Origin of the sequence: Sulfitobacter sp. BSw21498 (assembly GCF_006064855.1) — a bacterium.
GTDB lineage: Bacteria > Pseudomonadota > Alphaproteobacteria > Rhodobacterales > Rhodobacteraceae > Sulfitobacter.
The window spans coordinates 2,329,330-2,441,716 of record NZ_CP040753.1 but is presented as its reverse complement, the minus strand read 5'-3'; the positions used below and the strand labels follow the sequence as shown (position 1 = coordinate 2,441,716).

Here is a 112,387-nt window from a genome sequence, read left to right as displayed (position 1 = left end):
GCCGCAAGGCCGAAGACATCCTGCAGCATTGGGACATCGAAAAGGATAACTTTGTCCAGATTTGCCCCAAAGAGATGTTGATCCATCTGCCCGCCCCTCTCAGCGTCGAAGAGCACGCGATACCGGCGGAGTAAGCAACGAGTGAAAGAATCGGGCGCGGGGGGAACCTCGCGCCCGATTTCTTTTGTCGGGTTGATACGCTTTACCGTGGCCGGATGCGGTCTATAGTTGGACGATGATCAAATCTATACTCTCGCGCGCAGGGCTAATGGCTGTGCTGATGTTGGGGCTGACCCTGTCGGCCTGTACCGACCGCACGCCCAAGGGCGGCGGCGATATTCTGGTGATCGGTGATTCCGTGATGGCGTGGAACGGATCGAACGATCAGGCGATCCCCGATGCGATGGCGACAGCGCTTGATCGTGATGTGATCAGCAAGGCCGTCCCGGGCGCGCAGTTCAGCAATGACAGCACGCTTTTGTCTGCCGTGGGGTTCGACATTCAGGACCAATACCCCGGCGGGCGCTGGAACTGGATTATCGTCAATGGCGGTGCCAATGATCTGGGGCTCAACGATTGCAAATGCGGGGCTTGCACGCCGGTGGTCGACACGCTGATCGGTGCGGATGCGGCCAGCGGAGAGGTTCCGGCCTTTCTGTCCCGCTTGCGCAGCAGCGGTGCGCAGGTGATGTGGATGGGATATTACGCCGGCAACGGCAAAGGGTCATTCGAAGGCTGCCGCGATGATCTGGTGCTGCTGGAACGCCGCATTGCGCGTTTTGCCGCACAGACGCCGGGGGTGACGTTTCTTGATTCCGAATTGGTGATCGACCGCAATGACCCCAGCCTCTTTGCCAGCGACAACACCCACCCGTCGCCCAAGGCATCGGCGCTGATCGGAGCCTATCTGGCAAAAGGAATTTCCGCCCGCAGTGCCCGTTCACAATAAGCGCGTTGCGCGATATAGCTGATGGCTATGGCAAAACGCGCATCTTCGAAATCCAAAAGCAAGACCAGGGCAAAGCCGCCGTCACCCGCGGCGCAGCTGCGGTCGTTGAAGCGGCGCGTCGTCAGGGGCGCGTTCAAGCTGGTGCTGACCGTGCTTGGCCTGTTGGTCGCAATGGTGCTGCTGTTTGCGGTGCTTAACCCGCCAACCACGCCTTATATGTTCAGCGAAGGCCGCAGGTTGGGGGGCGTCGACCAGCAATGGGTCGCGCTGGAAGAAGTGGCCCCTGTCATGGCACGGTCTGTGGTGGCGGCAGAAGACGCGAATTTCTGCAATCATTGGGGCTTTGATCTGGCTGCGATCAAGCGCGCTATTGCCGAAGGGTCGAACCGTGGCGCTTCTACCCTCTCGCAGCAGACGGTCAAGAATGTCTATCTGTGGCACGGGCGCACTTGGCTGCGCAAAGCGCTTGAGGCCGGCATCACGCCGCTGGTCGAAACCGTCTGGACCAAACGACGGATCATCGAGGTCTATCTGAACGTCGCCGAGTTTGACGAAGGCATCTTTGGTATCGATGCAGCGGCGCAACATTATTTCGGGGTGATTCCCGCCAAGCTGACGGCGACACAAGCCGCACGGCTGGCCGCGATCCTGCCCTCGCCCAAAACGCGCTCTGCCACGCGACCGTCCGCTTCGGTGCGCAAGCGCAGTGCCCAAATCCGTGATGGTGCGGCGACAATCAGCAAGGACGGGCGGGCAGCCTGTTTCGAGAGTTGAAAAACCCAACCAAGACGGGCATGAGGATGAAACCCTTGTTTGTTAGTACCGGAACCCCTTTATGGCCCGCCTGTTTCACGTCCCGCTGTCGCCGTTCTGCCGCAAAGTCCGGCTGAGCCTCGCCGAGAAGAAGATCGAGGTAGAACGCGTCGAAGAGCGGTATTGGGAGCAAGACCCAGATTTCATGCGTCGCAACCCTGCGGGTAAAGTCCCCGTCTTACAGCTCGACGGCATCATCATGTCCGAAAGCGCTGCGATCTGTGAATACATCGAAGAAACCCGCCCCGAGCCGTCGCTGATGCCCAGTGATCCGATTCAGCGGCTTGAAGTCCGCCGTCTGGTCAGCTGGTTCGATGACAAGTTCCACGACGAAGTCACCTCAAAGCTGCTGTACGAGCGGGTGAATAAAAAGGTGATGAAGCAGGGGTTTCCTGACAGCCGCAACGTCAAGGACGGGGCCAAGGCGATCAAATACCACATCGATTATATGGCGTGGCTGCTGGACCACCGGCGCTGGCTGGCGGGCGACGTGATGACGCTGGCCGATTTCGCAGCGGCGGCGCATCTGTCCTCGCTTGATTATATCTCGGATGTGGACTGGAACCGGTCCGACGTGGTCAAGGACTGGTATGCCAAGATCAAATCCCGCCCGGCGTTCCGGTCGTTGCTGGCCGATCAGGTGCCCGGCTTCCCACCGCCGAAACACTACAATGACCTTGATTTCTAGTCCGCACCCCGCCGGATGTCTGTGACACCGGCGGTTGATACGGACGCCCTGCGGGGGCGGTTGGTGGCGCAGGCGCTGGACGAGGGCTTTGTCTCGTGCCGTATCTGCCGACCCGATGCAGTGCCCGAGGTGCCCGAACGGCTGCAGGCCTTTGTCGAGGCAGGGTACCACGGGCAGATGTCATGGATGGCCGACCGCATGGCCTGGCGCGGCAACCCCGCAGCGCTTTGGCCCGAAGCGCGGTCGGTGATCATGCTGGCCGAGAGCTATACGCCTGAATACGATCCGACCGAGGTGCTGAACCACCCCGACAAGGCAGGCGTGTCGGTCTATGCGCAGGGACGCGATTACCACGACATCGTAAAGAAACGGCTCAAGCGGGTGGCGCGCTGGCTGGTGGCGCAAGAACCTTGCGAGGTGAAAGTCTTTGTCGATACAGCCCCCGTGCCGGAAAAAGCGTTGGGGCAGGCGGCGGGGCTGGGCTGGCAGGGCAAGCACACGAATCTGCTTAGCCGCGACTGGGGGAACTGGGCCTTTCTTGGCGCGATCTTCACCACATTGGATTTCACCCCCGACGCGCCAGAGGTGGATCACTGCGGGTCGTGCCGGTCATGCCTCACGGCTTGCCCGACCAATGCGTTTCCCGCGCCCTATCAACTGGATGCGCGGCGCTGTATTTCCTATCTGACGATTGAACACAACGGGCCGGTCGATTTGGAATTGCGCAGCAAGATGGGCAACCGCATCTACGGCTGTGACGATTGCCTTGCCGCCTGCCCGTGGAACAAGTTCGCCGTCGCGGCGAGCGATCTGCGCTATCACGGCGGTGTCGGTGCCCCTGATCTGGCAGGGCTGGCGACGCTGGATGATGCCGCGTTCCGGCTGCGGTTCAGTGGGTCGCCGATCAAGCGGATCGGGCGCAACCGGTTCATGCGCAACGTGCTTTACGCCATTGGCAACTCCGGTCAGGCGCGGCTGGTCCCTGTGGCACAGGGTCTGCTGGACGATCCTGACGCCACAGTTGTTGATGCTGCACAATGGGCTGTGACGCGTCTTGGCGAAAACCACGGCTGACAGGGCTGGACCGCTGCGCGGGAACAGGTAAACCCTAGGAAAACGGTGCAAGGATAATTGAATGGCGCTTTTGCTTGGGGTGGATACGGGCGGCACCTATACGGATGCGGTACTGATCCGGGATGAAACCACGGTGATCGCTTCGGCCAAGGCGCTGACCACCCGCGGCGATCTGGCCATCGGTGTGGGGCAAGCCGTGCGCCGCGTGTTGGAGGCTGCTGATGTTTCAGCGGGTCAGGTGGCGATGGCGTCGCTATCCACCACGCTGGCAACCAATGCATTGGTCGAAGGGCAGGGCGGGCGCGTGGCGCTGATCTATGTCGGTTTCAAAGAACGTGATCTTCAGGCGCACGGGCTGGCAGAGGCCCTGAACGGTGATCCCTATCTGATCTTGGGCGGCGGACATGACCACGCAGGCGCAGAGCTTTCCCCGCTGGACGAAGACGCGCTGGTCGCGTTTCTGACTGCGCAAGAATCGCAGGTCAGCGGGTTCGCGGTCGCCAGTCAGTTTGCGACGCGCAACCCTGTCCACGAACAGCGGGTTGCTGCGTTTGTGGCGCAGGTGACGGGCCGGCCTGTGTCGGCCTCGCATCAACTGTCGGCCAAGCTCAACGGGCCGAAACGGGCGCTGACGGCGGTGCTGAATGCGCGGCTCATCGGGATGATCGACAGGTTGATTGGCCGCGCCGAGGATGTGTTGACTGACATCGGCGTGACGGCCCCGTTGATGGTCGTACGCGGCGATGGGGCACTGATCTCTGCGGCACAGGCGCGTGCGCGACCGATTGAAACGATTCTCAGCGGGCCTGCGGCCTCGATTGTCGGGGCGCGGTGGATGACCGGCGCGGCACATGCGTTGGTCAGTGATATCGGCGGCACCACCACGGATGTGGCCCTGCTGCGCGACGGACGGCCGGCGATTGACCCCGCAGGTGCCCGCGTCGGCAGCTACCGCACGATGGTAGAGGCCGTCGCCATGCGCACCACCGGTCTGGGGGGCGACAGCGAGGTCCATTTCCTGACCGAAGGGTTGCAAGGCGGCGTGACGCTGGGGCCAAAGCGGGTCTTGCCCGTGGCCTTGATCGCAACAGAGGCGCCGGATGTTGTTCACGCCGCACTGGATGCACAGCTGCGCAGCACCACGCCTGGCGAATATGACGGGCGCTTTGTGCGTGCGGTTTCCGGACAAACCCGCGAGGGGATCACCGTGCGCGAGGAAGCCTTGCTGGAACGCATCGGCGATGGGCTGCACCCGATGGCGGAAATCGTGCGCGCGCGGATTGAAACCGGTGCCCTCAAACGGTTGGTCGAACGCGGGCTGGTCCAGCTTGCCGGCGTCACCCCTTCGGATGCGAGCCATGCGCTGGGCCGCGTGGATGCGTGGGACGCAGAGGCCGCGCAGAAGGCGCTGCGGCTGTTCGGGCGGCGGCGTACAGGGGCGGGGCAGATGTTGGCCCCTGATCCTGCCGTTATGGCGCAGATGATCGTGGATCAATTGACCGAACAGACCAGTCTGGCGTTGCTAGAGGCGACGCTGGCCGAGGAAGACCCTGCCTTTGATGCAGAACCCGAAACGCTTGCCCGGCACGAACTGTTGCAGCGCGGGTTGCGGGGTCACGCAGGGCTTGTGCGGATCGAAGCCGCGTTGAACGTGCCGGTGATCGGGCTTGGGGCCTCTGCTGCGGCCTATTATCCGGCGGTGGGCGAACGGCTGCGCACGCAGATGATCCTGCCTGAACACGCCGCAGTGGCAAATGCCATTGGCGCTGTCGTCGGGCGGGTGACCATGCGGGAAAGCGGCACGGTGACGTCCCCGGCAGAGGGGCGGTTCAGAGTGTATCTGACCGACGGGCCGCAGGATTTTACCGATCAGACACAGGCGCTTGAAACGCTTGAAAACACGCTGCGGGAAAAGGCAGAGACAGCGGCACGGGCAGCGGGCGTGGTCGACATGCAAACCGAGGTGCAGCGCGATATCCGCTATGCCGAAGTCGAAAGCCGCAAGGTCTTTATCGAAGCGGTGCTCACGGTTGAAGCGACGGGCCGACCGAGGGTCGCATTGGTCTAGACACCCCTCAAAGAAAACGGCGCAAACCCTATGGGGCTGCGCCGTTTCGTTGTGTTATTCCGCTGCCGCGCGTTTGGGCAGCACCCAATCGGGACGCGGGAAATGGCAGGTATAGCCGTTTGGGATACGCTCAAGGTAATCTTGATGCTCTGGCTCTGCTTCCCAGAAATCGCTGACGGGTTCGACCTCGGTCACGACTTTGCCGGGCCAGATGCCCGATGCTTCGACGTCTGCAATCGTGTCCAGCGCCGTGGCTTTTTGATCTTCGTCTACGAAATAGATCGCGGAACGGTAGCTGAGGCCGCGGTCGTTGCCTTGACGGTTCATAGTTGTCGGGTCGTGGATCTGGAAGAACAGTTCCAACAGGTCACGATAGCTGATTACGTCGTCGTTAAACGTCACCTCGATCGCCTCGGCGTGGGTGCCGTGGTCACGGTAGGTGGCGTTGGGCACGTCGCCGCCCGAATAGCCCACGCGGGTCGACACAACCCCTTCGCGTTTGCGGATCAGGTCCTGCATGCCCCAAAAGCATCCTCCGGCCAGTACTGCGCGTTGTTCGCTCATGCTACATCCTCCACTTGGTTGATATAATCGCCATAGCCTGCGTCTTGCATGTCGTCACGATGAATAAAGCGCAGCGAGGCGGAATTGATGCAATAGCGCAGTCCGCCACGGTCTGCGGGACCGTCGGGGAAGACGTGACCCAGATGGCTGTCGCCATGGGCGCTGCGCACTTCGGTGCGGACCATCCCCAGCGATGCGTCGCGCAATTCACTGACATGGGCCGGTTCGATGGGTTTGGTAAAGCTCGGCCAACCACAGCCGGATTCGTATTTGTCAGAGGACGCGAACAGCGGTTCCCCCGAGACGATGTCGACATAGATGCCCGGTTCTTTGTTATCCAGTAGCTTGCCCGTGCCCGGACGTTCGGTGCCGTCTTGCTGGGTGACACGGAATTCTTCGGGCGACAAAGCGTTAAGGGCGGCGTCGGTCTTTTCATAGGTGGGCATGGAAGGGCTCCTTTGCGGTTTGATATATTAAATGGGGCCTGCGCGCGTTTTTCAAAGGGGTATTGCACCGGCGCACTGATCTGTGACCCCCTTGTGGTGGTTCAGCCCAAGGGGCGCGGGGTCAGGTGCGGCGCTGGCGCGAGACCTGCACTGCAAGGATACCCAAGGCGATCACGGCCACGCCAAGGATATCTTGGGGGCCCAAAGGTTCACCCAGCAACAACCAGGCAATCGCGACCCCGAAGAACGGGTTGAGAAAATGGAAGGTCGCAGCGCGGGTCGCCCCGATGCGGTTGACCAGCCAGAACCAGACCACCGTGGCCAACAGCCCCGGCACCAGACAGGTGTACAGGAACGCCAGCGCCAGCGGCCAGCTTGGGGTGATGCGTGGCGTTTCAAACAGCACGGTTGCAAAGGTCAGCGCGACGCAGCCAACCAGCATTTGCAAGCCGACCACCATCATGAAGTTCCCGCCGGATGTAGCACCGCGCACCAGCAAGGTCGCGGCGGACAGCGCAATCACACCGACCCCGCACAGCAGCAGCCCCGTCAAATCAACGCCGCCGCCAATCCGTGCACCCATGATGATTGTCACCCCGATCACACCGGCGACCAACCCTGCGATGCCCAACGGCCTAAGCTTTTCACCCAGAAACAGCCATGTCGCCAGTCCGACCAGAAGCGGCATGGTCGAGGCGACAATCGCGGCCAATGACGCCTGCACCGTTTGCATCGCCACAAAGTTCAGACCCAGATAGATCGCGTTTTGCAGGATGCCGAAGACGATGGTGGCGCGCCATTGCGCGCGCGTCAGCCGCCATGTCTGGCCAAGCGCCAGCGCGATCCCGACACCCAGCAGGCCGGAAATAAGATACCGCGCTGACAGCGCCATAAGGGGGGACGCATCTGCGACGATGATCCGGGCCGAGGTGAACGCCGACGACCACATCACCGCAAAAGCCAGCCCCATGAGAATTGCGCGTATATCCATGAGGAAGCCTTTCAGGTCGGTATGGTGCCGTAGAGTTTCGCAGTCGGTCCGAAGGGGCAAGCGCTTTTGATGCAACATAGACCCGCCACAAACGCAAAGGGCCGCCCCGCGGGCGACCCTTTGTCAGAATAGACTGTGAACAGTCTTATTCGTTAACGCTGTCTTTCAGCGCTTTCGCGATGGTCATCTTGACGACCTTGTCCGCTTCTTTCTTGAACTGTTCGCCAGTGGCGGGGTTGCGCACCATACGCTCGGGGCGCTCGCGGCAATAGATTTTGCCAATGCCCGGAAGGGTCACAGCGCCACCGCCGGAAACTTCTTTGGTGATCAACGCGCAAACCGCGTCCAGTGCCGCGCTTGCCGATTTCTTGTCTTCGCCCATTTCCTCAGCCAAAGCCGCGACGAGCTGGGTTTTTGTCATTGGTTTAGTTGCCATCTTGTTTTTCTCCTTCGTCCGCCCGGATTAGGGCCTCACGGGCAGAATGTAACGGTATGTTGTGTATGAACACAACGAATAGGTCGCAAGAAACCGTGAAAACATGCTGTTTTCAGCCGATTTCGACCTTCAGAGAAAGGCAGTTTCGTCAAAAGAGCGTAATTTCCGGCTATGCAACCGCTCTAACGGCATATCGCGCAGTTGTTCCATCGCCCGAATACCAATCATCAAGTGCCGCGCAACCTGCGTTTTATAGAAATCCGACGCCATCCCGGGCAGTTTCAATTCGCCATGCAGCGGTTTGTCAGAGACGCAAAGCAACGTGCCGTAGGGCACACGGAACCGGTAGCCGTTGGCTGCGATCGTGGCACTTTCCATATCCAGCGCCACGGCGCGGGACTGGCTAAGCCGCTGCACCGGACCGGATTGATCGCGCAGTTCCCAGTTGCGGTTGTCGATGGTGGCGACGGTGCCTGTGCGCATGATCCGTTTCAGCTCGTAGCCTTCAAGCTGGGTGACCTGTTCAACGGCGTCTTCCAGTGCGATCTGGATTTCCGCCAGCGCAGGGATCGGCACCCAGACCGGCAGATCGTCGTCCAGCACGTGGTCTTCACGCAGATAGCCATGCGCCAGCACGAAATCCCCAAGCGCTTGGGTGTTGCGCAGGCCAGCGCAGTGACCAACCATCAGCCACGCATTGGGGCGCAGCACGGCGATGTGGTCCGTCGCGGTTTTTGCGTTGGACGGTCCGACGCCGATATTAACCAGCGTGATGCCCGACCCGTTCGCGCGTTTCAGGTGATAGGTCGGCATCTGCGGTGTTTTGACCGACGCATGCAGCGGCGCGTCGCCGTCCGAAATCTCGACGTTGCCGGTAGAGACGAAGGACGTGTAGCCGCTATCAGGGTCACGCAGCATGGCGCGGGCGTATTCCTCGAACTCGGTGACGTAGAACTGGTAATTGGTGAACAATACGTGGCTTTGGAAATGGTCGGGATCGGTGGCGGTGTAATGCGTTAGCCGTGCCAGCGAATAATCGACACGCTGCGCGGTGAAGGGGGCCAGCGGGCGTACATTGTCCACGGGCAGATAGGTCCCGTTTACGATATCGTCATTTGTGGTGCTCAGGTCCGGCACATCAAACACATCGCGCAGGGTGAAATCGGCAGCGCCTTCCTGCGGGATCGTCACGCTGTCATCATTGGAAACCGCGAAATGCACCGGAATAGGAGTATCCGACACAGCGATCGTCACGGGTTGACCGTGGTTTTCAATCAGCAGCCCAATTTGCTGCGTTAGGTAGTGTTTGAACAGTTCGGGCCGCGTGATCGTCGCCGAAAACGTGCCGGGCGACGACACATGACCAAAGGACAGCCGCGAATCCACCTGCGCATAGCTGGAGGTGGTGAACCGGATCTCGGGGTAGAACGCCCTGATCCGTGTTTCGGGGGCCGCACTATCCATCGCTTTCTGGAAATGTTCGCTCAGGAAACCCGTTGCTTGGCTGTAAAGTTCGATCAGGCGCGCAACGGCGGCGGCAGCGTCGGTGAATTGTTCGGCGGGGCGGGCATCTGGGGTCAGGATTTTGGTCATGAAACAGGCTCTAACAAAGGAATAAATTCAAAACTGCGCACATCAACCAGTCCGAGGTCAGAGATGCGCAATTCGGGAATGACAACAAGTGCCAGAAGGGAATGCTGCATATAGGCGTTGTTCAACGTGCACCCACAATCGCGCATCGCCTGCATCATCGCTTCGGTCTTGGCGGCGACATCGGATGCGGGGTTGTCGGACATCAGGCCAGCGATCGGCAGTTCGACCATGGCCAGCTCTGCGCCGTCCTTAAAGATGGTGATCCCGCCGCCGACGTCGCGCAGACGGTTCGCGGCCATCGCCATATTGTCGGTATCAGTGCCCACCACGATCATGTGGTGACTGTCATGGGCCACAGTAGACGCCATCGCCATCGGCCCCTGATACCCAAAGCCAGACACCAGCGCGTTGACAACAGTGCCCGTGCCGCGATGCCGTTCAACCAGCGCGATCTGGCAGACCTCGCCCGTGGATTGCACGCGCCCTTCGGTCACGGGCAGTTCGAATTTCAGCGCACGGGTCGGGGCTTGATTTTCGACGACGCCGATCACATTGGCGGTAACAGCATTGGCCCCCGCAGGCGCCGTGATCTGGAAATCATCGGCGCCAAGGTCTTTGCCCATGTTCACGGTTTGCCGGGCATGGGGCGGCCAGTCGTAATGCGGACACTCCACCAGACAGGCACCATCTTGGGCCACGATCTGACCGCGCGCGATCACCGTCTCGATGGGCAGGGTTTTCAGGTCAGAGGTCAGGATCACATCTGCACGTCGTCCAGGCGTCAGCGACCCTATCTCGCGTTCAAGCCCGAAATGCGTCGCGGTGTTGATCGTCGCCATTTGCAGCGCAATTAAAGGGTCGCAGCCGCAGTCGATGGCATGGCGCACCACGCGGTTCATATGGCCGTCATTCACCAAGGTGCCGGAATGGCAGTCATCGGTGCACAGGATCATATTGCGCGAATCCAGCCCCTTTTCGGTAATCGCGGTGATCTGCGTCTCGATGTCGTACCAAGCAGACCCCAGCCGGATCATCGACCGCATCCCTTGACGCATCCGCGCAATCGCGTCTGCCTCGCAGGTGCCTTCGTGATCATCCGCCGGACCGCCCGCCACATAGGCAGCAAAGGCAGGTCCCAGATCGGGCGAGGCATAGTGCCCGCCCACGGTCTTGCCCGCGCGTTGCGTCGCCGCGATCTCGGCCAGCATCTTGGGGTCGCCCGCCGTCACACCGGGGAAGTTCATCATCTCGCCCAGACCGATGATACCGGGCCAGTGCATCGCCTCGGCGACATCCTCTGCCGTGATTTCAAAGCCGGTGGTCTCGAGGCCGGGGGCGGAGGGCGCACAGGATGGCATTTGCGTGAAGATATTCACCGGCTGCATCAAGGCTTCGTCATGCATCATGCGCACGCCTTCCAGCCCCAGCACATTGGCGATCTCGTGCGGGTCGGTGAACATTGACGTGGTGCCATGGGGGATTACGGCGCGGGCAAATTCCGCAGGTGTCAACATGCCGCTTTCGATGTGCATATGCCCGTCGCACAGCCCCGGGATCATATAGCGGCCCTTGGCCTCGATCACCTTGGTCGCATCGCCTTTGCAATGGCTGGCGTCCGGCCCGACAAAGGCGATCCGGCCCGCCTTGATCGCGATGTCATGGTCCGGCAGGGTTTCGCGCGTATGCACGTTGACCCAGATACCGCCGGTGATGATCGTATCCGCAGCGCTGCGTCCCGCTGCGACGGCGACCAGTTGTTCAGCCACATCGGGCCATGAGGGGAATGTGTGTTCTTTCATACCTGACGTTGACACGAAGATTGCCCGAGGTTCAAGCACGAGGCTTTGTGACGTTTGCACTGTCCATGCCGACTGGGCTAACTGTGGGCGACCAACAGCACGTAAGGCTATCCCATGAAGATTATGTTTGTGCACCAGAATATGCCCGGCCAATACCGCGAGCTGGTGCAATGGCTGGCCGACCAACGTGCGCACCAGATCTATTTTCTGACCCAACGCAAGAACCCGCCCCGCTTTGATGGCGTCGAAACGCGGGTCTACAAGACTCATCACCGACCGGCAGAGAACGCCTATGGGCTGTCAAAGAACTGGGAGGAATCCACGGGCAACGGTTTGGGCGCTGCCCGTGCGGCCAAGCAGATCGAACGCAGCGAAGGGTTCAAGCCGGATATTGTCGTGGGACACGTGGGGTGGGGGGAGCTGACGTTTTTCAAACAGATATGGCCCGATGTCCCGATCATCGGCTTTTTCGAATACTATTACAGCGAAACCGGCGGGCCCGTGGGCTTTGACCCCGAAGAGCCCGTGACCGAGAACACGCCGTTTTTGCTGCATGCGCGCAACGCCGTGCCGCTGGCGAATATCGAAACCGTTGATGTGGGGCTAAGCCCGACCTACTGGCAGCGCGACCGTTTCCCGCAAAGCTTTCATCGCAAGCTCTATGTCTGCCACGATGGGATACGCACCGATCAGCTGCGCCCGAACCCGTCGGTGACGCTGAAACTCGGGCGGCTGAACCACGTACTGACGAAGGACGACGAGGTGCTGACCTTCGTATCGCGCAACCTTGAACGCACGCGGGGATTCCATGTGTTCATGCGGGCGCTGCCTCGCATCCTGAAACAACGGCCCAATGCGCGGGTGCTGGTGGTGGGCGGGAATGACACGTCTTATGGCGGCAAAAGTAAACACCCCGGCGGGCTGCGCGCCGAGATGGAGGCAGAGGTTGGCAAGGACGTGGATTGGTCCCGCGTGCATTTTCTGGGCAAGCTGCCTTACGAGGATTACCAGAAGGTCGTGCAGATCAGCCGCTGCCATTTGTATCTGACGATGCCGTTTGTGCTGTCGTGGTCCCTGCTCGAAGCGATGGCGATGGGCGCGACGATTGTCGGCTCTGATGTGGCCCCCGTGCGCGAGGCGATTACCCATGGCGAAACCGGCCTGCTGTGCGATTTCTTTGATCCCGATGCGCTGGGCGATCAGGTGGCAGAAGTCTTGGCCCATCCGACGCGATATGCGCATTTAGGGCCTGCGGCACGGGCGCATGTGGTCAAGACGTATGACTTTTTGTCCAAGTGCCTGCCGGAACATATCGCGCAGATGAATGCGTTGGTCCCCAAAGGCCAGCGGATCAACCTGCCCAAGACGACGACATAGAAAGGACGTCCCATGGACAAAACGCTGCTTTCAATCGGTCACGGTTTTAGCGCGCGCGCATTGGCGGCGCGTCTGGTGCCGCAGGGCTGGCGTATCGTCGGCACCACGCGCAGCGCTGACAAGGCCGACGCCATTGCCGCCACGGGTGTAGAGCCGATCGTTTGGCCCGGCGCTGATCTGGGCGCGTTGATCGCAGAGTTTCCCAACGTGCTTGTCTCCGCCGGACCGGACAGTGCTGGCGACCCTGTGTTGAATGCGGTGGAAGATGCGGTCACCCGCGCGGCCATCGATCTACGGTGGGTTGGCTATCTGTCGACCACGGGCGTTTACGGCGATCACGCGGGCGATTGGGTGGACGAAGACACGCCTCTCACACCATCGACAAAGCGCGGGCGTGCCCGGGTCACGGCAGAGGCGCGGTGGCAGGCGATCCCTGATTTGCCGCTGCATATCTTTCGTTTGGCGGGCATCTATGGCCCCGGGCGCGGCCCCTTTGCCAAGGTGCGTGCCGGTACGGCGCGGCGGATCATCAAGCAGGGGCAGGTGTTTTCCCGCATCCACGTCGAAGACATTGCCCAAGCGCTTGAGCTGTCATTGCAGCGCCCCGATGCGGGGGCTGTCTATAACCTGTGCGACGACGACCCCGCGCCGCCTCAGGATGTGATCGCTCACGCGGCGGAACTGCTCGGCCTGCCCGTGCCCCCCGCGATCCCGTTTGAAGAGGCCGATATGACCCCGATGGCCCGCAGCTTTTACGCGGAAAGCAAGAAGGTTCGGAACGACCGCACCAAGCAGGCGTTGGGCTGGGTACCGCAGTACCCGACCTATCGATCGGGGCTTGCGGCATTGATTGAACAAGACGGCTGACCTTTGGGGGGCAGATGCAAGATACTGACGAGCGAAGTCTGACCCATCTGCTGGATGGAGTGGAACATGCAGCCCGCCACGACACCGTAACGATAGACGACGTGTTGAATGAATTCGGAGAGCGGTCCCTGCTTCCGTTTATCCTGTTGGCGGCGTTGTTGCTGGTGTCCCCCCTGTCAGGGGTGTTCGGCGTGTCCAGCTTTATGGCGCTGGTCATCATCCTTCTGTCGGCGCAGGCGGTCTATGGGCGCAAACGGTTGTGGCTGCCGCAGTTCCTGCTGCGCCGCGAAGTGAAATCTTCGAGATTGCAGTTCGGGGTCAAGTGGCTGCGCAAGCCCGCGGCGTTTTTCGACCGTCACTCGGGCAAGCGGCTTCAGTTCCTGACCACGGGGCCGATGCGGCTGCTGACCCTGGTTACTTGCGTGGTTATGCCGGTCGCTTGGCCGTTGCTGGAATTCGTACCCTTCGCCTCTTCGCTTGGCGGCGGCACTGTGGCGCTATTTGCCTTTGGCCTGTTTACCCGCGATGGGCTCTATGTGCTGCTCGGCTATCTGATGATCCTGATCACGTCGTTGAGCTTTTACACCATTGTGTTCTGATCACCCAAGATAGGCACGCAGCGCGTCGGGCGGATTATCCATAAGTGCTACAGCGGGCTGCGGTGCCTGCGCAGTGCCGCTTTCGACAAAGATCACCTGATCCGCGATACGGCGCACGTCTTCGGGGGCGTGGGTCACCATGATCAGCGCTGCGCCGGTTTCTGCGGCCAGCTCTGCCACCAGATCAAGCATATCGTTGCGCAGGGCAGGACCCAGTGCGGCAAAGGGTTCATCCAGTAACACCAGCGGGCGCGCCTGTACCAGCACACGCGCCAGCGCCACACGGCTTTGCTGCCCGCCCGACAGTTCCGCAGGTTTGCGTGTTGCCATATCCTGCAGCCCGACCCGCGCAAGCGCATCTTCTACGCGGGACTGTTCGGTGCTGCGCAGCCGCAGGTCGGGGCGCAGGCCAAGGCCGACATTCTGCAAGACGCTGAGGTGGGGGAACAGGTTGTTGTCCTGAAACAGCATCGTCATGGGTCGCGCGCCGGGGGCGGCGTGGGTGATGTCCGCGCCCTGCCAGAGCAGCTTGCCCTTGCTCAACGGTATAAATCCGCAAAGCGCCCCCAGCAGTGTCGATTTCCCCGCCCCCGAGGGGCCGATCACCGCATAGGTTTGCGCAGGTGCAATGGTCAGGTCGGCGTGCAAGGCAAAGCTGCCTTGGGTAATCTGCGCGGTCTCAAGCGTCAGCATGCCAGCGCCCTCCCTTGTCGAATATCCAGAAAATCCCCAGCGATAACGCCAACAGGATCAGTGCCGCACCGGCGGCGGCCTCCATCCGGTAGGCCCCCATCAGCCGGTACATTTGTAGCGGCAGGGTCGCACTGTCAGGGTCAGCGAATAAGGCGATGACCCCCAGATCGCCCATCGACAGCGCACCGGTCAACCCTGCGGCAAACCCGATCTGCGGGCGCAGCCGTGGCAAGATCAGCCAACGCCAAAGCGGCCAACCGCGCAGCCCCAACATTTGCGCCTGCCTGCCGTAAACCTGAACCGTGTCGCGCAGGCGGGGCACCAGAATTCGTAGCGCAAAGGGCAGGGCCATCAGCGCATTGACCAGCGCCGTCACGGGCAAGGCCAGCGCAAAAGGGCTGGCGACAGGGTTGATCAGAATGAACCAGCCGGTGCCGATCATCAGCGGCGATGCGGCAAGACCCAACAGGCCCACTGCCTCTATGCCGCCGCGGGCGCGGGTTGCAATCCAGCCCGCGAGGGGCAGGGCAAGCACCAGCAACACCCCCACGCTGATCAACGCCACGGTGACAGAGGTTCCCGCTGCCTGCCATACGCTGACAGGCATCTGCGGCAGACCGATTACCCCGCGCAGCACGACCGAGGCCAGTGGCAACAACAAAAACCCCGCCGCCAGTGTGATGAACAGCGCATCCAGCCCCCGTTGCAGCCCGCCGCGTGCATCCCACCGTTGTAGCGGGCGGTCCTGCCCGCCCCCCAGACTGATGGCGGGGATGATCCACAACGCCAGCGCCGCTGTGCTACCGGCAAGGCCAAGCTGCACCAGCGACAGCAGTGCCGCGCGGTTCAGGTCAAAGTCGAAACGGAACGCTTGATAGATTGCCAGCTCGATCGTGGTGGCACGGGGGCCGCCGCCCAGTGTCAGGGCCACGGCAAAACTGGTCAGGCAGATCACAAAGATCAACGCCGCTGTGCCGGGCAGGATCTGGCGGAGCAGGGGCAGTTCAATGCTGCGGAACACGGCGCGGGGGGTAAGGTCAAGCTGCGCTGCCAGCCGGAAACGTTCAGCGGGCACGGTTTGCCACGCCTGCAACAGCAGTCGCGTTGCCAGTGGCAGGTTAAAGAAGACATGTGCCAGCACGACTCCGTGCAGCCCGTAGATAGAGATGCCGGACAGTCCGACCAGCGCCAGACCCGCATTCAGCCAGCCCGCGCGGCCAAACACCGCAAGCACCCCCAGCACGGCGACGATCACCGGCAGGATAAACGGCGCCCCAAGCAGCGTCACCAGCAGCCCGCGCCCGACAAAGCGCCGCCGCGCCAGCGCACGGGCCACAGGGATCGCCAGCGCGGTAGAAAGCAGCGCAGAAAGCACGGCTTGTAGCACGGTAAACCGGATCGCGGCCCAATCGGCGGGGCCAAGCCCGCTGCCGAACTCGGCCCGCCACAGCACGGCCACTACCGCAACAAGGATCAGCGCCGCCACAAAAAGGGCGGCGCTGATGCCGGACTTGGTGCTTATTGCGAGAGAGCGGAAAGCCATTCGGCCAATGCTTCCTCGCGCAGGGCGGGCACGTCATCGTTCGGGATCAACAGCGCCTTGCCCGGCTGGATCAACTGGTCGAAACCCTCTGGCAGACCCCCTTGGGGCGTAACGGCGGGGTACATCCAGTTGGTCGTGGGCAGCACAGATTGCGCGGCGTCAGATACCATGAACTGCATGAATTGATCGGCCAGCGCGGGCTGGTCGGTGCCCGCCAGTTTGCCGACGACTTCGATTTGCATGTAGTGCCCTTCGTCAAAAGCGGCGGCGGCTTTGGTCGCGTCTTCTTCGGCGATCAGGTGGTAGGCGGGGGACGTGGTATAGCTCAGCACCATGTCGGCCTCGCCTTCAAGGAACAGGCCGTAGGCTTCGGACCAGCCTTTGGTCACGGTCACGACGTTATCCGCCAAACCTTCCCAGATCGCGGGGGCCTCGTCGCCGTAAGCCTCCTTGACCCACATCAGCAGACCCAGACCGGGGGTAGAGGACCGCGGGTCTTGGATCACGATTTTGAGGTCACTGTCGGCCAGCGCGCGAAAGTTCGCAGGCGGTGTCAGATCGGCGTTATGGACAAAGGCAAAATAGCCCCAGTCGTAGGGGGCAAAGCTGTCGTCCTCCCATGTGACGGGCAGGTCGTAATCCGCATCAACTGTGGCAGTCGCGAACAACCCTGTTTCCTTGGCCGCCGCGATCAGGCTGGTATCAAGCCCCAGTACCAGATCGGCGTCAGAACGCGCGCCTTCCAGCTTGAGCCGCGCCAGCAGCGCCGCGCCATCGCCCATGCCGACGAATTTCAGATCACAGGCACACTCTGCTTCAAAGGCAGCTTCGATCACCGGGCCGGGGCCCCATTCGGCGACAAAGCTATCGTAGGTATAGACCACCAGTTCAGGCGTCTCGGCCAGCGCCGAGGTGGCGAAAAGTGTGGTGGCAGCAAGTGTAAGATACTTCATGGCATCCTCCAAAATGCGGCGTCAGAAAGCGTTGGAGGTGTGTCCAGACCTTCCCTCCGCCGGTGTTAACCGGTTCAGGTTCAACGGGTCCGTGCGCGCACATCTCAGCCTATTGGCCCCCCGAGGTGCCTTATCGGTAGAACGCCTGTGGCCCACGCGCAAGGTGAAACCCCTTGAGGCATGGTCCTGCCCCCGTTAAGGATCACCGCCAAAGGAGCACATCCCATGTCGATCAACAGCTTTGGCCATCTTTTCCGCGTGACCACCTGGGGCGAAAGCCACGGGCCTGCTTTGGGGGCCACGGTTGACGGCTGCCCCCCCGGTGTGACGATCACCGAAGAGATGATCCAGCAGTGGATGGACAAGCGCAAACCCGGCCAGAACAAATACACCACGCAGCGCCGCGAAGCGGACGAGGTGCGGATCCTGTCAGGTGTGTTCGAAGGCGTCACCACCGGCACGCCGATCCAGCTGATGATCGAGAACACCGACCAGCGGTCCAAGGACTACGGCGACATCAAAGACAAGTTCCGCCCCGGTCACGCCGACATCACGTATTTCCAGAAATACGGCATCCGCGATTATCGCGGCGGCGGGCGGTCATCGGCACGTGAAACCGCGTCGCGTGTGGCCGCAGGCGGCCTCGCCCGCGAGGCGATCAAGGCGATTGCCCCGAAAGTGCAGATCACCGGTTACATGGTGCAGATGGGCCCGCATAAAATCGACCGAGATACGTTTGATTGGGACCAGATTGAACAGAACCCCTTCTGGGTGCCCGACGCCAAAGCGGCTGACGACTGGGCCGCGTATCTGGACGGTCTGCGCAAGTCAGGATCGTCCGTTGGCGCGATCATCGAGATAACGGCACGCGGCGTGCCCGCGGGCCTTGGCGCGCCGGTCTATGGCAAGCTCGACACCGATCTGGCCGCAGCGATGATGAGCATCAACGCCGTCAAAGGCGTCGAGATCGGCGAAGGCATGTCCGCCGCCATGCTGACCGGAGAGTTGAACGCAGACGAGATCAGCATGGGTGCCGACGGCCCTGTCTATTCGTCGAACCATGCGGGCGGTATTCTGGGCGGCATCAGCACCGGCCAAGATATCGTGCTGCGTTTCGCGGTCAAACCGACGTCGAGCATCCTGACCACCCGCAAAACGATCACCAAATCTGGCGAAGACACAGAGATCATCACCAAGGGTCGCCACGATCCGTGCGTTGGTATCCGCGCCGTGCCCGTGGGCGAGGCGATGATGGCCTGTGTGCTGCTGGATCATATGCTGCTGCATCGCGGTCAGGTCGGCGAAAATCAGGGCGTCATCGGCTAAGTCGCACAGGACGCTCGGATTTTCCGCACATGGGTGGGAATAACACGCGCAGGTTGACGCCGGGTCTTGCAACTTGAAACGCACAGGCGCAAGTATTCGCCATGCAAAGCACCACGACAGAGCACCGCCCCGGCCGGGCCATCGCCCTTAAACTGGGGGCGGTCTTTCTGTTCTCGGTCATGGCAGCCCTCATCAAGATCGCGACGGACACCGTGCCCGCCGCCCAAGCCGTGTTCTACCGGTCGTTTTTTGCCTTTCCGATGATCATCCTATGGCTGTGGCAACGCGGTGACCTGCGCGACGGGTTAAAGCCAAGCAACCTGATGGGGCACGTCTGGCGCGGTATCTTCGGGACAACGGCGATGGCGCTGACCTTTGCGGGGCTAAGCCTGCTGCCCCTGCCAGAGGTGACGGCTATCGGCTATGCCACGCCGCTGTTCACCGTGATCTTTGCCGCGATATTCTTGGGCGAACAGGTGCGTGTGTTCCGCCTGTCCGCTGTCGCGATCGGGTTGATCGGGGTGTTGATCGTTCTGTACCCCCGCTTCACCGTGGAGGAGGATAGCGTGTCGCAACTGGCGATGATGGGCGCGATTATGGTGGTGGCTGCGTCGATCATGCGTGCGCTTGTCCAGATCCACGTGCGCCGTCTGGTGCAAACCGACAGCACGGCGGCCATCGTGTTCTACTTTTCACTCACCGCGACCTGCCTTTCGTTCTTTACCCTGCCCGCAGGGATGGTGATCAACTGGGAGCCGCTTTGGTGGGTTAATCCCGGTTGGCCGGTCTCGGCGTTGTTGATCCTGTCGGGCATGATCGGCGGGGTGTCGCAGATCATGATCACCGCGTCATATCGCTATGGGCCAGTGTCGATGCTGGCCCCATTCGACTATGCCTCGATGATTTTCGCGGTGCTGATCGGCTGGGTGTTGTTCAGCGAAATCCCGACACCTGCGATCCTGATCGGGGCCGGTCTGGTCATTGCGGGCGGTGCCGCGATCATCTGGCGGGAACGGCAATTGGGGCTGGACCGGTCCAAGTCCAAGGCGAGCAGCACCCCCCAAGGAACCCCAAGCTGACAGCACGCGAAAATGCGTGTCAGGATTGCAATTCGTGCTAGCCTGACCCTCTAGGGTGTGGAATCGCAGGTCTCCTGAGTGTTCCGCGCCCTGCTTTCTGGGAGGGAAACATGAAATTAACCAAGATTATTGCTACTGCCGTATCCATTGGTTTCGGGGCAACTGCCGCATGGGCGCAAGACTGCGCCCCGTCGCAATGGGGGGCAGAGGATCAATTGGGATCGGCCAACCTGATCAGCGACGCCCGCACGCTAGAGGCGGCCAAACTGATCAAACAAGGCAAATCCATGCCGCTGGGGATCGTGATCGGGCCGGACACCCCTGCCTTTCCGCCGCGGTCTTTGAACCTGCAAATCGTTCAGCCCAACCAGCACGGTGGGCAAAAACTGTCGTCCTTTGGCTATGAAGGCAACTATAATGACGACTTGCTGCAAACCTGGATCGGAATCGGGTCGCAGCTGGACGGGCTGGGGCATCTCGGGGAAAACGGGATGTACTATAACTGTCTGGACGAAAAGGAGATCTCGGCAATCAGCGGCCTGACAAAATTGGGGACCCACGCTGTGCCGCCCTTGGTCGGGCGCGCTGTGATCATTGATATGGCCAAGCATATGGGCAAGGACGTGCTGGCCGCCGGAGAGCATTTCGGCGAGGCAGAGATCACCGCCGCGATGGAAGCGCAACAGGTCACCGTGAACGAAGGCGATATCGTTCTGTTTCACACCGGTTGGACCGATGGCATGATGGAAAGCGACCCAAGCGCGTGGGGGTCGACCGAACCGGGGCTGAATAACGAAGGCGCGGTTTTTGTCGCAGCGATGAATCCGATGGCCGTGGGCGCAGACACGTGGGGCCTAGAGTCCATTCCGCCGAAAGAGGGTGACAAGGTGTTCTATGGTCACGTCACGCTGCTCAAGGACAATGGCATCTATATTCTGGAAACCATGAACACGGGCCCCTTGGTCGCTGAAGGGGTGCAAGAGTTCATGTTCGTGCTGGGACAGCCGCTGATCAAAGGCACGGTGCAAGCAATGATCAATCCGGTCGCGCTTTACTGACCCGCTAGGATCACGCGCATCGCGTAAATGAAAACGGCGCGGGGGCTGAACCCTCGCGCCGTTTTGCGTATGCGGGCCGGTTCAGGCCCGGACGAGCTTTTCGTAGTCTTCCGAAATCTCGCGGGTCAGCGCGCCGACCTCGAAGGTGTAGTCGCCGATCTGGCCGACGGGCGTGACTTCGGCTGCGGTGCCGGTCAGCCAGCACTGTTCAAAGCCTTCCAGCTCTTCGGGCATGATGTGGCGTTCGTGCACGGTCAGGCCCTTGTCTTTGAGCATCCCGATCACGGTCTGACGTGTCAGCCCGTTGAGGAAGCAATCGGCCAGCGGCGTGTGCACTTCGCCGTCCTTTACGAAAAAGATGTTCGCGCCGGTCGCTTCGGCCACATAGCCGCGGTAATCCATGAACAGCGCGTCAGAACAACCCTTGGCCTCTGCCGCGTGTTTGGAGGTGGTGCAGATCATATACAGACCAGCCGCTTTGGCGTGCACGGGGATCGTCTCGGGCGAGGGGCGTTTCCATTTGGAGATGTCGAGCTTGGCACCCTGCATCTTGGCGTCGCCATAATAGTTGCCCCATTCCCAGCCGGCGATGGCCAGCCGCACAGGGTTGCGCGCCGCCGAAACACCCATATCAGGTCCCGCGCCGCGCCATGCGACTGCGCGGACATAGGCGTCGGTCCAGCCGTTCGCCTTGAGCATTTCGTATTTCGCGGTCTCGATTTCATCGACGGAATAGGGGATTTCAAAATCGAGGTACTCTGCCGATTTCCGCAGCCGTTCAGAGTGTTCGCGGCTTTTGAAAATCTTGCCGTTGTAGCAGCGTTCGCCTTCGAACACCGATGACGCATAGTGCATGGCATGGGTCAGAATATGGACATTGGCCTCGCGCCAATCGACCATTTTGCCGTCCAACCAGATTTTGCCGTCGCGATCGTCATATGCGCCGTCCATGATGTATCCTTCCTCAAAGCACCTTGGGGTTTATGAAAATTGCGTCAAACCCGCTGCGTGCAGACATATAATTACGCAAAACATGGGATTCGATAGCCTTTGACACTTGGAAAGTCAACAACGCTGACGTAAGCTCTTGGCGCAGCAACGGGAGACGACAATGGCGGACGGACGCGGCCCATCATCACACACGGGCGAGAACCTGCTATTCCTAACGGATGAACAGCTGCGTCAGGGGATCGAGGCGATGTTCTTTGCCTACCGTGGTTTCACGGCCGACCCCGACAAGATACTGGTGGACATGGCCTATGGTCGCGCACACCACCGTGCAATCCACTTTATCAACCGTGCACCGGGCACGACGGTGAACAACCTGCTGGGGATTTTGGGTGTTACAAAACAATCCCTTAATCGTGTCTTGCGCACGTTGATCGCCGATGGTCTTGTCAAAAGCCAAGTGGGAAAAACCGACAAGCGGGAGCGGCATTTGTATCTGACCGACGCAGGGCGCGCGCTCGAACAGACATTGTCTGATGCACAACGGATGCGGATGCGCAGCGCGTTCCGCGATGCCGGACCAGAAGCGGTTGCGGGTTTCCGCACCGTGCTGGAGGCGATGATGGACCCTGAAATGCACCACAGCTACACGCGCCTAAAGGAGAATGGCGCATGAAAGAGGCAGATGCGCACCTGCTGATCGTCGATGATGACGAACGTATCCGGTCCTTGTTGCAAAAGTTTCTGATGCGGCATGGCTTTCTGGTGACCACGGCCCGCGACGCGGCCCATGCACGGCGCATTCTGGCGGGGTTGGATTTTGATCTGATCGTGTTGGATGTGATGATGCCGGGCGAGGACGGGCTGAGCCTGACCCGTGGTCTGCGCGAAACCATGCAAACGCCAATCCTGCTGCTGACCGCCAAGGGCGAGACGGAAAACCGCATCGACGGGCTGGAAGCAGGGGCGGATGATTACCTTGCCAAACCGTTTGAACCCAAGGAGCTGCTGCTGCGGATCAACGCGATCCTGCGCCGTATGCCGGACACCCGCGTCGCAGATGCAGCGCCCAAGGTCCTGTCGATGGGCGCGATCCGCTATGATATCGAACGCGGCGAGCTGTGGCAGGGCGACGATCTGGTGCGATTGACCGCCACCGAAATCCAGCTGATGCGGATTTTTGCCGCCCAGCCGGGGGCGGCGCTCAGCCGGTCCAAACTGGTCGAAGAACTAGGCCGCGACCGCGGGCAGGCGCAGGAACGCGCGGTTGATGTGCAGATCACGCGTCTGCGCCGCAAAATCGAAGATAACCCCAAACAGCCCCGCTATCTGCAAACCGTACGCGGCGCGGGCTATATGCTGGCACCCGACTGACGCCCCCAAGCTGCAGGGGGTTTGATCCGCAAAATTGGCGCAAGAGAATTTGCGCCCAATAAATCGGCACGGTCACTGGAAGCCAAAGCGCGGGCGGGCTATGTTTGGGCCAAGTTTGATTGATGGGATTCACGGCAATGACAGATACTCCGGTAGAAGAGATGAGCTTTGAGGCGGCGATGGCGGAACTGGAAAAGGTTCTGGGCCAGCTAGAGCGGGGCGATGTGGCGCTGGACGAAAGCATTTCGCTGTACGAACGCGGTGCCAAGCTCAAGAAACGCTGCGAAACCAAGCTCAAGGAAGCGGAAGAGAAAGTTGCGCAGATCACGCTGGACGGCGACGGCAACCCTGTCGGAGTGACTCCTGTTGACGGGGTTTGACATCTCGCTTGAGACCGAGCTGACGCGAAAGCCCTTTGCAGAGGCGTTGCCAAAGGCTGCGGATCTGGCGATCGGCCAAATCCTGCACGGACTTGGCGGGCTGGACGGCACTGTGGCCGAGGCGATGCGCTATGCCGTGACAGGCGGCAAGGGTCTGCGGGCGTTTCTGGTGATCGAAAGCGCGCGGTTGCACGGGGTGATGGGCGCGCAGGCCGCCCCCGCCGCTGGTGCCATCGAGGCGTTGCACGCCTATTCGCTGGTGCATGATGATATGCCTTGCATGGATGATGACGCGCTGCGTCGGGGCCAGCCCACAGTGCACCTAAAGTGGGACGAGGCGACGGCGGTTCTGGCTGGCGATGCGCTGCAAACACTGGCGTTTGAACTGGTCGCGGCGACGGGCTGTGGCGATGCTGAACGGGTTGCGCTCGTGGCTGGGTTGGCGCGGGCCGCCGGTGTGCGGGGCATGGTCGGTGGGCAGGCGATGGACATCGCCGCCGAAACCGCACGCCAACCGCTGACGCTGGACCAGATCACAACGCTTCAGGCCGGCAAGACCGGTGCGCTGATCGAATGGGCTGCGACAGCAGGGCCGGTGATGGCGTGCGATGATCCTGCCGCCCTGCGCAGCTACGCGCGCAACCTCGGGCTGGCGTTCCAGATTGCCGATGACATTCTTGACATTGAAGGCGACGCCGCCACGGTGGGCAAAGCCGTCGGCAAGGATGCCGATGCGGGCAAGGCGACTTTTGTATCGTTGCTGGGGCTCGACCCCGCCCGTGCGCGTGCCCGTGATCTTGTCGATGCTGCTTGTGATGCCCTGTCCCCTTACGGCACAGACGGGGAAACCTTGCGAGACGCAGCCCGCTTCGTTATTGCCCGCAAAAGCTGATCCGGTGGAGAGCCAGATGACCGATAGACCCGATACGCCCCTTTTGGACCGTGTAAACCGCCCTGCCGATCTGAAGAATTTCTCGGACGCAGAGCTGGTGAAACTGTCCCATGAACTGCGGGCAGAGACGATTTCTGCCGTGTCCGAGACGGGCGGCCATCTGGGCGCGGGTCTGGGGGTGGTTGAACTGACGGTCGCGATCCATTCGGTGTTCGATACACCCAAGGACAAGCTGATCTGGGACGTAAGCCACCAGTGCTACCCGCATAAAATCCTGACCGAACGCCGCGACCGCATCCGCACCCTGCGGATGAAGGACGGGTTGAGCGGTTTTACCAAACGCAGTGAATCACCCTACGATCCCTTCGGTGCGGCGCATTCGTCGACCTCTATCAGCGCGGCTCTTGGCTTTACGGTGGCGCGTGATCTGGGGGGCAATGTGCCCGAAGGTCTGGGCGATGCGATTGCGGTGATTGGCGATGGGTCCATGTCGGCAGGCATGGCCTATGAAGCGATGAACAACGCGGGCCATTTGAAAAAGCGGATGTTCGTTATTCTGAACGACAACGAAATGTCGATCGCGCCGCCTGTGGGGGCGATGTCCACATACCTCAGCCGTTTGTACGCCGAAGAACCGTTTCAGGACTTCAAGGCCGCAGCCAAGGGTGCGGTCAGCATGTTGCCTGGCCCGTTCCGCGAGGGGGCCAAGCGCGCCAAGGATATGCTCAAGGGCATGGCCGTGGGCGGGACGTTGTTCGAACAGCTTGGGTTTTCCTATCTCGGGCCGATTGACGGGCATGACCTGAACCAATTGCTGCCCGTGTTGCGCACGGTCAAGGCACGGGCGACGGGGCCGGTGTTGATCCATGTGATCACCAAAAAGGGCAAGGGCTATGGCCCCGCCGAAGCCGCCCGCGATAAAGGCCACGCGACCGCCAAGTTCAATGTGCTGACAGGCGAGCAAAAGAAAGCGCCGTCGAACGCGCCAAGCTATACCCGCGTCTTTGCGGACAGCCTGATTGCCGAAGCGGCGAACGACGACAAGATTTGCGCCGTGACCGCCGCGATGCCGGACGGGACGGGGCTCAACCTTTTTGCTGAACGCTATCCCAGCCGGTGCTTTGACGTGGGCATTGCGGAACAGCACGGGGTGACATTCTCTGCCGGATTGGCGGCGGGCGGAATGAAGCCGTTTTGCACGATGTATTCAACGTTCCTGCAGCGCGGCTACGATCAGGTGGTGCATGACGTGGCGATCCAGCGTTTGCCGGTGCGGTTTGCGATTGATCGCGCGGGACTGGTCGGGGCCGACGGGGCCACCCATGCGGGTGCGTTTGATGTGGCGTTTTTGGCGAACCTGCCCGGTTTCGTCGTGATGGCCGCCGCGGACGAGGCAGAGCTGGTGCATATGGTCGCGACGGCTGCGGCCTATGACTATGGCCCGATTGCCTTCCGTTTCCCACGGGGCGAAGGCGCGGGCGTGACGATGCCAGAACGCGGTGTGCCGTTGGAGATCGGCAAAGGGCGCATCATCGCCCAAGGCAAGCGCGTGGCGCTGCTGTCCTTTGGGACGCGCCTGTCCGAGGTGGAAAAAGCCGCCGAGGCGCTGCGGGCCAAGGGGATCACGCCCACCATCGCCGACGCACGCTTTGCCAAGCCGCTGGACCGCGACATGATCCTGTCGTTGGCGGCCGACCACGAGGCGCTGATCACCATCGAAGAAGGGGCCGTGGGCGGTTTTGGCAGCCATGTGGCGCAGCTTCTGGCGGATGAGGGCGTGTTCGACGAGGGGCTGAAGTACCGGTCGATGGTATTGCCCGATACCTTTATCGATCAGGCAAGCCCTGCCGATATGTACGCGGTCGCGGGGATGAACGCCGAACACATCGAAGCCAAAGTGTTGGATGTTCTGGGCATTGCCAGAATCGGGGCGCAGCGGGCCTGACGCTCAGGCCCGCGCAATAAAGGGGTATCAGGCGTCGAGCAATTGCCGCGCTGCCACAATGCCAAGCGCCGCCGAAGCTGCCTCGCGGCCCTTTTCGACGAAATGCGCGCGATAGATCGCATTGTGGTGGTCGGTTTCCTGATAGTGATGCGGCGTCAGGGACACGGATAGCACAGGCACGCCCGTATCAAGGCCCACGCGCATCAGCCCGTCGACCACGGCTGCAGCCACGAAATCATGACGGTAGATGCCGCCATCAACCACAAAGGCGGCGCAGATGATTGCATCATACTTGCCGGATTTGGCGAGGGTCTGTGCCATCAGCGGCATCTCGAACGCGCCGGGGACATCGACCACGTCGATCTGGCTGGCGGGGATGGATTCTGCAAACCCGTCATAAGCGCGGTCCACAATATCGGCGTGCCAGCGTGCTTTTACAAAGGCGTAGCGGGTGTGTGTCATAGTGATCTCCTTTTTTTCGTCAGCGACACAAGTCACCCAAGGCGATCACGATTACAGACGGACCCCGTGGGGCCGCAGCAAACGCATTCTCTTTCATCCGGACTATGACCGTCGGCTCTGGCATCTCACCAGATCTGCTGACCAAGCGTCCCATTAGGGGCGCGTTGCGCTCGCGGGCTCGTGGCACTGGGGCCACATACCGCCGGTGGGGAATTGCGCCCCGCCCTGAGAATGCTTGTACGTTGCCAAGGCGGGGGCAGGTCTGCAATACCAAAAGTGCGTTTGCAGTTTGGACCCTACGTTATGCACCCCAATCCCGTTTACCACGACGCCAACACCGCCAAGAACATCGCCTTTGCGCGCGACCGCAGTTTTGGTGTGCTTGCTGCCACTGGCGACGATGGGCCATTGATCAGCCATATCCCGTTTTTGCTGAACGAAGCGGGGGATCAGGTGGATTTGCATCTGGTCCGATCAAATCCGATTGCGCGGGCGCTAACGTCGGCGTTGCCGGTGAAGCTCGCCATCAGCGGGGGCGACAGCTATGTCTCGCCCGACTGGTACGACATCGACGATCAGGTGCCGACATGGAACTATGTGGCTGTGCATCTGACCGGCGCGCTGGAACTGCGTCCGCAAGAAGAGCTGCTGGACCTGCTAGATCGCCAATCCGCCTGGTTCGAAGATCGTCTGCTGCCCAAGCCACCTTGGACCACTGCCAAGATGGCACCTTTGACCATGCAAAAAATGATGCGCATGATCGTGCCCTGCCGGATGCGGATCACCGGTGTCGATGGCACGTGGAAGCTGAGCCAGAACAAACCGGACGCGGTGCGGCTTGCAGCTGCAGATGGCGTGGAGGCGCACGGCTTTGGCGCTGGAACAGGCACGCTCGCCCGCCAGATGCGTGCGGCGACAAACACCTGATCAACAAGCGATTGCACAGGGCGCGGTTGACGGTGATAGTCCGACCGAACCCTGAGGAGGAGACACGCATGAAACTATCCTATTCCCCGACATCGCCCTATGTCCGCAAAGTCATGGTGTTGCTGCACGAAACCGGCCAGCTTGAAGACCTCACGCTTGAGAATATCACAACCACGCCGCTTGCAGCTGATGCGGCGCTGCTGCCCAATAACCCGCTCGCCAAAGTGCCCGCGCTGGTGCGCGACGAGGGGCCGGCGCTGTACGACAGCCGCGTGATTTGCGCCTATCTGGACGATCGCGCAGGGGGCAAGCTGTACCCGACCGGCAGCCGCCGCTGGGACACGCTGACGCTCGAGGCGACGGCGGACGGCATTTTGGATGCGGCGCTGGCGATGGTGTACGAAGGGCGGATGCGTCCGGCGGACAAGCAGATGCCTGAATGGGTCGAAGGCCAGTGGGCAAAGATCGACCGCGCCTGCGCTGCATTGAACACGCGCTGGATCAGCCAGCTTTCCGGTCCGCTGGATATGGGGCAAATCGCGGTCGGTTGCGCCTTGGGATATCTTGATTTCCGGCATGACGCTCGCAACTGGCGCAAGGGCAATGACGCCCTGGCCGACTGGGCGCGCCGCTTTGATTCGCGTGCATCCATGCAGGCAACCGCGCCTCCGGCCGGATAAAAGCGCAAAAATTCCAACCGTCACCCTTGAAGGAATGCAACACTGCGACGGTTTGCGCGACAAAGGTATCTGGACGTGCGCGACGCAGCCCGCTAGTAACCAAAAGAATTGTGGGAGGTGCGTCAGCGCCGCCCCTTGATTTAATGGCCGTCAGGCCCTCGATTTGGAGTTAACCCGTGTCCCAAGCAGAAGATCACGCAGGCACCCGGAGGGATTTCCTCTATTATGCCACAGCTGGTACAGGTGCGGTCGCCGTCGGCGCAGCCGTCTGGCCTTTGGTCAATCAGATGAACCCGTCCGCAGATGTGAAGGCGCTGTCGTCCATCCGCGTCGATGTGTCCGCGGTCGAGCCAGGTACACAGCTCACGGTCAAATGGTTGGGTAAGCCGGTTTTTGTCCGCCGTCGCACCCAAGAAGAAATCGACGAAGCGAGATCGGTTGATCTGGCTGATCTGCCGGACGCAGGTGCAGAGAACAACAACCTTGCAAACGGTGCTGCCGCAACAGACGAAAATCGGGCGATGATTGGCAAGGAAGACTGGCTAGTCATGGTTGGGGTCTGTACCCACTTGGGTTGCGTTCCACTGGGCGACGCGGGTGACTTTGGCGGCTGGTTCTGCCCTTGCCACGGGTCTCACTATGACACTGCGGGCCGTATCCGCAAAGGGCCAGCACCGCGCAACCTGCTGGTGCCCGTCGCAGAATTCGTGGATGAAACCACGATCAAATTAGGTTAAGGGAGAACTGGAATGGCTGGAATTCCTCACGACCATTACGAGCCGAAAACAAACGGGCAAAAGTGGCTTCATAGCCGTCTTCCCGTTGTTGGGCTGCTGTATGACACTTTGATGATCCCGACACCGAAGAACCTGAACTGGATGTGGATCTGGGGCATTGTTCTGACGTTCTGTCTGGCGCTGCAAATCGTGACCGGCATCGTTCTGGCGATGCATTACACGCCTCACGTTGATGCGGCGTTTGCGAGCGTCGAGCACATTATGCGTAACGTGAACGGCGGCTATATGCTGCGCTACATGCACATGAATGGTGCCTCGTTGTTCTTTGTTGCGGTCTACGCGCACATCTTCCGCGGCCTGTACTACGGGTCGTATAAAGCGCCACGTGAAATCACCTGGATCATCGGCATGCTGATCTATCTTCTGATGATGGCAACCGGCTTTATGGGCTATGTTCTGCCTTGGGGTCAGATGTCTTTCTGGGGTGCAACGGTTATCACCGGTCTGTTCGGTGCGATCCCGTTCATCGGGGAAAGCCTGCAAACGCTTCTGCTGGGCGGGCCTGCGGTTGATAACGCCACGCTGAACCGCTTCTTCAGCTTGCACTATCTGCTGCCCTTCGTGATTGCCGGTCTGGTGATCGTCCACATCTGGGCGTTCCACACCACCGGGAACAACAACCCCACAGGTGTCGAAGTCCGTCGCACCAGCAAGGAAGACGCGAAAAAAGATACGCTGCCGTTCTGGCCCTACTTCGTGATGAAAGACCTGTTCGCGCTGGCCGTGATCCTGGTTGTGTTCTTTGCGATCGTGGGATTCATGCCGAACTATCTGGGCCACCCCGATAACTATATCGAGGCAAACCCGCTTTCGACGCCTGCGCATATTGTGCCTGAATGGTACTTCTTGCCGTTCTACGCGATCCTGCGTGCCTTTACCGCCGAAGTCTGGGTCGTTCAGATTGCGTCCTTCGTGACCGGTGGCATCATCGACGCCAAGTTCTTTGGTGTTCTGGCGATGTTCGGTGCGATTGCGGTGATGGCGTTGGTGCCTTGGCTGGACACATCCTCGGTGCGTTCGGGCCGCTATCGTCCCATGTTCAAATGGTGGTTTGCGCTGCTGGTGATCGACTTCTTCGCGCTGATGTGGCTGGGTGCCATGCCTGCGGAAGAACCTTATGCTAGCTTCTCTCTCATCGCGTCGGCCTACTGGTTTGCGTATTTCCTGGTGATCCTGCCGCTTCTGGGTGTGATCGAAAAGCCGGGCGCGCAGCCTGAAACCATCGAAGCCGACTTTGACGCGCATTACGCGCCAAAAACCGGCGGCACCAAGACGCTGGTCAAGCCAGCAGAGTAAGGACCATGACAATGATCAAGAAAACCTTCCTTTCGGCTGTTGTCGCCCTGGGCTTTGCAGGTTCCGCTGCTTTCGCCGCTGGTGGTGAAGCGCATATCGAAGACTTCGACTTCTCTTTCGAAGGGCCGTTCGGGGCCTTCGATACCAACCAGCTGCAACGCGGTCTGCAAATCTATACCGAGGTCTGCTCTGCATGCCACGGTATGAAGTTCGTGCCGATCCGTACCCTTGCGGATGATGGTGGCCCTCAACTTCCCGAAGATCAGGTCCGCGCCTATGCAGCGAACTTTGATATCTTTGACGCCGAGCTGGACGATATCCGCCCCGGCACGCCGGTCGACCATTTCCCTGGGTCTGCGCTGGAAACCGCGCCAGACCTTAGCTTGATGGCCAAAAAGCGCGCCGGTTTCCACGGGCCTTACGGTCTGGGGATCAACCAGTTCTTCAAAGGCATGGGCGGACCCGAATATATCGCGTCCCTGATGACCGGCTACGAAGAAGCCCCAGCCTGCGCCCCCGAGGATTTCCCCGGTCACTACAACACTGCGTTCGCGAGCGGCGGCTTCCCCGAGTCCTGCAAGGACGAAGAAGGCCACGCCACAGTTGGAGGCAGCTGGATCGCGATGGCACCGCCACTGTACGGCGATGACGTCACGTATAACGATGGCCACGAGTCTGATCTCCACCACGAAGCCGAAGACGTCGCGGCCTTCCTGATGTGGACAGCCGAGCCCAAGCTGATGGCACGCAAGCAAGCCGGTTTTGCGGGCGTTCTGTTCCTGACGCTTCTGTCGGTCCTGCTGTACCTGACCAACAAACGTCTTTGGGCCCCTGTGAAGCACAAGGAAGACTAATCGTCTTTCACAAGGCTAACGACTGATGAAAGCCCCCCGGATCCTGTGCGATCCGGGGGGCTTTTCTTTGGGTCGATGGGTGTTTTACGTCCGTGCGGCTTTTGGCATCCGCCCGTATCGAAGCCACTGCGTTAGCGATGAAATCCCGCGACCCGATCCATTCTAGTAGCACCAAAGCCTGCCAGCGCCATCATAACGGAAACGTTTGCCGGCCCGTAGACGGTAAGCCGTGCGGGTATAAAGAGCTGCGTGAACCTTTCGGCAAAGCGCCCGCCGAACTGCGCGAAATGCGCCATCACGGCGGCATTATCGGCGTAACGTTCCAGCGCGGTACAGCTGCGACGGTCATCGGACATATAGAATTCACAGTGCAGCGTGCGCGGCTCATCTACCCGCGCGGCTTTTATCATGTCCTCAAGCAGCGGTTGGACATGATCATCCTGACCGTCCCGCACGTCCATTTCGAGGACCCATTCGACAATTTCGCTCATACTTACCCTTTCTCACTAGGGAATCACCCTAGTGGAGAAAGGTTTACAAACTGCGACGGCTCACACAGCCAGCAGATGGCCTTCAGTCTGGCCGGTGATCGTGGCGGGAATAATCGCGCCTTCGGTTTGGGGGATGGCGAAATGGGTCTCGGTGAATTGCTCTGTCCGGCCCATGGTGGGGCTTTCCATCAACACCTGATGCGCACGCCCTTGTTGGGCAGCAAGGTGGCGGCTGACCTGCGCTTCGCCGGCGGCGCGTAACTGTGCGGCGCGTTCCTTGATCACGGTGCCGTTCACCGCCGGCATCCGTGCGGCGGGGGTGCCTTCGCGGGCGGAGTAGGGGAAGACGTGCAGCCAGGTCAAATCGCATTCCGTCACCAACTTGAGCGAATTTTCGAACATAGCGTCGGTTTCAGTCGGAAAGCCTGCGATGATGTCCGCGCCAAAGGTCATGTCGGGGCGCAGCTTGCGGGCGTCTTGGGCAAAGCGGATGGCATCGTCGCGCAGGTGGCGGCGCTTCATCCGTTTCAGAATCATATCGTCGCCGTGCTGCAAGCTCAGGTGCAGGTGTGGCATCAGGCGCGGTTCGGTGGCGATGGCCTGCATCAGGTTGTCGTCCACCTCGATGGAATCGATCGAACTGATCCGCAAGCGCGGCAGGTCGGGCACCAGCCGCAGGATGCGCATGACCAGATCCCCCAGCCTGGGCGTCGCGGGAAGGTCCGCGCCCCAGCTGGTCAGGTCCACGCCGGTCAGCACGACCTCGTTAAAGCCCTTGTCGACCAGCCGCTTGATCTGATCCACGACAACGCCCGCAGGGACCGACCGTGAATTGCCACGGCCATAGGGGATGATGCAGAAGGTACAGCGGTGGTCGCAGCCGTTCTGGACCTGAACATAGGCGCGGCTGCGCGTGCCAAAGCCGTCGATCAAGTGGCCTGCCGTCTCGGTGACCGACATGATGTCGTCAACCTGAAGCGCCTCTGTCTCGCCGATAAAATCAGCCGCAAGTCCCTGCCACGTCGCGCCAACCATCTTTTCGGTGTTGCCGATCACGACGTCGACCTCTGCCATCTTGGTAAAGGTATCCGGTTCGGTCTGCGCGGCGCAGCCGGTGACGATCAGCCGTGCGTTCGGGTTCGCCTTGCGCAGTTTGCGGATGTCCTGACGCGCCTTGCGTACGGCCTCGGCGGTGACGGCGCAGGTGTTGACGATCACCGCATCCTTCAGGCCCGCCTGCTCGGCCAGTTCCTTCATCGCCTCGGTCTCATAGGCGTTCAGGCGGCAACCGTGATTCGAAAAGATCGGGGTGCTCATGTCAGGCTTTCCAGAAAAGAAGGGGTCAGCACGCCGCTGAATACATGGGCCGACGGGCCGGTCATCCAGACGCCATCCTCGCGCCAGTCGATGTGCAGGGTGCCGCCGTCCAGATCGATGCGCACAGCACGCCCTGTGAGCCCCCTGCGAGACGCTGCAACCGCCGTCGCGCAGCTGGAGGAGCCGGACGCCAGCGTAATGCCCACACCCCGTTCCCACACGCGCATGCGGATATGATCGGGGCCGACAATTTGCGCGACCTGCACGTTGGTGCGTTCGGGATAGAGCGCGTGATGCTCTATGCCGGGGCCAAAAGCGGCCAGATCAATCGCGTCCACATCGTCGACAAAGAAGGTGCAATGCGGATTGCCCATGCCGGTGGCCGTCGGGGCACCATCCATCGGCAACTCGAGCGTATCCATCTGGCGGGCCAGTGGAATTTCGTCCCATTCAAGCTGCGGGTGGCCCATGTTCACGGCTGTCAGCCCGTTCCCCGCGTCCCGCGCCGCCAGATCACCGCGGTCCGTGGTCAGGTGCAGCTGCGTCTTGCCGGTTTCGTCCATCAGGAAACGCGCGATGCAGCGGGTGGCATTGCCACAAGCAGCAGAGGTGGACCCGTCGGCGTTAAAGAACGTCAGGTGGGCGTCTGCCGCGCCATCCGTGATAACTGCCAACTGATCAAAGCCCACACCGAACTGGCGATGCCCGATGGCCTGCGCGAGGGCAGGGGTTACCTCTGGAAGAGAAGGGACGCCCTCAAGTCCCGCATCCGGCACATCTTTCTGGCGCGCATCCAGCACGACCTTTTTGCGCGCATCCAGCACGACAAAATCATTTCCCAGCCCATGCATCTTCATGAAGGGCAAACCGTTGGTCAAATCACTATACATTCGGCGCATATAACGCGGCATTTGAAACTAATCCAGCTTGAGTGAAGTTTTTCGTACGTTTCTGCTTGACCCCAACGCCACACCTTTCTAGTAAGCCGCCTAGTGGGCCTGTAGCTCAGTTGGTAGAGCAACTGACTTTTAATCAGTAGGTCTCCGGTTCGAACCCGGACGGGCTCACCACTACCTTTCCAGTTTAACTGGAACGAAAAAAACAGCGTCCCTCGGGGCGCTGTTTTTCGTTTCGGGCTAGGGGGTTAGAAACTAGCCGCGATGGCCTTCAAAAGTTTTCAGCGCGATCCCTGCATCTTGCAGCGATGATTTGACCGCGCGGGCAATGTCGACCGCTTCGGGCGTGTCGCCGTGTAGGCAGATCGTGTCGATGGCCGCTGGAATCGTTTTGCCACCCTCGGTCAGGATCGCGCCTGCTTTGACCATTTTCACCATACGCTCGCCCGCGAGCGCTGCGTCGTGAATCACCGCGCCGGGTTTAGAGCGGTCGACTAGCGTCGCGTCGTCGTTATAGGCGCGGTCGGCAAAGATTTCTCCGGCCCAGGCGCAGCCCAGCGATTGCACCGCGTCCTGTTGCGCTGTGGCGGCCAGTACCATGACGATCAGATCAGGCGCGACGCTGAGCGCTGCCTCGTAAAGGTCTCGGGCCAACACTTCATCCTCTGACGCCATATTGGCGAGCGCGCCGTGCAGTTTCAGGTGACGGACCGATGTGCCAAGGCTGCGGGCCATGCCGACGCTGGCGGCGACCTGATAGCGGACCTGATTTTGCAGCGTGCCCCGTGGCACCGACATGCGATTGCGGCCAAAGCCGGCCAGATCCATGAAACCGGGGTGCGCGCCAATGCCGACACCGTTATCGCGGGCCAGCGTCATTGTGGCTGACATCACATCGGCGTCGCCTGCATGGCCACCACAGGCGATGTTGGCAGAGCTGATGATTTGCAGCAAAGCGGCATCATCGCCCATTTTCCATGGGCCATAGCTTTCGCCCATATCGGCGTTTAGATCGACGGTCGGCATTTAATGCTCCTCTTCAAAGGGGTTGTCGGTGGCAGAGATCGCACCGCCCACCAGCTGATAGGCCAGCAGGTTGCGGATTTTGGCGGGGTCGCGGATCAGCGGGGTGATCTGGCCGCCAAGCGCCTTGATGTCGCGACGGTGCTGCGTCTCGAGCGTGATGGCATCTTCGAGGGTGATGAACTCGAACTGGATCGCGGTGCCAGATGCGGCTTGCGCCACGCGTGGCAGGTCGCGGGGAATGACGGTCCCGATACGAGGGTAGCCGCCGGTGGTCTGGCATTCGCCCATCAACACAAAGGGCGCGCCGTCGCCGGTGATCTGGATATCGCCGGGTACGATGACTTCGGACAGGATGGTCAGCCCGCCGTCGGCGCTGAAACCTGTACCGTCGTGATCCATGCGCACGCCCATGCGGTTGGCACGCGGATCACGGGTAAAGGCGGTGGTTACAAATCGCTGGCGTTCTTCGGGGGTAAAGTGATCGGTCTGCATGCTGGCCACGGCGCGTACGGTGCCCCCGTCAAAGCGGCCGTCACGCGGCAGTTGCAGCCCCGTCTCGCGCGATTTGTCGGCCCCAAGGGAGAGCGCGTCGCCCGCGGCCAAGGGCTGCCCCAGACCGGCGCTCAGGTGGCTGGCACGGGCCCCCAGCAGTGTATCAGAGGCAATGCCCCCGCCCACGTGCAGGTAGCCATAGGTGCCGCCTGTGGTGCCGCCGATGGTCAGCTTGGCCCCTGCGGGCAGCATGTGGCTGGCGTTCCAGACGATGGCATCCCCGTCGATGCTGGCGGCCATTGTGGCCCCTGTCAGCGCGATGCGGATGTCGGCGTCAGCGGTAAAGGTCCCGCCGGTGCCCGTCATCTCTATCGCAGCAAGGTCGGGGGACTGGCCCAGCAAGGCGGCCCCTTCGTAAACTGCGACAGGATCAGCGGCGCCGCCCTTGGTCAGCCCTTGGGCACGCCAGCCGGGTCGGCCCATATCCTGTATCGTCAGGGCGGGGCCGGCCTGGGCGATGGTGAGGGTCACGGTCATGCCAGTACCTCTGTCTCTGCACCGCCCTGACCGGTTTCGTCAGAGGCGGTGATTTTGTCATATGCGCTGCGCGAAATGGCGGGAAAGCACAGCTCGTCCCCCGGCGAGAGCGCAAAGGGCGTGTCGCTGCGCGGCCGAAACGTTTTGAATGCGGTTTGCCCGATGTGTCGCCATCCCGTGGGCGACGCGTTGGTAAAGATGATCAGCTGTCTGATTGCCACAATCAACGCGCCGGCGGGGACGGATTTTGTCAGCCCCTGTTGGCGGGGAATATCCCAGTTCTGCGGCAGCTCGCCCATATAGGGTTGGCCGGGGGCAAAGCCGATGGTCAGCACCCGCACACGGGCCTGCGACAGCTGCGCAATCGCCGCGTCGGGGTCCAGCCCCGCAAGCTCAGCCGCTTCTTCCAGTTGCGGCGCAAGGTCGGTGCCATAGACCGTGGGCACATGCCACAGCGTGCGCCCTGTCGGCAGATCAGAGGTGTACCAGTCGCGCGTCGCCAGCAGGTCGTGCAGCCGGTCCAGCACGGTGTCCACCGACACGGCCACCAGATCGATTTGCAGGAAGGTCGAGACCAGCGATGTGCTTGTCTCTGCCACTTCTGGCCAGTCGGCGGCATCTACGGCGGCGCGGAATGACAGGGCAGCGCGGTTCGCGGGCTCTGACATCGTGTCAGCAAAGCGCACCAGCACGCCGGACAGGCCAACAGTCTGGATTAGGGGGAAGTCGCTCATTGCGGCACCTGCCTTAGATTATCGGGAAGCCATGTCGCGATGTCGGGGAAAAAGATCAGGACAAAGACCATCACCACCATGATCAGGAACATCGGCAAGGCGGCTTTGGTGATATATCCCATCTCGTGATCCGTCATGCCTTGGATGACGAAAAGGTTGAACCCGATCGGCGGCGTGATCTGCGCCATTTCAACGACGACCACAACAAAGATACCGAACCAGATCAAGTCGATCCCCGCGCCGCGCACCATGGGTTCGACCACAGCCATCGTCAGCACGACCGACGAAATTCCATCAAGGAACATGCCCAACACGATATAGAACACCAGCAGCGCCATCAGCAGTTGAAAGCGCGTCAGTTCAAGCGCGGCAATCCCGTCCGCCAGCGCACGCGGCAGGCCGGTAAAGCCCATCGACAGCTTGAGAAAGGCAGCACCTGCAAGGATCAGCGCGATCATCGCAGAGGTGCGCATTGCGCCCATCAGGCTTTCTTGAAAGCTGGTCCAGTTCAGCGACCCTTGCATCAGCGCCAGCGCCAGTGATCCCAGCACGCCAATAGCAGCGGCCTCTGTCGCGGTGGCATAGCCCAGATACATGGACCCGATCACCACCGTGATCAGCCCAAAGACCGGCAGTAGAAAACGCGAGTTGCGCAGCTTGGCAGCAAAGCTCATCCCCGTTTCGACGTCGGGGTTCCAGTCCTTTGAGGTCAGCGCGATAAAGGCGACATAGGCCATGAACATCAGCGCCAGAATAAGCCCCGGCAGGACGCCGGCAAAGAACAGTTCGGTGATGCTTTCGTTCACAGTCACGCCGTAAACGATCAACGCCAGCGACGGCGGGATCATCAACCCAAGGGTCGCGGCACCAGCAAGGGTGCCGATGATCATCTTTTCAGGATAGTTGCGCGCGCGCAGTTCGGGGATCGACATCTTGCCCACGGTCGACAGCGTCGCAGCAGAGGATCCCGATACGGCGGCAAAGACCGTGCAGCCGACGATATTGGTATGGACCAACCCGCCCGGCAATTTTGCCAGCCACGGCGAAAGCCCCTTGAACATATCCTCGGATAGTCGTGTCCTGAACAGAATTTCGCCCATCCAGATGAACAGCGGTAGCGCGGTCAGCGTCCACGAGCTGGACGAGGCCCAGATCGTCGTGACCATGGCATCGCCAACGGGGCGGGTGGTAAACAGCTCCATCCCGAACCAGGCGACTCCCATCAGCGCCAGACCGACCCAGACGCCGGAGCCCAGCAAGAACAACAGGACGGTGATAAATAGAATGATCGCATAAAGTTCCGTCACAGCGTCACTCCCCAAAACTTTGATCGACAAGATCGCGGGTGAGACGGTGTTCGCCTTTTACGATCAGATATAGCAGGTTATCGGTCAGCGCGACGGCAAGGATACCGCCACCCACAACCATCACGGATTGCGGAATCCACAAGGACGTGGCGTCTTGTGCCTGACTGACTTCGTTGAACTTCCATGACCAGTAGACGAACCAATAGGCGTAGTAGGTAAAATACCACGCGATGGCGGCGGCAAGGCCAAAACACCAGATTTCAAGCAGCCGTTTCGGGCCAGCGGGCAGGGCGTTCAGCAGCACCGATACGCGGATATGCGCGCCGCGGTTCAGCGCGTTGGCAAAGGCCAGAAAGCTGGAGGCGGCCATCGCATAGCCGGCATAGCTTGCCGCACCGGGGAAAACCTCGCCGGTCCATCGTGCAATCATCTGCACCACAATCAGCAGCAGGATCGCGACAAGACTGACGGCAGCCAAGGCACCAGATGCGAAATAGATGAAATCAAGCAGGCGTCGCAGGATGTTCATGAGAAAGGTCTCCGGTTTGGCGGATCGCAGGAAAACGGCGGCACCGGTGTGGGGTGCCGCCGTCTGCGGATTTACTGCATGGATTTGTAGCTATCGACGATCGCCTGACCGTCCTCGCCTGCATTCTCCAGCCATTCGGATGTCATGGTGCCGCCGATGTCGCGCAGGCCGGACATCAGATCTTCGCTGGCGGGTTCCACGGTCATGCCGCCTTCGCGCAGCCCTTCATAGGTGAACTGTGTATAGTCCTTGGAGGCTTGCAGCCCGCGTGTTTCTGCATCGCTGGCACAGGTGGTGATGATGGATTTATTCTCTTCCGAGACATCGTTCCACACGTCGTTGTTGACCATGATGTAGTTGCGCGGCAGCCAAGCGTCGACCTCGTAGAAATGCGTCAGGCTTTCCCAGACTTTCTGGTCATAGCCGGTCGCACCGGAGGAGATCATCGATTCCGCAACGCCGGTGGCGAAGGCTTGGCTTAGCTCGGCGGCTTCGATGGTGACGGGCAGCATGCCTGTCAGCTCTGCCAGACGGCTGGTCGCGTTGTTGTAGGACCGGAACTTGACGCCTTTCATGTCCTCGACCGTGTTGACCTCTTTCTTGAAGTACAGGCCCTGTGGCGGCCATGGCACGTTATACAGCAGGGTCAGATTTTGCTCTGCCAGCAGCTCTTCGATCTTGGGTTTGGCGGCTTGCCACAGTTTATCAGACGCCTCGAAGGACGGCGCAAGGAACGGGATCGAGTCAAAGCCGAAGATCGCGTTTTCGTTCTGGTGACCCGACAGGATGCGTTCGCCCAACTGGACCTGACCCGTCTGGATCGCGCGTTTGATATCGGCACCCGCGATCAGCGACCCGCCGGGGTGTACGGTGATTTCGATTTCGCCTGCGGTGCCTTCGCTCACGCAGTTGGCGAATTCAACGCCGTTCTCGGAATGGAAGTTCGATGCCGAATAGGCCATCGGCATGTCCCACTTTTCCGCGGCAAAGGCGGGCAGGGCGGTGGTGAGCGTCAGGGCCGCGGTTGCGGCACCTGTCATCAATTTTGTCGTACGTTTCATGTGGTTCTCTCCTTGTTGGTTGGTCTTTGGCTTGCAGGGTTAACCCTTGCTAAACCGTTGTGGTGCATAAGGCTGCAGATTGGTGTTCACGGGGTGCCCCATGACCAATCCCGCAACAAGGCGGCCTGTTTTGGGCCCGCCTGTCAACCCGATGTGGTGATGCCCGAAGGCGGTAAAGACCCGGCTTGTGCCAACCTGCCCAATCAGGGGCAGACTGTCGCTGGGGGCAGGTCTGTGCCCCAGCCATTCGATTTCACGCGCGGCAGTCAGCTGCGGAAAGGCCGCCTTGGCCTGACGCCGCAACAGCGCCAGCGGTGCTTTGGAAGGGGCGGCGTCAAGTCCGCCGAACTCTAGGATACCCGCGCAGCGTAGGCCCTGCGCCATGGGGGTGGCAACGAATTTACCACTGGCGATCATCACAGGGCGCGTTGGCCCGCCCGTCGCGCCCTCAAAGATCACATGGTAGCCGCGTTCGGTTTCCAGCGGGACATTCAGCCCCAGCTTGGCCATCAGCGGTTTTGACCAGACGCCGGTGGCAAGCACGACATCATCACAGGCCACGCGGCCTTGGGTTGTCTCTATGCCACAGATCGCGCCGGCTGAGAGGTCGAAGTCCTTGACCTCGGCCTGCAGTATCGTGCCGCCGCCCTGTTCAAAGGCCTGTGCCAAAGCGGTCACATATCCGCCGGGGTCGCGGATAAAGCCGTGGTCCTTCATGGTGGCAAGCAGGTGAATATCCGGCCCAAGGGTCGGTTCATACTCGCGGACCTGGCCGCCTTCGATCAGATCGGGCGTGAAGCCGGCATCCGCCCGCAGCGCCCAGGTATAGGCCTCGGCGTCAAAGGCCGCGCGGTTGCGATAGGCAAAGACATAGTCGCTGTCTGTCACCCAGTCAGACAGGCCCAGATCGGCGGTCAGGCTTTTGTGCTGCTCGACACTGTCACCCACGATAGGCGCAAGACCCTGCGCGATCCGGCGGGTGTCGCGGTCATTCGCCACACGCAGATATTTGCCCAGCCACGGCAACAAGCGCGGCAGATAGGACAGGCGCAGATAAAGCGGCACATCGGGGTTCAGCAGCATCGCGGGCGCTTTGGCAATCAGGCCGGGCGCTGTGACCGGTGCCACGGCACAAGCGGCAAGCACGCCCGCATTCCCATGCGACGTGCCTGTGCCCGGTGCTGCACGGTCGATGATCGTGACCTGCGCGCCTGCGCGTTGCAGCCAGATGGCCGATGACACACCGACGATACCCGCCCCCACGACGACCACATGGCGTGTCATGGGCGACCCATCGGATGAAAACAAAGGTGGTGCGGCATGGTTCTTGATTCCTTTCCGCTTACTTTGGCAGGGAAAAGCAATACGTCAACAAAATGTTTACAAATTGTAATCGTTAGCGCGCACTCAAGGTTTCAGTGCCAATGCGTTAGGCGAAACCGGTCGGTTCAGCGCAGCCAGCCGTCTTCGAATGTGATGTGGGTGACGCCTGCGAGTCGGACAATACGGGCCAGTTCAGCCTCAAACGCGACCTGTTTGCCTTTACCCCAACGCGTGCCCGGCTCTGGCCAAAGGGCGCGTACCACCAGCGTATCGCGGTCGCGGTGCGCCTTCATGTCAACGCGGGCGATGATGCTCTCGCCTTGCAGGATCGGGAACACATAGTAGCCATAAACCCGTTTTGGTGCGGGGACGAACATCTCTATCCGGTAGCGAAACCCGAACAGACGTTCGGCACGTTTGCGGTCGCGCAGAGCAGGGTCGAAGGGACTGAGCACCCGCAGCCGCGCGGTGGGGGCAATGTCTATCGCGGGGTCGCGTGCCAGACCCGGACGGGCATAGCTGCGATGAGGCGTGCCGTCGGCGCCCGCGATCTGGACCTGCTCAATCCGACCGGCAGCCTGTTCCTGGGTGACCCACACTTTCGCCTCTGCGGGGGTAATATGTGCCCAAAACGCAGCCAGTTCGCCCGGTGTGGCAAAACCCAAACGGTCCAGCGCCCCGCTGCAACACCAATTGATGGTCTGTGCCTCATCCGGTGCCTGCCACGGGTCGCAAAGCCCCGCGTCTATCACCCGCTCTGTCAGGTCATAGCGTTTTTGAAAGCCGTCGCGCCCCACCACGCAAAGCGCCCCTGCACGCCACAGATATTCCAGCGCGGTCTTTGACGGATGCCAATCCCACCACCCGCCATTTGAGCGCGGTTCGTCCTGCCCGACATCAGACGACGACACCGGCCCATCTGACCGGATCTGGTCCAGCACGGTCTGGAACCGCCCTTCGAAATCATGTTTGTGCCAGTTTTTGTACCGCTTGCGCAGCATCTGCGCGTCGCGCTGCCGGCGCAATTCCCAATAAGGGTAAAAGCCCATCGGGATCACAGCGGCGTCGTGGGTCCAGTGTTCAAACAGCGCGCCATCGCGTTCATACAGGGTTTTCAGCGCCTGCGGACGATAGCGTTGCCGGCGCGAGAACAGAATCAGGTCATGCGCCCGCGCCACTGTGTTAATGCTGTCCAGCTGCACAAACCCCAAGCCGCGGATCAGCTGCAACAGGGCGTCCCCGCCGGCGGGGCCTTGCGGAGCATCGCCGAGCAAGTGACGGTGCAAAAAGATGCGACGCGCGTCACGATTGCCAAGCGTGGCGAGGGTCATACCTTGCGGTTGCGGCGCAGTGTATCCCCCAGCGACAAGGTGGGTGTCAGGGTGATTTGCGTTTGCAGATCCGGGTCCGGTTCATCCAGCGTATCATTCAGGATAATACGCGCAGCGGCCTGTCCGACCTCAAGCCGGCAGGCGTCCATCGTGGCAAGCTGGCGGGGCAGGCCCTGCAAAAGCTCCACGTTGTTAAAGCCGGCAAGGCCAATCTGCCCCGGAATATCAATGCCCTGATCGATCAGATAAAGCAGCCCGCCTGCGCCGATCATGTCGTTTGAATAATACAGGAAATCCAGTTCGGGCGACCGTTCGAGCATGTCTTGCGTCATCTCGCGCCCTTTCGCCAGCGCGGAGCCGCCGGAATAGAACGCGCGGTCCTCGATCTCTATTCCTGCTTTGGCAAGCCCTTCGGTGAACCCTTCGAACCGTTTACGTGCGCGGTGGTCCAATGGCATCTTGGTGCCCATGAACCCGATGTGTTCATAGCCTTCCTTGAGGATTGCCTTGGCCATTTCCTGTCCTGCGCGGCGGTGCGAGATGCCCACCATCGCATCAATCGGACGTCCGTCCACGTCCATGATCTCGACCACGGGGATGCCCGCGTTCTTGAGCATGGCACGCGTCGCATCGGAATGTTCCAGTCCCGCGATGATCACGCCCGAAGGCCGCCAGGACAGCATTTCGTACAAAACGCGCTCTTCTTTTTCGGGCATATAGTCCGTCACGCCCACAACCGGCTGCAACGGCGTGTCTTCCAGCACCTGATTGATGCCGTTCAGCACCTCGGGGAAGACCATGTTCGACAGCGACGGAATGATCACCGCGACCAGATTGACCCGCTGGGATGCCAGCGATCCGGCGATCTGGTTGGGCACGTATCCCAGTTCCTTGGCCGCCGCCAACACCCGCCGCCGCGTCGCATCGGAGACATCGCCGCGTTTTCGCAGGACCCGGCTGACCGTCATTTCCGACACCCCGCAGGCATCGGATACATCACGAAGGGTCAACGGGCGTTTCGGAGGCTGTGTCAAAGGCGCTTGTCCTGCTTGAAAGTGGTATTCTATCAACAGCGTAGTGCGTCCCATGATCACAGGCAATCACCATATCAAGCACCCCGCCTCAGAGCTGCCGAGATGTCAGGTTCTGTGACTGGATCACCACCGCATTTTACGCTAAGGAAAACCCGTGGCCCCGTGGCTCAACTGGATAGAGCAGCCCCCTCCTAAGGGGCAGGTTATTGGTTCGAATCCAATCGGGGTCACCATTGCTACCTACGTGCCCTTGGTTAGGGCGGGTGCGGGTTTCACGAAATTTAGGGAAAGTGCTGCGCGGCGGCGTCTGATGCGTCTGGCTATGACGAAGCCGATTTCGCGATCGCGGCGGTGCAGCGGAGATCGGAGTAGCCCCGCCGGTGGTCCGGCAGGGCTGCGTTCTTTGTCTTACAGGCTCGCGTCGAGCGCTGCGAGGATGGCGTCGCCCATTTCCGAGGTCGAGATAGGGGAGCCGCCTTCGGGGCCCATCAGGTCTGCGGTGCGCGCACCATCGGCAAGAACCTGTTCGACGGCTTTTTCCAGACGCGCGGCTTCATCGCCTTGGTCAAAGGAATAGCGCAGCGCCATGGCAAAGCTGAGGATACAGGCGATGGGGTTCGCTTTGCCCTGTCCCGCGATATCGGGCGCGGAGCCGTGGACGGGTTCGTAAAGCGCCTTGGGGCGTCCATCGGCATTCGGGGCACCCAGCGACGCAGAGGGCAGCATCCCCAGTGAACCGGTCAACATCGCGGCGCAGTCGGACAGGATATCGCCGAACAGGTTGTCGGTGACGATCACGTCGAACTGCTTGGGCGCGCGGACCAGCTGCATCGCGCCGTTGTCGGCGTACATGTGGGACAGTTCGACATCGGGGTAATCTTCGTCATGCACTTTTTGCACGACCTCGCGCCACAAGATGCCGCTTTCCATGACGTTGGCTTTTTCCATCGAGCAGACTTTGTTGCCCCGACGACGTGCCAGTTCAAAGGCCGACCGTGCGACGCGGTCAATCTCGGATTCGGTGTAGCGCTGCGTATTGATGCCGACGCGCTCGTTGCCTTCTTCGAATATTCCGCGCGGTTCGCCAAAGTAGACACCCGATGTCAGTTCGCGCACGATCATGATGTCGAGCCCGGCGACGAGCTCTTTCTTCAGCGAGGAGAAATCTGCCAGCGCGTCAAAGCATTGTGCCGGACGCAGGTTCGAGAACAGGTCCATTTCCTTGCGCAGACGCAGCAGGCCGCGTTCGGGTTTGACGCTGAAATCAAGCGCGTCGTACTTTGGCCCGCCGACGGCACCAAGCAAAACAGCGTCCGCCGCCAGTGCTTTGGCCATCGTGTCGTCATGCAAGGGCGTGCCGTGCTTGTCATAGGCGGCGCCGCCAACCAGATCGTGTTCCACGTCAAAGGCCAGATCGCGCTTGTCGCCAAACCAGTCGATGATGCGAACAACTTGGCCCATGACCTCGGGGCCGATGCCGTCACCGGCGAGGATTAGCAGTGTTGGGTTGGCCATGCGATGTCTCCTGAAAAATACGTTCACAGCGGCGTAGCGCGGGGAGGGGGAGGGGTCAAGAACGGCTAGCGGTCAAGATCGGCCCAGACCACGCCGTGACGGCTGGCAGCAGGGTCACGCGCAACACCCGACGCCACAACGCGCCAGTCGGTCGAGGGCAGCAGATAGTCGACGCGCATGTCCCCCAAACTGTCGAAGGTAACGGTGGGTTGATCCGCCAGCGGGTCTTGCAGGGCGGGGTGATCCAGCAGGGTCTGGATTGCGACTTTCAACCCTTCGCCTTTGGTCGGATCAAGGTTCGCATCCCCTAACAGGACAACGCGTTTGTTTGGCGGTGGACCAAAGGTGCCTGCCAGATAGTGATCCCAAAACAGGATTTCATCGTGGTTGCGTTTGCCGTTTCGGTCCTCTGGTCCATCGAACACAGGGGGCGTGGCATAGAAGGTCAGCAAGGTTACGGGCGGTTGATCGGGGATGGCGATCGGTACGACCCACGCGCCGTGCGACGCAAGGCGCTGCACCTGTTGCACCGCATCAGAGGGGAAGGGGCCATTCTTTGTTCGGGGCAGCAGCGCATCGGGCAGGTCGCGCCACAGAAATGCGGTATGATCCTGCACGCCAGTGTCGATAACCGGATGACGCGACAGGATCGCCATCGCGCCCGCGCCAAAGAACCGCCCATACCCCTGACCATCGCGTGCGCCGCCTGTTTGGCCATCACCATCCATATCCAGCCCCGTGGGGCGTCCGGCATTGGGGGGCAGCGCAAAACGGTGGGGGTAGACGGGACCGCTTTCGCCAAGCACATCTGCGAAAGCACCAAGCGTGGTCCCGTCGAGGTCATAGTCGATGCCTTGCAACACGATGACATCGGCAGAGACATTCGCCAGCAGACGCATCACGGCGCTGATCTTTGGGTCCGACCCTTTGGCCAGATCCCGCAGCAGCAGACCTGGTCCGGCGCGTGATAATTCGGTGTTAAAGGTGGCGATGCGCAGCGGGTCCGCGCTGGCGGCTGTCGCGGCAAGCAGGGTGCCCGCGATCAGGCTGGCTGCAAGCCGTGGTCTTTTTCCGCGTCGTCGGCATAGGCACGACGGCGTTTCTCTTCGATCATCTCGGCGATCTTGCCCATGGCAATGCCGCGCATGATGATACTGGCAGGAAGGAAGGCCCATGCGGCGACTGTCCAGATCTGGGTATGCGGGTTCTGCAATGTAATCGGGTCTAGCAGATCAGAGGCCGCTTTGACCACCGCGGGGATCAGGAAGGGCAGCAGGAAACCAAGCGCGATATTGACCCGTGCATCCCGTTGCAGCCGATAGATGACGTCTCCGCCCGCTGTTGGGTCAAACAATGGCAGGTTCACCCAAACGTTAAAGGCCCCCTGACGCACAGGCCAGTTCATGATGCGAACCAGCACCAGAAACGCGCCCATCGAGATCAGCGAGATCAGATAGGCCATGCCCGCCGACGTGCGCACCGACGCGACCAGCGCGTCGCTGGCGTTTTCGGGCAGCATCAGAACAATCATACGCACGGGTGAGAAAGGAAAGTCCATCGCGTTGCCGAGGATCGTCCCGATAGAGGTCATCGCCCCGCCCAGAACCGACGGGCTGACCTTTTGCTTCAGGATCAGCGTCAGCACGATGACCGTCACCAGCAGGCAGACATAGCGCAGCCGGTTGAACGGCGCGGCATCGCGAAATTCGATGATGCTGGGGAAATTGGAATTGTATTCGATAAACGTGAGGAAACAGGCAATCAGCGCCACCAGCATGGTGATCTGACTGGCATCATTAAGCACAGCGGGTAACATGAGGGCCGGCGTTGCGATCAGCAATGCCACCAGAATGCCACGCGCTGCCGCGCCGGATATACGTGCAATCACAAAACTACCCTTCCAAACTGGCCAGCCACGATACTTTGCCGCGTGCTTGTTCCAACTTGATGCCCTCGGGTGTCGAAGGCCTGCCTCAGAATTGCCTCAATTGTGTCTTCTTTCGCCACATTCCTCAAGAGGATTCCTGACAATGGCGATGGACCTGAGGCAATTAGGGCGCAGGTATGGTGCGATATTGCATCATTACTGCGGCGCGAATAACGCTACCCACGATATGTTGTGGGCATTCACGCGACGCCCACAACTATTTATAACTCTCAACCCACGGTTAGGTCAAGCCAGCAGCCTCAAAGGCCCGCGGCCATAGGCCTTACACCCAAGGACGCGCCTGTGCGGCAGCAGATTCGAAGCTGTCGATCGAAGCCGCTTTTTCCATGGTCAGGCCGATATCGTCCAGACCGTTCATCAAGCAGTGCTTTTTGAACGCGTCGACCTGGAAGGTGAAGACTTCGCCATCAGAGCTGGTGATCGTCTGCGCCTCAAGGTCCACCTCGATCCGCGCGTTAGATCCCTTATCCGCGTCTTTCATCAGCAGATCGACCTGTTCTTGCGGCAGGGCAATGGGCAGGATGCCGTTCTTGAAACAGTTGCTGTAAAAGATATCCGCAAAACTGGGCGCAATCACGCAGGTGATGCCAAAATCGGCAATCGCCCAAGGCGCGTGTTCGCGCGAAGAGCCACAGCCAAAGTTATCGCCTGCTACCAGAATCTGTGTTTCGCGGTATTGCGGCTTGTTCAGGATGAAATCAGGCACTTCGTTGCCGTCGCGGTCATAGCGCATTTCGTCGAACAGGTTCACCCCAAGGCCCGACCGTTTGATCGTTTTCAGGAACTGCTTGGGGATGATCATATCGGTGTCGATATTCACCATCGGCATGGGGGCCGCGATCCCGGAAAGCTTGTCGAATTTATTCATTGTCTTGTTGTCCTTTGATATGCTGGCCGCTTACGCGTCAAGCTGGCGGATATCGGTCAAACGTCCGGTGAGCGCTGCTGCGGCAGCCATCGCGGGTGACATCAAGTGGGTGCGCCCCTTAAAGCCCTGACGGCCTTCGAAGTTGCGGTTGGATGTCGATGCGCAGCGTTCGCCCGGTGCCAGTTGGTCAGGGTTCATCGCCAGACACATCGAGCAGCCCGCAAGCCGCCATTCAAAGCCAGCGTCCTTGAAGATATCGGCAAGGCCTTCTTCTTCGGCTTGTGCCCGCACGAGCCCCGACCCGGGAACGATCATGGCACGCATGCCTTCCTTGATCTTCTTGCCCTTCAAGACTGCCGCGGCAGCGCGCAGGTCTTCGATGCGGCCGTTGGTGCAGGACCCGATGAACACGGTGTCGATCTCGATGTCGGTCAACGCCATGCCTTCGGTCAGGCCCATGTATTCAATCGCGCGTTTCGCCGCGTCGACCTTGCCGCCGGTAAAGTCAGATGCGGCGGGCACTTTGGCGGTGATCGGCAGAACGTCCTCGGGCGAGGTGCCCCAGGTTACGGCTGGCGCGATGTCTTCGCCCTTGATGGTGATGACCTTGTCCCAATGCGCGTCGTCATCGGAGTAAAGCGTTTTCCACCAGTCCAACGCAGCTTCCCACTGGGCACCTTTGGGCGCGTGGGGGCGGCCTTTGCAATATTCGAACGTCTTGTCATCGGGCGCGATCAGGCCTGCGCGCGCGCCGCCCTCGATGGCCATGTTGCAGACGGTCATGCGGCCTTCCATCGACAGATCACGGATCGCTTCGCCGCAATATTCGATGACATAGCCGGTGCCACCCGCCGTGCCGGTTTCACCGATCACGGTCATGGTGACGTCCTTGGCCGTCACACCGGGGGCAAGCTTGCCGGTGATCTCGACCTTCATGTTCTTGGACTTTTTCTGGATCAGCGTTTGCGTCGCCAGCACGTGTTCGACCTCTGAGGTGCCGATCCCGTGGGCCAGCGAGCCGAACGCGCCATGTGTCGCCGTGTGGCTGTCGCCGCAGACAACAGTCATGCCGGGCAGGGTCCAGCCCTGTTCCGGGCCAACGATATGCACGATGCCCTGACGCACGTCGGACACGGGGTAATAGTGCAGCCCGAATTCCTTGGCGTTGGTATCAAGCGCAGCAACCTGAACGCGGCTGTCTTCGGTCATCGTCGCGGCGTTGGCGCGGTCCAGCGTGGTCGGCACGTTGTGATCGGGCACGGCGATTGTCTGGTCGGGGCGGCGCACGGTGCGGCCCGTCATCCGCAGCCCTTCAAAGGCTTGCGGGCTGGTCACTTCGTGGACGAGGTGACGGTCGATGTACAAAAGGCAGGTACCATCGTCGGCTTCGTGCGCGACATGGGCATCCCAGATTTTATCATAAAGCGTTTTGGGGGACATGTGGTCCTCTCCCGTATGTTATGTAAGCAAGGTATTGGGGTGTACGAAAGACGAGCGCCAAGGCGCAGGCAGGCGTTTATAGTCGCGCCAGCACAGTGTGGGTTGCCCCATAAAAGCGTTCGCGCAAACGGGCGCGGTCGCAAATGTTGAACAGATCGTCTGAAACATGTGTCATATCGGCTTTGCTAGCCGCTTTCGACCCTGTGATCAAGGTGTGTGACGGCGCAAGGCGGTGGCGGGGGCGCATCGGATTGCATGCTTATACGTCGGGGCGGGGATCGGTTCTTGCGCGGTGCTCGGGATTGTCCCACCATTGCAGCGCGGTATATGTTTCCTGCTTAGAAAGTTCACGATGACCCCAGACCCTTTTGCCCACTTCCTTGAAAGCATTCAGGCGTTGATAACGGGGGGCATCGGGCTGGCAGAGAGCCTGATGCAACCCGGCTGGCGGCAGTACCAGATGTTTATCCTGCTGGGGTTGGCGCTGGCATCTTGGGGGCTGCATCACGCGTCGGGCAACTGGTTGCAAAACTGGGTCCGCTCGCGTGAGGGGTGGTCGAAATGGCAACTGCGCATGGTGGTACAGGTCAAACGCCGGCTCGGGCTGATGTGGTTCGCAGCGTTGGCGGGTGCGGTGTATCTGGTGATGCAGAATATCACTTGGCCGTCGCGGTCCTATCTGATTGGTATATTCGCGACGCTGGTTGCGGTTTGGGTCTGTATTGCCTTTGCCGCGCGGCTGGTGCGCAACCGGCCCATGCGGCGGCTCGTGACATGGGGGCTGTGGATCTATGCCACGCTCTATGCGCTGAACGTCGTCGATGATGTCTCGGCGTTTCTGGACCAAGTTGCGCTGTCTGTTGGTGATTTCCGCCTGTCGCTGCTGACCGTGATCACAGCGCTGGTGGTGATTGGCATGTTCTTTTCCGTTGCGCGGATCATTAGTCAGACCAGCGCTGCCACGATCCGCAAAAACGAAGACATCAGCCCCTCTATGCAGGTGTTGGCCGTGAAGGGGGTGCAGCTGACCCTCTATGGCATTGCGTTCTTTATGGGCGTCAAGGCGGTCGGGATCGATCTGACCGGCCTTGCGGTTCTGTCGGGGGCGATCGGTGTTGGCCTTGGTTTCGGTCTGCAAAAGGTCGTGTCGAACCTTGTGTCGGGGATCATCATCCTGATCGACAAATCCATCAAGCCGGGGGATGTGATCAGCCTTGGCGATACCTTTGGGTGGATCCAGACGCTGGGTGCGCGCTATGCCTCCGTTGTGACACGGGACGGCAAGGAATACTTGATCCCGAACGAAGACCTGATCACCGGGCAGGTGGTGAACTGGTCCCACTCCAATGATTTTGTGCGGCTCGATATCTATTTCGGCACGGCCTACGACGATGATCCGCATGTGGTGCGCAAGCTGGCCGTGGATGCGGCGATCGGGGTAGATCGGGTGCTGAATTTTAAAGCGCCGGTCTGTCACATTGTTGGCTTTGGCGACAGCAGCGTCGACTATATCCTGCGGTTCTGGATCAAGGACCCGACCGGCGGGCTAACCAACATCAGGGGGAATGTCTATCTCGCGCTGTGGGATACGTTCAAAGAGAACGGCATTTCCATCCCCTTTCCGCAGCGCGAGGTTAAAATGCTGGATGACAGCAAGCTGGCCTTGTCGCGCATCGCACCTGAAGGTCCTGAGGGCGGGGGCTAAGGCCAACATCGATGGCGCGGTACGAGGCTTTGGCTGCAACGGGAATCAGTCGTGGGTTTCCGTTGTCTGGGGTGCGCTGTGACGGGAAGAGCACAGGTGGCAGTTGGTCTTTTATGATAAATAGCTGTGACCCCACGTCTTTCGTGTGGCCCAATAAGTCATACGGGGCGCGCGAGCCATAGATCGTCAAACACTGGGGGCTATGCGGCGGGGATTACCTTGGCATGATACGGCAAAGCGTTACCAGAAAAGAAAATTTTCGGCGGAACACGGCCCTTGCCGCTATGGCGGGTGCTCGGCTCCTTCACGACCTTGCGCGCCGCGTTGCTTGAATTGGGCAGCGGGCAAAGCGCCAATCGTGACAGTAAAGAGCCAGTAAATGCCTGTCTGGACTGCTTGTCATTGAAATTTCACTTCGGCACGCCTATTCTAGGACATCCCCAGCGCCGGGGGACTGTCGGCGCGTCTAAAGGAGGACAATGTCCTGTCAACGCTTTCAAATGCAGTTCCGACTGCTACCCCGCAGGCAGCCCTGATGGTTGCTGATCAAAACACAGCCACAAGCGACGCATTGCTGGCTTCAATTCTTTCCCAGCTCGACGACGATAAAGCCGAAGAAATTGTGCAGATCGATCTGCGCGGCAAAACGGCCATCGGCGACTATATGGTCGTGTGCACGGGCCGGTCTTCGCGTCAGGTTTCTGCAATCGCGGAAAAGCTGGCACAGATGGTCAAGGATGACTATGGCCGTTCGCCCAAGGTCGAAGGCAGGGAAACCGGTGATTGGGTTCTGATCGACACTGGCGATGTGATCGTTCACGTGTTCCGTCCGGAAGTCCGTGAATTCTACCAGCTGGAGAAGATGTGGATGACCACAGAAGCCCCAGCCGTGATGCCGCATTAAGCCGCCTCTCCGGTAGGCTTCATGCGTGTTCACATCTGTGCGGTCGGGCGCTTACGCGCCGGACCGGAAAAAGACCTCATTGACGATTATCTAAACCGGTTTGATCGAACCGGTCGCGCGCTGGGCCTTGGGCCCGCGCGCGTGATCGAGGTTGAGGACAAGAAAAACGGCGGCATGCCCGCCGAAGCTGCTTTGTTGCGCCGTGCCATTCCGGCAGGATCGCTGATCTGTGTGATGGACGAACGGGGCCGCGTCGAAACGTCACCCGATTTTGCCAACCGTCTGGGAGGCTGGCGGGATCAAGGGCGGGGCGACATGTGCTTTGTCATTGGCGGGGCAGATGGCATCGACAAGGAGCTGCGCCGCGAGGCAGATCACGCCTTGTCATTTGGCAAGATGGTCTGGCCGCATATGATGGTGCGCGTCATGTTGACAGAACAGCTGTATCGCGCGGCCTCTATCCTGTCGGGCGGACCGTACCACCGCGTCTAGCGTGCCGTCGGCCTTACTTGATCTGTACTTTTCTGATCTCTTTGCCCCAGCCGGATTGCGTTTCGCGTGCCTGAATGCCGACTTCGGTCGTGCCGGCTGGCAATTTAATGCCGGACAGCGACCGTGTCAGTGGTTGTTCATCTACATGGGGGTGGATCAGCTCGCGGATCGCCAGCTGGTTGCCGTCGGTGTCCAAAATGCGCCAGGCGTCTGAAAAGTGATCCCAGCCAGTATCGCCGTGGCTGATGGTCACGTCGAATTTATACAGGCCGCCCTCTTTCGAGACGCGCACCGAATTAATCGCGGTAGGGTCAGCCGAAGCGACCTGTGCTGCAATCAGCAGCGGGATGGAAAGGATCAATTTGTACATGACTACACCAATGCCTTAAAAACAAACATATAGACTAGCCGTCCTCGTTTTCCAATAGAATGCGTCTTGACAGTGACGTGAATTCGCGGCGCCAGATGATAATCACTGTGACAATGGCGGCAATAATCAGGGGGATCGGGCCGATGATCCACGCCAGACTAGCCATCGCGAAATAAAGCGACCGTAACCCCCGATTGAAACTGCGGGCGGCGGTGATGTTGATCTCTGCCGCTTTGGACGCCAGCGGCCGTGCGCGGCGGTCATTCGGGTCGTTGGGAACAGCGGCCATCAAGACAGAGCAGTACCCGAATAGCCGGTTTGACCAGACGAATTTCAAAAAGCCGTTGGTTAAAAAGAACAGCGGCAACAGCATTTTGAATTCCCACACCACGGTTGGCAGGTCGGTCAGCGCAAGGTCTGCGACCACGGTGGACAGCCGTTCACTATTGCCCAAAAGCGCCAGCGTCCCACCTAATGCGATCATGCTGGTAGAGGCAAAAAACGCTGTGCTTTGACGTAGTGTGCTGATCATCTGTGAATCAAAGATGCGGGGCTGTCGGGTGACCATCTGCGCCATCCACTCGCGCCGGTATTGCGCCATAATAAGCGACACTGACGGCTTTGCGGGATTGGCGTGTTCGATGCGCCAACCAATGGCGAGCCAAGCGCAAAAAATCATTGCCAAAGCGGCATAATCCAGCGGTTGAAACAGGGCGATGCGATCCATCCAAGTCATGCTAAGCTGCATACGCCGACTGGTTCTGTGTTGCCAATGCTATTAATTGGTCATATTATTTTACCAAATTGGAGGTTCGTCATGGAAATGCCTATTCCCAGTCAGGTTGTGATCGCCCGCAAGGCGCGTGTCGTTGAACGGCTGCGTCAGGTCTTGCCTGATGATGCTGTGATTTCCGACGAACGCGAGACGCGCGCCTATGAATGTGATGCGCTGACCGCGTATAAATGCGCCCCGATGGTGGCCGTGCTGCCCTATACAACGCAGCAGGTGTCGGATGTGCTACGCATCTGTCACGAAGAAGGGGTGCCGGTGGTGCCGCGCGGCTCTGGCACGTCGCTGGCGGGTGGGGCGCTGCCCACGGCCGACTGCGTGATCCTTGGCGTGGCCCGCATGAATGGCGTGATCGAAACCGATTACGCCAACCGGATCATCAAGGTGCAAACCGGACGGACCAACCTAAGCGTGACCGGCGCGGTCGAAGAGGATGGCTTCTTTTACGCGCCGGACCCGTCCAGCCAGCTGGCCTGTGCCATCGCGGGTAATATCGCGATGAATTCGGGCGGCGCGCATTGTTTGAAATACGGCGTGACGACAAACAACCTGATGGGCGTCACCATGGTATTGATGGACGGCGAGGTGATCGAGGTCGGCGGCGGGTATCTGGACGCGGGCGGACTGGATCTTTTGGGGCTGATCTGCGGCTCCGAAGGGCAATTGGGGGTCGTGACCGAAGCCACCCTGCGCATCTTGCACAAACCCGAAGGCGCGCGGCCCGTGTTGATCGGGTTCGACGATAACGAGGTCGCGGGGGAATGCGTCTCTGACATCATCAAGGCGGGGGTGTTGCCCGTCGCGATCGAATTCATGGACCGCCCCTGCATCGAAGCGACAGAGGCGTTTGCCAAAGCCGGCTACCCCATGTGCGAAGCCTTGCTGATCATCGAGGTCGAAGGTTCTGACGCAGAGATCGACCATCAGTTGGGCCTGATATCTCAGATTGCGCAGCGCCATAATCCGGTCGAGCTGCGGCAATCCAAATCCGCGGAGGAAAGCGCGAAAATCTGGCTGGGTCGCAAATCGGCCTTTGGGGCGATGGGGCAGATCAACGATTACATGTGTCTTGATGGCACCATACCTGTGACGTCGCTGCCCTTCGTGCTCAAGCGCATCAAAGAGATGAGCGATGAATATGGGCTCAAGGTCGGGAACGTTTTTCACGCGGGCGACGGCAATATGCATCCGCTGATCCTGTTCGATGCGAACAAGCCCGGTGATCTGGAGCTGTGCGAAAAATTCGGCGCTGAAATCCTCAAACTCTGCGTAGAGGTGGGCGGCTGTCTGACCGGCGAACATGGCGTCGGCATCGAAAAGCGCGACCTGATGCATGTGCAATACGCATACGACGACCTTGAGGCGCAGATGGCCGTGAAAGACGTGTTCGACCCCGCGTGGCTGCTGAACCCCGCCAAAGTTTTTCCGCTGGACGCGTCAGAAACCCGCCGCGCCGTGGCGCTGGCGGCACAATAACCCCTCGATACCCGATGAACCGATGATCGCAAGCCGATCACACTGACGACGAAGGAGCCACAGCTATGGCGATCACATCCGAAGAAGCACTGGTCGATGCGATCAAAGAGGCCGCAGGGCCGGTGTCGGTTCAGGGCGGCGGCACGCGGGGTATTCCTGCAACGGGTCAGGTTGTTAGCGTCGCGGGGCTGCAGGGGATCACGCTGTACGAGCCCGGCGCGCTGACACTGGTAGCGAAACCCGGCACCCCGGTGGCCGAGATCGAAAAGACATTGGCCGCCGAGAACCAGCGCCTCGCGTTCGAGCCGATGGACCATCGCGGGCTGTTGGGCACCACCGGCACGCCCACCATCGGCGGCGTCATGGCGGGCAACATCAGCGGGCCGCGCCGCATCTCTGTCGGGGCCGCGCGGGATTTTCTGTTGGGGGTGCGCTTTGTCGACGGGCGCGGTGCCGTGGTGAAAAACGGCGGGCGTGTGATGAAGAACGTGACCGGCTATGATCTGGTAAAGCTGCTGGCCGGGTCTTTCGGTACCCTTGGTGTGCTCAGCGAAGTGTCGATGAAGGTGCTGCCGCGTCCCGAGACGCAGGCGACGCTGGTTTTGCACGGCCTCGAAGACGCAGCCGCTGTCGCTGCGATGGCGGGGGCACTTGGCAGTCCGTTCGAGGTCACAGGGGCCGCCCACGACCCCGCCACGCGCGAAACCGCGCTGCGGATTGAAGGGTTCGAGGCATCGGTCGCCTATCGTTTGGGTCAGCTTCAATCGCTACTGTCCAAAACCAGCGCAGAGATCGAACAGCGCGACAGTGTGGCGACACAGGACCTGTGGTCCGGTATCCGCGACGTTGCTGCGTTTCACGGCGGGCAGGGCGACGTGTGGCGGGTGTCGTGCAAACCCTCTGATGCGCCGGGTATCGCGGCGCGATCGGGGGCAGAAGAATGGACATATGACTGGGCGGGCGGGCTGATCTGGCTGCACACCGCTGCGGGCCATGATTTGCGCGCGGCTGTCGGGCTGATGGATGGACATGCAACGCTGGTGCGGGCCGATGCGCAGACCAAGGCCCGATTGGGCGTGTTCCACCCCGAACCTGCAGGCGTGGCGCGTTTGACAAACGCGTTGCGCGCGCAGTTCGACCCCAAGGGCATTTTCAACGCAGGTCAGCTGGACCGCGTCGCATGACCTTGCTGGGTGTCTTTCTTATCGTCTTTATCGGCGGGCCATTGGTGTTTCTGGGCTTAGTGCGAGGCGAACCCAGCCGTCGCAGCTTGCGCAGGCTGGTGCTGCTGGCCTTTCTATGTGCCGTGGCTGGGGTGGGGATACGCTATGGCGTGGCGCAGTACTGGGGCGAAAACCTGCTTGCGTCGATCGGGGGGATTGCCTGCATCTGGCTGGGCTGGATCGCCGTTCTGGCCTTTGTCGCGCAGGTGCTGCGCCATGCCTATCCCGGAGCCACCACGCGGCGGTGGTCAAATGTACTGGGGATCGTGGGCACGACACTGCCGTGGTTCGGCCTGATCTGGGCCAGTGCACTCGCCGCTTAACCTAACTCATGTTTTTAGGGTCTCGCGCCCGCCATGCCGGAGCTTTCATGCAAACCACATTCACCGCAGAACAGTTGAAAAACCCCGCAACGGCCCGCAGCAACGAGATTTTGCGTGCCTGTGTCCATTGTGGCTTTTGCACCGCCACATGCCCGACCTATCAGATTTTGGGCGATGAGTTGGACAGCCCGCGCGGGCGCATCTACCTGATCAAGGACATGCTCGAAAATGACCGCGATCCGGATGAAAAGACGGTCAAACATATCGACCGCTGCCTGTCCTGTCTGGCCTGTATGACAACCTGCCCCTCGGGCGTGCACTATATGCATCTGGTGGATCACGCCCGCGACTATATCGAAAAACGCTACAAACGGCCCTTCAGCGACCGTGCCTTGCGGTGGGTTCTGGCGCGTATCCTGCCCTATCCTACACGCTTTCGGCTGGCGCTGCTGGGGGCCAAGATCGGGCGTCCGTTTGCGCGGCTGATGCCCGATGCGCGGCTGCGTGCGATGCTCGAGATGGCACCCAAGACGATCCCGCCGGTCAGCCGCAACGATGATCCGCAAAGCTTCCCCGCCCAAGGGGCAGCGCGCAAAAGGGTGGCGCTGATGACGGGCTGTGCGCAAAAGGCGCTGAACACCGATATCAACGACGCCACCATCAGGCTGCTGACACGGCAGGGCTGCGAGGTTGTCGTGGCCGAAGGCGCGGGGTGCTGTGGGGCGCTGACCCATCACATGGGCAAAACCAGCGAAAGCCATGCGACGGCCGCGCGCAACATCAAGGCGTGGTGCGCCGAGATGGACGGGCAGGGGCTCGATGCCATCGTCATCAACACGTCGGGCTGCGGGACCACGGTGAAAGACTACGGCCACATGTTCCGCAACGATCCGCTGGCGGCAGATGCGGCGCGGGTGGCGGCGATCGCAAAGGACGTATCCGAGGTACTGCATGATCTTGCGGGGGACGCGTACCCAAGCGCGGTGCCCAACCCCGCCAAGGGCGATATCGCGGGCATTGACGCAGCAAAGGCCCCAACGCCCGCGCACCACGGCATCACGGTCGCCTACCACGCCGCCTGTTCGTTGCAGCACGGCCAGCAGATCAAAAGCTATCCCAAGGATTTGCTGAAACGTGCGGGCTTTAGCGTCGTTGAACCAGCGGATTCGCATCTGTGTTGCGGGTCAGCAGGGACGTATAATCTGATGCAGCCCGAAATTTCCAAGCAGTTGAAAGATCGTAAGGTCAGAACCCTGATGGCCAAGAACCCCGATGTGATCGCGGCGGGGAATATCGGCTGTATGATGCAGATCGGATCGGCGGCGGGCGTCCCTGTAGTGCATACGGTAGAGCTGCTGGATTGGGCCTCGGGTGGGCCGAAGCCTCCGGCGCTGTCGCAAGAAAAAGGCGCAAACTTGCAGATTCCTCGGTTCAGATAGCGGTTTCGCCGCATTTTCGCCTTATCTCGGAAATACGAGGGACTTCATAAGACCTCATTTTGCCGAAGTAGGAGCGATATCCGTGCGCCGTTGGGTAGCTATTTCTATTATGTGTCTGACTGTGGCAACCGCCGGGCTTGCTCAGGATGCGCGTCTGCGCAGGCTGGATACGGGGGTGGATGCCGGCGCGTGGGAGGCCGTGGGCCGTCTGGATATCCGCGGCAAGGGCTTTTGCACCGGTGCGTTGATCGCGCCCCGGCTGGTGCTGACGGCAGCGCATTGTCTGTATGACAAAGACAGCAAACAACGCATTGACCACTCAGAAGTCGAATTTCTGGCAGGCTGGCGCAACGGCCGGGCGGGCGCGTACCGGAACGTGCGCCGCGCAGTGGTACATCCCGACTATGTCTATGATGGCGTCGTGTCGTCGGACCGCGTGCGCAACGATCTGGCGCTGCTGGAGCTCGACCGCCCGATCCGTAACACCACGATCAAACCTTTCGACACAGCCCGCCGCCCGCGACAAGGCGACCAGCTGGGTGTCGTCAGCTATGCCAAGGACCGCTCCGAGGCCCCCTCCCTGCAAGAGGTCTGCAGCGTTTTGGCCCGCCAAGAGGGCGTGCTGGTGACCACATGCTCCGTCGATTTCGGAGCCAGCGGTGCGCCGATTTTTACCTTCGAAAACGGTGTGCCGCAGATTGTGTCGGTGGTCTCTGCCAAGGCCAATGTCGACAACAAGGAAGTGTCGCTTGGCACTGCACTTGGCGCGCCGTTGGCCCGTCTTCAGGCCGATTTGGTCGCGGGCAAAGGGGTGTTTCAAAGCGGTGGCGTCATCAGCAAGCGCATCACTTCCGAGGATCGCCGCCGCACCACAGGCGCGAAATTCATCAAACCCTGATGCAGGTATCGCGCGCCTTTTGTAGGCCCTTGAAACGCGAATTACCCAACCCCACATTCATCTCACCGGAACGCCTTTGAAAGGGTTTCGGACAGCAACCCAAGGCCTGTCCAAGATGGAAGGTCTGACCATATTATCGCTCAAACGAGGATGAATACCTATGCGTAGTTTTGATTTTGCACCGCTGCACCGTTCGACTGTCGGCTTTGACCAAATCGCCAACCTGATGGACCGCGTGATGGCCAGCGACGCGCCCCAGCCGAGCTATCCCCCCTATAACATCGAAAAGCTGGACGACGATTCCTATCGTATCAGCATCGCCGTCGCCGGATTCACCGAAGGTGATCTTAGCGTCGAAGTGCGTGAAAAGTCGCTGATCGTGTCGGCCCGTAAAGTCGATGAGGATACGGATAAAACCTATCTGCATCGCGGCATTGCTACCCGTGCGTTTGAACGCCGTTTCCATCTGGCGGATCACGTGCAGGTTACTGGTGCGGCCCATGCCGATGGTATGCTGCACATCGACCTTGAGCGTCAGGTGCCCGAAGCGCTGAAGCCGCGCCAGATCCAGATTTCGCGCGCGCGCAAAGCGATCGAAAAGGATGTAGTTGACGCGAATACCGTCAACTAAGCCCTTCCAGTGCGATAGATGAAGCCCGGTGCATTTGCGCCGGGCTTCTTTGCGCCCGAGCGGCGGCTAGGTCACAGTTATTGACTTAAAATACCGCTGCCGTCAGAGTGCCCCGATCCAGTCGGGGGAGGAACGCGGGATGTCACTACAGGAAATTTTTGCAACACGCGCCACACGCATGAAGGCGTCGGAAATTCGCGAGCTTCTCAAGCTGTTGGATCAGCCCGATATTATCTCTTTTGCTGGTGGCATTCCCGATCCTGATCTGTTCCCGAAGGCCGCGTTTCAGGACGCCTTTGCCGAGGCACTGAGCGGGCCGATGGCGGCGCAGGGGTTGCAGTATTCCACCAGCGAGGGGCACAAACCTTTGCGCGTCTGGATCGCGGCGCAGATGCAGGCGATCGGTATTCCTGCGACGCCGGACAACATTCTGATCACATCAGGCTCGCAGCAGGCGCTGGATTATCTGGGCAAGCTGTTTCTGTCGCCGGGCGATACGGCGCTGGTGGGCTGGCCGACCTATCTGGGGGCCTTGGGGGCCTTTAACGCTTACGAGCCGCGCTATGACAAGCTCGATCCGCTTAGCAACCGCAGCGGCGCGGACTATACCGCGGCCGCGAAGGATGCAGGCGGGGCGGCGAAGTTCGCCTATCTTTCCGTCGATTTTGCCAACCCTACCGGTGCCACAGTCAACCGCGCCGCGCGCGAACGGGTGATTGATCTGGCCGAGGAGATGGAGATCGCGGTGATCGAAGACGCGGCCTATCAATCGCTGCGTTTCGACGGGGACCCGATCCCGCCGATCCTCGCGCTGGAGGCGGCGCGTAAAGGCGGTGATCTTGAAGCCTGCCGTACGATCTATTGTGGCAGCTTTTCCAAAACGCTGTCGCCGGGGCTGCGCGTTGGATGGGTCTGTGCCGCCATGCCCGTGATCTCGCAGCTGGTGTTGATGAAGCAAGCCGCCGATCTGCACAGTGCCACATTGAACCAGATCGCAATATCGTCAGTCGCAGAGCAGCATTTCGACAGCCATATCGACACGATCCGCAGCGCCTATCGCGCCCGTCGGGATGCGATGCTTGCGGCATTGGAAGCCCATATGCCCAAAGGCGTGAGCTGGACCAAGCCCGAAGGCGGCATGTTCATCTGGGTGACGTTGCCCGACACGCTGGACGGGGCCGAGCTGCTGAAGCAATCGCTGGAAAGCGAACGGGTCGCCTTTGTGCCGGGGCACGCGTTTTTCGCGGACGGGTCGGGGCGCAATACTCTAAGGTTGAGCTATTCGACCTCGACCCAAGACAAGATCGCAGTGGGTATCGAACGATTGGGGCAGTTGATCACCCGTGCGCTAAACGGCTGACTTCCAAAGAAAACGGGCGGCAGGATCACCCCGCCGCCCGTTTTCACATTTCCAATATCCGCAGGTCAGACCGACATGCAGATGTATTTCATTTCCAGATAGTCTTCGATCCCGTGGTGGCTGCCTTCGCGGCCCAGACCGGACTGTTTGACGCCGCCAAACGGCGCGACCTCGGTCGAGATGATGCCGGTGTTCACACCTACAATGCCATATTCCAGCGCCTCGGCGACCTTGTACACGCGGCTCAGGTCTTTGGCGTAGAAGTAGGAGGCGAGGCCAAAGATCGTGTCATTGGCCATTGCGATCACGTCGTCTTCGTTGTCGAATTTGAACAGCGGTGCCAGCGGGCCAAAGGTTTCCTCTTTCGAGACCTTCATATCCTGCGTCACACCCGTGATGATGGTCGGCGCAAGGAAGTTGCCGCCCATCTTCTCTTCTTTGCTGCCCAGCAGGATTTCAGCGCCTTTCGACAGCGCGTCCTCGACATGCTCTTTCACTTTTTCGGAGGCATCGCCGTTGATCAGCGGCCCCAGATCAACGCCGTCTTCAAAGCCGTCACCGACCTTCATCTTTTCGACGCGGGCCTTCAGCTTGGCGGCGAAGGCGTCATAGACACCGGCCTGCACATAGATGCGGTTTGCACAGACGCAGGTCTGGCCGTTGTTGCGGAACTTGCACAGGATCGCGCCTTCGACAGCGGCGTCCAGATCGGCATCGTCAAACACGATGAACGGCGCATTGCCCCCCAGCTCCATCGAGCATTTCATGACCTGATCGGCAGCCTGTTTCAGCAGGATGCGGCCCACTTCGGTTGATCCGGTGAAGGTCAGTTTGCGCACGGCGGGGTTTTCGCAGAATTCCTTGCCCACGGCGGAGGAGGACGAGGATGGCACCACGTTGAACACGCCCGCGGGGATGCCTGCACGTTCGGCCAGCACACCCATGACGATCGCTGACAGCGGTGTTTCCGCAGCAGGGCGCGCAACAAAGGCGCAACCGGCGGCCAACGCGGGCGCGGCCTTGCGGGTGATCATTGCGTTGGGGAAGTTCCACGGGGTGATCGACGCGGCAACGCCGATGGGCTGCTTGATCACGGTGATCCGCTTGTCGCGCTGGTGGCCGGGGATGGTTTCGCCGTACACACGTTTGGCTTCTTCGCCGAAGAATTCGATGAAGGACGCACCATAGGCGATCTCGCCCTTGGCTTCGCCCAGGGGCTTGCCCTGTTCAGCGGTCAAGATCGCACCCAGATCGTCCTGGTTTTCCATCATCAGGTCGAACCATTTACGCATGACGCCGGCACGTTCCTTGCCGGTCCAGCTGGCCCATTCCTTTTGCGCCTTTTCTGCCTGAGCGATGGCACCGGCCACCTGCGCACGGCTAAGGTTGGCAACCTTGGCGATCACGTCGCCGCGGGCGGGGTTCACCACATCAAAGGTGCCATCATCGCCATCGACCCATTCACCGCCGATATAGGCGCGGGTTTCCAACAGGCTGGGATCTTTGAGCATTGATTTTAGGTCAGTCTTTGCGTCAGTCATTTTGATCTCTCCGCTTTTGTCTGTGGTACCCAAAGCAACATTCGCTATGATTGTCTAGTTCCACATCATTACGGGACGCTGACGGAGGACCACATGCAGCTAGACGACGCCTATGCAAACGCCGCTTATATCGAGAACGCAGAGGCATTTCCGCCCCGCTGGCAAAAGGCCGCAGCGGCATTCCGCAAGAAGCTGGGATTTCGTGCGCAAAAGAACATCTCGTACGGGCCGACGGACCGCGAGGTGTTTGATCTTTTCGAACCCGAAGGCGTGTCACGCGGCACCGTAATCTTTATCCACGGCGGCTATTGGAAGGCCTTTGCCCCTGCCGATTGGTCGCATCTGGCCGCTGGTCCATTGGCGCGCGGTTATGCGGTTGCGATGGTCGGCTATGATCTATGTCCCGATGTGCGGATCGCTCAGATCACGGGGCAGGTCGGCCGTGCCATCAGTGAAATCGCGAAACGTACGCAAGGCGCTTTGGCTTTGGTCGGGCATTCCGCAGGCGGGCAGCAGGTCGCACGGATGACCGACCCGCTGATCCTGTCCGGAGACGTGCGTGACCGCATTGATAATATCGTTGCCATCTCGCCCGTGGCCGATCTGATGCCGCTGCTGCAGACCTCTATGAACGAGATCTTGAAACTGGACGAAGCCGAAGCAACCGCTGAAAGCCCCGTCAACATGACCCCGCCCCATGGGGTGAATGTCACGATTTGGGTCGGTGCCGATGAACGCCCCGCTTTCCTTGAACAAGCCGAGCAATTCTCGCGCGTTTGGGGGGCCAAGCAGTTCGTCGTCGACGGGCGGCACCATTTTGATATTATCGATCTGCTTGAAGATCCGGACAGCGATATGGTGAAAGCGCTGCTTGGGATAAAGTGAGCCTTGATCGGACGGCGCAAATCGGCGAGACAGGGGGCGGGTTTGGACGATGGCGTCGTCCAGCATTTCACGGCCCTTGCGTCCTGCACGCCGGGACCTTTCTGAGAAGGAGGGTCTGATATGACCAATACATCCAAAACCGCACGTCCCGATATGTACCGTTTCCACAACGGCACGAAGTCTCCGCTGCCGTTTGACGCCGCCGAATACGAAGCGCGTCTGGAAGAGCTGCGCGAACGCATGGATGCGGCCGGTGCGACGGCTGCGGTTTTCACGTCGATGCACAACATCGCCTATTATTCGGGCTTTCTGTACTGCGCCTTTGGCCGTCCCTACGGGCTGGTGGTAACGGAGACGGAATGTGTGACCATTTCGGCGGGCATTGACGCAGGCCAGCCGTGGCGGCGCAGCTTTGCCGACAACATCACCTATACCGACTGGCAGCGCGACAATTACTGGCGCGCTGTGGCGTCGGTCACGGGCAAGGGTGCGACGATTGGCTATGAGGGCGACCACCTGACCCTGATGCAGCGCGACAAGCTAGAGGATTTCCTCGAGCCGGTGGTGATGATCGACCTGTTCGAGACGACGATGCGCCAGCGGATGCATAAATCTCCGGCAGAGATCGCGTTGATCCGGCAGGCCGCTCAGGTGGCCGACGTGGGCGGTTACGCGATCCGCGATGCCGTCAAGGTTGGCGCGCGCGAGATCGACATCGCCATGGCCGGCCGCGACGCGATGGAGCTTGAGATTGCCAAGCGGTTCCCTGACGCCGAATACCGCGACACATGGGTGTGGTTCCAATCTGGCATCAACACCGACGGCGCGCATAATCCGGTCACCGCACGGCAGCTGGAACGCGGCGATATCCTGTCGCTGAATACCTTCCCGATGATCTCGGCCTATTATGTGGCACTGGAACGCACCCTGTTCGCCGGAGAGGTGGACCCCGCCAGCCTGAAGATTTGGGAAGCCAACGTCGCGGCCCATGAATACGGGATGAGCCTGCTGAAACCCGGTGTCAGCTGCGCCGACGTCACCCACAAGATCAACGCCTTCCTCGAAGAACGTGACCTGCTGCAATACCGCACTTTTGGGTACGGCCATTCGTTCGGCGTGCTGTCGCATTTCTATGGCCGCGAAGCCGGTCTGGAGCTGCGCGAGGACATCGATACGGTGCTTGAACCCGGCATGGTCATCTCGATGGAGCCGATGTTGACCCTTCCCGAAGGCCAGCCAGGCGCGGGCGGCTACCGCGAACATGACATTCTGGTGATTACCGAAGACGGCAACGACAACATCACAGGTTACCCTTATGGCCCTGATTTCAACGTCGTAGGATAAATGCAGTGCCCCCCATTTTTCGGGGGGCACCCGTTTGCCCAGGGGGGCGGACGACCCCGGCGGGACAAATCGGGAATACGGCTTGACGTATACCATAACGTAGATATTTTGACCCATCGCTGTCGCAGGGTGGGGTGTCAGGCCATTTGCGTTCTGTCCTCCGATCTGTGGGGTTTGTAAAAAGTGCTTTCTGCACGCCGTATCGTGAGTATTGTCGATGAAAGCATCTTTAATTAAGCAAGAAGAAATGCGCCTCGCGTTGCTGCGAGGGTATAACATTCTAGACACTACGCCCGAAGAAGGGTTCGACGACATTACCCGCCTCGCGGCAGAGATTTGCGAGGTGCCGATTGCGCTGATCTCTCTCGTGGATGATGATCGCCAGTGGTTTAAATCCAAAATCGGGTTAGAGATTGACGGCAGCGACATCACCGATAGCATTTGCGCCCATGCCATTGCCGGGGATGATTACCTCGAGGTGAACGACACCACCATCGACCCGCGCACAGCTGACAATAATTTCGTCACCGGCGACGACTCTATCCGGTTTTACGCGGGCGCGCTGTTGGAAGACGACAGGAACCTGCCGCTTGGTACATTGTGTGTGCTCGACAGAAAACCGCACCAGCTGAACGATTTTCAACGGCGTGCTCTCAAGGTTCTGGCGGGGCAGGCGATGCGGCAGATCGAATTGCACAAGGCGCTGGCCGATGCCGAAGTCTTGCGCAAAGAGGTGGATCACCGCGTGAAAAACTCGCTCCAGTCGCTGGAGGCGTTGATCCGCATCCAGATCCGAAGCGAGAAATCCCCCGAGGCCCGCGCAGCACTCGACACCATTCAGGGGCGTCTTTCGACCATTAGCAGCCTCCACGAAGCTTTGTATCTGACCGACACCGGTGCGGCAGTGGATATCGCGGCCTTCCTGAGAAAGGTTGCGCATTCCACCAGCCAACAGATGCCAGATGGGGTGCATGTCACCGTAGAAGTTGAAACGACGCATCTGTCGTCGCGTAGCGCGTCCTCTGTCGGGATGATTGTGAACGAGGCGATGACCAATGCTGCGAAATACGCCTATGAGGGCCGCAAACGCGGGACGTTTGAGCTGCGCGGTGAACGCAAGGATGGTTTTTACCACCTGAGCTGCATTGACGATGGCCCCGGTATTCCCAACAATCAGACAACCGGCACAGGCCTTGGTATGCGCATTCTGCTTGCCGCGGCACAACAATTAGGCGGAGAGCTGGTAACGCCCGAACGTGAAAGCGGCGGCGAGTTAAAGGTCATCTGGCCGTTGACCGACTAGCACGCGACACGAAAGAGGCTCAGGCATATGCTGGCTTTGCTAAAGTTGATCGTTATCGGTTTTGTCGTTCTGACCATCCTCTATATCGCGCTGTCGATTTATTCTCGTCGGGTCCGGCGGGGCAAACTGCACCAGAAGTGGGCGGCGGGACCGCGCCTTGTGGATCGCGACACATTCGTGCAACGAGGGCTCAAACGATATGACGGGTCAATCCGCCGCAAGCTGATCCTTGGGGTCTATGTTGTCCCGGTGGGGCTGGTCATCCTGACCGTCTACCTCACCAACTTTAATTAAGGGGAAACGCCGATGGCGATTATCAAATGGGCCTTCTGGGGCGTGATCTGGCTGATCATTGCCGGGTTCTTTCATTATACGTTGCCTCAGGTCGATATCGTGCGGATCACCGACACCTATGAAAAGCGCATCGATTTTGGCGATAATTCGATCTTCTGGTCGAACGCTGATGTGGGCAACAGCACCGCCGTAGGCAACCGCGACGTGTTCTTTATCCAGTCGCGCCGGGCCAAGGGCGACGTCATGGTCTACCGCAACGAAGACACCGGCTGGGGCTGGCCGCCGTATTTCAAGTTCGACACGACGAACCTGCAAGCTGAGGCATCGGATCTCAAATCTGCCGCGGGGACCCCGAAGTATGTCGCGCTGAAACACTATGGTTGGCGGAATGAATTCCTGTCGATCTTCCCCAATGCGGTGTCTGTACGTCCAGTGGACGGGCCGGATGCAAGCAAGGGCATCCGTTTCCTGAACATCATCATCCTGATCCTGTTCGCGGCGCTGGTGTATGCGATCTGGGTGCGCTGGCGTCGGTTCAGACGCGCCCGCATTGACCCGACGCTCGAGCGGCTGGAAGACGATTTAGCCGAAAAGCAGGGGCGTTTTGCACGTTGGCGGGCGGGCCGCAAAAACAAATAAGCGCGGCGCGAGATCACGCCGCGCCCGTCGCGCTTGTTCTTAAAGTGGTGGTGGTCAGCTGGGGCGCGCCACCATGCGCCCCATGGGTCGGCCACCCAGGATATGCACATGCAAATGCGGAACCTCTTGGACGCCATGCGCGCCTGCGTTGGCGATCATGCGAAAGCCTTCGCCCGCATCCAGAGTGACGCCTTCGGCTTTGCACACCTTTGAAATAGCGCGGACATAGCCGACGATTTCGGCATCGGTTGCCTCTGCGGCGAAGTGGTCAAAGCTGATGTACGGCCCCTTGGGGATCACCAGCACATGCGTGGGGGCCTGCGGTTCAATGTCCCGAAACGCCAGCGCGTGTTCGGAATCGTAAACCGTGTTGTTCGGAATTTCGCCGCGCAGGATTTTGGCAAAGATGTTCTGATCGTCGTAGGTATAGGCCATGGGCAGTCCTCAGTCGGTAAAAAGATGGTGGGTATCGGCGATGGGGCGTGCCTGCTCCGGCGATATGCGCAGAAAGGCGGCCAGCGCTTCGGTGTTTTCCTGTGCCGAGGCTGTTTCGCGCACGCGGGCGTAGTTTTCGAACTGCGCGTCGCGGATACGATCGGATTCCAGCGTCAGATCATTGCGGATCGTGGGCAAAAGCCGCTCTAGTGTGTCGACAGAGGTGCGCTCGCCCGCCAGCCCGACACGTTTGGCGTGTCCGACAAGGTAGTCGTCCGAGAACTGGCATTCGATCTCCAGCACCCGCGTGACTGACCTGTCAGCGGCAAAGTCGTTCAGCAAATCGATATCACCAGGGTCCATGCAGACGATCAACTGGTCGGTGTCGTAATAATCAAACAGCATGCGCATCAAAGACCGACGGTGACGGGTGCGTTTGCCCAAAGAGTTCTGGATACCACCCAGATCGGGCAGGGCGGTGTCCTGTTCGCTGAAAAGGTATTCGAGCGCAGGCAGGTTGGTCGCCTGACGCATCTGTTCAAGCACACGTTTGGCCACATGCCATTTTTTGCACACCACGATCAGCAGCTCGCGTTCGCGCCCCAGCGTGCTTTCCTTTTCCCAAAAACGGGTTGAAAAACGCCGCCCGATCCGGCCTCGATTGGTGAGGAACTTGAACAGGTTGCGCCCCTCGTTGCTGATCTGAACCTCGACATCGCGGGCCGAATACAACAGTCCCAGCCGGCGCTTGAGGTCCAGCGCCTCGCTACTGATCTTGCGGGCAAAAAGATAATCCTGCGACAGCAAAAGATCGTAGTGATCGTTATAAAATGTCACCGGCATTCCGTAATCGGTGAACATCAGGAACGTCAGGGTGCGCACGCGTAATTCGGCTTCGGGCACGATATGGCGTACGATGGTCTGGAAAAACGTCTCGTCCGGGATCCAGGTTGTCCTGAAAAACCGCATCACATCCTTGCGCGCACGGGTGAATGCAATCACGGCTTCGACGGTCTGGCGGCGCAGACACCACCACTGACTGCCAATCTGGATCTGCAGATCCGCGGGTATCTCGCGCGTCAGGCCAAGGCGCTTTTGCAGCTCGAACATGCCATAGAACCGCTTTTTCTGGGTGCGTTCGTTGAACCAGTGCCGATAGATCAGCCGTTCTTCTTTCCAGCCGGTCTTAATCCAGTCGCTTTCGAAATAGTCAAAGCTCTCGATGAAATCGTAGTCATTGTCGTCGAGGTAATCGTGGATGTATTCGGCGGATTTTATTGGCATGCAATCGCCCGACAGCATGTAGAAATGCGTGGCGCGCGGGAAGGCGTCGATCGCGCTTTCGACCGCGTTCAGCGTCGCTTGCACCAGCGACCATTCCCCCCAGCCGCAGCGGATGCGTTTGCTGGCAAAAGTCACATTCGGGTTCTTGCCAAGCGCTTGGCTGATCTGGGCGAAATCAGACGGGCTGGCCGAGGCGTCAAAGTGGATCGACATATAGTCACCAGACGCCGTTAATCTCTCCGCTTGCTTGATGACGGCAAGGGGGTCTTTATGACACAAAAGGATATAGGCTATGCTGGCCATCGTGAAACACGCATCCCCTCTGCTCTGGACGAGTTTGTTAGATAAAGGCGAACAGCGATTGAATAAACCACGAATATTTGCTTTTTCTTTATTTGGGCCATTCTGTCGCCATAAATGGCAGCATAAGTACAAAAAAATTTAGGAGGCCGAGCCGAATATGGGTTTTCCAGGGACGTGGATGACAGAAAGCGAGAGCGTGGTGTACCGGGTGGTGCCCAAATGCGCCTGCTCGACCATTGGACAAATCATGTTCTATTCGGATCATGGCGAATTCTTTGATGGGGATATCCACGATTCAAAATCGGGGATGCACAAATGGGCGCAAGACGCGTCCCAGCCGCTGATCACGAACAACGTGGAAAACCACAATTCCTTCGCGTTCACCTGCGTGCGCAACCCTTACACGCGGGTTCTCAGCTCTTTCTTTGACAAGATTTGCGGCATTCAGCGGAACGGTCGCCGGTACCGCGGCAATCTGGTGCCGCTTTTGATGCAGAAATACGGGATCGAAGTCGGCGGCGATGACGGCAAGCAAGAGTTTGACCAAATCGCCAGCTTCCGCCGGTTCTTGCTGTTCGCCCGCGACACCATCCGCTGGCGTCGGCCCATGGACCCCGACATTCACTGGTCAGCGCAATCGGGCCATGTCAGTACGTTCATTGTGAACGGCGGCACCTATGACAAGATCATCTGGACCGAGAAATTCAACGACGGCATGCAAAGCGTTCTGGACGCCATCGACACGCCCCATCCCGTAAATCTCGGTGATATCCCGCGCTTTAACGAATCCGAAGGCCACGGCCCCAAGCGTGCCCATCCGGTAGAAGACTACTTTGACGATCTGTCGATGCATCTGGTGCGCGAAATCTTCAAACGGGATTTCGAGCTGTTCAAATACGACTTCGACAACCCTGCAAACAAGATGCCCACGGGCGAGATCGACCTTGCAGAGGTGCATGCCAAGCTGGGTGACTAAACTGTCGGCGGGACGCTCGGGGTCCCGCCGCGCAAACCCCGCAGCTGCATCTTGCGCGCAGCGCCGTGACGCCCTACATCCTTGGCATGTCACAGGTTAAATTATCTTCCAAATCGGACCCGAACTACAAGGTCATCGCAGAAAACCGCCGTGCGCGGTTTGATTACGCTATCGACGACGACGTTGAATGCGGCATCATCCTTGAAGGCTCCGAGGTGAAATCCCTGCGCAACGGCGGTGCCAACATCGCCGAAAGCTATGCTGCCGTGGAAGATGGCGAGCTGTGGTTGGTGAACTCCTACGTCGCGCCCTATAAGCAGGCCAAGACATTTACCCACGAAGAGCGCCGTCGCCGCAAGCTGCTGGTGTCCAAAAAACAGTTGTCGCACCTGTGGAATGAAACCCAACGCAAGGGCATGACGCTGGTGCCGATGGTGATGTATTTCAACCACCGTGGCATGGCCAAGATCAAGATCGGCATCGCCAAGGGTAAGAAACTGCACGACAAACGCGAAACTGCCGCCAAGCGTGATTGGTCACGGCAAAAACAACGTCTGCTGAAAGACCACGGCTGACGCCTGCTAATTGGCGTTTGCCCTGCTGAACTGGTAACTCCTTATTCATTTTCGGCTTATGCTGCATGTGCACTGCCACGGGCTCTTGCTTGCGGCGGCCGTCGCGGGTAGGCATTGAAAAACCTGTTCTAAAAGGGGGTGGACCCATGGCTGACAATCCGAAAACGCTTGTTTCAACCGATTGGCTGGCGCAGCACCTTAAGGATCCGGACCTGCGCTTGCTGGACGCATCTTGGTATTTGCCCGATGCGGGCCGTGACCCCAAAGCCGAATACAACCAAGCGCATATTCCCGGTGCCCGCTTCTTTGACATCGATGAAATCTCGGATGCGCGGTCGGACATGCCGCATATGGCACCGCCTGCGGAAAAGTTCATGTCGCGGATGCGTGCTTTGGGTGTGGGCGACGGGCATCAGGTGGTGATCTATGACGGGTCAGGGCTGTTGTCTGCTGCGCGCGTGTGGTGGCTGTTTCGCTTGATGGGGCAGGAAAATGTGGCCGTGCTGGACGGTGGCTTGCCCAAATGGGTCGCCGAAGGCCGCCCGACCGAAGACATGCCGCCGATCCCGCGCGACCGTCACATGACCGTGCGGTTCCAGAACCAGCTGGTGCGCGACGTGACACAGGTGGCACAAGCTTCGAAACTCAAGGCACCACAAATCGTTGATGCCCGCGCAGCCGCCCGCTTCCGCGGCGAGGCCCCCGAACCACGCGAAGGTTTGCGTGCAGGTCACATCCCCGGTTCGCGCAACCTGCCCTACACAGAGCTGCTGAACGACGACAAAACACTAAAATCCGTAGCCGAGACCAAGGCTGCATTCGAGGCAGCAGGGATCGACCTGTCGCAGCCCGTGATCACCACCTGCGGGTCGGGCATCACTGCCGCCATACTAGCGTTGGCATTGGAACGGATGGGCCACACCGATTGGTCCCTTTACGATGGATCTTGGGCAGAATGGGGGATGTTTCCCACCGTGCCCGTTGCGACCGGAGACGCATAATGTTCGAAACCCTACAGGCGCAGCCCGCCGATAAAATCCTTGCCTTGATGCAGATGTACAAGGACGACCCCCGCGACACCAAGATCGACCTTGGTGTGGGCGTGTACAAAGATGCCACGGGGCTGACGCCCGTCATGCGCGCGGTAAAAGCGGCCGAACATCAGCTGTGGGAAACCCAGAACAGCAAGGCCTATACCGGTCTGGCGGGCGATCCTGCTTTCGGTGATGCGATGGTGCGGATGGTGCTTGGCGATGCGGTCCCCCGCGCCCAGGTGGCTGCGGCTGCGACGCCGGGCGGTACCGGCGCGATCCGCCAGGCGTTTGAGCTAATCCAGATGGCCCGCCCGAACGCACGGGTCTTTGTGTCCAACCCGACATGGCCGAACCACCTGTCGATCCTCAAGTATCTGGGGATGGAGATGGTGCCATATCGTTATTTCGACGACGACACCCGTGGCGTTGATTTCGATGGCATGATCGCCGACCTCAAGACCGCGCAAAAAGGCGATGTGGTCTTGTTGCACGGTTGCTGCCACAACCCGACCGGTGCCAACCTGAACGCATCGCAGTGGGATGCGGTGATCAAGGTTCTGCAAGACACCGGTGCCACCCCGATGATCGACATCGCCTATCAGGGCTTTGGCGACGGGCTGGACGCTGATGCGGCGGCCACGCGCAAGGTCGCGGCAGCGGTGCCGGAGTGTCTGATCGCGGCAAGCTGCTCCAAGAACTTCGGGATCTACCGTGAACGCACCGGCATCCTAATGGCGCTTTCGGCGGACACTTCGGCGCAAAAGTTGAACCAGGGCACGCTGGCCTTTCTCAACCGCCAGAACTTCAGCTTCCCGCCAGATCACGGTGCTCGCATCGTCACCACCATCCTGAACGACGATGCCTTGCGCAGCGACTGGATGGCAGAACTCGAAGACATCCGGAACACCATGCTGGGCCTGCGCACCCAACTCGCAAGCGAGCTTCAGCGTCTGTCCGGCTCGGACCGCTTTGGCTTTCTCGCCGAACACCGCGGCATGTTCTCGCGCCTTGGGACCACGTCTGAAATGGTCGACAAGCTGCGCGAAGACCACGGCATCTATATGGTGAGCGACAGCCGCATGAACATCGCCGGCCTGAACGCTGAAACCGTACCGATCCTCGCCAAAGCGATCATCGAGGTCGGCATCTAACCGCTGCTTCACCCTTTTAAAAATACTCTAACCGCCGCGCTGATACCTCAGCGCGGCGGTTTTTGTTTAAGCGCACAGCGGGTCACACGCAGCCTCGACCCATAGAAAAACCCGGGCGCGAACGCCCGGGCACCTGCCTGCCTGCAGTGATTTAGGCCTTAGCTTTTCGAGAACTCGGGATAGGCTTCCATGCCCAGTTCGGACACATCAAGGCCAACGATCTCTGCTTCTTCGCTCACGCGGATGCCGGTGGTGGCTTTCAGGATCATCCAGACGATCAGCGACACGATGAAGACAAAGGCACCGATCGAGGCAAAGCCGATGATCTGTGTCACAAAGGATGTCCCTTCGGTGTAAACCGGCACGACCAAAGTGCCCCAGAAACCCGCCATCAGGTGAACCGGGATCGCACCGACCACGTCATCGATCTTGAGCTTGTCAAGGAAGGGCACTGCGAAGACCACGATCGCACCACCGACAGCACCAATCCAAAGCGCACCAAACAGGGTCGGGTCAAGCGGACCAGCCGTGATGGACACCAGACCGGCAAGCGCGCCGTTCAGGACCATTGTCAGGTCGGGCTTTTTGTACAGCATCTGCGTCAGGACCAGCGCGGCAATGGCACCCGCAGCTGCGGCCATGTTGGTGTTGGCAAAGATCTGCGCAACAGCGTCGGCGTCGATCATCGTTCCCATGGCCAACTGCGAGCCGCCGTTAAAGCCGAACCAACCCAGCCACAGGATGAACGTACCCAAAGTGGCGAGTGGCAGGTTCGAACCCTGCATCGGGATCACACGGCCATCTTTGTACTTGCCGATACGAGGGCCAAGAACCAGCACCCCTGCCAGCGCCGCAAAGCCGCCAGCTGCGTGCACCAAAGTCGAGCCCGCAAAGTCGCTGAAGCCCGCGTCAGACAACCAGCCTGCGCCCCACTGCCAGCTTGCTTCGATCGGATAGATAAAGCCGGTCAGCACAACGGTGAAGATCAGGAAGGGCCACAGCTTGATACGCTCGGCCAAGGTGCCCGAAACGATGGACGCGGTGGTCGCGCAGAACATCAACTGGAAGAAGAAGTCGGACGCGTTGGAATAGCCGCCCGCATCGATCGCCGTCTTGATGTCTTTGGTGGCAAAGGTGCCGAATACGCCGGGAATGATCCATGCGTCACCGGGGTACATGATGTTATAGCCCACCAGCCAGTACAGAATGGCCGCCAGCGCAAACAGCGCGATGTTCTTGGTCAGCTGTGTGGTCACGTTCTTGGATCGCACCAGACCCGCTTCGAGCATGGCAAAACCCGCTGCCATCCAGAACACCAGGAAGCCGCCGATCAGGAAAAGGATCGTGTTGAAGATGAAAGCAGTGTCAGCCGCGGTTGCATACTCGGCCTCCTGCGCGAAACCCAAGGACGGCAGCAGCGTGGCTGCGGCGGCAAGGGGGATAAGAAGTCGTGATGTCATGTCGTCAATTCCTCGGACGTGGGGGTCAGATGGCGTCTTCGCCGGTTTCGCCAGTGCGCACGCGCACGGCCTGTTCAACGTCGAGCACAAAGATTTTGCCGTCGCCGATTTTGCCGGTATGCGCGGTGCGGGTGATTGTCTCGACCATCTGGTCGGCCAGCGCGTCTGCGACCACCAGCTCGAGCTTCACCTTGGGCACGAAGTTCACGACATATTCTGCGCCGCGGTAAATTTCGGTGTGGCCGGACTGGGCACCAAAGCCCTTGATCTCGGTCACCATCAGGCCGCGCACGCCCGCTTCGGTCAGTGCTTCACGCACTTCCTCGAGCTTGAATGGCTTGATTGTTGCGATAATGAGTTTCACCTATAATCCCTCTTCCAGATGGCAGGTATCTCCTGCGGTATGCCTTGAACAAAAGACCGGCCGGTGGCCCTTGAAGGAAGGGTTCATCGCGCTTAGTCCCTCTGGTAGAGGGTGTGATTGCGTAAATATTGGGCATCCCGAAGGAGGGTGCCTTATTATTGGGCGTTAATTAGGTGGCGCAAAGTGGCGTCGACGCTAAACAAACCGCGTTCTGCAGGATAGAGTGCGAAAAAAAGAACGGTTCAGTGAGCAGCATATGAGTGATTCATCCAAACGGAAGCGGCCCTTGGTTGCCGACAAGCGCACCGCGGGCAAAGGCGGCAATCCGCCCCGCAAACCCGTTGCGAAAAAGGCCTCCGCCAAACGTAAGCCCGCGCGGCGCGCCCCCGCGCGCCCCAAGGGGCCGATCGGTTGGCTGGCCGCGTTGGTGCGGTGGGTGTTCCGTTTGATCTGGACGATCATCTGGCGTGTGACGGCTGTCGCGGTGCTGATGGTCGCGCTTGCTGTTGGCTATTTCTACACCACGCTGCCCCCGCTCGAGGCGTTGTTGGACGGGCGCGCCCGCGGGTCTGTCACGCTCAAGGATCGCTATGGTGATGTCTTTGCGTGGCGTGGCGATCAGTTCGGCGGGATCGTGACCGCCGAAAGCGTATCGCCTGCGTTGAAAAACGCGGTCATCGCAACCGAAGACAAACGGTTCTACAAGCACTTTGGTATCAGTCCGCGCGGCATCGCGTCTGCGGTCAAGATCAACCTGAGCGAAGGGCGCGGGCCGTTGTCGGGCCACGGCGGGTCGACGATCACGCAACAGGTCGCCAAGCTGCTGTGTCTGGGTGAACCCTATGATGCCACATCGGGGCAAACGGAAAAGGAATACGAATCCGAATGCCGCCGGTCCTCACTGTCGCGCAAGGGCAAAGAGGCGCTGTTTTCCATGGCGATGGAGACAAAGTACTCCAAGAATGACATCCTCTCTATCTATCTGAACAGGGCCTATATGGGCGGCGGTGCGTTCGGGGCCGAAGCTGCCGCACAGCGTTTCTTTGGCAAACCGGCGGCGGCGTTGAAGCCTGCCGAGGGTGCGATGCTTGCGGGGCTGTTGACGGCCCCGACCACACTGTCACCCACCAATAACCTTGATCGTTCCCAAAGCCGCGCGGCCACCGTGATCCGTTTGATGGAAGATCAGGGCTATCTGAGTAAGGCCGAGGCGGATAACGCCATCGCCAACCCCGCAGAGCTGTCAGAGGCCGCGGAGGCCGAAGCGGGCGGGTATTTCGCTGATTGGGTGATGTCGTCGGGCCCCGAGTTCTTTACCCGCAACACCACCGAAGATGTGGTGATCAAAACCACGCTGGACCAGAAGATCCAACGCGCCGCCGAAGAGGGGCTCAGCTGGGTTTTTGAAAATCAGGTGCGTGACGGGTCCAAGGCACAGGCCGCTGTGGTGATCATGTCTGCAGATGGTGCCGTGCGCGGTATGGTTGGCGGGCGCAAGACCAAGGTTGCGGGTGCCTTTAACCGCGCCACCCAAGCGATGCGCCAGACCGGGTCCGCGTTCAAACCCTTTATCTACGCCGCCGCCTTGGATCTGGGGTATTCGCCCAACGATCTGATTGAGGACGCGCCATATTGTTTGAACATCCCCGGGTCGGGCGAGTGGTGTCCCAAGAACTATACCAACAGGTTCAAGGGGAATGTGACGTTGACCGACGCCCTGAAGGATTCGCTTAACATTCCGGCAGTCAAAGTATCCGAAAGCGTCGGGCGCGATCTGGTCAGCGAAGTGGCAGAGCAATTCGGGATCAAAAGCGATCTTGCTGCCGGTCCGGCACTGGCGCTTGGCGCCTCCGAAAGCACGCTGCTCGAGATGACGGGGGCTTATGCGGGCATCCTGAACGGCGGGTCGTCGGTCAAACCTTACGGTTTGCTTGATCTGACGTTGCAGGGGGATACCGAACCGGTGATGGGTACCGGCGGTGGTATCGGTGAGCGGGTCATTCAAGAAGATGCCGCCCTGAAGCTGGTCTATATGATGGAAAAAGTCGTGTCCTCCGGCACCGGTCAGCGCGCACAGTTCGGTGGGCGCGAGCTGGCCGGTAAAACGGGTACGACACAGGCCAACCGTGATGCGTGGTTCATCGGCTTTTCGGCTGATTACGTGGCCGGTGTCTGGATGGGGTATGACGACAACACGCCTTTGACAGGGGTATCGGGAGGCGGGTTGCCGACCGAGATCTGGAAGCAGGTCATGGTGCGGGTGCATGACGGTTTGCCCAACACGCCGCTGCCGATGATTGTGCCCGAACCGCCCGTGGTTCAGGCACCGCCGCCGCAACCACAACAGCCCCAACAACCGCAGCAGCCGCAGCGCCTACCGCGTCAAGACAACCCGCTGGGGGTCATCGACAGGGTGCTCCGCGATATCTTTGGCGGGTAACGGGCACGCGCCTCGCTTTAGGGGACACTGAAACGAAAGAAGGGAGGCCGGAACGATCCGGCCTCCCTTCTTGATTCTATAATACGGCTTGGCGGCTAGCACTGGCTTTCAGCCCGAGCGCCCCCCCGCAGAGAGCTACCCTAGTTGGTGCTGCGCGGGCCGGTCGTGGCGGCGATGCTGGTGGGACGGGCCAGATCTGCGCGGCGCTGTTGCAGATACTCTTGGCGCGCTTGGGCATAGCTGTCGCCCGCGGCCGAAATAGGCACCTGCTGGCCATTCACGATACGGCGGTTCTTTTCGAACACGCTATCGGCATAGCCGGTGACGGTGCCTACGTATTTCTCGGGGCTATCGAGCGTATAGGACAGTGGGTTGGTGAACAGATCCACCATGCGACCGGCTGTGTCACGGCGGGTCGACGGGCCAAGCACCGGCAGTTCGTAGTAGGGGCCTTCGCCCACACCCCAGACATACAGCGTTTCGCCAAAATCCGTATCATGCTCGGGCACTTTGAAGTCGCTTGCCACGTCAAAGAGGCCACCCATACCCAGCGTGCTGTTCACCAAAAAGCGGTATGTCGCCAAACCGAAGCCCGCAAAGTCGGCTTGCAAGGCGCTGTTCACGGCGGCCTGTGGCATCGACAGGTTTTCAGACACGTTGTGAATGACAGACTGGAACTCGGTCGGGACCGCAGCCGCCACGCGGTTCGGTTTGCCAGAGCCGCTGATCTTTTGATTGAGCGCATGTATCTTGCGGTTGCTGGGCTCGTGCGGGTCATTGATCCCGGCAGGCTGGGTGCGCGAGGCACCGCTACAGGCCGCAAGGCCCGCAACCAAAGTGACACCCGCAAGGGCGCGCAGCGATGTGGAGAGGGTCGTGGCCTTAATCATGGTAAAAATCCCGAAAACACGTGAAAAACATGATTTGTTATGCGCAGGGTACCTGAAATACGCAACATGAGTCTCCTTGGTCGCCCCCGTGTTGCTGGCAGGTGTTGCCGTTCGTCCCTCTTGGCCCTTTTCGTTTGCGTATCGCAGCGCTATCGTCCCGCCAACGACCACTCATTTCAAGGAAGCCTCCCATGAGCATCACCAGCCGTTTGAACGATCTTGGCGTTACCCTGCCTGACGCACCGGCCCCCGCGGCGAACTATGTGCCCTTTGTGGTCACGGGAAACACGGTCTACGTGTCGGGGCAGATCTCGAACGGGCCGGACGGGTTCATCATGGGCAAACTGGGTGCAGATATGGACGTGGCTGCTGGTGCCGAAGCGGCCAAGACATGCGCGATCAGCTTGCTGGCGCAAGTCCAAGCGGCCTGTGGTGGCGATATCGAGCGGCTCAAGCGGGTGGTCAAGCTGACGGCGTTTGTGAATTCCACCGCCGATTTCACCGACCAGCCCAAAGTGGTCAACGGTGCCTCTGATTTTCTGGTCGAAGCCTTGGGCGACGCGGGCCGTCATGCACGGTCGGCAGTCTCTGCAGCGTCCCTGCCACTGGGTGTCGCGGTCGAAATCGAAGGCATCTTTGAAATCGAATGACCCTACCCGAGGCGTTCTATACGATCCCTATAGCGCATCGCGGTTTTCATCACCGCGATGCCGGACGGCCCGAAAACAGCTTTGCCGCGTTTCAGGCAGCGATGGATCGCGGATATGGGATCGAACTTGACGTGCAGCTGTCGCGCGACGGTGTGGCGCTGGTGTTTCATGATTACGCGCTTGACCGTCTGACGGCCCAGACCGGAGCCCTCCGGCAGTTCGATGCCGATGACCTGTGCCAGATTGCGCTGACGGGCGGCAGCGACACCATTCCCACCTTGCCGCAGGTACTGGCGCTGGTCGCGGGGCGCGTGCCCCTGCTGATCGAGATCAAGGATCAGGACGGTGCCATGGGCAAGGATATCGGCCCGTTAGAGCAAGCGACAGCAGATGCGCTGCGGGGCTACGGTGGTGATGTCGCCGTCATGTCGTTCAACCCCAACAGCGTTGCGCGCATGGCTGACCTGCTGCCGGATCTGCCGCGCGGTTTGGTGACCAGCGCCTATCGCTATGTCGAATGGCCGCTGCCCAAAGCCACCTGTGACCACCTGCGCGAGATCCCTGATTACGACCGCACAGGGGCCTGTTTTATCAGCCACGAGGTCGATGATCTGCCCCGCCCCCGCGTGGCAGAGCTGCGCGAGGCAGGTGCCATGATCTGCTGCTGGACGGTGCGCAGTCTATCGGTCGAAAACGGCGCGCGCGAATTTGCGCATAATATCACCTTCGAAGGCTATGACGCGCCGCTGCAAGGTTGAACCGTCCGGCTTTGGCCACAGATAAGGACTATGACAACGGGACACCCAGAATGAACGCGCGCGACGTCGAAATCAGAATTGCTTCGGGCATCGCGCAGATTGGTCAGGACGCGTGGGATGCATGTGCCTGCCCCGAGGTCGCAGCAGGGGGGCGCCCTGCGGACCCTTTCACCACCTATCGCCTCCTGTCGGCGCTAGAGGAAAGCGGCAGTGTCGGCCCCGGCACAGGCTGGCAGCCCCAGTACCTCAGTGCCGTTATCGACGGGCAGGTCATCGCGGTCGCCCCGATGTACGCCAAAGCGCATAGTCAGGGGGAATACATCTTTGATCACAGCTGGGCCCATGCGTTCGAACGCGCCGGCGGGCGCTATTACCCCAAGCTGCAGATCGCCGTGCCCCACACCCCCGCTACGGGCCGCCGGTTCCTTACGCGGCCGGGGTTCGAAGAGACGGGCACTGCAGCCCTGATCCAAGGGGCGGTCCAGCTGACCGATTCCAACGGGCTGTCGTCGCTTCACATCACCTTTTGCACCAAAGCAGAGGCGACAGCAGCCGAGCAGCTGGGCTTGTTGACCCGCAAAAGCCAGCAGTTCCATTGGCACAATCACGGGTTCGCTGATTTCGACGGTTTCCTTGACACGCTCAGCTCGCGCAAGCGCAAGAACATCCGCAAGGAACGCCAGCAGGCGCAGGCGTTCGGCGGCGAGATAGAGGTGTTCACCGGCGATGACCTGCGTCCTGAACATTGGGATGCCTTCTGGCGCTTTTATCAGGACACCGGCGCGCGCAAATGGGGCACGCCTTATCTGACGCGCGCCTTCTTCGACATTGCCCAAGACCAGCTGCGCGACGACATGGCATTGGTGCTGGCCAAGCGGGACGGTGAGTGGGTGGCGGGGGCGCTGAACTTTATCGGTGCCGATGCGCTTTATGGGCGCTACTGGGGCTGCAGCGAACATCACCCGTTCCTGCACTTTGAATTGTGCTATTATCAGGCCATCGATATCGCGATCAAACTGGGTCTTTCTACGGTAGAGGCAGGGGCGCAGGGTGAACACAAGCTGGCGCGCGGTTACCTGCCACAGGCGACGTGGTCGCTCCATTGGATGCGCGACGAGGGTTTTATGCGGGCCGTTCAAGACTATCTTGTACAGGAACGGGCAGCCGTTGACGAAGAGATAGATATTTTGACAGATTACGGCCCGTTCAAAAGGGTCGAGGTTGAGGAACAGGAATGAGCGAAAGATTAAGCGAAGAGACGCGCAAAACCGTATTGGCACCCTTGTTCAGCACAGGCTGGGCCATGGTGGATGACCGCGACGCCATCGTCAAAACATTCAAGTTCAATGATTTTGCGGATGCGTTCGGCTGGATGACCCGCGCGGCGATCTGGGCCGAAAAGTGGAATCACCACCCAGAGTGGGAGAACGTCTATAACAAGGTCATCGTCACCCTGACGACACATGACGTTGACGGCCTAAGCTCGCTCGACGCCAAGCTGGCGCGTAAGATGGACGGGCTGATGGGCGAGGTCAAAGCGGGCTAAACCGCCAGTCACAGGCCCAGTCACAGACACAGTCACCGTTACCAAAGAAAAACGCAGCCCCGGGCCTCCCGAGGCTGCGTTTTTCGTTTTTACCGTATCGCGGGTTTACATGTTGTCCAGCAGCGCTTCGCCGCCCGACATGTCACATACGCCGGCTTGCACTTCGGCTTGGAACAGCGTGACCTTGCCATCATCCACTAGCATCGCATAGCGTTTGGAGCGCGAGATCAGGCCCGCGGGCTCGGCCGAGAATTCCATGCCGATTGCTTTGGTAAAGGCGCTGCTGGCATCGGCCAGCATGGTGATGCCCGCCGCTGTCGCGCCGGTTGATTCACCCCAAGCCGCCATGACGAACGGGTCGTTGCACGATACGCAGATGATCTCGTCCACGCCCTTGGCGTCGAACTGGTCCTTGGTGCGGACAAAGCTGGGCACATGCGCGGAATCACAGGTCGGCGTATAGGCACCGGGCACGGCAAAGACGACGACCTTGCGGCCCTTTAGCTTGTCAGCCATCTGCACAGGCTTTGGGCCGTCCGGCCCCATTTGCACCAGCGTTGCGTCGGGCAGCGTGTCGCCTTGGGAAATCGTCATATGCGAGACCTTTCGTGTCATTGCGTTTGTCTTCAAGGAAGATATAGGCTTTGCACGCAGGCAGGAACACGGTTTTTTCGAAAGGGGCTAGGATGGGTCATGTGGTGGTGATCGGGGCAGGGCAGGCGGGGTCATCCTGTGTGGCTAAGCTGCGCAACTCCGGCTTTGAAGGGAAAATCACGTTGATCGGCGCGGAGACCGTGCCCCCTTACCAACGCCCCCCCCTGTCCAAAGCCTATCTGTTGGGCGACATGGCGCTTGAACGGCTCTATCTGCGGCCCGAAAGCTTTTATCCCGATCACGGGATCGACCTGATGCTGGGCACCACTGTCGACAGCATCGATCCGGCAGCGCAGACCATTCGGGTGAACGGCGGGGACATGCCCTATGATGATCTGGTGCTGACCACCGGATCGTTCCCACGCCGCCTGCCTGCCCGCATCGGGGGCGATCTGGAGGGCGTGCATATGGTACGCGACCTAACGGACGTCGATACGATGGGGCCGCGCTTTACCAAAGGCGCGCGGGTGCTGATCGTCGGCGGTGGCTATATCGGGCTAGAGGCGGCCTCGGTTGCGGCCAAGCTTGGGTTGCAGGTGACACTGGTAGAAATGGGCGACCGCATCTTGCGACGGGTTGCAGCGCCGCAGACCTCTGACTTTTTCCGCGACCTTCATGCCGCGCATGGGGTGACCATCCGCGAGGGGGTTGGTCTGGAACGTTTGACGGGCGATACCCATGTCACCGGCGCGCAGCTGTCGGACGGGTCTGAACTTGCGGTGGATTTCGTGATCGTCGGCGTTGGTATCGGGGCGGCAACAGCGCTGGCCGATGCTGCAGGCATTGTGAATGACAACGGGATCATGACGGACACGCACGGCCGCACCTCTGCGCCGCATGTCTGGGCTGCGGGCGACTGCGCGTCCTTCCCCTATCGCGGCGGACGTATCCGGCTGGAATCCGTCCCCAACGCCATCGATCAGGCCGAACTGGTGGCAGAGAATATCATGGGTGCGGATAAGGAATATGTCGCAAAGCCGTGGTTCTGGTCCGACCAATATGACGTAAAACTGCAGATCGCAGGGCTGAACATGGGCTATGACCGTGTCATTACCCGCCGCACCGATGCCGATAGTGTGGCCTTTTGGTACTATCGCGGGGACGAACTTCTGGCGGTGGACGCGATGAACGATCCGCGCGGGTTCATGATCGGGCGCCGGTTGATCGAGGCGGGCAAATCCCCAGCGCCCGCGCTGATCGAAGACCCCGCCACAGACATGAAAGCGCTGCTGAAATCATGAGGATCATCGCCGGCAAACACCGTGGTACGCAGCTGGCTGATGTGGGCAAGGGCGACACCGAAGCGCATTTGCGCCCCACCTCTGATCGTGTGCGCGAGAGCCTGTTTTCCATGCTGACCCATCACAACGTCATCAACGGCGCGCGGGTGCTGGACCTGTTCGCAGGGACGGGTGCCTTGGGCCTAGAGGCGCTGTCGCGCGGGGCCCGCGAAGTCGTGTTCATCGAGAACGGGCGCGTCGGGCAAAAGCTGATCACCGAGAACATCAAAAAGCTGCGGGTCGAGGGTGAAACGACGCTGATGCGGTCGGATGCGACAGCGCTTGGCGACTGGATCGCGGCACCGTTCGATCTGGTCTTTCTTGATCCGCCCTATGGCAAAGGCATGGGGCAGGCCGCGTTGATCAAGGCGCGTGCAGGCGGCTGGTTGACCCGCAATGCCATGATCGTCTGCGAGGAGAATGCCCCGCTTGATCCGCCCCCAGGGTTCACCCGCGAGGACAAGCGCAAATATGGCGACACTTGGATCACGCTGCTGACACCAGAGTAGCCGAGAGGGCCGCTGCTAGATGCCGCTTTGCATTCGGGGCGCTGCGGCCTATGTGCTACACAAAGACCTAAAGGAAAGTAGACCGCCATGAGCCTGAGCATGACCAGCACCTTCATCAAGCCGATGCACCCCGAGGGGCGCAAGTTCGTGGCTATCTTTGCGGCGATCACGTTGGTACTTTTCATCATCGCTGAACCTCTGGGGTGGCTGGGTGTCGGCGCAACCGTGTGGTGCTACTACTTTTTCCGCGACCCAGAACGTGTGACACCCAAGGGCGACCACCTTGTCATCAGCCCTGCCGATGGCATCGTATCGCTGATCGAACCTGCCGTGCCGCCCGCAGAACTGGGGATGGCAGACACACCCCTGACGCGGGTCAGCGTGTTCATGAACGTGTTTAACTGCCACGTGAATCGCGCGCCCGTCGCAGGCGAGATCACCGAAATTGCTTATCGCCCCGGCAAGTTTTTCAACGCCTCGCTGGACAAAGCGAGCGAGGATAACGAACGCAACAGCCTGCGTATCAAAATGGCCGATGGCCGCGAGGTGGCAGCCGTGCAAATCGCCGGACTGGTGGCGCGTCGTATCGTTTGCTTCACCAAGAAAGGCGCGCATACGCAGGCGGGTCAGCGCTTTGGCCTGATCCGCTTTGGGTCACGTGTTGATGTCTATCTGCCCGAAGGCGTCACCCCGCGCGTCAGCATCGGGCAAACCATGGTCGCAGGCGAAACCGTTCTGGCGGAGCTTTCCTAAATGACAGATATGCCCCCCGTCGCACCCGATAAAGTGAAAACCGAATTTTCGCTGCTGCAGCTGTTACCTAACATGCTGACCATTGCCGCGATCTGTGCAGGTATTTCGGCTATCCGGTTTGCCGCCGAGGGGAATTTTTCGCTGGCCGTCGCGTTGATTACGCTGGCCAGCATCCTTGACGGGATGGACGGCAGCACTGCGCGCTATCTGGGCAGCAACAGCAAGATCGGTGCCGAACTGGATAGTCTCGCGGATTTCGTGAACTTTGGCGTCGCCCCGCCCTTGGTGGTGTATTTCTGGGGGCTGCAGGATTTCTACCGCGCGGGCTGGCTGAGCGTGCTGGTCTTTGCGATTTGCTGCGTGATGCGACTGGCGCGGTTCAACGTGGATTCGCGGACCAAAGACCCGCTGGACGACGGTGGCTATTTTACCGGCGTGCCGTCGCCTGCGGGCGCGATGCTGGTGATGTTGCCGATCTACCTGCCCTATGCCTTTGGCCCCGGTGCTGCGATGCCGGATGCGTTGACTTGCCTCTATATCGTGCTGGTCGGCTGGGTCATGGTCAGCCGCATCCCGACATGGTCGTTAAAGTCGGTCAGCTTTTCGCGGACCAACGTGACCTATTTCCTGATCTTCTTTACCGGCTTCATCGCCTGTCTTGTCAGCTTTCCCTGGGCCACATTGGTCCTGTGCTGCTTTGCCTATGCAGGCAGCGTATTGTGGGCCGTGATCGAGCTTGAGATTGCCAAGCGCCGGGGCTGAAAATCAGCCCTGGCTATAGGTCGGGTGGAACATGCCGCCGGGGGATTGGGTAAAGATCTCGCAGCCGGTTTCCGTCACGCCAATCGAATGTTCAAACTGCGCTGACAGGGATTTGTCGCGGGTCACGGCTGTCCAATCATCGGCCAGTACCTTGGTTTCGGCACGGCCCAGATTGACCATCGGTTCGATGGTAAAGAACATGCCGGGCTCTAGCACCGCACCGGTGCCGGGGCGGCCATAGTGCAGTACATTTGGCGGGGCATGGAAAACGCGCCCTAGCCCGTGACCGCAAAAATCCGTGACAACGCTCATCCGGTGGGATTCCGCAAAGGTCTGGATCGCGTGACCGATGTCGCCAAAGGTATTGCCGGGTTTCACGACCTCTATGCCGCGCATCAGTGCGTCATGGGTGATGTTGATCAACCGCTCTGATTTGCGCGACAGCTTGCCTGCGACATACATCCGCGAGGTATCGCCAAACCAGCCATCGACGATCACGGTGACGTCGATGTTCAGAATGTCGCCATCCTTGAGCTTTTTGTCACCTGGGATGCCGTGGCATACGACGTGGTTCAAAGAGATGCAGCTGGCGTGCTGATAGCCTTTGTACCCGATGGTGGCCGATTTCGCGCCTGCGTCTTCGACCATCTGCGTGATGACGCCGTCGATGGCGCCGGTAGTCTGCCCGACAAAGACATGTTCGGCAATATCATCAAGGATTTGCGCCGCCAGCTTGCCCGCCGCGTGCATCCCCGCAAAATCCGAGGGGTCGTAAATGCGAATGCCATCTTTGGTCTGGCGTCCTCGGTGTTCGTTCATCACCGCTGTCTCCGTCATATGAATTTGATGTTGTCTAACCCGCTTGGTTCCCAAGAACCAGTGCAGGCGGGTCGATTAGGGGGATTGTACCTGCAACGCTGACCCCTTGGGGGCTGATATGGGTGCCAATGATATGGGTTTCCAGTCCGGCGGCACGGGCGTCGGCAAAGGCCGCCGCATAAGCGGGGTCGATGTCGGCGGCCACGCAAAAGGCGCTGCAATCGGTACGCTGCACCAGATACAATAGCACAGCGCGGTGCCCGTCACGCGCCATCTGCGCCAGTTCGCCCAGATGCTTGGTGCCGCGTTTGGTTACGCTATCGGGGAATTCGACCAAACCGTCGGTACGTGACAGGGTGGCAGACTTTACCTCGACATAGGCGTCGGGCAGACCGGTTTCGGTCAGCAGAAAGTCGATACGCGAGTTTTCACCGTATTTCACCTCGGGCCGCACGGTGGTGTAACCGGCAAAGGGGGCGATCTGCCGATCCATCAATGCGGCCTTGATCGCGCGGTTCGGCAGCGCGGTATCGACGCCGGTGAAATGCCCGTTTTCATGGTCAACCAGCCGCCAGCCATAGTTCAGCTTGCGCTTGGGGTCATCATTGGGCTCAAGCCAGATTTTCATGCCCGGTGTCGCCAGACCCATCATCGACCCGGGGTTGGCGCAATGGGCCGTCACCTCGGTGCCGTCGTCTAGCTGGCAATCGGCTAGAAACCGTTTGTAGCGGCGGATCAGGCGGGCGGGGACAAGTTCGGTTTGAAAGCGCATGGGGTGTGACCTATACCTCAATCAACGGCCCCTCAAGGAGACAGCCATGCCCAATCCCACTGCTGCGATGATCGTAATCGGCGATGAAATCCTGTCGGGGCGCACCCGCGATTCAAACATGCACCATCTGGCGGGGCAACTGACCAGCGTCGGGATCGACCTAAAGGAAGTCCGTGTGGTGGGCGACGAAAACGGCACCATCATCGCCGCGGTGCAGGAACTGTCGCGGGTCTATGACAGCGTGTTCACCAGTGGCGGCATCGGGCCGACTCATGATGACATCACCGCCGATTGCATTGCCGCTGCGTTCAACAAGAATATCGATGTGCGCGAGGATGCCCGCGCTATTCTGGCCGAACACTATGCCAAAAGCGCAACCGAGCTGAACACCGCCCGCCTGCGCATGGCGCGGATCCCTGATGATGCCACGCTGATCGATAACCCTGTGTCCGCCGCGCCGGGGTTCAAGCTGGAGAACGTCTATGTCATGGCTGGTGTGCCCGCGGTGTTCGAAGCGATGGTTGCCAGCGTTTTACCGACGCTGACCGGTGGTGCGCCGCTGATCAGCGCCACCCATCGGATCGAACGGGGCGAGGGCGATATTGCTGGCCCATTGGGGGAGCTGGCAACGGCCTATCCGACCCTCGCCATCGGGTCCTATCCGTTCCAGAAAGACGGCAAATACGGCGCGCATATCGTGATCCGTGGCAATGATCAGGCCGAGATCGACGCGGCCATTGCCGAACTTGCAAAGGTGTTCCCATGACCGATCTGGCGCAGCTCTATCACGTCATCGACCACACGTGGCCCGCTGCGAAAATCTGGACTGAAACAGGCTGGACCCTGCGTGACGGGCAGGGCGGCGGCAAGCGCGTCTCAGCCGCTACGATAGCCGGGCCCAATGCTGATGTCGGTCAGGCCGAGGCCGCGATGCGGGCGATGGACCAGCGGCCCATTTTCATGATCCGCGACGGCGACGATACGCTGGACGCAGAGCTTGCCGCGCGTGGGTATGACATTATCGATCCGGTCAACCTCTATGTGGCACCTGTGGGCAAGCTGACTGATGTGCCAATGCCGCGTGTGACCGCGTTCCAGATATGGGAACCGCTGGCCATCATGACCGAGATTTGGGCCAAGGGCGGCGTCGGTCCCGAACGGATCAACGTGATGCACCGCGCCGCGACCAAAACCGCAATCCTGACCCGCTGGAACGAGATGCCCGGTGGCGTGGCCTTTGCCGCGCTGCATGACGGGGTGTGCATGGTCCATGCGGTCGAGGTGCTGGAACACCAGCGCGGGCAGGGCGTCGCCAAATGGCTGATGCGCAGCGCCGGTTTCTGGGCACAGGCGCAGGGGGCGACGCAGATGGCGGTTCTTTGCACACAGACGAACGCGGGCGCGAACCGCCTGTATCAGGGTCTGGGCTTTGATCTGGTGGGGCACTATCATTACCGTCAATTCCCTGACTAAAGGAGCCGCCCCATGGCGCATGATACCCCCACTGCCCTGAACCTGCCGATGGTTGATCCGCTGCCCGAGGACACGCAGAAATACTTTGATGTCTGTCAGGAAAAGCTGGGGATGGTGCCGAATGTGCTGCAGGCCTATGCCTTTGACATGGACAAGCTGAACGCGTTTACCGCGATGTATAACGACCTGATGCTGGGCGCGTCGAACCTATCAAAGCTCGAGCGCGAGATGATCGCGGTCGTCGTGTCGTCGGTGAACAAATGCTACTATTGTCTGACGGCCCATGGCGCGGCCGTGCGGCAGTTGTCGGGCAACCCGATCCTCGGCGAACAGATGGTGATGAACTGGCGCGTCGCTGATCTGGACGCACGCCAAACCGCGATGCTGGCGTTCGCCGAACATCTGACCGTTGCCAGCGCCAAAACAACCGAGGCGGACCGTCAGGCGCTGCGCGATGTGGGCTTTTCGGACCGCGACATCTTTGACATCGCATCGGTCGCGGGGTTCTTCAACATGACCAACCGCGTCGCCAGCGCCACCGAGATGAAGCCGAACGACGGCTATCACGCGCAATTCAGATGATCAGCTGGCGTGCCGGGCTGATCTGGCTTTTGCTGGCGGGCGGGGCAAACGCATTGGAATTGTCCTTGCCCGCAGCGGCGCGGCAAACCGTGGCGCGCGATACCGGTCCCGATAGCTACCTTGCGCCGACCTCTGCCTATGAGGACGGCGGCTTTGCCAGCGTCACAATCGAAGGGGCCATCGCGCGATCGGCTTGGCGGCTGGAAGCGCCCGGCCTGACCCCCTTGCAGGTCATGCGGCCCTTGCGCACGCAGCTTGAAGCCGCGGACTACAGGATCGTGCTCGATTGCAGTGCTGTGGTTTGCGGGGGCTTTGATTTCCGCTTTGCGATTGAAACACTGCCCGCGCCGAACATGTATGTCGACCTGCGTCAGTACCAGTTTGTCACCGCCGTCAAAGGATCGCTGCAAGCGCCAGACGCGGTTGTGACGCTGTTGATCAGCACCACCGATACCTCTGCCTATCTTCAAATCGTGCAGGCCGATACCCAAGGGGGCGCAGCCGGTCCTGTGGCCTCGATTGTGACCCAAGATCCCCAACCAGCAGCCCCTGACGCTCCCGCGCAAAGCCCGTCCAAGATGGCATCTGCGTTGGAGAAATTCGGCCATGTCGTGCTCGCGGCGCTGGATTTCGATACCGGCACTGCGGCCTTGGGACAGGGGGAGTTCGACGCGCTGGTCAATCTTGCGGCGGTGCTGAAGGATCAACCCGATCTGCGGATTGCTCTGGTGGGGCACACGGACAGCGTAGGGGGGCTACAGGGCAATATCACGCTGTCGAAAAACCGCGCGGCAGCGGTCCGGCAGCGGTTGATCGCGGCGCATGGAATCGCGGCCGACCGGATCGACGCGCAGGGCATGGGGTATCTGTCGCCGATTGCATCTAATCAAACGGAAGCGGGGCGGGATGCGAACCGCCGTGTCGAAGCCGTCCTGTTGCCCGCCAGCTGAATACCGCACACAGAAAAATCCCCGCTGCCCTGAAAAGGGAGCGGGGTCGGCCACATGCGGGCCAAGTTCACCGAGGGCAGTTGGTGATCTCGTGTTACCAGTCCGTAGGACCTTTTTCGGCAAAGGTATGGGCTAGAAAATCAATGAAAGCGCGCACCTTGGGCTGGGTGAACCGACCCGGAGGATAGACGGCATAGATGCCTTGGGTTTCGGGCGGCAGATCGGGGATCGCATCTTCGACCAGCCCTTTTTCCATCGCGTCAGCGTAAAGAAAGCTGGGCAGATAGGCTATGCCAAGACCCGAGATGGCGGCATTCAGCAGCGATTGCCCATCATTGACCGACAGCCAGCCCGCCGTGCGCACCTGACGCTTTTCGCCCGAGGGGGAGGTCAGCTTCCACATATTGCCGCTGGATTGGTTCGAATAATGCAGCAGCTTGTGATCGTTCAGATCGTCGATCTTTTCGGGGCGGCCGTATTTCTCGAAATAACCGGGCGACGCGATCATGCGTTTGGTCGTCTCGGTCAGTTTGCGGGCGCGTAGGGTGCTGTCTTCCAGCTCTCCGATACGGACAGCCATGTCGAAGCCTTCGCTGATCAGTTCAACATAGCGGTTGTTCAGCACCATGTTGACGGTGATATCGGGGAAATCGGCCAGAAAGTCGGACAGGGCAGGCGACAGGTGATTGACGCCAAAATCGGTCGCAACAGAGATGCGCAGCAGCCCTGAAGGGGCCGATTGCATCGACGTCACCAGCGCATCGGCTTCGCCCGCATCATTCAACACACGGCGGGCGCGGTCATAATAGGCAAGGCCGATCTCTGTCGGGCTGACACGGCGGGTCGTCCGGTTCAGCAACCGCGCCCCAAGCCGCGCCTCTAGCGATGAGACATGTTTGGATACAGCGGATTTGGAGATACCCATCTTTTTGGCAGCATCGGTAAAGCCACCTTGGTCCACGACCGTGGCGAATGCTTCCATCTCTGTCAGGCGGTCCATACCCGTCCCCTTTCATCATCTGCGTCTGAAAATGGTATGGCGGCCAAATCAGGCAGGATCACGGCAGTGGTGAGACAGTGGAGAGGTATTTGTAGGGATCGTTCGCGGCGGGGAAACAGGCGGGGACTAGATCCAGCGCACCAGTTTCAGGGCCAGAAACATCAGCAGCGCCAGTCCGACCATGCCCAGACACAAAATGGCAAATGCCCATGGATGATCCACACCCGGCATCCCGCCGACGTTGACCCCGAACAGACCGGTCAGAAACCCCAGCGGCAGAAAGATCGCGGCAGCCACCGAAAGCACATACCCATGCCGCGCCTGCCGTTGCGCCGTATTGGCGTCATGCTCTTCCTGAACCGACACCAGACGGTCGCGCAATTCGTCCAACTCTTCGACGGCAATCAGCGCGCTGTTGGCTTGTTCGCGCAGTTCCAGCTGGCTGTCGTCAGGGATCAACGGAATATCAAAGGCTGCAAGCTTGGTCAGGGCCACCCGTTGCGGATCAAGATAGCGCCGCAGCCGGATCACGCTGCGCCGGATTTCGGGCAGTTCGTGCGGCATCGGGGTGTTCTTGTCTTCTAGATCGTCCTCAAAGAACTCCGCCTGTTCATCCAGCCCCGCGACGTGTTCTTGCACCCGTTGGGTCAGACGGCCCACCAGTTCCTCAAGGAACTCGGCAGGGCTGGGAGGGGCCTTTTGCGCTTCGGCGTCGCGGCGGATCGCGTCGATGGCAAAGACTTTCTTGCGGCGCACGGTGATCAGCAGGTCGGAATCCACATACATCCGCACCGATACCATTTCATCGGCGTCCTGCCCCTCGTTCATGTTAATGCCACGCAGGTTCAGGATCAGCCCGCCTTCAAAGCGGTCACAGCGCGGGCGGGTCTGTTTCTGGATCAGCGATCCGGCGGGGATTTCATGCAGATGTTCGCGCACCCAAGGGTCGAGCATCGGGTCAGCCAGATCAAAGTGCCACCAGCGATAAATGCCCGGCCCAGTCAGCTTTGTATCGGCGGGCACCTGGGTCGTGCCGTCGGCAAAGATATCGAAAACGCAAATCGGCATGGCCACACCCTGAAACAACTATTTATCCCGCGCATTTTGACAGACCGGAGCCGAGGCGCAAGCCGTGCTGCTTGGGTAAGGCAGGCAAAGGGCAGGGCAGGCCGCCACAGCCTGCCCTAATGTCGGAACGATAGCTTACAGCGCGGCGGCCAGACGGGTGCCTTGGTCAATCGCACGTTTCGCATCAAGCTCAGCCGCGACATCCGCGCCACCGATAACGTGACAAGGGATGCCTTTGGCTTCAAGCGCATCGGCAAGCGACCGGTCCGACAGCTGGCCCGCGCAAAGCACAATAGTATCGGCCGCGATCACCTGCGGCTTTTCGCGCGCTTCGCCAAAGCTGATGTGCAGCCCCGCTGCGTCGATCTTTTCGTAGTTCACGCCCGCAATCATCTGCACGTTTTTCATGGTCAGGGATGCGCGGTGGATCCATCCGGTCGTTTTTCCCAGGCCTTTGCCGACCTTGGTGGTCTTGCGCTGCAACATGGTGACTTCGCGGGCAGGGGCGTGGGGTTGCGGCCCTTCGGGCGCGAGGCCAGAGCGGTGTACGGCAGGGTCCGTGACGCCCCATTCCTTCATCCACTCGGGTAGGTTGGTCGTGGTGCTTTCACCATCGTGGACCAGATGTTCAGACACATCGAACCCGATGCCGCCCGCACCGATCACGGCGACCTTTTGGCCCGCCGTATCGGTGCCGTTCAGGATATCGATATAGCTGACGACATTGCCTGCGTCCTGACCGGGGATTTGCGGATCACGTGGGACAACACCGGTGGCGATGATCACCTCGTCATAATCGCCCAGATCGTTGGCCGAGACTTCGGTGTTCAACTGGACCGCGACACCATGCTCTTTGATCATCGCGCGGTACCAGTCGACGAGGCCCCAGAATTCCTCTTTGCCGGCGACCTGCTTGGCAAGGTTCAACTGGCCGCCAATCTCTGATGCGCGGTCAAAGATCGTGACCTTGTGGCCGCGCTCTGCCGCCGTGATGGCCGCTGACAGACCCGCAGGGCCGGCCCCCACCACAGCGATGGATTTGACCGCATCGGCGGGATCGACGCGCAGTTCGGTTTCATAGCAGGCGCGCGGGTTGACCAGACAGGTAGAGATTTTGCCGCCAAAGGTATGGTCCAGACAGGCCTGATTGCAGGCGATACATGGTGCGATCTGGTCGGACTTGCCTGCCGCTGCCTTGGCGACGAAATCGGCATCGGCCAGCATGGGACGCGCCATCGACACCATATCAGCGCAGCCGTCCACCAGAACCTCTTCGGCGACTTCGGGGGTGTTGATCCGGTTGGAGGTGATGAGCGGGATGCCCACCTGACCCATCAGCTTTTTCGTGACCCATGCAAAGGCCGCCCGCGGCACAGAGGTCTGGATCGTCGGGATGCGCGCCTCGTGCCAGCCGATGCCGGTATTGATGATCGTGGCCCCTGCGGCCTCAACCGCCTTGGCAAGCTGGACGACCTCATCGAATGTCGATCCGTTAGGGATCAGGTCGATCATCGACAGACGGTATATGAGGATGAAGTCAGGGCCCACGGCCTCGCGCACGCGGCGCACGACCTCGACGGGTAGCTTCATGCGGTTCTCGTATGACCCGCCCCATTCGTCCTCGCGCTTGTTGGTGTGGGTGACAAGAAACTGGTTCAGGAAATACCCTTCGGACCCCATCACCTCTACCCCGTCATAGCCCGCTTGTTTGGCACGCAGGGCGCAGGCGGCGATATCGCTGATCTGCTTTTCAATGCCGTCGGCGTCCAGCTCTTTCGGGGCGAACATCGAGATCGGGGATTTGATCGCCGAAGGGGCCACGCAGTCGGGGCTAAAGGCATAGCGACCCGCGTGCAGGATTTGCATCGCGATCTTGCCGCCGGCCTCGTGGACGCGGTCGGTGACGATGCTGTGGTTGTCCACGTCCTTTTGCGAGACCATCATTGCCGCACCATGGGCGACCGACCCTTCGGGGTTCGGGCCAATGCCACCCGTGACCATCAACCCCACATCCCCGCGTGCACGGGTGGCATAGAATTCGGCAACGCGGTTCCAATCCTGCGTTTCCTCAAGCCCGGTATGCATAGACCCCATCAGCACGCGGTTTTTCAACGTCGTGAACCCCAGATCAAGCGGGGCAAGAAGGTGCGGATAGTCGGACATTTGGCAAACCTTTCGAGGGCTGAATGTATGGTGCTGGGCAGTTCTGTGCTGCAGTTCACCCCAAGCCTGCGGTCCTGTCACGCACAACGCTGCGTAAGCCAATATACATGGCTGCGGGATTCGTGCTAACGCCCGTGGGACTTCTCTTGCCGCGAAAGGCCCCTGACATGACGCCAGACGAAATCGCCCAACTGCCCTATCGCCCCTGTGTCGGGGTCATGCTGGTCAATGCCGACGGGCACGTGTTTGTCGGGCAGCGTCGGGACCGCGATCAGGACGCATGGCAGATGCCACAAGGTGGCGTCGAAAAGGGTGAACACGCCGAAGTCGCCGCCCTGCGCGAGCTGGAGGAAGAAACCGGCATCCCCCCAAGCTCTGTCACAGTGGTGGCACAGACCGAGGGATGGCTGCCGTATGACCTGCCGGTCGATCTGGTGCCCAACATTTGGAAAGGCCAGTTCCGCGGGCAAGAGCAGAAATGGTTCCTGCTGCGCTTTCACGGGTCGGACGACGAGATCAACCTTGATACCGAACACCCCGAATTTTCTGACTGGCGCTGGCTGCCGGTGCACGATCTGGTCGACAACATCGTACCCTTCAAGCGCGAGGTCTATACCGCCGTGGTCAACGCCTTTGCAGACCATTTCGCGAACGCCTGACACACGGGCGCGCGACGTTCGACTTTTGCCCGATTGCGTAGCGGATATGGTCCAATGTGCATGATCGGAAACCGATTGCGTTGATTTGGCGGGTACCACTGTCGGTCGTTCCCTTTTTTGCGCATCGCGAACTTGACGGGGCAGGGACGGATAGGAAACAGGTGGCTATCGGCGCGCGACGTCGGACCGTCTAGCCACAGGATACACCCGATGAAGACATATGCCCTGACCGTGAAATGCCCCTCTGCGCGTGGGGTCGTCGCGGCGATCGCGAATTATCTGGCCGATCAAGACTGCAACATCTCTGACAGCTCTCAGTTCGACGACAAGGAAACCGGCGGTTTCTTCATGCGCGTCAGCTTTGAAAGCGAGGCCGACGTTGATCTGGCGACGCTCTCGGACGGCTTTGCCGATGCGGCGCGGCCCTTTGACATGGCCTATGAGTTCCACGACGAGGCGGTAAAGATGAAAGTCGTCATCATGGTCTCGCGCTTTGGGCATTGCCTGAATGACCTGCTGTACCGCTGGCGCATCGGCGCGCTGCCGATTGATATCGTCGCGGTGGTGTCCAACCATATGGAGTATCAAAAGGTCGTCGTGAACAACGACATCCCGTTCCACTGCATCAAGGTCACGCCAGAAAACAAGGCCGACGCCGAAGCGCGGATCATGGCGGTGGTCGAAGACGCGGGGGCCGAGCTGATTGTGCTGGCGCGTTACATGCAAATCCTGTCGGACGAGATGTGCCAAAAGATGTCGGGGCGGATCATCAATATCCACCACTCGTTCCTGCCCAGTTTCAAGGGAGCGAACCCCTATAAGCAGGCGTTCCAACGCGGGGTAAAGCTGATCGGGGCGACGTCGCATTACGTGACCGCCGATCTCGACGAAGGGCCGATCATCGAGCAGGACATCGTGCGCGTCACCCATGCGCAATCTGCCGAAGACTATGTTTCGCTCGGGCGAGATGTCGAAAGTCAGGTGTTGGCGCGGGCGATCCACGCGCATATCCACCGGCGCGTGTTTGTGAATGGCAACAAGACGGTGGTCTTTCCTGCCTCGCCGGGGTCCTACGCCTCTGAACGGATGGGGTGATCGGCGCGGGGGGCGCTAGCCGATAGTCGGCACATGCGCCCCTGCATCCTTTTCCAGCAGATCGATCAAGCGCGGATCATCCGCGACCTCGACCTGCCGTTTGAACGGGGCAAACCCGCTGCGGATATAAAAGGACAGTGCCTGCGGACTGTCGAGCGTGCAGGTATGCAGATGAAACCGCGAGATCGGCCGCGCCCAGGCGGTACGGATCGCGTGGTTCATCAGATAGCGCCCTGCACCCGACCCGATCAGCGTGGGCGTTAGGCCAAAATAAGCCAGCTCGCAAGTGCCGTCGGCGGTGAACTTGAGCTCGAGCAGCGCCTCGTCACGGCCATCTTTCGTCAGCGTGAAAAACTGCGTGTCCACGTCCGACAAAAGCGCCTGCAATTCGGCGTCAGTTTTTGTGAGACGTCCGAACCACAGCCAGTCCTTACCGACACGGCGAAAGATATCACGGTACCAGTCCAGCGTTGGTGTCAGCGCGCGCAAGGTCAGGCCCTCGGGGGCGGGGACATCGCGCAAGGGCGCGGCCTCGCGCATCTCAAGATGCGTGACGACCATCGCCAGCTTGCCAAGCGGTACTTCGTGGTATCCGTCCGTCAGCATCAGACCAGCCCTTGCTCTTTGAACAGGGCCATCATCGAGGTTTGCGGGCGCGGGCCAATGTGGCTGATGACCTCGGCCGCGCAGATGTTGCCCATCTTGCCGCATGTCTCGAGGTCACGACCCGTGGCCATGCCATAGAGGAATCCTGCCGCGAATTGATCGCCCGCGCCGGTGGCATCGACTGGCACGACCTTTTCGACGGGCACATCAACGCGTTCCTCGCCGCGCTTCAGCGTGACCCCGTCGCCCGAGCGGGTGCAGACCACCAGCGGGCAAATCTCGGCCGTTTTGGCCAGAGCGACTTCGGTATCGTCGGTTTCCCACAGGGCGCGGAGTTCGGCTTCGTTGCCGATGACATAGCCCAAATCGTTTTCGATCAGCGCAAGAAAGTCATCCCGGTGGCGTTCCACGCAGAAGGGGTCGGAAATAGCGATCCCCGCCATGCCGCCCCCCGCCGTTGCCGCCCGCGCCGCTTCGCGGAATGCGGTTTTGCCGGCGTCGTGGTCAAAAAGGTAGCCCTCGAGGAACATCAGCTTGGCCTTGGACGTCACCGCCTGCGGTACGTCGTCCGAGGTAAGCCCCGTCGAGATGCCAAGATAGGTGTTCAACGAGCGTTCCCCATCCGGGGTCACAAAGATCATGCAGCGCGAGGTTGGGTTCTCGCCCTCGGCCACAGGGGCGTTGACAAAATCGATGCCGATGTCGGTCATCGCTTTGGCATAGAACTGGCCCAGTTCATCATCGCGGACCCGCCCGATAAAGGCCGTGGACAGGCCAAGCGCACCGATGCCCGCGATGGTATTGGCGACCGACCCGCCTGGGGTCTGCAGTCGGTCCTGCATCGTGGCATAAAGGCTTTCGGCGCGGTCACGCTCTACCAGTTGCATGATGCCTTTTTCGATGCCGTTGTCGTTCAGAAACGTGTCATCCGCATGCGAGATCACATCGACAACGGCGTTGCCGATGCCAACCACTTCGTATTGGGTCATTCGGTTTTTTCCTCATAGGGGCAAAGGTCACGGATGATGCAGGTTCTGCACAAAGGTTTGCGTGCTTTGCAATGGTATCGCCCGTGCAGGATCATCCAGTGGTGGGCATGGTGTTGGAAATCAACGGGAATATTGTCTTCGATGGCGCGCTCTACCGCGTCCACGGTTTTGCCGGGCGCGATCAGGGTGCGGTTGCCAACGCGAAAGATATGGGTGTCGACCGCTTGGGCCGGATACTGCCACCACATGTTCAGCACGACATTCGCCGTCTTGCGGCCCACACCCGGCAGCGATTGCAGCGCCGCACGGCTGTTGGGCACGACCCCGTCATAGTCATCCACCAGAAGCTGGCTGAGCTTCATGACGTTTTTGGCTTTTTGGCGGAACAGGCCGATAGATTTGATATGTTCGGTCAACCCGTCCAGCCCGAGGTCCAGCATCTGCTGTGGATGCTCGACGATCTCGAACAGGGATTTCGTGGCCTTGTTCACCCCCGCATCCGTCGCCTGCGCGCTCAGCGCGACAGCGACCAGCAATGTATAGACGTTGGTGTGATCCAGCTCGCCTTTTGGCTCCGCCTCGGCATCCTGAAAGCGGGTAAAAATCTCGCGGATCGTGTGATAATCAAGGGTTTTGGCCATGCGCCAAGGTATGCGTGGTTTCGCCCCCTAGGGCAAGCCGCGCAGGGCGATTTTCGCGCGGTCGCTGCGGTAGATGGTGCCGGCCATTAGGCGCATGTTTCGGGTCGCGCGCGCGCGGGCCCTGCCGTAGTCTGCGAGCATGACACATACGCAACCCCAGCCCCAGACACCCGCCCCCGATGAAGCCGCCACCGCAGGCGACAGCGCCTACCATTACGGCGTAATGCGGCGGGCGATTGATCTGATAGACGCCGCCGCCGATCCGCTGGCGTTGGACCAGATTGCTGGCGAAATGGGGATGAGCCCGGCCCATTTTCAGCGGCTTTTCTCGCAGTGGGTGGGCGTGTCGCCCAAACGCTATCAGCAATACCTGATGCTGGATCACGCCAAATCACTGCTGCGCGATCGCTTTACCACGCTGGACACGGCGCATGAGCTGGGGCTGTCCGGTTCGGGTCGTTTGCACGATATGTTTCTGCGATGGGAGGCGATGAGCCCCGGTGATTTTGCCCGTAAGGGTGAGGGGCTTGTGATATCGTGGGGGTGGTTCGACAGCCCCTTTGGCCCTGCGCTGGTCATGGGCACGCCACGGGGAATATGCGGGCTCGCCTTTTCGGCAGAAATGGGCACCGACGCCGCGATGGAGGATTTGTGCCGCCGCTGGCCGGGGGCGCGTTTTTGCGAAGATCCGGCACTGCTGCAGGACTGGGTGCAGATTGCATTCGGCGTGCAGGGGGGCGGGGCAGAGAAGGCTCCGATGTATCTGATCGGCGCGCCGTTCCAGATCAAAGTGTGGGAGGCGCTGCTGGCGATCCCGTCGGGCCATGTCACCACTTATTCCGAGATCGCCCAAACAATTGGCACGCCCAAAGCGGTGCGGGCCGTGGGCACAGCGGTGGGGCGCAACCCGATCAGCTGGCTGATCCCCTGCCACCGCGCCTTGCGCAAATCCGGCGGCTTGGGAGGCTATCACTGGGGATTGCCGGTCAAGCGTGTCATGCTGGCGTTTGAATCTGCCCGCGCTGATGCCTGACAGGCCGTCGGCGGGTTGCTGCCTATGCACATAATCCTGCCGGTTCAACGGGAACAAAGGCTGGTGTAAGGCGTTATGTGAAGATTGCCTCGCCCGAACGGGGCCACAACTTAAAGGCAGAATAAGATATGACATTTTCGAAAACCTCTATTGCTGTAGCTCTGACAAGCGTTCTGGCGCTGGCTGCTTGTGAACCCGGTCCGATTGGCGGCAACCCCAACGACCCGAACGCCAACACACGTAACGGTGCGCTGATCGGTGCAGGTACCGGTGCCGTGATCGGCGCGCTGTCCAAAGGTGACGGCAACCGCGCACAAGGCGCGTTGGCCGGTGCGGTTGCAGGCGGTGCATTGGGCGCTGGCTATGGCTATTCGCTGGACAAGCAAGAGGCCGACCTGCGCCGTCAGCTGGATTCCGACGTCATCATCACCAACACTGGTGACCGCCTGATTGTGACCCTGCCACAGGACATTCTGTTCGCGACAGACAGCACGCAGGTTCAGTCCGGCATGCAGAACGACTTGGCCGCCTTGGCACGCAACGTGAACGTGTACAGCAATTCCACGCTGCAAGTCATCGGTCACACCGACAGCGATGGCCAAGCGTCCTATAACCAGCAACTGTCCGAAGGCCGTGCGCGCGCCGTCGCAAACGTGCTGGTGTCCAATGGCGTCCCAGGCAGCCGTATCCGGTCTGTGGGCCGCGGTGAAAGCCAGCCGGTTGCAAGCAACTTGAACGCAGCCGGCAAATCACAAAACCGCCGCGTTGAGATCGTGATCCTGCCAAACGCTGGCTAAGCTTTGGCGTCACTCATCTGAAAGGGCCTCGGCATATGCCGGGGCCCTTTTGCGTTTCAGCTGCGGTGAAAAATGGTGGGACGGGGCGTCAGGGTCAAAGATTGTCTTCGACGCGAAACCCGTCAGGGATGATATCGCGCCCTTCCAGCATCAGATCAGCCATGACGTGAGCCACCTTAGGGGCCATGCCGAACCCGATCTTGAACCCGCCATTGGCTACGAAATGGCCGGGTTTGTCGGGCAAGCCGCCCAACATCGGGGCACGACTACGGCTGCGCGGGCGCACACCGGCCCAGCGGGTGATGACCGGCGCATCGCGTAAGACGGGCACCGCAGCACGCGCCGCCGCAATCACATCATCAAGCTGTGCATCGGTCTGGTCGGGCGTGGTATAGTTCCGCTCGGTGGTCGACCCAATGGCGACAGTGCCGTCGCTATGCGGGATCATATGCACGCCCCCTGCAAAAAGCTGCGGCAGGCCGCCTGCGTCATACCGCAACAGCGCTGCCTGACCTTTGACACCAGCGCCCACAAGGCGCGTGTGATTGGCGGTCATCTGCTCTAGCCCGGCGACGCCTGTTGCCCACAGCACCTGTCCGCGATCCGCACTCTCGGCCTGTACAGTCACGCCCTTGGCCGCCAGTGCCCGCACCAGCGCGTCACAGGCGCGGCGGGGGTGGATCAGGCCGCTGAGCGTGTCGTAGATCAACCAGCCGGTCGGGCTGTCGGGCTGCCATTCTGTATCAGTCGCGCGGATCACGGACCATGTGGCCTGACCTTGCCACAGCGCCTTGGCCGTTTCGGTCCGCTGCTGCGCCAATGCCAGTGCTGCGTCATCCGCGACGGGTTGTAGTCGCCCCTTGCGGGCATAACCCGCGATGCCACCGCCCGCTTGTTCAACCTCTTGCCAGAAGCCTTCAGCCATTAGCAAACTGTCGCGTTGAAAGGCTTTCTTGGCGTTCCAGTTCTCGGGCACATGCGGGGCCAGCGCGCCGACGATGCCGCCGCTGCTGCCTGCAGCTGGCCCGTTCGGGTCAACGATCTGCACCGTAGCCCCGCGTTGCACGCAGGCCCATGCCACCGACAGGCCGAATATCCCCGCGCCGCGTATCGTGATTTCGGCCATTGCCAATCCTTGCCCTTTTTGCGCAGTGTTCGGCAAAGCCCATAGCACAAGGCCATCCCATGGAGAACCAGACAGCTGAGATTGAATGGAAAGACAGCGGCGTTCCGGTGTCCTCGAAATTCGATGATCCGTACTTCAGTCTTGATAACGGGGTAGAGGAAACGCAGCATGTCTTTATCGAAGGCAACGATCTGGCCAACCGCTTCCGCGACGGGTTCCGCATCGCAGAGTTGGGGTTCGGGACAGGGCTGAATTTTCTCGTGGCCTGGGACGCATGGGTGCGCAACGGCGCGAAAGGCGCGCTGCATTTCACCTCGTTCGAAGCCTTCCCGCTGTCGTCCGAAGATATGGCGCAAGCGCATCGGTCATTTCCCGATTTCGACGGCAAGCGTGACGCGTTGCTTGCCGCGTGGTCACCCAAGGGCGGAGAGATGCGCTTTGGCGATGTGGTGCTGACTGTGGTCATTGGCGATGCGCGACGCGCGGTGCCGGCATGGGGCGGTCTGGCGGATGCATGGTTCCTTGACGGATTCTCCCCCGCCAAAAACCCCGAGCTGTGGGAGCCGGACCTGCTGCATGATGTGGCGCGTCACACGGCACCATTCGGGACCGCTGCGACCTATACTGCCGCCGGTGCGGTACGCCGAGCACTGGAAAGCGCGGGCTTCGCGGTGGAACGCACGACCGGCTATGGCCGCAAACGGCATATGACCCGCGCCGTGCGCGTATGAGCATGGCAACCAACCGCGCGGCTGCGTCGGCGCAGTCGAACAACATCCCGCTTGGCATCACCCTGATGGTGATCACGACCTTTGTCTTTGCGGTGCAGGACGGGCTGTCGCGGCATCTTGCGTCTGAATACAATGTGATGATGGTCGTGATGATCCGCTACTGGTTCTTTGCGGCCTTTGTGATTGCGCTGGCCAAACGCCATGCGGGTGGGCTGCGTGCTGCCGCACGGACCAGCCAGCCGGTGCTCCAGATCTTTCGCGGATTGCTGCTGGCGGCAGAGATTTGCGTGATGATTGTTGCCTTCACCATCCTTGGCCTTGTGGAAAGCCACGCGGTCTTTACCTGCTATCCGCTGCTGGTGGCCGCATTGTCCGGCCCCGTCTTGGGCGAGAGCGTCGGCTGGCGCAGGTGGGCGGCGATCGGGGTCGGCTTTATCGGGGTACTGATCATCTTGCAGCCGGGGATGAACGTCTTTGACCCTGCCGCCGTGATCCCGCTGTTGGCCGCTGCGATGTTCGCGGTCTACGGGCTGCTGACGCGCTATGTCGGGCGTAAGGACAAAACCGCAACGAGCTTTTTCTGGACCGGCGTGACCGGTTCGGTGGCGATGACGGCCACCGGCATCTGGTATTGGGAGCCGATGATCGCCAGCGACTGGTTGATCATGGCCTGCCTGTGCATCACCGGCGTCACCGGGCACTGGCTGCTGATCCGCTGCTATGAAGTGGCTGAAGCCAGCGCCGTCCAGCCCTTTGCCTATTTGCAGCTGGTGTTTGCCGCGATCATCGGAATTTCGATCTTTGGCGAAACGGTACGCACCAATGTTGCCATCGGTGCGGCCTTAATCGTCGCGGCGGGGCTATTCACCTTTTGGCGCGAACGGCAAAAGGGTCGTGCCCGTTAGCTCCTCGGTAAAGGGTTGGGGCAGGGGGTCTTTGCCCATGCGTGCGCGGTAGACGGGGAGGCTTTCCGTCACCCGCATCACATAGTTCTGGGTTTCGCGGAACGGAATCATCTCGATCCAGTCGACGATATCAATGTCGCCTTCGCGCGGGTCGCCATAGGCGTCCATCCAGCGCGTCGGGCGCGAGGGGCCGGCGTTATACGCGGCAGAAACCATCACGACATTCCCGTTAAACCGCCCCGCCATCTGCGACAGGTATTCGGACCCCAGCAAAGCGTTGTATTCCGGGTCGGCGGTCAGCCGGTCAGTGGTGTGTAAGGCGCTGATATCCAGATCGCGTGCGACATCCTTAGCCGTGGCGGGCATCAGCTGCATCAGGCCACGTGCGCCCACATGGCTTTGCACCACGGGGTCGAATTCGCTTTCGCGGCGGGCAATGGCCAGTACCATTTCAGGTGCCATATTCAGGTCGAGCTTGATCGCGTCGTGCAGCGCGTAATAGGGGCCTGCGATGGTGATGCCCCGCTGTGCTACGCGTTTGCCGATCATGACCGCCAAATGCGGCTGGCCCACATCCATTGCGGCCTGACCCAACAGCGTGGCGTCTTCGGTGATCAGCTGTTCTGCCAGATGGGTCCAGAACCGTTCCGCTGTCGACAGCTCGCCAGAGGCTTGCAGCAGCAATCCGGCCTGAAACAACGGAGCCTGAGCGAGCGCGGATGAACGCCAGTCCTGTTCGGGGCGCGGTCCTGCAAGGCTGGTATCAAACGGCAGGTTGCCGCGTTCTGCGGCAAGCAAGCCATAGAACGACGATTGGAATTTGGCCCCTTGCGCATAGGCTTTGGCGGCACCTTCGGCATCGTCCATGGCCTCAAACGCGCGGCCTTGCCAATAGCCTGCACGCCCTTGGCTGATGGGCGATTCAACCGCGCCATCATGGGCCTGAAAATGACCAAGTGCCAGCTTTGGATCCTTGAGGAAGCGCAGGGCGATATAGCCAGACAGCCATTCCAGATCAGCAAAGTGCGATCCTTCCGTCAGGAAGTGTTTCGATGCCATCTGATAGGCGCGGGCGGGATCACCAGTGCGCATTTCATTGCGGGCAAGGGCGCGGCGGCGGTTGGCCCATGCCGCGGGCTGGCCTAGGGCCGCCGCGCTGGTGGACTGCGACAGCATCAAATCCTTGGCGCTGTCGCTAAATCCTTTGCGGATGCGCCACTCGAACCGGTCGGCTTGCAGACCCGGATCGCTTTTTTCGCTGGCGGGCAGGGCTTCGATCAACGCGTTCACGTCGCCTTCGCGGTTCTGCAACGCAATACGAGTTTCAGCCAATGCCTTGTCGCCGTCGCCGACCAGATCGAACATCTGGCGGGCCTCGGCGTGTTCGCGCTGCCACAGCATCTCTTCCAGTCTGGCGGCGTGATGGCCCTTGAGCAGGGCGCCATGCGCGTCGATGAATTTTGCCTGTTCGTTCCCGCTCATGGGGAGGGTACGCCAGGCGAGTACCAGCCGCGCCTGCGCCTCGCCCGAACGATCAGCGCGGACCAGTGCGGCCGCATGGGCCAGCACCGCATCGGGGGTCTGGGGGCCTTGTGCCGTAAAGAAATCCAGCACCGCTTTGTCGCCTTCGCGTAGGACGGCGTCTTCGGATTGTCTGCGCAAATAAGCCTCGCCCGGCCAATCGGGGCGGCGCTTGAGAAAGTCGGTCACTTCGGCATAGGTGCCGCGTCCCGACCTCAGACGATGCCATTCGATAATATCTACCGCCACGGCCCCGTCGCGCCGCGCGATCAGCGCCGCGTTGTCCCAACTGCCCGAACGCATTGCATCCATCGCCCAGCCAAGCGGGCGGGGCCGTTCCGCATATGCCGGAACGGAGAGGGCAAAAACCATCGTCAGCGTCGCCAAGGCGCGTCTCATCACTTGCAATTCCTACTGGTCAAAGGCTACAGCCTTGCAACATACGTCACGGCGCGAGGGTTTCAACTCACCTTGCCGCTATCAGCAAATGGGCGCTTGCCCAGCAACGCAAGAATAGGAGCGTGCATATGCTACAAGGTTCACTACCTGCACTCGTCACGCCGTTCACGGACGGCGCGCTGGATCTGGACACGCTCAAGAAGCTGGTTGAGTGGCACATCGCCGAAGGATCGAACGGGCTGGTGCCTGTCGGAACCACAGGTGAATCGCCCACCCTGACCCATGCCGAGCATGAAACTGTCGTCGCAGAAGTTGTCAAAGCCGCCGCAGGGCGTATCCCTGTCGTTGCAGGTGCCGGTTCGAACAATACCACCGAGAGCATCCGTCTGGCCAAGCACGCTGAAAGCGTTGGCGCGGATGCGGTTCTGGTTGTCACACCCTATTACAACAAGCCGACCCAAGCCGGACTGATTGCGCATTTCACCGCGATCCACGAAGCCTGCGGTCTGCCGATCATCATCTACAACATCCCCGGCCGGTCAGTCGTTGATATGCTGCCCGAAACCATGGCCGAGCTTTCCAAGCTGCCGCGCATCATCGGTGTCAAGGATGCCACCGGCGATCTGGCGCGGGTCTGTGACCAGCGGATGCTGTGCGGGCCGGATTTTGTCCAGCTCTCGGGCGAGGACGCCACGGCGCACGGGTTCAACGCCCAAGGCGGCGTCGGCTGTATCTCGGTCACAGCGAATGTGGCACCCAAACTGCTGAGCCAGATGCAGGCGTTCTGCCTTGCGGGGGATTATGCGTCGGCGCTGAAAATTCAAGACCAGCTGATGCCATTGCACACCGCGATCTTTACAGAGCCGGGGCTGGTCGGCGTGAAATACGCCATGGCACGTCTTGGCTTGTGCTCGGACGAGGTCCGCTTGCCATTGGTACCGCTGACGGATGCGACCAAAGCGCTGGTGGATCGCGGACTAAAGCATGCTGGCCTTATCGACTAGAGCACGTGACATTTTAAGACATGACCCAAGACGGGGCGGCATCGAGCCGCCCTTTTTTATTGGGCGTTAGCGTTCTGCATTCCGCCTGCGAGACATAAAAAAGGCCCCGGCAAATTGCCGAGGCCTAATTTGAATATCTGCCTTCGGGAGCAGAAAAGGCTTATGGGCAAGCAGCCGTGTAACGCTGACCTGCAGAGTTCTGATACACACACTGGCCGTTTTTGCCGCGACCAAGGTATGCACCTGCAGCAGCACCAGCGAGGCCACCGATAATGGCGCCTTTGGTTTTGTCATCTCCGCCGGAAACGGAAGCACCCAGTGCAGCACCAGCGGCAGCGCCGGTGATAGAAGTTTGGGTCTGCGTTTCGCACGCGGCGAGTGCGCCAACCATAGGCAGGACCAAAAGTAGCTTTTTCATATTATACTCCATACTAGCTTCGGTACTTAACGTCATGGAACGGGTATGGTTCCAGCAAGAATAAATTAATCGGCGACAAAGTGCCTAGGCAGTTGATTATTTGCTGCCAAACACACGTCCCATTGCCCCATCCACTGCCGCAATGATCTGATCGATGTCGTCTTTTTGCGCGATCAACGCAGGGCTGAAGCAAAGGGTGTTGTTCTTGCCGGGTACCGACCGGTTGGTCGCCCCAATAATCACACCTTGGGCCATACAATCGGCCACCACGGCCTGTATCTGCGCTTCGACCACTGGCACGCGGGTGCTGCGGTCCTGCACCAGCTCTGCACCAAGGAACAGACCCTTGCCGCGCACCTGCCCGATGGCATCGTATTTGTCCGACAGCTCTTCGAGCTCTTCGAGCATATATTGCCCCATGTCGCAGGTGTTTTGCAGCAGGTTTTCGCGCTCTATGATGGCCATGTTTTCAATCGCGGCGGTGGGGCCTGCGGTACAGCCGCCAAACGTCGAGATGTCGCGGAAATAGTTCATCGGATCGCTGGCGTCGTCCTTGAACAGGTTGAATACCTCCTCGGTTGTCACAAGGCAGGCGATTGCCGCATAGCCCGACGCGACGCCTTTGGCCATTGTGACCATATCCGGCTGGACGCCAAAGTGCTGATAGCCGAACCATTCGCCGGTACGCCCGATACCACAGACGACTTCGTCGATGTGCAGCAGAACGTCATATTTGCGGCAGATTTCCTGCACGCGTTCCCAATAGCCGTCCGGAGGCGTGATAACACCGCCGCCCGCTGTAACGGGTTCAAGGCAGAGCCCGCCCACGGTATCGGGGCCTTCGGCAAGGATGATTTTCTCGATCTGGTCGGCTGCCCAAATGCCGTAGTTATCCTCGGGGGCGCCATCCTGTTCAAACTTGCGATACTCAAGACAATGGGGCACGCGGACGAAGCCGTCGGTAAACGGGCCGTATTGCGCGTTCCGTTCGTCCTGACCGCCTGCAGACAGGCAAGCGATGGTCGTGCCGTGGTAATCACGGTCGCGATAGAGAATCTTGTGCTTCTTGCCGCCATAGCGTTTGTGGGCGATCTGGCGGATCATCTTAAAGGCTTTCTCGTTCGCCTCAGAGCCGGAGTTGCAGTAGTAGAGACGGCTCATGCCCGGCATCTTAGCGATCAGCTTTTCCGCAAAGATCGACCCCGGAATGGACCCGGCAGAGCCCGCGAAATAGTTCAGCTTGATCAGCTGGTCGCGTACCGCATTGGCGATGCTTTCGCGGCCATAGCCGACGTTGACCGTCCAGACGCCACCGGACACAGCGTCCAGATGCTCTTTGCCCTTTTGATCCCAGACACGCATGCCCTTGCCTTCAACGATGATGCGCGGGTCGGTGGTTTCATAGGCTTTATGCTGGCTGAGGTGATGCCAGATGTGCGCGCGATCTGCCTCGACCACACGGGAGATATCGTTTTCGCTAAATGTACCATCCATGTGCGTGACCTTTCCGAGGTTGGGATTGGGACGGGTGGCAAAGCACCCTGTTTCTAACGGCCCGTGCGCAGGCGTCCTGCGCCTGTTTCGGTCCCTATGCAGTGATTGTTAGGAGCAACGTCCCCCTCTGAAAAGCAAAAACCTGCCCCGCAGGGGAGCTTTGGGGGGGTGACGCACGCAAAAGGGGCTGGAATTGATTAAAATTCCAGCCCCTAAGCATTTGATTGATCTATATTTCCCCGGTTCTAAGCGTGGCGTGCGCTTATGCGCTTATTTCGGGCGAAAGCTCGACTTGCCGCGCTTGGGGGATGCGTCGCCACCGGCGGGTTTGCCCGCAGGCTTTCCACCCTTGGGCTTGGCACCCACTTTGCCCGGAGGGACAAAGCGTTTCGACGGGTCAGCGGCACGCGCCTTGAACGGCTTGTCGCCCGCAGGTTTGCTGTCGCCAGCCGCGCGATCCGCCGGCTTGTCTTTTTTCCAGACAGCTTTGGCCTTGGGCTTGTCAAAGCTGTCGGGTTTGCCCGCAGACTTTGGTTTCGGTGCGGCACCGGGCTTCATTGGTGTCCGTTCGGTCTTGTGCGACTTGGGCGGGCGTTCACCTTTGGGGGCCTTTGGCTTGTCAAACTTGGGCTTGTCGCCGCGCGGTTTGTCGAACCCTTTGTCGGGGCGTGGCCCGCGTGGCTTGTCATAAGAGACCGAGGCCTCTTCGGTGCCCGCCGCACGCGGTTTGCGCGGTGCGCTTGGCGCGTCGGGATCGAAAGGTGCACGGTCCGGACGCGGGCCGCGATCCGGGCGCGCGTTGTCATCAAAGCGGGAACCGCCACGCTGGGGTTTCGGGCCGCGGCCGCCGGGCTTGGGCCCGCGGGACAGATCAGGAGCCTTGTCGAGCTTTGTCACAACAGCGCCGTCTTCGACTTTCATGTCGGAGCCAAGTGCGTTGGTGAATTTATCGGCTGACGTCGCGAGGATTTCGACAAAGGTATGGCTTGGCTGCACACGGATCGCGCCCACGTCATCCTTGGTCAGATCGCCCATGCGGCAGATCATCGGCAAGATCGTACGCGGTTCGGCTTCGTCGTTGCGCCCGATCGAGATCGAGAACCAGACCGACGGGCCAAAGTCGCCACGGGGGCGTTCATCGGCGGGGGTGCCGGGCTCTGCCAATTGCTCGGGCGCGGACTGGCGCGCACGATAAAGGTTCACAAAAGCGGTCGCGAGTTGCTCGGGGCTGAACTGCTCCACGAGGTTCGCAACAAAGCCCGTTGCATCATCGGGGATCGGGTTCGACCAAGCGGAGTCGGCCAGCAAGCGCTTTTCGTCTTCGGCGTTCACGTCTTCGGCGGAGGGCGGGTTGGCCCATTCGACTTTCAGCTTGGCACCACCAATCAGGCGGTTGGCTTTGCTGCGCAGCTTGGCAGGGACGATCAGTGCGGACACACCTTTGCGACCCGCACGGCCGGTACGGCCCGACCGGTGCAGCAATGTGTCAGAGTTTGACGGCAGATCAGCATGCACAACCAGTTCAAGGTTGGGCAAGTCGATGCCACGTGCGGCCACATCTGTCGCGATACAAACGCGGGCCCGTCCGTCGCGCAGCGCTTGCAGCGCGTTGGTCCGTTCAGACTGCGACAGCTCGCCCGACAGCGCCACGACCGAAAAACCGCGGTTGGTAAAGCGGGTGGTCAGGCGCGCAACGGCGGCGCGGGTGTTGCAGAATACGATGGCGTTCTTTGCCTCGTAGTACCGCAGCACGTTGATGATGGCGTTTTCGGTATCACGCGGGTGCACGTTCAGCGCACGGTATTCGATATCGGAGTGCTGCTTTTGCTCGCCAACGGTTTCAACGCGCTGTGCGTTACGCTGGTAAGATTTCGCCAGCTTAGCAATCGCCGCGGGGACGGTGGCCGAGAACAACAGGGTGCGGCGCTCTTCCGGTGCTTCCGAGAGGATGTATTCCAGTTCCTCGCGGAAACCCAGATCCAGCATCTCGTCTGCTTCGTCCAGCACCACGGCGCGGATGTCGGACAGGTTGATGTTGTTGCGTTTGATGTGGTCGCACAGGCGGCCCGGTGTGGCGACGACGATATGCGCGCCACGGTCCAGTGCACGGCGTTCGGTGCGTGTGTCCATACCGCCAACGCAGGTGGTCACAACGGCACCGGCCTTGCCATAAAGCCATGTCAGTTCGCGGCTGACCTGCATGGCCAGTTCGCGTGTCGGTGCGATAACAAGCGCCAACGGCGCGCCCGCGTGGCCGAATTTTTCAGCGTCACCCAAAAGGGTTGGCGCGATGGCCAGGCCAAAGGCGACTGTTTTGCCCGACCCGGTTTGGGCCGATACCAAAAGGTCGGCTTCGACCAGATCGGGATTGGTGACCGCCTCTTGGACGGGAGTTAGCGAATCATAGCCTTGGGTGGCAAGCGCGTCTGCGATGGTTTGGATCAAGGGATTGTCCTGTCTGAGAAAATGTCGCGCTACAAATACGCGCGTCGCGGCAAAAGCGGATACGCCAGCCACGTGTTGCGCCCGTCCCTAGTCGGTTATGACGCGAATGTACATCTCTTTGTCAGGCGCACAGGTCAGAGCGGCTATGCTCCGCCGCCTTTCTTTCAGGCGCTGATCGCATCCCCCCACGCCGACATCACCTCTGTCGCGCCGGTGTTTTCATCACCCTTTCGGCCGACAGCAGAGGGGCAGGCGAAGTGATAGGGGAAGATCGTGCGCGGTGCAGTCACGACGTTTTCCAGCGTCTCTTTCAACGTCGCGATCACCTGAGGCGGGAGCGCCTGATCCGCGATGGTGATGTCGGCAAGGCTCATATCCGTGCGCGGTGCGTGAAAGGCGGTTTCCAGATCCATCCCGTAATCGAGCAGGAGCGAAGTCAGCTCGACCACCGCGGGCATGATCTTGCGCCCGCCCGATGCGCCAAGCGCGAATTGCGATCCATCAGCGCGGTGCAGCAGGGTGGGGCACATATTGGCAAGGCAACGCTTGTTTGGCCCGAGCGAGTTAGGCTTGCCCTGTTCGGGGTCGAACCACATGATACCGTTGTTCATCAGGATGCCGGATTGCGGCAGCATCATCCGCGAGCCAAAGATCGACAGCAGCGTTTGCGTGACGGCGACCATATTGCCTGCTTCGTCCACGACGCTAAAGTGTGTTGTGCAGGACGGATCAGGTTCATGTTCGGTATCGCCCATCGTGTCATAACGTTCCTGATTGGCCTGCCGGATGGCGCGGTCATAGGCGATGAACGCATCGGCGTCGGGGGTGTCAGTGCCGGGCTGCCAAGCCGTCATAAGATCAAGTGCGCGGCGCATGGTGGGGCCTGCGGTCAGCGTCGGCGTGGCGATCACCTCGTGGTCGCGGTAGGCATAGTGCATCGCATCGACCAGTGTCGCCTGATATTGCGCCAGATCCTCGGCCGCATGGTGTCCGCCCGCCGCTTCCAAATCCGCGACAATCGACTGCGCCAGCGGCCCTTCGTAAAATGCACGCGGCCCGTCTGTCGCCACGGTGCGCAGCGATGCCGCAAGACGGCTCAGGTCGCATGTCGTCTCGCCCAAGGCGGTCCACCCCGAGGATTTCGGAAAACCGTCTTCATCAAGGAACGTCTCAGCCGAGGCAGGGAAGGGGGCGAGGTCTTTGGCCGAGCCGCCCAGGATCAGTTGCGTGTACCAATCGACGGGCAGCCCCGCATCGGCAAGCTTGATCGCAGGGGAGAGCAGATCGGCCCAAGGTTTCGTGGCAAAGTGTTCATGCGCCAGCCCCATGCCCGCGACCTGACCGGGAATGGCAATCGCCTTGGCCCCGAAAACGTTGCGGTCGTCCAGCACGGAAGACCACGGAAACAGATCGCTCGCCTTGCCACCGACGATTGGATAGTCGGCAACATCCAGCCCGATGGGGGATTTCATTCCGAACTCAATGACTTTGGCTGTCTTCTCGCCGGCCATACGCACGACCATAAAGCCGCCGCCACCCATTCCGCTCATCCACGGCTCAGCCGCCCCAAGCGCAAAGGAGGTGGCAATGGCGGCATCCACCGCATTGCCGCCCTGCGCCATGACATCCGCCCCGACCTGAGCCGCCACACGGCTTTGCGACGCGACGATGCCTTTGCGGCTGCGGGTCGCGGGTTTGGTGATCTGCCAAGAGGCGTTTTGCTGCTGGGTCATTGGGGGCATCCTGTTATCTAGGTGTGCCTACCCAACGCCAGTGTCAGCAGATTTGCAACCATGAGGAGCGTTGCCGCCCCGCTGATTAGTTGCTTTGTGTCGGTGTCGCTGAAAATGCAAACACGGGGGCCTGGGCCATCTCGTTGGACGGGCCCTTTTTCGTGTTGGGGTAGATAAACCCGTTGATCGGATAAACGCTGCCGAATGATCCAGCCTGGCTTTCCAACCGCACATCAGACCAGTCGTTGCGGGGCGACACGTCTTTGACGGTCATGGCCAGCGAGATCTTGTTGCGCTTCCAGTTGGCGTGATCAACCTTGATCTCGCGGGGGGAAACAACTTCGGAGACCACGGCGACATGGCCCATCGGGTTCCGGCGGGTGCCTTTGAACGCCATCACTGCGCCGACAGCGGGTTTTGTGCCGCGCTCGTAAAGGCCGTTGGCTTTGGCCCACCAAGTGTTGGCGTTGCCGCGGATTTGGACACCGCTGGCGTTGCGCGCGAAGGGTACGCACCAAACGCGCTGGCCTTTGGATTGCAGAACGCGAACTTCGCGGATCGCCATGGCGTGTAGGTCGGGGTTGATGCCCGCTTGGCTGATGGTTTGAACCTCAACCGGGCCGCGGGCACAGGCCGCTGTCAGCAGCAGGGCTGCGGACAGAATTGAAATACCGATTTTCGACGTCCACTGGCGTTTCACGCTCATTTATCTGTCCTGCTGCTCGTTTCACTCACCTTACTGTCCCAGTAAAGTCCGGCAGACATTCCGCGATTCTTGCCGAAAAACATAGTGCCGGGATTTTTTTGGGCAAAATTCCGCCACTATTATTGCAAATTGTTAATTTTCGGGAACCGGGCGGAGGCCACCAATCTTAACAATCAGGTCCAGCAGCGCTGCCACGCCCTTATCGTGTTTCATCTCTGCAAAGAGATAGGGCAGATCGCCGCGCATCCGTTTTGCATCACGATCCATCACCTCGAGCGACGCCCCCACATGCGGCGCGAGGTCTGTTTTATTGATGATCAGGATGTCTGACTTTGTAATCGCCGGCCCGCCTTTGCGCGGGATCTCTTCGCCTGCGGCTACATCGATCACGTAAAGCGTCACATCTGCCAGCTCGGGGCTGAAGGTCGCAGACAGGTTATCGCCGCCGGATTCGATCAGCACACAGTCCAGATCGGGATGGCGATCACGCATCCGCG

General features: G+C 60.3%; 115 protein-coding genes, 2 tRNA genes and 2 riboswitches (2 of these 119 running past the window's edge). Of the genes, 63 read left to right on the top strand and 54 right to left on the bottom strand.

What is annotated here, in order from left to right:
• From gltB to E5180_RS11875, 6 genes are all read left to right on the top strand, one after another.
• Positions 1-134 carry the 3' portion of a glutamate synthase large subunit gene (gltB, locus tag E5180_RS11900; RefSeq protein ID WP_138924564.1) on the top strand. 4,399 nt of this gene lie to the left of the window's left edge, so the window shows 134 of its 4,533 coding nt (coding positions 4,400-4,533); its start codon lies beyond the left edge, outside the window; it ends in the stop codon at positions 132-134.
• A 101-nt stretch (positions 135-235) separates the two neighbouring features.
• Entirely contained in the window at positions 236-949 is a 714-nt protein-coding gene (locus tag E5180_RS11895) for an SGNH/GDSL hydrolase family protein (RefSeq protein ID WP_138924563.1), read from the top strand.
• A gap of 27 nt (positions 950-976) precedes the next feature.
• Positions 977-1,723 (top strand): monofunctional biosynthetic peptidoglycan transglycosylase, encoded by a 747-nt coding sequence (gene mtgA / locus E5180_RS11890; protein WP_138924562.1) that lies wholly within the window; start codon positions 977-979, stop codon positions 1,721-1,723.
• A 61-nt stretch (positions 1,724-1,784) separates the two neighbouring features.
• Positions 1,785-2,450 (top strand): FtsZ-binding protein FzlA, encoded by a 666-nt coding sequence (gene fzlA / locus E5180_RS11885; protein WP_093731617.1) that lies wholly within the window; start codon positions 1,785-1,787, stop codon positions 2,448-2,450.
• Between the two features lie 15 nt (positions 2,451-2,465).
• Positions 2,466-3,524, top strand: coding sequence for a tRNA epoxyqueuosine(34) reductase QueG (gene queG / locus E5180_RS11880; protein WP_138924561.1), 1,059 nt, complete (start codon positions 2,466-2,468; stop codon positions 3,522-3,524).
• Positions 3,525-3,585: 61 nt separating this feature from the next.
• On the top strand, positions 3,586-5,592 hold the full coding sequence (locus E5180_RS11875; protein ID WP_138924560.1) for a hydantoinase/oxoprolinase N-terminal domain-containing protein: 2,007 nt from the start codon (positions 3,586-3,588) through the stop codon (positions 5,590-5,592).
• Between the two features lie 54 nt (positions 5,593-5,646).
• On the opposite strand, the gene msrA is transcribed toward E5180_RS11875, so the two are convergent.
• From msrA to ade, 6 genes are all read right to left on the bottom strand, one after another.
• A complete protein-coding gene (msrA, locus tag E5180_RS11870) occupies positions 5,647-6,156 on the bottom strand; it encodes a peptide-methionine (S)-S-oxide reductase MsrA (RefSeq protein WP_138924559.1) in 510 nt (169 codons plus the stop codon).
• Positions 6,153-6,602: a peptide-methionine (R)-S-oxide reductase MsrB gene (msrB, locus tag E5180_RS11865; RefSeq protein WP_138924558.1), complete on the bottom strand. Its 450-nt coding sequence runs from the start codon at positions 6,600-6,602 to the stop codon at positions 6,153-6,155. Before msrB ends, msrA begins: the two co-directional genes overlap by 4 nt.
• Before the next feature lie 121 nt (positions 6,603-6,723).
• Complete coding sequence (locus E5180_RS11860) at positions 6,724-7,593, bottom strand: DMT family transporter (RefSeq protein ID WP_138924557.1); 870 nt, start codon at positions 7,591-7,593, stop codon at positions 6,724-6,726.
• Positions 7,594-7,738: 145 nt separating this feature from the next.
• The gene (locus E5180_RS11855; RefSeq protein ID WP_254700461.1) at positions 7,739-8,029 is read right to left on the bottom strand and encodes an HU family DNA-binding protein; all 291 of its coding nucleotides are present in this window, start codon (positions 8,027-8,029) and stop codon (positions 7,739-7,741) included.
• A 129-nt stretch (positions 8,030-8,158) separates the two neighbouring features.
• The gene (locus tag E5180_RS11850) at positions 8,159-9,622 is read right to left on the bottom strand and encodes an AMP nucleosidase (protein ID WP_138924556.1); all 1,464 of its coding nucleotides are present in this window, start codon (positions 9,620-9,622) and stop codon (positions 8,159-8,161) included.
• A complete protein-coding gene (ade, locus tag E5180_RS11845; RefSeq protein WP_138924555.1) occupies positions 9,619-11,421 on the bottom strand; it encodes an adenine deaminase in 1,803 nt (600 codons plus the stop codon). Before ade ends, E5180_RS11850 begins: the two co-directional genes overlap by 4 nt.
• Before the next feature lie 114 nt (positions 11,422-11,535).
• Between ade and E5180_RS11840 the strand changes: the two genes are divergently transcribed.
• Genes E5180_RS11840 through E5180_RS11830 form a run of 3 tightly spaced genes read left to right on the top strand, consistent with a single transcriptional unit; the run spans position 11,536 to position 14,264 of the window.
• Positions 11,536-12,798, top strand: coding sequence for a glycosyltransferase family 4 protein (locus tag E5180_RS11840; RefSeq protein WP_138924554.1), 1,263 nt, complete (start codon positions 11,536-11,538; stop codon positions 12,796-12,798).
• A gap of 12 nt (positions 12,799-12,810) precedes the next feature.
• Positions 12,811-13,665 carry an SDR family oxidoreductase gene (locus E5180_RS11835; protein ID WP_138924553.1) on the top strand — a complete coding sequence of 285 codons (855 nt, stop codon included), beginning with the start codon at positions 12,811-12,813 and terminating at the stop codon, positions 13,663-13,665.
• A 14-nt stretch (positions 13,666-13,679) separates the two neighbouring features.
• On the top strand, positions 13,680-14,264 hold the full coding sequence (locus E5180_RS11830) for an exopolysaccharide biosynthesis protein (RefSeq protein ID WP_138924552.1): 585 nt from the start codon (positions 13,680-13,682) through the stop codon (positions 14,262-14,264).
• Here E5180_RS11830 and E5180_RS11825 read toward each other — a convergent pair whose 3' ends face one another.
• Genes E5180_RS11825 through thiB form a run of 3 tightly spaced genes read right to left on the bottom strand, consistent with a single transcriptional unit; the run spans position 14,265 to position 17,453 of the window.
• Positions 14,265-14,957, bottom strand: a complete 693-nt coding sequence (locus E5180_RS11825; protein ID WP_138924551.1) for a thiamine ABC transporter ATP-binding protein — start codon at positions 14,955-14,957, stop codon at positions 14,265-14,267.
• A complete protein-coding gene (locus E5180_RS11820; RefSeq protein WP_138924550.1) occupies positions 14,944-16,500 on the bottom strand; it encodes a thiamine/thiamine pyrophosphate ABC transporter permease ThiP in 1,557 nt (518 codons plus the stop codon). Before E5180_RS11820 ends, E5180_RS11825 begins: the two co-directional genes overlap by 14 nt.
• Positions 16,476-17,453, bottom strand: a complete 978-nt coding sequence (gene thiB / locus E5180_RS11815) for a thiamine ABC transporter substrate binding subunit (protein ID WP_138924549.1) — start codon at positions 17,451-17,453, stop codon at positions 16,476-16,478. Before thiB ends, E5180_RS11820 begins: the two co-directional genes overlap by 25 nt.
• Positions 17,454-17,487: 34 nt before the next feature.
• Positions 17,488-17,586: riboswitch (TPP riboswitch) on the bottom strand.
• A 92-nt stretch (positions 17,587-17,678) separates the two neighbouring features.
• Here thiB and aroC point away from each other — a divergent pair.
• From aroC to E5180_RS11800, 3 genes are all read left to right on the top strand, one after another.
• Positions 17,679-18,779: a chorismate synthase gene (gene aroC / locus E5180_RS11810; protein ID WP_138924548.1), complete on the top strand. Its 1,101-nt coding sequence runs from the start codon at positions 17,679-17,681 to the stop codon at positions 18,777-18,779.
• Between the two features lie 101 nt (positions 18,780-18,880).
• A complete protein-coding gene (locus E5180_RS11805; protein WP_138924547.1) occupies positions 18,881-19,858 on the top strand; it encodes a DMT family transporter in 978 nt (325 codons plus the stop codon).
• 110 nt (positions 19,859-19,968) lie between these two features.
• Positions 19,969-20,916 carry a cyclase family protein gene (locus E5180_RS11800; RefSeq protein ID WP_138924546.1) on the top strand — a complete coding sequence of 316 codons (948 nt, stop codon included), beginning with the start codon at positions 19,969-19,971 and terminating at the stop codon, positions 20,914-20,916.
• Between the two features lie 81 nt (positions 20,917-20,997).
• Here the strand turns inward: E5180_RS11800 and E5180_RS11795 are convergent, their stop codons facing one another.
• On the bottom strand, positions 20,998-21,867 hold the full coding sequence (locus E5180_RS11795) for a branched-chain amino acid aminotransferase (protein WP_138924545.1): 870 nt from the start codon (positions 21,865-21,867) through the stop codon (positions 20,998-21,000).
• A 160-nt stretch (positions 21,868-22,027) separates the two neighbouring features.
• Between E5180_RS11795 and E5180_RS11790 the strand changes: the two genes are divergently transcribed.
• The 5 genes from E5180_RS11790 to dxs all read left to right on the top strand — a co-directional run bounded on the left by E5180_RS11790 (position 22,028) and on the right by dxs (position 26,455).
• The gene (locus tag E5180_RS11790; RefSeq protein ID WP_138924544.1) at positions 22,028-22,540 is read left to right on the top strand and encodes a MarR family winged helix-turn-helix transcriptional regulator; all 513 of its coding nucleotides are present in this window, start codon (positions 22,028-22,030) and stop codon (positions 22,538-22,540) included.
• A complete protein-coding gene (locus E5180_RS11785; RefSeq protein ID WP_138924543.1) occupies positions 22,537-23,238 on the top strand; it encodes a response regulator in 702 nt (233 codons plus the stop codon). Before E5180_RS11790 ends, E5180_RS11785 begins: the two co-directional genes overlap by 4 nt.
• 137 nt (positions 23,239-23,375) lie before the next feature.
• Entirely contained in the window at positions 23,376-23,618 is a 243-nt protein-coding gene (locus E5180_RS11780) for an exodeoxyribonuclease VII small subunit (protein ID WP_138924542.1), read from the top strand.
• On the top strand, positions 23,605-24,510 hold the full coding sequence (locus E5180_RS11775) for a polyprenyl synthetase family protein (protein ID WP_138924541.1): 906 nt from the start codon (positions 23,605-23,607) through the stop codon (positions 24,508-24,510). The genes E5180_RS11780 and E5180_RS11775 overlap by 14 nt, the downstream gene beginning before the upstream one ends.
• Positions 24,511-24,526: 16 nt before the next feature.
• Positions 24,527-26,455, top strand: coding sequence for a 1-deoxy-D-xylulose-5-phosphate synthase (gene dxs / locus E5180_RS11770; RefSeq protein ID WP_138924540.1), 1,929 nt, complete (start codon positions 24,527-24,529; stop codon positions 26,453-26,455).
• A gap of 27 nt (positions 26,456-26,482) precedes the next feature.
• Here dxs and E5180_RS11765 read toward each other — a convergent pair whose 3' ends face one another.
• Entirely contained in the window at positions 26,483-26,923 is a 441-nt protein-coding gene (locus E5180_RS11765; protein ID WP_441351450.1) for a 6,7-dimethyl-8-ribityllumazine synthase, read from the bottom strand.
• Between the two features lie 75 nt (positions 26,924-26,998).
• Positions 26,999-27,154, bottom strand: a riboswitch (FMN riboswitch).
• A 66-nt stretch (positions 27,155-27,220) separates the two neighbouring features.
• On the opposite strand from E5180_RS11765, the gene E5180_RS11760 reads away from it, so the two are divergent.
• The 5 genes from E5180_RS11760 to E5180_RS11740 all read left to right on the top strand — a co-directional run bounded on the left by E5180_RS11760 (position 27,221) and on the right by E5180_RS11740 (position 31,471).
• A complete protein-coding gene (locus E5180_RS11760) occupies positions 27,221-27,844 on the top strand; it encodes an FMN-binding negative transcriptional regulator (protein WP_138924538.1) in 624 nt (207 codons plus the stop codon).
• A gap of 68 nt (positions 27,845-27,912) precedes the next feature.
• Complete coding sequence (locus tag E5180_RS11755; protein ID WP_171048946.1) at positions 27,913-28,524, top strand: glutathione S-transferase; 612 nt, start codon at positions 27,913-27,915, stop codon at positions 28,522-28,524.
• Between the two features lie 176 nt (positions 28,525-28,700).
• The gene (petA, locus tag E5180_RS11750) at positions 28,701-29,261 is read left to right on the top strand and encodes a ubiquinol-cytochrome c reductase iron-sulfur subunit (protein WP_093731594.1); all 561 of its coding nucleotides are present in this window, start codon (positions 28,701-28,703) and stop codon (positions 29,259-29,261) included.
• 12 nt (positions 29,262-29,273) lie between these two features.
• On the top strand, positions 29,274-30,617 hold the full coding sequence (petB, locus tag E5180_RS11745) for a cytochrome b (protein WP_093731593.1): 1,344 nt from the start codon (positions 29,274-29,276) through the stop codon (positions 30,615-30,617).
• A gap of 5 nt (positions 30,618-30,622) precedes the next feature.
• The gene (locus E5180_RS11740) at positions 30,623-31,471 is read left to right on the top strand and encodes a cytochrome c1 (RefSeq protein WP_138924536.1); all 849 of its coding nucleotides are present in this window, start codon (positions 30,623-30,625) and stop codon (positions 31,469-31,471) included.
• A gap of 131 nt (positions 31,472-31,602) precedes the next feature.
• Here E5180_RS11740 and E5180_RS11735 read toward each other — a convergent pair whose 3' ends face one another.
• From E5180_RS11735 to dapF, 3 genes are read right to left on the bottom strand one after another with little or no spacing between them, the layout of a single operon-like run.
• The gene (locus E5180_RS11735) at positions 31,603-31,962 is read right to left on the bottom strand and encodes a putative quinol monooxygenase (protein WP_138924535.1); all 360 of its coding nucleotides are present in this window, start codon (positions 31,960-31,962) and stop codon (positions 31,603-31,605) included.
• A gap of 60 nt (positions 31,963-32,022) precedes the next feature.
• Positions 32,023-33,279 carry a tRNA (N(6)-L-threonylcarbamoyladenosine(37)-C(2))-methylthiotransferase MtaB gene (mtaB, locus tag E5180_RS11730; protein WP_138924534.1) on the bottom strand — a complete coding sequence of 419 codons (1,257 nt, stop codon included), beginning with the start codon at positions 33,277-33,279 and terminating at the stop codon, positions 32,023-32,025.
• The gene (gene dapF / locus E5180_RS11725) at positions 33,276-34,169 is read right to left on the bottom strand and encodes a diaminopimelate epimerase (RefSeq protein WP_138925202.1); all 894 of its coding nucleotides are present in this window, start codon (positions 34,167-34,169) and stop codon (positions 33,276-33,278) included. The genes mtaB and dapF overlap by 4 nt, the downstream gene beginning before the upstream one ends.
• Before the next feature lie 104 nt (positions 34,170-34,273).
• Here dapF and E5180_RS11720 point away from each other — a divergent pair.
• Positions 34,274-34,349: transfer RNA gene (locus tag E5180_RS11720), tRNA-Lys, on the top strand.
• Positions 34,350-34,430: 81 nt separating this feature from the next.
• Here E5180_RS11720 and E5180_RS11715 read toward each other — a convergent pair.
• The 9 genes from E5180_RS11715 to E5180_RS11675 form a co-directional block, all read right to left on the bottom strand.
• The gene (locus E5180_RS11715; protein WP_138924533.1) at positions 34,431-35,201 is read right to left on the bottom strand and encodes a LamB/YcsF family protein; all 771 of its coding nucleotides are present in this window, start codon (positions 35,199-35,201) and stop codon (positions 34,431-34,433) included.
• Positions 35,202-36,230, bottom strand: coding sequence for a biotin-dependent carboxyltransferase family protein (locus E5180_RS11710; protein ID WP_138924532.1), 1,029 nt, complete (start codon positions 36,228-36,230; stop codon positions 35,202-35,204).
• Positions 36,227-36,964 (bottom strand): 5-oxoprolinase subunit B family protein, encoded by a 738-nt coding sequence (locus E5180_RS11705; protein ID WP_138924531.1) that lies wholly within the window; start codon positions 36,962-36,964, stop codon positions 36,227-36,229. The genes E5180_RS11710 and E5180_RS11705 overlap by 4 nt, the downstream gene beginning before the upstream one ends.
• A complete protein-coding gene (locus E5180_RS11700; protein WP_093731644.1) occupies positions 36,961-38,271 on the bottom strand; it encodes a TRAP transporter large permease in 1,311 nt (436 codons plus the stop codon). Before E5180_RS11700 ends, E5180_RS11705 begins: the two co-directional genes overlap by 4 nt.
• 4 nt (positions 38,272-38,275) lie before the next feature.
• The gene (locus E5180_RS11695) at positions 38,276-38,800 is read right to left on the bottom strand and encodes a TRAP transporter small permease (protein WP_138924530.1); all 525 of its coding nucleotides are present in this window, start codon (positions 38,798-38,800) and stop codon (positions 38,276-38,278) included.
• Positions 38,801-38,871: 71 nt separating this feature from the next.
• Positions 38,872-39,861: a TRAP transporter substrate-binding protein gene (locus E5180_RS11690; RefSeq protein ID WP_138924529.1), complete on the bottom strand. Its 990-nt coding sequence runs from the start codon at positions 39,859-39,861 to the stop codon at positions 38,872-38,874.
• A 39-nt stretch (positions 39,862-39,900) separates the two neighbouring features.
• The gene (locus E5180_RS11685; RefSeq protein ID WP_138924528.1) at positions 39,901-41,145 is read right to left on the bottom strand and encodes an NAD(P)/FAD-dependent oxidoreductase; all 1,245 of its coding nucleotides are present in this window, start codon (positions 41,143-41,145) and stop codon (positions 39,901-39,903) included.
• A 164-nt stretch (positions 41,146-41,309) separates the two neighbouring features.
• Positions 41,310-42,515 carry a winged helix-turn-helix domain-containing protein gene (locus tag E5180_RS11680; RefSeq protein WP_138924527.1) on the bottom strand — a complete coding sequence of 402 codons (1,206 nt, stop codon included), beginning with the start codon at positions 42,513-42,515 and terminating at the stop codon, positions 41,310-41,312.
• Entirely contained in the window at positions 42,512-43,549 is a 1,038-nt protein-coding gene (locus E5180_RS11675) for a LacI family DNA-binding transcriptional regulator (protein WP_138925201.1), read from the bottom strand. Before E5180_RS11675 ends, E5180_RS11680 begins: the two co-directional genes overlap by 4 nt.
• A 156-nt stretch (positions 43,550-43,705) precedes the next feature.
• Between E5180_RS11675 and E5180_RS11670 the strand changes: the two genes are divergently transcribed.
• A tRNA-Arg gene (locus E5180_RS11670) sits at positions 43,706-43,782 on the top strand.
• A gap of 175 nt (positions 43,783-43,957) precedes the next feature.
• On the opposite strand, the gene leuB is transcribed toward E5180_RS11670, so the two are convergent.
• The 6 genes from leuB to E5180_RS15835 all read right to left on the bottom strand — a co-directional run bounded on the left by leuB (position 43,958) and on the right by E5180_RS15835 (position 49,495).
• Positions 43,958-45,064 carry a 3-isopropylmalate dehydrogenase gene (gene leuB / locus E5180_RS11665; RefSeq protein WP_138924526.1) on the bottom strand — a complete coding sequence of 369 codons (1,107 nt, stop codon included), beginning with the start codon at positions 45,062-45,064 and terminating at the stop codon, positions 43,958-43,960.
• 65 nt (positions 45,065-45,129) lie between these two features.
• Entirely contained in the window at positions 45,130-46,095 is a 966-nt protein-coding gene (locus E5180_RS11660) for an endonuclease/exonuclease/phosphatase family protein (protein WP_441351449.1), read from the bottom strand.
• Positions 46,096-46,106: 11 nt separating this feature from the next.
• Positions 46,107-46,952, bottom strand: a complete 846-nt coding sequence (locus E5180_RS11655; RefSeq protein WP_254700460.1) for a hypothetical protein — start codon at positions 46,950-46,952, stop codon at positions 46,107-46,109.
• Positions 46,953-47,274: 322 nt separating this feature from the next.
• Positions 47,275-47,880, bottom strand: a complete 606-nt coding sequence (gene leuD / locus E5180_RS11650; RefSeq protein ID WP_138924524.1) for a 3-isopropylmalate dehydratase small subunit — start codon at positions 47,878-47,880, stop codon at positions 47,275-47,277.
• Positions 47,881-47,910: 30 nt separating this feature from the next.
• Entirely contained in the window at positions 47,911-49,320 is a 1,410-nt protein-coding gene (gene leuC, locus E5180_RS11645) for a 3-isopropylmalate dehydratase large subunit (RefSeq protein ID WP_138924523.1), read from the bottom strand.
• Between the two features lie 76 nt (positions 49,321-49,396).
• Complete coding sequence (locus E5180_RS15835) at positions 49,397-49,495, bottom strand: isopropylmalate isomerase (protein WP_206338723.1); 99 nt, start codon at positions 49,493-49,495, stop codon at positions 49,397-49,399.
• 177 nt (positions 49,496-49,672) lie between these two features.
• On the opposite strand from E5180_RS15835, the gene E5180_RS11640 reads away from it, so the two are divergent.
• From E5180_RS11640 to rlmH, 3 genes are all read left to right on the top strand, one after another.
• Positions 49,673-51,025 (top strand): mechanosensitive ion channel family protein, encoded by a 1,353-nt coding sequence (locus E5180_RS11640; RefSeq protein ID WP_138924522.1) that lies wholly within the window; start codon positions 49,673-49,675, stop codon positions 51,023-51,025.
• 535 nt (positions 51,026-51,560) lie between these two features.
• Positions 51,561-51,929: a ribosome silencing factor gene (rsfS, locus tag E5180_RS11635; RefSeq protein ID WP_138924521.1), complete on the top strand. Its 369-nt coding sequence runs from the start codon at positions 51,561-51,563 to the stop codon at positions 51,927-51,929.
• A gap of 21 nt (positions 51,930-51,950) precedes the next feature.
• Positions 51,951-52,421: a 23S rRNA (pseudouridine(1915)-N(3))-methyltransferase RlmH gene (gene rlmH, locus E5180_RS11630; protein ID WP_138924520.1), complete on the top strand. Its 471-nt coding sequence runs from the start codon at positions 51,951-51,953 to the stop codon at positions 52,419-52,421.
• A 13-nt stretch (positions 52,422-52,434) separates the two neighbouring features.
• On the opposite strand, the gene E5180_RS11625 is transcribed toward rlmH, so the two are convergent.
• Complete coding sequence (locus E5180_RS11625; RefSeq protein ID WP_138924519.1) at positions 52,435-52,791, bottom strand: hypothetical protein; 357 nt, start codon at positions 52,789-52,791, stop codon at positions 52,435-52,437.
• A 34-nt stretch (positions 52,792-52,825) separates the two neighbouring features.
• Complete coding sequence (locus E5180_RS11620; protein ID WP_138924518.1) at positions 52,826-53,527, bottom strand: DUF599 domain-containing protein; 702 nt, start codon at positions 53,525-53,527, stop codon at positions 52,826-52,828.
• 81 nt (positions 53,528-53,608) lie between these two features.
• Here E5180_RS11620 and E5180_RS11615 point away from each other — a divergent pair, with 81 nt between their 5' ends.
• The 7 genes from E5180_RS11615 (at position 53,609) to E5180_RS11585 (ending at position 60,931) form a co-directional block, all read left to right on the top strand.
• Positions 53,609-55,057, top strand: a complete 1,449-nt coding sequence (locus E5180_RS11615; RefSeq protein WP_138924517.1) for an FAD-linked oxidase C-terminal domain-containing protein — start codon at positions 53,609-53,611, stop codon at positions 55,055-55,057.
• Between the two features lie 65 nt (positions 55,058-55,122).
• Positions 55,123-56,241, top strand: a complete 1,119-nt coding sequence (locus tag E5180_RS11610; protein WP_138924516.1) for an FAD-binding protein — start codon at positions 55,123-55,125, stop codon at positions 56,239-56,241.
• Positions 56,238-56,603, top strand: coding sequence for a hypothetical protein (locus E5180_RS11605; protein ID WP_138924515.1), 366 nt, complete (start codon positions 56,238-56,240; stop codon positions 56,601-56,603). The genes E5180_RS11610 and E5180_RS11605 overlap by 4 nt, the downstream gene beginning before the upstream one ends.
• Before the next feature lie 47 nt (positions 56,604-56,650).
• Positions 56,651-58,042, top strand: coding sequence for a glycolate oxidase subunit GlcF (glcF, locus tag E5180_RS11600; RefSeq protein ID WP_138924514.1), 1,392 nt, complete (start codon positions 56,651-56,653; stop codon positions 58,040-58,042).
• Positions 58,043-58,151: 109 nt separating this feature from the next.
• The gene (locus E5180_RS11595; RefSeq protein ID WP_138925200.1) at positions 58,152-58,940 is read left to right on the top strand and encodes a trypsin-like serine peptidase; all 789 of its coding nucleotides are present in this window, start codon (positions 58,152-58,154) and stop codon (positions 58,938-58,940) included.
• 160 nt (positions 58,941-59,100) lie between these two features.
• Positions 59,101-59,571, top strand: a complete 471-nt coding sequence (locus tag E5180_RS11590) for an Hsp20 family protein (protein ID WP_138924513.1) — start codon at positions 59,101-59,103, stop codon at positions 59,569-59,571.
• 139 nt (positions 59,572-59,710) lie between these two features.
• Positions 59,711-60,931 carry an aminotransferase-like domain-containing protein gene (locus tag E5180_RS11585; protein ID WP_138924512.1) on the top strand — a complete coding sequence of 407 codons (1,221 nt, stop codon included), beginning with the start codon at positions 59,711-59,713 and terminating at the stop codon, positions 60,929-60,931.
• Between the two features lie 65 nt (positions 60,932-60,996).
• On the opposite strand, the gene E5180_RS11580 is transcribed toward E5180_RS11585, so the two are convergent.
• Entirely contained in the window at positions 60,997-62,472 is a 1,476-nt protein-coding gene (locus tag E5180_RS11580) for an NAD-dependent succinate-semialdehyde dehydrogenase (protein WP_138924511.1), read from the bottom strand.
• Between the two features lie 93 nt (positions 62,473-62,565).
• On the opposite strand from E5180_RS11580, the gene E5180_RS11575 reads away from it, so the two are divergent.
• From E5180_RS11575 to E5180_RS11555, 5 genes are all read left to right on the top strand, one after another.
• Positions 62,566-63,357, top strand: a complete 792-nt coding sequence (locus tag E5180_RS11575) for an alpha/beta hydrolase (RefSeq protein WP_138924510.1) — start codon at positions 62,566-62,568, stop codon at positions 63,355-63,357.
• 120 nt (positions 63,358-63,477) lie between these two features.
• Positions 63,478-64,701 (top strand): aminopeptidase P family protein, encoded by a 1,224-nt coding sequence (locus tag E5180_RS11570; protein ID WP_138924509.1) that lies wholly within the window; start codon positions 63,478-63,480, stop codon positions 64,699-64,701.
• 247 nt (positions 64,702-64,948) lie between these two features.
• Complete coding sequence (locus tag E5180_RS11565; RefSeq protein WP_254700459.1) at positions 64,949-66,004, top strand: sensor histidine kinase; 1,056 nt, start codon at positions 64,949-64,951, stop codon at positions 66,002-66,004.
• Between the two features lie 27 nt (positions 66,005-66,031).
• Positions 66,032-66,298 carry a hypothetical protein gene (locus E5180_RS11560; protein ID WP_138924507.1) on the top strand — a complete coding sequence of 89 codons (267 nt, stop codon included), beginning with the start codon at positions 66,032-66,034 and terminating at the stop codon, positions 66,296-66,298.
• Positions 66,299-66,310: 12 nt separating this feature from the next.
• On the top strand, positions 66,311-66,937 hold the full coding sequence (locus E5180_RS11555; protein ID WP_138924506.1) for a DUF1523 family protein: 627 nt from the start codon (positions 66,311-66,313) through the stop codon (positions 66,935-66,937).
• A 54-nt stretch (positions 66,938-66,991) separates the two neighbouring features.
• Here E5180_RS11555 and E5180_RS11550 read toward each other — a convergent pair whose 3' ends face one another.
• Together E5180_RS11550 and E5180_RS11545 are read right to left on the bottom strand one after the other, a co-directional pair.
• Positions 66,992-67,372, bottom strand: coding sequence for a histidine triad nucleotide-binding protein (locus E5180_RS11550; RefSeq protein WP_138924505.1), 381 nt, complete (start codon positions 67,370-67,372; stop codon positions 66,992-66,994).
• A gap of 9 nt (positions 67,373-67,381) precedes the next feature.
• Complete coding sequence (locus E5180_RS11545) at positions 67,382-68,959, bottom strand: DUF5928 domain-containing protein (protein ID WP_138924504.1); 1,578 nt, start codon at positions 68,957-68,959, stop codon at positions 67,382-67,384.
• A 157-nt stretch (positions 68,960-69,116) separates the two neighbouring features.
• Here E5180_RS11545 and E5180_RS11540 point away from each other — a divergent pair, with 157 nt between their 5' ends.
• From E5180_RS11540 to E5180_RS11525, 4 genes are all read left to right on the top strand, one after another.
• Positions 69,117-69,935 (top strand): sulfotransferase family protein, encoded by an 819-nt coding sequence (locus E5180_RS11540; protein ID WP_138924503.1) that lies wholly within the window; start codon positions 69,117-69,119, stop codon positions 69,933-69,935.
• A gap of 86 nt (positions 69,936-70,021) precedes the next feature.
• Positions 70,022-70,510 carry an SsrA-binding protein SmpB gene (smpB, locus tag E5180_RS11535; RefSeq protein WP_138924502.1) on the top strand — a complete coding sequence of 163 codons (489 nt, stop codon included), beginning with the start codon at positions 70,022-70,024 and terminating at the stop codon, positions 70,508-70,510.
• 146 nt (positions 70,511-70,656) lie between these two features.
• A complete protein-coding gene (sseA, locus tag E5180_RS11530; protein WP_138924501.1) occupies positions 70,657-71,511 on the top strand; it encodes a 3-mercaptopyruvate sulfurtransferase in 855 nt (284 codons plus the stop codon).
• Positions 71,511-72,695 carry an amino acid aminotransferase gene (locus E5180_RS11525; protein ID WP_138924500.1) on the top strand — a complete coding sequence of 395 codons (1,185 nt, stop codon included), beginning with the start codon at positions 71,511-71,513 and terminating at the stop codon, positions 72,693-72,695. Before sseA ends, E5180_RS11525 begins: the two co-directional genes overlap by 1 nt.
• A 158-nt stretch (positions 72,696-72,853) precedes the next feature.
• Here the strand turns inward: E5180_RS11525 and E5180_RS11520 are convergent, their stop codons facing one another.
• Positions 72,854-74,155: an ammonium transporter gene (locus E5180_RS11520; RefSeq protein WP_093731554.1), complete on the bottom strand. Its 1,302-nt coding sequence runs from the start codon at positions 74,153-74,155 to the stop codon at positions 72,854-72,856.
• Between the two features lie 25 nt (positions 74,156-74,180).
• On the bottom strand, positions 74,181-74,519 hold the full coding sequence (locus E5180_RS11515; protein WP_005851080.1) for a P-II family nitrogen regulator: 339 nt from the start codon (positions 74,517-74,519) through the stop codon (positions 74,181-74,183).
• A gap of 256 nt (positions 74,520-74,775) precedes the next feature.
• Here E5180_RS11515 and E5180_RS11510 point away from each other — a divergent pair, with 256 nt between their 5' ends.
• Positions 74,776-76,959, top strand: a complete 2,184-nt coding sequence (locus E5180_RS11510) for a transglycosylase domain-containing protein (protein ID WP_171048945.1) — start codon at positions 74,776-74,778, stop codon at positions 76,957-76,959.
• A gap of 140 nt (positions 76,960-77,099) precedes the next feature.
• Here E5180_RS11510 and E5180_RS11505 read toward each other — a convergent pair whose 3' ends face one another.
• On the bottom strand, positions 77,100-77,849 hold the full coding sequence (locus E5180_RS11505) for an MlaA family lipoprotein (protein ID WP_138924499.1): 750 nt from the start codon (positions 77,847-77,849) through the stop codon (positions 77,100-77,102).
• 191 nt (positions 77,850-78,040) lie between these two features.
• Between E5180_RS11505 and E5180_RS11500 the strand changes: the two genes are divergently transcribed.
• The 4 genes from E5180_RS11500 to E5180_RS11485 are packed head-to-tail and all read left to right on the top strand — an operon-like array spanning position 78,041 to position 80,803.
• Positions 78,041-78,499 (top strand): RidA family protein, encoded by a 459-nt coding sequence (locus E5180_RS11500; protein ID WP_138924498.1) that lies wholly within the window; start codon positions 78,041-78,043, stop codon positions 78,497-78,499.
• Positions 78,496-79,257 carry a glycerophosphodiester phosphodiesterase family protein gene (locus E5180_RS11495; RefSeq protein WP_138924497.1) on the top strand — a complete coding sequence of 254 codons (762 nt, stop codon included), beginning with the start codon at positions 78,496-78,498 and terminating at the stop codon, positions 79,255-79,257. The genes E5180_RS11500 and E5180_RS11495 overlap by 4 nt, the downstream gene beginning before the upstream one ends.
• A gap of 50 nt (positions 79,258-79,307) precedes the next feature.
• Positions 79,308-80,495: a GNAT family N-acetyltransferase gene (locus tag E5180_RS11490; protein ID WP_138924496.1), complete on the top strand. Its 1,188-nt coding sequence runs from the start codon at positions 79,308-79,310 to the stop codon at positions 80,493-80,495.
• Positions 80,492-80,803, top strand: a complete 312-nt coding sequence (locus E5180_RS11485; protein WP_093731549.1) for a 4a-hydroxytetrahydrobiopterin dehydratase — start codon at positions 80,492-80,494, stop codon at positions 80,801-80,803. The genes E5180_RS11490 and E5180_RS11485 overlap by 4 nt, the downstream gene beginning before the upstream one ends.
• A 105-nt stretch (positions 80,804-80,908) precedes the next feature.
• Here the strand turns inward: E5180_RS11485 and E5180_RS11480 are convergent, their stop codons facing one another.
• Positions 80,909-81,397 carry a peroxiredoxin gene (locus E5180_RS11480; protein WP_138924495.1) on the bottom strand — a complete coding sequence of 163 codons (489 nt, stop codon included), beginning with the start codon at positions 81,395-81,397 and terminating at the stop codon, positions 80,909-80,911.
• Between the two features lie 92 nt (positions 81,398-81,489).
• Between E5180_RS11480 and E5180_RS11475 the strand changes: the two genes are divergently transcribed.
• The 4 genes from E5180_RS11475 (at position 81,490) to pssA (ending at position 84,761) form a co-directional block, all read left to right on the top strand.
• A complete protein-coding gene (locus tag E5180_RS11475; protein WP_138924494.1) occupies positions 81,490-82,698 on the top strand; it encodes an NAD(P)/FAD-dependent oxidoreductase in 1,209 nt (402 codons plus the stop codon).
• A complete protein-coding gene (gene rsmD, locus E5180_RS11470) occupies positions 82,695-83,246 on the top strand; it encodes a 16S rRNA (guanine(966)-N(2))-methyltransferase RsmD (RefSeq protein WP_138924493.1) in 552 nt (183 codons plus the stop codon). The genes E5180_RS11475 and rsmD overlap by 4 nt, the downstream gene beginning before the upstream one ends.
• A 93-nt stretch (positions 83,247-83,339) precedes the next feature.
• A complete protein-coding gene (locus tag E5180_RS11465; protein WP_171048983.1) occupies positions 83,340-83,999 on the top strand; it encodes a phosphatidylserine decarboxylase in 660 nt (219 codons plus the stop codon).
• On the top strand, positions 84,000-84,761 hold the full coding sequence (gene pssA, locus E5180_RS11460; RefSeq protein WP_138924491.1) for a CDP-diacylglycerol--serine O-phosphatidyltransferase: 762 nt from the start codon (positions 84,000-84,002) through the stop codon (positions 84,759-84,761).
• 3 nt (positions 84,762-84,764) lie between these two features.
• Here pssA and map read toward each other — a convergent pair whose 3' ends face one another.
• Together map and sfsA are read right to left on the bottom strand one after the other, a co-directional pair.
• Positions 84,765-85,580, bottom strand: coding sequence for a type I methionyl aminopeptidase (map, locus tag E5180_RS11455; RefSeq protein WP_093731543.1), 816 nt, complete (start codon positions 85,578-85,580; stop codon positions 84,765-84,767).
• Positions 85,581-85,614: 34 nt separating this feature from the next.
• Positions 85,615-86,352 carry a DNA/RNA nuclease SfsA gene (sfsA, locus tag E5180_RS11450; RefSeq protein WP_138924490.1) on the bottom strand — a complete coding sequence of 246 codons (738 nt, stop codon included), beginning with the start codon at positions 86,350-86,352 and terminating at the stop codon, positions 85,615-85,617.
• Between the two features lie 46 nt (positions 86,353-86,398).
• Between sfsA and E5180_RS11445 the strand changes: the two genes are divergently transcribed.
• The 4 genes from E5180_RS11445 to E5180_RS11430 are packed head-to-tail and all read left to right on the top strand — an operon-like array spanning position 86,399 to position 89,357.
• Positions 86,399-87,118, top strand: coding sequence for a competence/damage-inducible protein A (locus E5180_RS11445; protein WP_138924489.1), 720 nt, complete (start codon positions 86,399-86,401; stop codon positions 87,116-87,118).
• Positions 87,115-87,825: a GNAT family N-acetyltransferase gene (locus tag E5180_RS11440; RefSeq protein WP_138924488.1), complete on the top strand. Its 711-nt coding sequence runs from the start codon at positions 87,115-87,117 to the stop codon at positions 87,823-87,825. Before E5180_RS11445 ends, E5180_RS11440 begins: the two co-directional genes overlap by 4 nt.
• 12 nt (positions 87,826-87,837) lie before the next feature.
• A complete protein-coding gene (locus E5180_RS11435) occupies positions 87,838-88,407 on the top strand; it encodes a peroxidase-related enzyme (protein WP_138924487.1) in 570 nt (189 codons plus the stop codon).
• A complete protein-coding gene (locus E5180_RS11430; RefSeq protein ID WP_138924486.1) occupies positions 88,404-89,357 on the top strand; it encodes an OmpA family protein in 954 nt (317 codons plus the stop codon). The genes E5180_RS11435 and E5180_RS11430 overlap by 4 nt, the downstream gene beginning before the upstream one ends.
• Positions 89,358-89,451: 94 nt before the next feature.
• On the opposite strand, the gene E5180_RS11425 is transcribed toward E5180_RS11430, so the two are convergent.
• The 3 genes from E5180_RS11425 to E5180_RS11415 form a co-directional block, all read right to left on the bottom strand.
• Positions 89,452-90,357 carry a LysR family transcriptional regulator gene (locus E5180_RS11425; RefSeq protein ID WP_093731537.1) on the bottom strand — a complete coding sequence of 302 codons (906 nt, stop codon included), beginning with the start codon at positions 90,355-90,357 and terminating at the stop codon, positions 89,452-89,454.
• A 126-nt stretch (positions 90,358-90,483) separates the two neighbouring features.
• Positions 90,484-91,425: a zinc transporter ZntB gene (locus E5180_RS11420; protein WP_093731536.1), complete on the bottom strand. Its 942-nt coding sequence runs from the start codon at positions 91,423-91,425 to the stop codon at positions 90,484-90,486.
• A gap of 135 nt (positions 91,426-91,560) precedes the next feature.
• On the bottom strand, positions 91,561-93,588 hold the full coding sequence (locus tag E5180_RS11415) for an NADPH-dependent 2,4-dienoyl-CoA reductase (protein ID WP_138924485.1): 2,028 nt from the start codon (positions 93,586-93,588) through the stop codon (positions 91,561-91,563).
• Between the two features lie 167 nt (positions 93,589-93,755).
• Between E5180_RS11415 and E5180_RS11410 the strand changes: the two genes are divergently transcribed.
• Both E5180_RS11410 and purU read left to right on the top strand, forming a co-directional pair.
• Positions 93,756-94,247: an RNA pyrophosphohydrolase gene (locus E5180_RS11410; RefSeq protein ID WP_138924484.1), complete on the top strand. Its 492-nt coding sequence runs from the start codon at positions 93,756-93,758 to the stop codon at positions 94,245-94,247.
• A gap of 210 nt (positions 94,248-94,457) precedes the next feature.
• Positions 94,458-95,342: a formyltetrahydrofolate deformylase gene (gene purU, locus E5180_RS11405; RefSeq protein WP_138924483.1), complete on the top strand. Its 885-nt coding sequence runs from the start codon at positions 94,458-94,460 to the stop codon at positions 95,340-95,342.
• A gap of 15 nt (positions 95,343-95,357) precedes the next feature.
• Here the strand turns inward: purU and E5180_RS11400 are convergent, their stop codons facing one another.
• The 3 genes from E5180_RS11400 to nth are packed head-to-tail and all read right to left on the bottom strand — an operon-like array spanning position 95,358 to position 97,578.
• Positions 95,358-95,948 (bottom strand): GNAT family N-acetyltransferase, encoded by a 591-nt coding sequence (locus E5180_RS11400; RefSeq protein WP_138924482.1) that lies wholly within the window; start codon positions 95,946-95,948, stop codon positions 95,358-95,360.
• On the bottom strand, positions 95,948-96,937 hold the full coding sequence (locus tag E5180_RS11395) for an adenosine kinase (RefSeq protein WP_138924481.1): 990 nt from the start codon (positions 96,935-96,937) through the stop codon (positions 95,948-95,950). Before E5180_RS11395 ends, E5180_RS11400 begins: the two co-directional genes overlap by 1 nt.
• Positions 96,934-97,578 (bottom strand): endonuclease III, encoded by a 645-nt coding sequence (nth, locus tag E5180_RS11390; RefSeq protein WP_138924480.1) that lies wholly within the window; start codon positions 97,576-97,578, stop codon positions 96,934-96,936. The genes E5180_RS11395 and nth overlap by 4 nt, the downstream gene beginning before the upstream one ends.
• Before the next feature lie 139 nt (positions 97,579-97,717).
• Here nth and E5180_RS11385 point away from each other — a divergent pair, with 139 nt between their 5' ends.
• Together E5180_RS11385 and E5180_RS11380 are read left to right on the top strand one after the other, a co-directional pair.
• Positions 97,718-98,611: a methylated-DNA--[protein]-cysteine S-methyltransferase gene (locus E5180_RS11385; RefSeq protein WP_138924479.1), complete on the top strand. Its 894-nt coding sequence runs from the start codon at positions 97,718-97,720 to the stop codon at positions 98,609-98,611.
• A gap of 128 nt (positions 98,612-98,739) precedes the next feature.
• Positions 98,740-99,408, top strand: a complete 669-nt coding sequence (locus tag E5180_RS11380; RefSeq protein ID WP_138924478.1) for an OmpA family protein — start codon at positions 98,740-98,742, stop codon at positions 99,406-99,408.
• Between the two features lie 94 nt (positions 99,409-99,502).
• On the opposite strand, the gene E5180_RS11375 is transcribed toward E5180_RS11380, so the two are convergent.
• A complete protein-coding gene (locus E5180_RS11375; protein WP_138924477.1) occupies positions 99,503-100,534 on the bottom strand; it encodes an NAD(P)/FAD-dependent oxidoreductase in 1,032 nt (343 codons plus the stop codon).
• Positions 100,535-100,593: 59 nt separating this feature from the next.
• On the opposite strand from E5180_RS11375, the gene mnmD reads away from it, so the two are divergent.
• Together mnmD and E5180_RS11365 are read left to right on the top strand one after the other, a co-directional pair.
• Entirely contained in the window at positions 100,594-101,265 is a 672-nt protein-coding gene (mnmD, locus tag E5180_RS11370) for a tRNA (5-methylaminomethyl-2-thiouridine)(34)-methyltransferase MnmD (RefSeq protein WP_138924476.1), read from the top strand.
• Positions 101,262-102,170, top strand: a complete 909-nt coding sequence (locus E5180_RS11365; RefSeq protein ID WP_138924475.1) for a DMT family transporter — start codon at positions 101,262-101,264, stop codon at positions 102,168-102,170. The genes mnmD and E5180_RS11365 overlap by 4 nt, the downstream gene beginning before the upstream one ends.
• Here the strand turns inward: E5180_RS11365 and E5180_RS11360 are convergent.
• Positions 102,126-104,090 (bottom strand): lytic transglycosylase domain-containing protein, encoded by a 1,965-nt coding sequence (locus tag E5180_RS11360; protein ID WP_138924474.1) that lies wholly within the window; start codon positions 104,088-104,090, stop codon positions 102,126-102,128. The two genes, E5180_RS11365 and E5180_RS11360, sit on opposite strands and share 45 nt — an antisense overlap.
• Before the next feature lie 128 nt (positions 104,091-104,218).
• On the opposite strand from E5180_RS11360, the gene dapA reads away from it, so the two are divergent.
• Entirely contained in the window at positions 104,219-105,094 is an 876-nt protein-coding gene (gene dapA / locus E5180_RS11355; protein ID WP_138924473.1) for a 4-hydroxy-tetrahydrodipicolinate synthase, read from the top strand.
• Between the two features lie 160 nt (positions 105,095-105,254).
• Here dapA and E5180_RS11350 read toward each other — a convergent pair whose 3' ends face one another.
• The 6 genes from E5180_RS11350 to ureG form a co-directional block, all read right to left on the bottom strand.
• Positions 105,255-105,512, bottom strand: a complete 258-nt coding sequence (locus E5180_RS11350) for a glycine zipper 2TM domain-containing protein (RefSeq protein ID WP_171048944.1) — start codon at positions 105,510-105,512, stop codon at positions 105,255-105,257.
• 96 nt (positions 105,513-105,608) lie between these two features.
• Positions 105,609-107,006, bottom strand: a complete 1,398-nt coding sequence (locus E5180_RS11345; RefSeq protein ID WP_138924472.1) for an aminotransferase family protein — start codon at positions 107,004-107,006, stop codon at positions 105,609-105,611.
• A 270-nt stretch (positions 107,007-107,276) separates the two neighbouring features.
• A complete protein-coding gene (locus E5180_RS11340; RefSeq protein WP_138924471.1) occupies positions 107,277-109,451 on the bottom strand; it encodes a DEAD/DEAH box helicase in 2,175 nt (724 codons plus the stop codon).
• Positions 109,452-109,615: 164 nt separating this feature from the next.
• On the bottom strand, positions 109,616-111,184 hold the full coding sequence (locus tag E5180_RS11335) for a gamma-glutamyltransferase (RefSeq protein ID WP_138924470.1): 1,569 nt from the start codon (positions 111,182-111,184) through the stop codon (positions 109,616-109,618).
• Between the two features lie 85 nt (positions 111,185-111,269).
• Entirely contained in the window at positions 111,270-111,890 is a 621-nt protein-coding gene (locus E5180_RS11330; protein ID WP_093731520.1) for a CHAP domain-containing protein, read from the bottom strand.
• Positions 111,891-112,022: 132 nt separating this feature from the next.
• Positions 112,023-112,387, bottom strand: partial view of an urease accessory protein UreG gene (ureG, locus tag E5180_RS11325; protein ID WP_138924469.1) — the 3' portion only. It continues 265 nt past the right edge of the window; 365 of the gene's 630 nt are visible here — the last part of the coding sequence; its start codon lies beyond the right edge, outside the window; the stop codon is at positions 112,023-112,025.

Coding starts and splice junctions, on each gene's coding strand:
- E5180_RS11895 (WP_138924563.1), top strand. CDS start 236: ATGATCAAATCTATACTCTCGCGCGCAGGGCTAATGGCTGTGCTGATG.
- mtgA (WP_138924562.1), top strand. CDS start 977: ATGGCAAAACGCGCATCTTCGAAATCCAAAAGCAAGACCAGGGCAAAG.
- fzlA (WP_093731617.1), top strand. CDS start 1,785: ATGGCCCGCCTGTTTCACGTCCCGCTGTCGCCGTTCTGCCGCAAAGTC.
- queG (WP_138924561.1), top strand. CDS start 2,466: ATGTCTGTGACACCGGCGGTTGATACGGACGCCCTGCGGGGGCGGTTG.
- E5180_RS11875 (WP_138924560.1), top strand. CDS start 3,586: ATGGCGCTTTTGCTTGGGGTGGATACGGGCGGCACCTATACGGATGCG.
- msrA (WP_138924559.1), bottom strand. CDS start 6,156: ATGAGCGAACAACGCGCAGTACTGGCCGGAGGATGCTTTTGGGGCATG.
- msrB (WP_138924558.1), bottom strand. CDS start 6,602: ATGCCCACCTATGAAAAGACCGACGCCGCCCTTAACGCTTTGTCGCCC.
- E5180_RS11860 (WP_138924557.1), bottom strand. CDS start 7,593: ATGGATATACGCGCAATTCTCATGGGGCTGGCTTTTGCGGTGATGTGG.
- E5180_RS11855 (WP_254700461.1), bottom strand. CDS start 8,029: ATGGCAACTAAACCAATGACAAAAACCCAGCTCGTCGCGGCTTTGGCT.
- E5180_RS11850 (WP_138924556.1), bottom strand. CDS start 9,622: ATGACCAAAATCCTGACCCCAGATGCCCGCCCCGCCGAACAATTCACC.
- ade (WP_138924555.1), bottom strand. CDS start 11,421: ATGAAAGAACACACATTCCCCTCATGGCCCGATGTGGCTGAACAACTG.
- E5180_RS11840 (WP_138924554.1), top strand. CDS start 11,536: ATGAAGATTATGTTTGTGCACCAGAATATGCCCGGCCAATACCGCGAG.
- E5180_RS11835 (WP_138924553.1), top strand. CDS start 12,811: ATGGACAAAACGCTGCTTTCAATCGGTCACGGTTTTAGCGCGCGCGCA.
- E5180_RS11830 (WP_138924552.1), top strand. CDS start 13,680: ATGCAAGATACTGACGAGCGAAGTCTGACCCATCTGCTGGATGGAGTG.
- E5180_RS11825 (WP_138924551.1), bottom strand. CDS start 14,957: ATGCTGACGCTTGAGACCGCGCAGATTACCCAAGGCAGCTTTGCCTTG.
- E5180_RS11820 (WP_138924550.1), bottom strand. CDS start 16,500: ATGGCTTTCCGCTCTCTCGCAATAAGCACCAAGTCCGGCATCAGCGCC.
- thiB (WP_138924549.1), bottom strand. CDS start 17,453: ATGAAGTATCTTACACTTGCTGCCACCACACTTTTCGCCACCTCGGCG.
- aroC (WP_138924548.1), top strand. CDS start 17,679: ATGTCGATCAACAGCTTTGGCCATCTTTTCCGCGTGACCACCTGGGGC.
- E5180_RS11805 (WP_138924547.1), top strand. CDS start 18,881: ATGCAAAGCACCACGACAGAGCACCGCCCCGGCCGGGCCATCGCCCTT.
- E5180_RS11800 (WP_138924546.1), top strand. CDS start 19,969: ATGAAATTAACCAAGATTATTGCTACTGCCGTATCCATTGGTTTCGGG.
- E5180_RS11795 (WP_138924545.1), bottom strand. CDS start 21,867: ATGGACGGCGCATATGACGATCGCGACGGCAAAATCTGGTTGGACGGC.
- E5180_RS11790 (WP_138924544.1), top strand. CDS start 22,028: ATGGCGGACGGACGCGGCCCATCATCACACACGGGCGAGAACCTGCTA.
- E5180_RS11785 (WP_138924543.1), top strand. CDS start 22,537: ATGAAAGAGGCAGATGCGCACCTGCTGATCGTCGATGATGACGAACGT.
- E5180_RS11780 (WP_138924542.1), top strand. CDS start 23,376: ATGACAGATACTCCGGTAGAAGAGATGAGCTTTGAGGCGGCGATGGCG.
- dxs (WP_138924540.1), top strand. CDS start 24,527: ATGACCGATAGACCCGATACGCCCCTTTTGGACCGTGTAAACCGCCCT.
- E5180_RS11760 (WP_138924538.1), top strand. CDS start 27,221: ATGCACCCCAATCCCGTTTACCACGACGCCAACACCGCCAAGAACATC.
- E5180_RS11755 (WP_171048946.1), top strand. CDS start 27,913: ATGAAACTATCCTATTCCCCGACATCGCCCTATGTCCGCAAAGTCATG.
- petB (WP_093731593.1), top strand. CDS start 29,274: ATGGCTGGAATTCCTCACGACCATTACGAGCCGAAAACAAACGGGCAA.
- E5180_RS11740 (WP_138924536.1), top strand. CDS start 30,623: ATGACAATGATCAAGAAAACCTTCCTTTCGGCTGTTGTCGCCCTGGGC.
- E5180_RS11735 (WP_138924535.1), bottom strand. CDS start 31,962: ATGAGCGAAATTGTCGAATGGGTCCTCGAAATGGACGTGCGGGACGGT.
- mtaB (WP_138924534.1), bottom strand. CDS start 33,279: ATGAGCACCCCGATCTTTTCGAATCACGGTTGCCGCCTGAACGCCTAT.
- dapF (WP_138925202.1), bottom strand. CDS start 34,169: ATGTATAGTGATTTGACCAACGGTTTGCCCTTCATGAAGATGCATGGG.
- E5180_RS11715 (WP_138924533.1), bottom strand. CDS start 35,201: ATGCCGACCGTCGATCTAAACGCCGATATGGGCGAAAGCTATGGCCCA.
- E5180_RS11710 (WP_138924532.1), bottom strand. CDS start 36,230: ATGACCGTGACCCTCACCATCGCCCAGGCCGGCCCCGCCCTGACGATA.
- E5180_RS11705 (WP_138924531.1), bottom strand. CDS start 36,964: ATGAGCGACTTCCCCCTAATCCAGACTGTTGGCCTGTCCGGCGTGCTG.
- E5180_RS11695 (WP_138924530.1), bottom strand. CDS start 38,800: ATGAACATCCTGCGACGCCTGCTTGATTTCATCTATTTCGCATCTGGT.
- E5180_RS11690 (WP_138924529.1), bottom strand. CDS start 39,861: ATGAAACGTACGACAAAATTGATGACAGGTGCCGCAACCGCGGCCCTG.
- E5180_RS11685 (WP_138924528.1), bottom strand. CDS start 41,145: ATGACACGCCATGTGGTCGTCGTGGGGGCGGGTATCGTCGGTGTGTCA.
- E5180_RS11680 (WP_138924527.1), bottom strand. CDS start 42,515: ATGACCCTCGCCACGCTTGGCAATCGTGACGCGCGTCGCATCTTTTTG.
- leuB (WP_138924526.1), bottom strand. CDS start 45,064: ATGGCCAACCCAACACTGCTAATCCTCGCCGGTGACGGCATCGGCCCC.
- leuD (WP_138924524.1), bottom strand. CDS start 47,880: ATGAATAAATTCGACAAGCTTTCCGGGATCGCGGCCCCCATGCCGATG.
- leuC (WP_138924523.1), bottom strand. CDS start 49,320: ATGTCCCCCAAAACGCTTTATGATAAAATCTGGGATGCCCATGTCGCG.
- E5180_RS15835 (WP_206338723.1), bottom strand. CDS start 49,495: ATGACACATGTTTCAGACGATCTGTTCAACATTTGCGACCGCGCCCGT.
- E5180_RS11640 (WP_138924522.1), top strand. CDS start 49,673: ATGACCCCAGACCCTTTTGCCCACTTCCTTGAAAGCATTCAGGCGTTG.
- rsfS (WP_138924521.1), top strand. CDS start 51,561: ATGGTTGCTGATCAAAACACAGCCACAAGCGACGCATTGCTGGCTTCA.
- rlmH (WP_138924520.1), top strand. CDS start 51,951: ATGCGTGTTCACATCTGTGCGGTCGGGCGCTTACGCGCCGGACCGGAA.
- E5180_RS11625 (WP_138924519.1), bottom strand. CDS start 52,791: ATGTACAAATTGATCCTTTCCATCCCGCTGCTGATTGCAGCACAGGTC.
- E5180_RS11620 (WP_138924518.1), bottom strand. CDS start 53,527: ATGACTTGGATGGATCGCATCGCCCTGTTTCAACCGCTGGATTATGCC.
- E5180_RS11615 (WP_138924517.1), top strand. CDS start 53,609: ATGGAAATGCCTATTCCCAGTCAGGTTGTGATCGCCCGCAAGGCGCGT.
- E5180_RS11610 (WP_138924516.1), top strand. CDS start 55,123: ATGGCGATCACATCCGAAGAAGCACTGGTCGATGCGATCAAAGAGGCC.
- E5180_RS11605 (WP_138924515.1), top strand. CDS start 56,238: ATGACCTTGCTGGGTGTCTTTCTTATCGTCTTTATCGGCGGGCCATTG.
- glcF (WP_138924514.1), top strand. CDS start 56,651: ATGCAAACCACATTCACCGCAGAACAGTTGAAAAACCCCGCAACGGCC.
- E5180_RS11595 (WP_138925200.1), top strand. CDS start 58,152: ATGTGTCTGACTGTGGCAACCGCCGGGCTTGCTCAGGATGCGCGTCTG.
- E5180_RS11590 (WP_138924513.1), top strand. CDS start 59,101: ATGCGTAGTTTTGATTTTGCACCGCTGCACCGTTCGACTGTCGGCTTT.
- E5180_RS11585 (WP_138924512.1), top strand. CDS start 59,711: ATGTCACTACAGGAAATTTTTGCAACACGCGCCACACGCATGAAGGCG.
- E5180_RS11580 (WP_138924511.1), bottom strand. CDS start 62,472: ATGACTGACGCAAAGACTGACCTAAAATCAATGCTCAAAGATCCCAGC.
- E5180_RS11575 (WP_138924510.1), top strand. CDS start 62,566: ATGCAGCTAGACGACGCCTATGCAAACGCCGCTTATATCGAGAACGCA.
- E5180_RS11570 (WP_138924509.1), top strand. CDS start 63,478: ATGACCAATACATCCAAAACCGCACGTCCCGATATGTACCGTTTCCAC.
- E5180_RS11565 (WP_254700459.1), top strand. CDS start 64,949: ATGCGCCTCGCGTTGCTGCGAGGGTATAACATTCTAGACACTACGCCC.
- E5180_RS11560 (WP_138924507.1), top strand. CDS start 66,032: ATGCTGGCTTTGCTAAAGTTGATCGTTATCGGTTTTGTCGTTCTGACC.
- E5180_RS11555 (WP_138924506.1), top strand. CDS start 66,311: ATGGCGATTATCAAATGGGCCTTCTGGGGCGTGATCTGGCTGATCATT.
- E5180_RS11550 (WP_138924505.1), bottom strand. CDS start 67,372: ATGGCCTATACCTACGACGATCAGAACATCTTTGCCAAAATCCTGCGC.
- E5180_RS11545 (WP_138924504.1), bottom strand. CDS start 68,959: ATGGCCAGCATAGCCTATATCCTTTTGTGTCATAAAGACCCCCTTGCC.
- E5180_RS11540 (WP_138924503.1), top strand. CDS start 69,117: ATGGGTTTTCCAGGGACGTGGATGACAGAAAGCGAGAGCGTGGTGTAC.
- smpB (WP_138924502.1), top strand. CDS start 70,022: ATGTCACAGGTTAAATTATCTTCCAAATCGGACCCGAACTACAAGGTC.
- sseA (WP_138924501.1), top strand. CDS start 70,657: ATGGCTGACAATCCGAAAACGCTTGTTTCAACCGATTGGCTGGCGCAG.
- E5180_RS11525 (WP_138924500.1), top strand. CDS start 71,511: ATGTTCGAAACCCTACAGGCGCAGCCCGCCGATAAAATCCTTGCCTTG.
- E5180_RS11520 (WP_093731554.1), bottom strand. CDS start 74,155: ATGACATCACGACTTCTTATCCCCCTTGCCGCCGCAGCCACGCTGCTG.
- E5180_RS11510 (WP_171048945.1), top strand. CDS start 74,776: ATGAGTGATTCATCCAAACGGAAGCGGCCCTTGGTTGCCGACAAGCGC.
- E5180_RS11505 (WP_138924499.1), bottom strand. CDS start 77,849: ATGATTAAGGCCACGACCCTCTCCACATCGCTGCGCGCCCTTGCGGGT.
- E5180_RS11500 (WP_138924498.1), top strand. CDS start 78,041: ATGAGCATCACCAGCCGTTTGAACGATCTTGGCGTTACCCTGCCTGAC.
- E5180_RS11495 (WP_138924497.1), top strand. CDS start 78,496: ATGACCCTACCCGAGGCGTTCTATACGATCCCTATAGCGCATCGCGGT.
- E5180_RS11490 (WP_138924496.1), top strand. CDS start 79,308: ATGAACGCGCGCGACGTCGAAATCAGAATTGCTTCGGGCATCGCGCAG.
- E5180_RS11485 (WP_093731549.1), top strand. CDS start 80,492: ATGAGCGAAAGATTAAGCGAAGAGACGCGCAAAACCGTATTGGCACCC.
- E5180_RS11480 (WP_138924495.1), bottom strand. CDS start 81,397: ATGACGATTTCCCAAGGCGACACGCTGCCCGACGCAACGCTGGTGCAA.
- E5180_RS11475 (WP_138924494.1), top strand. CDS start 81,490: ATGGGTCATGTGGTGGTGATCGGGGCAGGGCAGGCGGGGTCATCCTGT.
- rsmD (WP_138924493.1), top strand. CDS start 82,695: ATGAGGATCATCGCCGGCAAACACCGTGGTACGCAGCTGGCTGATGTG.
- pssA (WP_138924491.1), top strand. CDS start 84,000: ATGACAGATATGCCCCCCGTCGCACCCGATAAAGTGAAAACCGAATTT.
- map (WP_093731543.1), bottom strand. CDS start 85,580: ATGAACGAACACCGAGGACGCCAGACCAAAGATGGCATTCGCATTTAC.
- sfsA (WP_138924490.1), bottom strand. CDS start 86,352: ATGCGCTTTCAAACCGAACTTGTCCCCGCCCGCCTGATCCGCCGCTAC.
- E5180_RS11445 (WP_138924489.1), top strand. CDS start 86,399: ATGCCCAATCCCACTGCTGCGATGATCGTAATCGGCGATGAAATCCTG.
- E5180_RS11440 (WP_138924488.1), top strand. CDS start 87,115: ATGACCGATCTGGCGCAGCTCTATCACGTCATCGACCACACGTGGCCC.
- E5180_RS11435 (WP_138924487.1), top strand. CDS start 87,838: ATGGCGCATGATACCCCCACTGCCCTGAACCTGCCGATGGTTGATCCG.
- E5180_RS11430 (WP_138924486.1), top strand. CDS start 88,404: ATGATCAGCTGGCGTGCCGGGCTGATCTGGCTTTTGCTGGCGGGCGGG.
- E5180_RS11425 (WP_093731537.1), bottom strand. CDS start 90,357: ATGGACCGCCTGACAGAGATGGAAGCATTCGCCACGGTCGTGGACCAA.
- E5180_RS11420 (WP_093731536.1), bottom strand. CDS start 91,425: ATGCCGATTTGCGTTTTCGATATCTTTGCCGACGGCACGACCCAGGTG.
- E5180_RS11415 (WP_138924485.1), bottom strand. CDS start 93,588: ATGTCCGACTATCCGCACCTTCTTGCCCCGCTTGATCTGGGGTTCACG.
- E5180_RS11410 (WP_138924484.1), top strand. CDS start 93,756: ATGACGCCAGACGAAATCGCCCAACTGCCCTATCGCCCCTGTGTCGGG.
- purU (WP_138924483.1), top strand. CDS start 94,458: ATGAAGACATATGCCCTGACCGTGAAATGCCCCTCTGCGCGTGGGGTC.
- E5180_RS11400 (WP_138924482.1), bottom strand. CDS start 95,948: ATGCTGACGGACGGATACCACGAAGTACCGCTTGGCAAGCTGGCGATG.
- E5180_RS11395 (WP_138924481.1), bottom strand. CDS start 96,937: ATGACCCAATACGAAGTGGTTGGCATCGGCAACGCCGTTGTCGATGTG.
- nth (WP_138924480.1), bottom strand. CDS start 97,578: ATGGCCAAAACCCTTGATTATCACACGATCCGCGAGATTTTTACCCGC.
- E5180_RS11385 (WP_138924479.1), top strand. CDS start 97,718: ATGACACATACGCAACCCCAGCCCCAGACACCCGCCCCCGATGAAGCC.
- E5180_RS11380 (WP_138924478.1), top strand. CDS start 98,740: ATGACATTTTCGAAAACCTCTATTGCTGTAGCTCTGACAAGCGTTCTG.
- E5180_RS11375 (WP_138924477.1), bottom strand. CDS start 100,534: ATGGCCGAAATCACGATACGCGGCGCGGGGATATTCGGCCTGTCGGTG.
- mnmD (WP_138924476.1), top strand. CDS start 100,594: ATGGAGAACCAGACAGCTGAGATTGAATGGAAAGACAGCGGCGTTCCG.
- E5180_RS11365 (WP_138924475.1), top strand. CDS start 101,262: ATGAGCATGGCAACCAACCGCGCGGCTGCGTCGGCGCAGTCGAACAAC.
- E5180_RS11360 (WP_138924474.1), bottom strand. CDS start 104,090: ATGAGACGCGCCTTGGCGACGCTGACGATGGTTTTTGCCCTCTCCGTT.
- dapA (WP_138924473.1), top strand. CDS start 104,219: ATGCTACAAGGTTCACTACCTGCACTCGTCACGCCGTTCACGGACGGC.
- E5180_RS11350 (WP_171048944.1), bottom strand. CDS start 105,512: ATGAAAAAGCTACTTTTGGTCCTGCCTATGGTTGGCGCACTCGCCGCG.
- E5180_RS11345 (WP_138924472.1), bottom strand. CDS start 107,006: ATGGATGGTACATTTAGCGAAAACGATATCTCCCGTGTGGTCGAGGCA.
- E5180_RS11335 (WP_138924470.1), bottom strand. CDS start 111,184: ATGACCCAGCAGCAAAACGCCTCTTGGCAGATCACCAAACCCGCGACC.
- E5180_RS11330 (WP_093731520.1), bottom strand. CDS start 111,890: ATGAGCGTGAAACGCCAGTGGACGTCGAAAATCGGTATTTCAATTCTG.